Raw genomic sequence first — 115343 nt, 5'->3', positions numbered from 1 at the left:
GATGGCATCAAAGGAAAAATCTCTGTACCAACTGCCGATATTGACGATCAAGTACTCGTAAAAACTGATGGATTTCCGACCTATCATCTCGCAGCTGTCGTCGATGATCACCTGATGAAAATCACTCACGTGTTCCGTGGTGATGAATGGCTCCCAAGTACACCAAAACATGTTCTTCTCTATCGTATGTTTGGTTGGGAAGCGCCAGATTTTTATCATCTCTCTGTCATCCTCTGACCTGATAAGAAAAAACTCTCAAAACGCAATGGCGATACCCATGTCAGCCAATTTCTCGAAAAGGGCTACCTCAAGGAAGCACTTCTGAATTACATTGCGCTCATTGGTTGGAATAGTAAAACAACACAAGAAATTTTTTCTCTCGATGAGCTCGTGGAAGCATTTTCTCTTGAGGGGCTTCAAATCGCCAATGGTATCTTTGATCCCGAGAAACTCAAATGGATGAATGGGAAATATATTGCCGCGATGCCAATCGATGAACTCTATATTCGTCTTACGGATTACCTCCGTCAATATCATCCTGACTTCTTCGAAAATACGCTGATAACGCATGAAGAAAACTACAATAAAGCCGTGCTCCAGGAACTCCAGAAACGACTCGAAACGCTGGAAGATTTTATTTCTCAGACAGATTTCTTTTATTCTGAACCAACGGTCGATACCGCTCTGCTTCTCTCAGAAAAGATGAATATCACCACACTGGAACAAGCGAAGGAAGCATTGCAATTTGGGTTGGAAATTATCTCGGGGATGGATCCCCGGGTCAAGCCCGAGGATGACGGGAAACCTGTGAGGGAAATTTTAAAAGATCTCATGCTTCCGAAAATCGCAGAAGCTGGGAAGAAAAATGGACAAATTCTCTGGCCTCTTCGTGTCGCTCTGACGGGAAAGGAATTTTCTCCTGGGGCATTTGAGATGACAGAGATTCTCGGCCTCGAAAAAGCGATACAGAGAATTGAGAAAGTTTTGCAAATGCTCTAGAATACAAAGTACAGAATACAAAGTACAAAATTAAGGAATTTGTTCCCGTCATCCGCCTAGGCGGATCTACCCCGTGATTCCGTCATCCTGAACTTGATTCAGGATCCAGGTAAAATTACCGATTCATTTTTGTACTTTTTGCAGAAAAAGTACGAAAACTGTTCAGGGGACAAAAACTCGCTATTTTCTCTTTTCGTCATACTCTCTACATTCATCCCGCTCAGACAGTTTGTCCCCCGAAACCCCATTTCTGGGTTTCATTTTTTAGAGTTGATGTTTTAATAAAAACATCTCCCTTTGCATTTCGAGGAAATATTTCTACAATCGAGCTATGAATTTTTGGCAAAAAACAAAACGACTAACAGATTCATATCGGACATATCCTTTTGTAACTTTTTTGCGATTTTTTGCGACGAGCATGACGATATGTTTCACGTTGTCCCTTGCTTATTTTCTCAAAGAAATTGTACATAGCATAGAGGCGCGGGATATGGAAGTATTTTTGGATACTATCATGAGAGCAACTATTGTGATGGTTATCTTTCAAGTGGCTAGTGTTATTCTTCGAAATTATTTTTGGGTGGAGCAGCAGTTCATTTGGGAGAAATATCTTACCAGCAAAGCTCTCAAACAGTTTATCCAGTTGGAGCAATGAACTGTAGAGGCATTGGGGACAGGGAAGATACTGAGTATTATACAAAAAGGAACTGATGAGTCGATAAATCTTCTTCTCAGTGTTATCTCATATATTGCAAGAATTTTATTCACTATACTCTTTGGATTATTGATGGTACGATGACTTCCTTGGTGAATTGTAGCGAGTGGTATAGGAATGATTGTATTTATATTTGGAACAGTGGTATATTTTAATAAACATACTTCTTTTTATCGTCGTCAACGCAAGGAAAATAACGTCAAAATCACGGGGTTGCTTGCCAAAGTGATTATGTCAAAATTTGAGATTTTGCAGAATAATTCTATCGAATGTGAAATAAAGAAAATGAATGGTATTTTTGATTATTCTTGGGACTTATCCAGAAGGCAAACTTTTTGGGGATCATTTCTTTTTCAGACACCGAAAGCTCTCCTTTCCTGTGTGATAGTTGGTGCGTATTATTATCTCGGGATGCGGGTATTTGGCGGGACGTATGCACTCAGTGATATGGTAGGACTTCTGACAGTGCTCGCACTTTTTGAGGTTACGCTTCGTGACTCGATAGAATACTATGAGAATTTTACAAAATCATTTGTTCATATTGAGAAGTTCTGGGATTTTATGGATACGACGCCTCAGATTCAGTGATATGATACTGGTAAACCATTTCGATTTCAAAATGGAAACTATGAGCTTCAAAATATTTCATTCTCTTACCATAATAACACCACGGTACTTGATAACTTTTCTTGTACCATTCAGTGAGGAAAAAAGACGGCTCTCGTTGGTCGCTCCTGAGGTGGAAAGACGACCTTGATGAAGCTCCTGGCTGGCTATATGCGTCCTATGGAGGGTAAACTTCTCGTGGACGGTCAAGATATCACGGATATCCGTCTCGATAGTTACTATCCACATATTGGCTATCTCACGCAGGACCCCTCTGTTTTTGATGGAACAATTGAGGAAAACTTGCTCTATTCAATGGCGACAGAAAAATACAAAAGACAAAATACAAAAGACAAAATACAAAAGACTAAAAATGCTCTTCACTCATCCTTATTGATACCTTCTGATTCCCCTGAAGAATCCGTAAAAAAGGATATAAAAAGAGATAAAAAAATCGCAGAAGCGATAGAACTCGCAGAGTGTCAATTTATCTACGAACTCGAAAATGGTCTCCAAACAGAAATAGGAGAACGGGGAATTCGTCTGAGCGGAGGGCAGAAGCAACGTCTTGCAATTGCCAAGATATTCCTTAAAAATCCAGAGATTATCCTCCTCGATGAACCGACCGCAGCCCTCGATAGTTATAGCGAGCAAAAGGTCGCAAAGGCCTTTGAGCGACTCTTCGCAGGAAGAACGGTTATCGTGATAGCCCACCGATTACAAACGGTCAAGAGTGCTGACGATATCATCGTCCTCGAAAAATGACAAATCGCCGAACGAGGCACGCACAAGTCTCTCCTCAAACTCTGAAAAAAATATGCTGGCATGGTCGATCTGCAGAGCTGAATTGTCAAAGAAGAGAGTGATGATGAAGACCTGAGCTTGTCGAAGGAAGGGGTCGTGCGGGAGGAGGAAGAAGATATTGTATAGATGAGTTATTTTTTAGAATTCTTCTCCTTGTATTCTTGTAATTCTTTTTCTTCGAGGAGTGTGAATACACCATCACGAATATATCAAACAATATCGAGCGTTGCGCTATCATAGATTGCTAAATGGTCATTTGGACGAGGAGTATTTTTGAGGAGTCAGTCCATAACACCAGAACCCATGAATATTGCCATTCGAGGACTGACTCAGAGACGATGCACTCTTTGGATACATTGCGCCATAGTCGTAGCAGCACCTCCAAGAGTCTTTTTTGTGGCTGAATCTACACACATACCCGTTGTATGGTCATACCATACTTTTTGACCTCCTGGTCAAAACTCAAATTCAAAACTCTCATTTCCAGGGTAGGTCGCTGCATCGGTAGTCAAATCCACACGTACTCCTTCGAGCGTATCGCCAAAAGCTCCAAGAGCCGTCAAAGATGTGACGAACGCTGGAGAGTCATCAACATGGTACTCATCTCCAATCATACCAGCTACTACTCGAGGAAATCCAGTTGCTCTTCAGTGACCATTGAGAGCAGAGGTGACTACTCCTGGTTCAGCATCTCGATGTTTGATAGTAGTACCAGACATAGCATTCCAGAGATGGGTAATATGTTTTGCTCCTGCGTGAATCGCTTCAGTCACCTGTTCTGTTGTAGCAATAGAATGTCCGATAGAGACCAGAGCTCCAGCTGCTGTGAGTTGTCTGATTTGCTCTGGAGTGACTTTTGTCGGACTTACTGTGATAATTTTTAATATTCCTTTTTTAGCGTAGACGCATAATGCGCCACATTCCTGATTGGTCATCTCATCGACAATATGTGCAGGGTTGTGAATACCTTTTTTCTCCATATCAATCCATCGTCCCTCTACATGGACACCTTCGATACCGAGCGCTTTTCGTTCAACTTCTGGGATATCTTCTACAGCATTCAATGCTTCTACAATACTTGAAATATCACTCGTGATAATCGTAGGACAGAAACGAGTTGTTCCAGTAGCCATGGTGTCACGTGCCATTTGACGTACTGCATCAGAAGTGAAAGTATTGGTGAAGAGTGTATGCCCATTGAGTCCCAATGTGCCATTTACTTGAGGGTCAAATGGAGCTCTCGCTAAGGTATAAGGAGGCACCCCTTCTTTTTCAATATTCCAAGTTTCAGAGACAGTATTATTTACTTTAAAATGTCTAGCAGGACCATCATCAGAAAGTTGGCTGAGCGAAAACCTGGTCGCAAATACCGATTCTCGATCCGCCTCTTGACCGTTTATTGGTAGATCATTTTCCCTTCGAGCCAAAATGTCTATAGACATAAAAATAATTATAAAATAAGTTATTACATTATAATTATCAGAAATCAATTGCAAGTCCTAATATTTTACCCCCACTTATACCCTCTTCCGAAATGCCCGTAGCGAGCGGTTTCTTCGTAGATTGGGCGACAGAGGTCAAGCGAGGTGATGATACCTTGCGGCGTGAGGTCATCACGGAGGATATCGAGGTTTTCTGCTTTCCCATCGATCCATGCGACGGCAGCGACGGGATGGCGTTCGCCGATAGCATAGGCGATTTGTACGAGGACTTCATCAGCACCTTTTTCTGTGAGGAGTTTGACCGCGATTTCTCGAGCTTTGTAGGCTCCTGAGCGATCGACCTTGGTTGGATCTTTTCCACTGAATGCACCACCGCCGAGAGGAATCGCTGGTCCGTAGTTATCGACAGCCAGCTTGCGTCCTGTGAGACCAGTGTCAGCCGTAAATCCACCGATATGCCAGTCTCCTGCTGGGTTAATGTGAAACTTCGTCGCACTGATATCCATCGATTTCAGGAGTTCTTCATGTTTGAGAAAGTCGTGGACTTCTTTTTCGAGTTTCTTCTGAGCGATACCACACCATGATGCGACGACAGCGATGAGTTGTCCATCATCGATCGTGACTTGTGTCTTACCATCATTGGGATGGAGGATGTGCAGATATTGGTTCAATCGTCTTGCGAGTTCATACTCGAGTGGCATATAGGTAGGCGTTTCGCGGGTTGCATACCCGACCATAATTCCCTGGTCACCAGCACCACCCATATCGACACCTTGAGCGATTTCTGGCGATTGTTTGACGATATTTGCCATCACGCCCACACCTTCGCCACAGATTCTGCGGACGATAGGCTGAGGATCGACATACGCATTGGTCGTGAGTTCGCCGGTTATCGTGACGATACCGTGCCCACCCATCACTTCGATAGCGACACGAGAGAGTGGATCCTCTGCGAGACAGGCATCGAGGAAGGCATCAGAGATCTGATCACACATTTTATCTGGGTGACCAGGGGAGACGGATTCGGCAGTTTTGAACATAACTTAATTAAGAGAAAAAATAAAAAAGAAGAGAGAAAAAAGAAGGAAAGTTAGCTTGATTTTTAAAACGACAAGTATTACCTTATCGTTTTTTAAATATTTGAACAGAAGAGTTCCATATCGTTCGAAATTTTAGCACTACGTTACGAAATAATAAAGAATAAAGCAGAAATAATAAAGAAAGATTCCTTCCTGGTACTATGACTGTTACTATGTACTATTGCGAAGCGATTTGCTGCAGGGTCATCGAGTTTCGTCTCTCGCCTGCTCTTGATAAGGTAGAAGTATTATAATGCACTTTTCGTTTTTTCAAGGGGAAATATTTGCATTTGTCATATAAATATGGTCTAATAGGAGGGTAGAAATTTTCCCTTTTCTTCTTTTTATGTCACGTCCTAAAAAAATAGCCATCTTCGTGCTTTCCACATTGGTTATTGCCGGCTGAGCATATATCTTCCGAGATAGTGCTCTCTTTGATGGACTTTCTTCGAACGCACTCAATTCTTCCTTTACCTGTACAGAATCAGCCCTCACATCAAAATCAGCCCTGTATGCACAAACCAAAAGACGCTATCAAAGAGCTCTCGTTATCCAAAAAAATCTCGAATCTGAGATAGCGCAAATGATAGCGACTATGTCTGGGGAAGTACAACAAAAAGAAGATGCACTGAAGGTACTCAAGCGACAAATCATCATCTATACTCGTTTTATCAAAAAATATGAAACCTGTAAAAGAGAGGTCAACTTACAACCAAGTATCTCTCTCTGAATAATGTCAGGTGAGGCCACGATACTTCCATCTGTGAATGAATATCAAGAACTCGCTGGTTTTGAGATTGCGTCTCCGAAAAATCTGGACACATTTCTCGATGCTCTCCAATTCCAAGTACGCATCACGCCATCATCGAGCATCATCATCGATCAGTGGTTCTTTATCGGAGATGGAGCCGCTCCATCACCATGTGAATCCTCTCAATCCGGTGAGACTATCACGCTTGATTGTACTATGAGCGGGGGAATCCCTATCAGTATACCGCAGGAGAGCAAAAATACGTATAGACTCGGTGCACATATTATCTCTGTCGATCAAACTGTAGTTGGCAGTATCGAGATATCGGTTTCTCGAGTAATGTTTAATGATGGGAGAAATGGTTTTGAAAATAACACTCTACCCACTCTCCTTCATTATGGAGTGGCTGAAATACCATCCGTTACAATTCTCCAAAAAGATACTCCCCCTGAAAGTATTTCACCAAGTATCACTCAGCCAGCGGAGGTGCCTACTGAAGCACCGGTTACGACAGGAGAGGATTCTTCTGCAGCATTTCCTCCGGAAACAACAGAGGATCTATCTGCTACAGAGCCAGCTCCTACTTTAGAAATTCCAGAAACTACTCAACCAGAAAAAACAACTGAATTTGTTCCTGAAACAACACAGGCACCATCTCCCACAGAGCCAGCCCCTGCTGCAGAAATCCCAGAAAACACCCCACCTGTCATTACTAAACCTTCGGCAGAGGTGTAGACAATGTTTTTTCAGAGAATGTGAGTATCTGTAAAAGGATTATGAAGTGTACGAGCACGGGAATATTGAAGAAGAAAAAAATACTAAAAAGCACGAGCACCTCTTTGTGGCTGATGGGGAGTTTTTTCCACGGAGAAAATATTGAATAGATAATAAAACCACCTAGAGGAATGCCAAAATGGAGGAATATATCTATCCAGACATTATGACTTCTATCAATACGAAATGCAGGATCTTCAAAAATAGATAATTTGGAATTACGAAAAAGTTCCGACACGGGTAAGAATCCATCAGGCCCGTAGCCAAAGAGCGTATTTCTGATATCACCAAAAAGTGCCTTCAGGCCTGTTCCCCAGAGGAAATATCGTGCGATAAATCCCTTTACTCTCTGGATTTCGAGGATTTGGTCACCGTATCGGATAATGAGGTAAGTCAAAAGGAGTATGATGATACCGAGAGTACCAAAAAGAAGAGCGTGTCGTGTCGTTTGTTTTAGGGGGAGATATCTGTAGAGCAGGATATAATACAGGTATCCACCGAGTACGCCGATGCCAATCAGACTTTTTGTACCGATGAGTGTCAGGAGAAGTACTGCGAGCAGAATCCCATACCAAATATGGTATTTTTTTTCTGTTTCTGAAAATATTCTTTCTCCGACGAGTGGCAGGAGCATCAGGACATATCCAGCCAGATAATTTGGGTTTCCGAGAGTACTGAAGATACGACTGAGATCGAGTCGAGTACTATAGGACGTTGAGAGAGGGTCCCATCCTATCCATTGAAAGAGCGCATAGAGACAGACAAAACTCGACGAGACGAGCGTGATAGTGAGGTATTTTTTATTTTCTTGACGGGTATTGGTCGAGAGGATGAACCCGAGTATGAGGAGACAGAGATAGAGATACCATCCATGCCATTTTTCCATATTTCCAAACCAGAAATACGGATTCACTTCGCTATTGATCATGTAGGAGAAAAAGGTCCATACCATAAAGACGCTCAGTATCACAAGGTGTTTTTTGGTTCCTCGCATGCTTCCGAGGAAAAAGAGCGTGGCGAGCATCACGAGTCCGACAAAGAAGAATACCTTTATTTTTTCAAAACCAGCGAAATTGAGAATACCAAAAAATTGCGCTACATCTGCAAGTGTGGCAGATACACCCGGGATATACCACCATGCATATGCTAGAGGTATGATAAAAAAGAGTATTGAAAGTACTTTTGAGAGTCAGAGCTGAGAAAAAGATGAGAATCATTTCATAAAAAATGATTATTTTTTCTCTGGTTGTGTGAGAGGGGCTCCACAGTGTGCACAGTATGGCATCCCTTTGAGTGTAAATTCATGACAGACGCCACAATGTACTTGTATTTCATGAGCACACAAAGGACAAAAAGGTTTTGAGATATCGACACCATTACCACAATGAGGACATTTCTTATCAGCGATAAATCGTTTGAGGACATTTTGAGGAGAATAGAGTCTTTTTTGTATCCTGAATACGAGATATCAGAATACAGTTACGATGATGAGAGGCCAAAGAAATTGAACGAGATAGAGAAGAGGCGCGAAATTGCTAAAGAAATCCATCAATGCTTCTAAGATAGTATGAGGAATCATGTCCCAACAAAAGAAGCCAGCTACTTGAATGACCACGAGTCCATAGGCAAATGTTGCCACAGAAAAAATGACCGTGTGAGGACTATTCTTGATCTTCTGTCGCACATATATTTTATAGAGTATCGTGAAGATACTGAGAGAGAAGGCAAAAGAGAGAAGAGCGATGTAGAGCTTGTAGAGGAGATATGCTGTTCGATAGTCGTGGTCGGCTGTATCGATTTTTGCTTTTAGGGTTAATGCTTGGGATTGGTATTGTGATCTGAGAGATTGCAGAGAGGTTTTATTTTGTGCTATCTGTGTGGTAAGGGCAGCTATTTGTGCACGACTTGCGCGAAGTGTGGTTTTGACATCTTGTGTATCGTAGACTTGAGAATCTTCATCAGCTATTTTTTCTGTGAGTGCTGTGTCATACTCTTTTTGGGTAGTATTTTGTGTATATTCGAGAGAGCTTTTGTCTGATTCCAGTTTTCTGATAGTTTCTTCATACTGTAGGATGCTCGTGTATGGCTCTTTGAGAGCAGTATATTCTCTTGTGAAGTCAAAAGGAGGGTAACTCGCCGTGAGTGGACAATTCATCTTATCATTACTATCATTGTAATCATTATTATAATAATTATCATATCCACGATTCTCATAGTCGTCATGTTTGACGCCAAACGTGTCAAGAACTTTTACAATACAATTTGGTACACTGGCAGGCACTGTCGGAATATCTTTGATAATACTGAGAGTCCATTGGGCTGATGAGAGAATAGCCGCGAACATACAGTAGAGGAGGAAATATCCTAGTTTTGTGGTTTGTTTTTCGGTCACTTCTTCTCCAGCAACTATTTGAGCCAACTTTGGACGGCGAAAGATTTTTTCTCGTACAAATGAAGTGATATCAAACATAGAAAAAAGAAGTAAATAATAAAAAGTATATACACAATAGCTAGAAAAATATTTTTTCAATGTGAAGAATGCATTTATATTCTTGCATCGCAAAAAGAAGGGGTATAATAAAAACCTATTTCCTAACCCATTTTCTATGGCTACTCTTTCTCCACGCAAGAAGCGATTTTTGATCGCACTTCCTCTTGGTGTCGTGGCAGGACTTATCTGTACGTGGTTAGCGAGCTCATCGGCTCCTGATATCTGGGGAACAGCCCTGATGTGGACGATTATTCTCAATCGTTGGACCATTGGTCTTGTTGTAGCTTTTGCGGGAGTGTATATGCGTCATCCAGTTTTTGATTTTCGGATTCCTCCCTATTTTCGTGGTTTTATGCTTTGAGTATTTGTCTCTCTGTCTCTAGCGGCAGGTTCTATGATGTCTCCTGAGACACCATGGTCGATATTTTGGGCAACGCTCGTTGCGGGTGGTGTCTATGGTAGTATCATCGATATGATAGCGACACGATTTGGAGGAGAGGGGAAGGCGATTATTTAAAGCACAAAGAGAAAATAATAAAGAAAGGATTTTTAAAACTCCCCCTTGCTTGCGAGGGGGGGGCGGAAGAATAAGATTGAAAATGGGGGTGTTTTTACCCATTTTTTACATATAAAACTGCACGAGGAGATTGCTCAGCTCGCCACTTATATTTTCCAGTCAAGTCTTCTATATATCCATTTTTCGTGAGACTTCTCTGAAGTTCTGGATTTGGCGTGATACAGACCAGATCTTTTTTATCAGTGAGAGCATGTTTCTCCACGAGTTTTATGAGTCTCGATCATATCTTGAGACTTAGGAATGTTTTGATGACCGCAAGCCCAGCAAGCTCATAGGTTGTTGGATCAATTTCTTTGATTTCCACACAACCAACGGGTATTTTATCAATATGCGCCACATAAAATGTGGATAAATGTTCCCGTATATATTCTTTTGAACGGGGTTTGAGATATTTTTCCTTTTTATGTATTTCAAAAATTCCAAAAATAATATCCACTTCTTCTTCCGTCGCAGGAGTGATAGTTGGTTCAGAAAAATCATCTTCAATAATGGTTCAGACACCATCGATACTAAAGAGCTCATTTTTGATAGCATGGTCATCCTGCAAAGGGATAAAGTGTGTTCGGGGCAGAAGTCATAGATGTACTTTTTTGCATATCATTTCCAGACAATTCCGCACATGAGTACTTTGTATCTTGAGAGCATCACAATAAGAAGGGGCAGTATTTGCTTCTGTCGGAAAACATTTTTCGTGCACCTTTTGTGTAGAGATAGCATTAATTCTTTTCCCATCACAATCTATGAGAGCTTCTCGTGTAAGATAGATGAGCTTATCTTTTCCTGCTGCATGCTGGAGCGCTTCTTCACAGAAATCATGGTCCTTTGGAGCACGTATGATATGTATTCCGGGGACAGAACCGAGGAAATATTGTTGCAAGGAAATATTTTCAGGAGGGATGGTGTGCACCAGAGTGATGGAGACCTTCATTTTCACGAGCATATTGAGGTCCTCCACGATATCCGCTTTGTGATCCTCCAAATATTGGCTCTCTTGAATGGCAAATATCATCGATTTACCCTGATGAAATCTAGAATATTCATCTATAAAGAGTTGCATAAAAGAAAAAATAAGAAAATAAAAAATAGCCCTTCGAGATGAAGAGCTATTTTTTAGAGTAGTATTAAATCATTTATCTACACCACAAAGCAGCCCTCCATAAGAGAAGAGCGACGACGTGAAGATGTGTAGAAAACTGTATGCATATGAGAGCATTATGGTGATCTTTAGCTGAATTGCAAGTGCTATTTTTTGGAAGGGTGAAAGAGACCAGAAAAATCTTTTGACAAACCCAAACTTCTTTTTATACTCTCACCACTTTTAGTACTGGCACTCATACCACTTCATGCGATTTCTCGCTTGAAATAGGTGATTGCTCTAGCTTTTTCTTTTATGTCTGGAATCATCGCACAAAAACTCTCAATGACGCAAATCGCACGCGGCGACAATATGGTTGCTGTAACGCTCTTACGTGTACCGAATACTACGATTGCTCAAATCAAAACGTCTGATAAGGAGGGCTACAATGCTCTCGTCTTGAACGCAAAAAATGCCAAGGGAAAAACTATAAAGAAGAAAGAGGTTCCAACAAATGAATCAACAGGTGCTGTCGGCGATATCGTCGACGTCTCTGTTCTTGAATGAGTTACTACGGTCAAATTGATGGCTGTCTCAAAGGGGAAGGGGTTTACTGGTGCTATGAAGCGTTGGAACTTTATCGGAGGTCCAGGCGGTCATGGATCAAAATTCCACAGAGCGCTCGGGTCTATCGGTACTCGTAAGCCACGTCGAACCAAACCAGGTCAGAGAATGCACGGTCGTCATGGCAATGCTCTGAAGACGCTCGCGAGTGTCCCAGTAGAGCTCATCGATCGTGAACACAATATTATCGCAGTTCGTGGTGCCGTACCAGGTGCCTTCAATGGTTTTGTTTATCTCGTATTCTAGATTCTTTTTATATGACTACTATCACGACTCCTACTCTCTCGACACTCAGTCCTACATTCTTTAGTGCTATCCCGCATTTAGATGTCTTGAGCCGTCTTCTCCTGCTCCAAGGGAACAACGGTCGTTTTCCTATCGCTCATACCAAGAGTCGTAGCTCACGATCTGGATCAACTCGCAAACTCACAAAACAAAAGGGTGGTGGTCGATCTCGTATCGGTAGTGCTCGTTCTCCCGTTCGACGTGGAGGTTGAGTTGCTTTCGGTCCACGAAGCAATGCGAATTTTCATATCAGTATGAATGCTGGTGAACGTCGTCTCGGACTCGCTTCAGCGCTTTCTCTCAAGGCAGCTGCTGATCAAATCCGTGTTCTCGGTTCTCTCTCACAAAAAACATCTGAAATGGCCGAAGCTTTGAAATCTTTGATTGCTGAAGGAACTATCCTCTTCGTCATCACAGCTGATGAAAAACTCAAGAATCGTGGTATCAAAAATCTCGCAAATTCTCACGTCGATGTCGTGACACACTTGAGCCCAGCTGAAGTATTGAAATATGATTTCTGTGTCTTCACGCAAGCAGCTCTCGATACGCTTCCTACTCATTTCTCATCATAATTTTATGGATATATATAGTGTCATCCTCGGTTCTGTCGATTCTCATAAATCTCGTATGCTCGAGATGGGGAAAGTCTACACGTTTCGTGTAGCTGAAAATGCGACAAAAATCGATGTCAAGCGTGCATTTCACGCTCTTTACAATAAAACAGTCGTCTCTGTGCAGATGGCTCGTAACTATCTCAAAACTAAAAATGCCAAAAAGGGCACTATTCGCAGGCGTGCTTCCTTCAAGAAAGCATACGTTCGCCTCGAAAGTCCTGTAACGCAATTGGCGAAACTTCATACTCCAAAAGACCAATAATATGCCAATCAAACTCTACAAACCTACATCACCAGGTCGACGATGAATGTCAGTCAATACGTTTACTGAGATCACAGCAGACAAGCCATTTAAAAAACTTACGACGAATCGTAAGAGTAGTGGTGGACGAAACTCTGCTGGCCGTATCAGCGTACGTTTCCGAGGTGGTGGACACAAGAGACGTCTTCGTATCATGGATTTCAAATTCCAGAAACGAGATATCACTTCTGTCGTTCAAACAATCGAATACGATCCAAATCGATCAGCGTGGATTTCTCTCGTTCTCGACGCAGATGGGGAGCACCGTTATGTCCTCGCTCATTCGACGATGAAAGTCGGTGATGTCATTGTCACTTCTGATGACGCTAAGCTCCTTCCAGGCAATCGTCTCAAAGTCAGCAATATCCCAACGGGTCTCTTTGTACATAATGTCGAACTCGAAATCGGAAAAGGCGCTCAAGCCGTTCGATCTGCTGGCGCATCAGCACAGATTATCTCACAAGAAGGTGAATATACGCAGATCAAGCTCAACTCAAGTGAAATACGACTCGTTCATAAAGAATGTTTTGCTACGATCGGTATCGTCAGTAATGGAGATCACAATCAAATCACAATAGGAAAGGCAGGTCGTAGTCGATGGCTCGGTCGTCGTCCTCATGTCCTCGGTTCGTCTATGAATCCAGTCGATCACCCACACGGAGGATGAGAAGGTCATACGTCTATCGGACGACAGCCCTCTACTCCATGGGGGAAACCAGCTCTCGGAGTCAAGACTCGCAAAAACAAACGTACCAATCGATGGATTTCTAAAAACAAACACGGTTCTCTCGTTGCTTAATTTTTTCTTTTTATGTCTCGTAGTCTCAAAAAATCACCTTTTATCCCTGACTTTCTCCTGAAGAGAGTCGCTGCCCTGAATGTATCTGGCAGAAAAAGTGTCATAAAGCTCTGGAAGCGTGCCTCTGTTATCCATCCAGATTTTGTGGGTCACACATTCGGTGTCCACAATGGTAAGGATCACATCCCAGTATTTGTTACTGAAGATATGGTCGGTCATCGTCTCGGAGAATTTTCACCAACTCGAAAGTTTATGAAACACGCTGGTAAAAAATAATATCATACTATGAAAGCTACCCTCAAAAACGCCCGCATATCTCCCAAGAAACTTCGTGTTATCGCGAATCTCGTTCGTGGAAAGACTGTCAATGATGCTCTTCCTATGCTGAGACTTTTCGAAAAGAAGGGGGGAGATATCCTCTACAAGGTCCTTGCAAGTGCGACAGCAAATGCTATTCATAATGACGCGTGTGCCAAAGATGATCTCAAGATCCATCTTCTCAGCATCGCTCAAGGCCCTACTTATAAGAGAAGTCGTCCAGTGAGTCGTGGACGCAGTCATCGAATCCTCAAACGTACGAGTCATGTCTTTCTCGAACTCTCTCATAAATAATATCTAAATTTTTTTCTATGTGACACAAAGTTAGTCCAATATCATGGCGCATCGGCGTCACCCGCTCATGGGCATCAACCGGATACTACGATAAAAAGGAGTACACCGATGCTATCCAAAAAGACGTCTTGATTCGTGAAGCGATTCGAAAATCTTTCAAAGGACTTCCAGTCGGACATATCACTATCACGCACAGCGATGCTGGTATGAAAGTAGCCATCTATACCTCTCGTACAGCATTGATTCTCGGTAAAAATGGTGAGAGCATCACACTGCTTCAAAAGAAGCTTGCTCTTATCTGCGACCACCCAGTACAGGTCGACGTAAAAGAAGTAAAAAATCCTGATATTCACGCAACGCTCGTTGGTGACAGCATCGGACGACAGATTGAAAGACGTCTCCCATACCGTCGTGTTATCAAACAAGCCATCGCAAAAGCTATGGAAAAAGGAGCGAAAGGAATCAAAGTCACTATCTCTGGACGTGTGAATGGTGCTGAAATCGCTCGACGAGAAGTCTACAAAGAAGGGAATATCCCAACTCAGACCATTCGTGCTACGATTGATTACGCGGTTGAACATGCTCTCACTCAATATGGTATCATCGGACTCAAAGTCTGGATCTACAAATGAGACGTAGAGAAGAATTAAAACTTATTTAACCTAGTAAACCTAAGAAACCTAATAAACTTTTATATGCAACAACCAAAACGAACAAAATACCGTAAATCTATGACCGGAACCCAAAAGGGTCTCGCGACGTCTGGATTTATGCTCGCACACGGATCGTTTGGTCTCAAGGCGATGTCATCAGGATTTCTCACAGCTCGTGAAATCGAAGCGGCTCGAAAGACTATTGCTCACGCACTGCATCGAGGTGGTAAAGTATGGATTCGTATCTTCCCACACAAGGATTACACCAAAAAAGCTCTCGAAGTACCAATGGGATGAGGAAAGGGAAGTATCGAGTATTACCACTCTCCAGTTCCAGCAGGCACTATGCTCTTTGAAATCGAAGGTGTCTCAGATGAGATGGCTCACACAGCATTTCGACTCGCTGGTCAAAAACTCTCTGTCAAAACCTCTATTGTTGATAAAAAATCTCTCTTTTCTCTCGCTGCTTAATTCTTCTCTTTTTATGGCTATTACCAAAACTTCTAAAACTCCAAAAGTTGCTACAAAAGCTTCCAAAGCTATTCCAAAAGCTGCTGTTGAAGCTCCAAAAAAAGCATCAAAAGGAGCTTCAGATACTCGGACACTTCGTTCTGAAGTCTATGTTCTCAAGATGAAACATGCTATGCGAGAACTCAAGGAAACACACAAGATCAAAAAGGCGCGCCAAGCATTGGCTCGCCATCTTACCAAACTTCATAACGCTTAATTTATGCGAACAAAAACAGGTGTAGTCGTTTCTGCAAAAATGCAAAAAACAGTTGTTGTCAAAACAACCGAATACCACAGACATTTCAAATATGCGAAGGATGTTCCTTTTTCTAAAAAGTTCCATGCTCACACAGAAGAGCCAATAGCAGAAGGGACGACTGTCACTATCGAGGAGACAACCCCACGCTCAAAGACTGTTTGTTGGAAAGTAATCAAGTAGTTCAGGATTAATATTTTATTTTTATATGATACAAAAAGAATCAAGATTGGTCGTCGCAGATAACTCTGGTGCTCACGAAGTACTGTGTTTCTGTATCCTCGGCGGAACACGTCATCGTTTTGCACGTGTCGGCGATATCATCAAATGTTCTGTCAAAAAAGCACAGCCAGATGGACAAGTCAAAAATCACGAAGTCGTCTTCGCTGTCATCGTACGAACCAAAAAACCCGTGAAACGCGCTGATGGTTCAACCATTCGTTCTGATGACAATGCCTGCGTTATCGTTGATGACAAGGGCGCACCAAAAGGATCTCGTATCTTCTGACCCGTTTTCCGAGAGTTACGAGCTGACAAACGATTCAAGGCCATCATCAGTAAAGCCCCAGAAGTCCTCTAATTCACCACTCCTTTTATCTATGAAAAAAATGAAAATACATACATGAGACATTGTCCGCATCATCGCAGGCAAAAATAAGTTTCGTATTGAAGGTGAAAAAAAGATTCCTTTTGAGGGCAAAGTCCTTCAGGCATTTCCTGACAAAGAGAAGATTATCGTCGAAGGAGCAAATATCATCACAAAACACGTCAAGAAACAAGGGACAACACCAGGTCAAAAGATCCAATTCGAAAAACCTATCCATGTCTCAAATGTGATGCTCATCTGCCCTGATACCAAAAAGCCAACTCGCGTACGTATCGTACAAGGTAAAACTACAGACCGCATCTCTGTAAAATCTGGTAAAAAAATCGGTTAATTTTCTTTTCTTCTATGTCACTCAAACAACACTATACATCTACCGTTCTTCCCTACCTTAAGAAACACCTTAAGAAAAATGTGAACGCACTTCCTCGTCTCGAGAAAATCGTTATCAATATGGGTATTGGCTCACTCGTAACGGGTGGTCAGAAAGATTTTTCTCTTCTTGAGAAACATCTTTCTCTGATTGCTGGTCAGAAACCAGTGGTTTCGAAAGCGAAACATTCTATCTCAAACTTCAAGCTCCGGGAAGGACAGGCGGTAGGGCTCAGCACGACACTCCGAGGAGATCGTATGTATGACTTCTTAGAAAAAATGATTCACTTGGTTCTTCCTCGCGTTCGAGACTTCCAAGGTCTCAGGGCGAAGAGTATGGACAAAGAAGGCAATCTCAATATAGGACTCAAAGAACAGACACTTTTCCCAGAAATTGTACAAGATGATATCGTCAAGACTCATGGTATTCAGATAACAATTGTGACAAAATCAACGGCATCCAGCGATGCACTTCTCCTTCTTCAACAACTCGGAATTCCATTTACTAAATAATCTTTTTTATGGCTCGTAAAGCTCTCATCGCTAAATGTGCTCGACGTAAGCTCCGTGCTTCCCGTCAACGTCTTAACGGACAAAAAGTCACATTTTCTACACGAATCTACTCTCAATGTATCGTCTCAGGAAGACGACGAGGTGTCATCGGACGTTTCGGCCTCTCTCGTATAGAGCTCCGTGAACGTTGTAACCGCGGTGAAATACTCGGTGTCCGTAAATCTAGCTGGTAATTTTCTTTTCTTTTATGACTACTGATCCTATATCTGATTTGTTTGTTTCTCTCCACAATGCTCTCATTGTTGGCAAGGGTGCAATAAATGTCCCTCATTCATCTCTGAAAGAGCGAATTTTAAATATCCTCAAGAAGAATAAATATATTGTTGATTTTGTCACCCAAGGTGACATCAAGAAGACTATTCTTATTACTCTTGATGATTCTCGTATGAGAAAAGTTCCACATTTTCGACGTATTAGTACACCAGGTCACCGAGTGTTCTCTGGTTCGACTTCTATCAAAAAATCACGCAATGGAACGGGCATCTATATTCTCTCAACACCAAAAGGAGTCATCACTGGCTATGAAGCACGTGCTCTCAAGGTCGGGTGAGAAGTTATCGGCGAAGTTTATTAATTATTTTTATGTCACGACTTGCAAAAAAACCTATTATCCTCCCTGCTGGAGTTACCTGCGTACTTGAAGGACAACTTCTGACCCTTACTGGGCCAAAAGGGTCTCTTTCATATACACTTCTTCCGTCTATAAAAGCCACTCTTGAGGATAATGCTATTCTCCTCGAAAGTACTGTCTCTGAAGGAAAAGAGTTTGCGTACTGGGGTCTCACTTGGGCACTCATCCGTAGCAAAATTACCGGGGTTTCCGAAGGATTTAAGAAAGAACTCGAAATCCAATGAGTAGGATACCGAGCAGAGGTCAACGCAAAAAATGTCGTTCTCTCTGTCGGATTCTCTCACAAGGTAACATTCGATATCCCATCTGATCTCACACTCGCTGCGAGCCCAGACAATGCCCTGATTCTCGTCGTCTCTGGTATCGATGCTCAGAGAGTCGGAGAATTCGCTGCAAAAATCCGCGCTGTCAAACCACCTGAACCTTATAAGGGGAAAGGAATTCGTTACGTCGGTGAATATGTCCGTCGAAAAGCTGGTAAAACTGGTGCTAAATAATTTTTTCTCTATGTCTACAACTCCTCATCAAAAAAGAGCTCTCCGCCATCGTCGCATCCGTACACGGGTGAGTGGATCTGCAATCTGTCCTCGTCTCGCAGTCTACCGATCAAATGCCTATATTTATGGTCAATTGATCGATGATACGACGGGCCTTACTCTCGCAGCAGCGAGTGATATGCAGGTAAAAAAAGGCACTAAAACAGAGCGTGCTCGTATCGTCGGTACTGAACTTGCCAAAAAAGCACAAGTTGCTGGCATCACAAAATGTGTCTTTGATCGAGGGGGCTTTCTCTATGCAGGAAGAATCTCATCTCTTGCAGATGCTGCTCGTGAATCTGGTCTCATATTTTAATTTTTCTCATTATGTCTGACGAAACTCCTTCTACAACTCCTGTACCACTCGTACCCCATTCAGCAGAGCATAATCAGCCGCTTTCCGAGAGTTCTTCTCGTGGACAAGGCAGATGATCATCTGATGGATGACAGGGATGATCTCGTGGACAAGGCAGATGATCTGGTGGCGGTCGTCGTGACGATCGACGTGGCGGAAAAAGTGGATTTGAACCTGTCAAAAAAGAATTCGAAGAAGTACTTCTCCAAGTCTCTCGTGTTACGAAAGTAACGAGCGGTGGTCGTCAGCTCCGCTTCCGCGCAGCAGTCGTCATCGGAGACCGAGCAGGAAAGGTGGGTTTTGGCCTCGGTAAAGCACAAGAAGTCTCTATCGCTGTCGAAAAGGCGGTGAATTCAGCAAAAAAGACGATGATAAAAGTTCCACTCGTAAATGGAACGGTTCCCTATCAAGTTGAGACAAAATTTAAAGCAACTCGTATCATGATCCATCCAGCAGCAGAAGGTACAGGTATCATAGCAGGAGGATCTGCTCGTCGAATTCTCGAGCTCGCTGGTTGTCAAAATATTCTCTCAAAACGTCATGGAGGGCGCAATGTCATTACGACAGCGTACGCTACCATGCAAGCTCTTAAATCTTATATTGTTTAATTATGTTGAATCACTCTACACTTCGTCCAAAAACATCTTCTCGTACTTCGAATAAACGTCTCGGACGTGGACTCGGGTCTGGAAAGGGTGTCTTTTGAGGCCGTGGCTGCAAAGGGCAAAAAGCACGTACGGGTAAAAAACTACATCCTCTTTTTGAAGGAGGACAGACACCACTCCATATGCGTCTTCCAAAACTTCGTGGAGGGACTTCTTCTCGAAATACATCATTTAATGTCATTCATCTCTCAGATCTCGAAAAAATAGCTCTCGGAGGAACGACGAATATCACTCTTGAAACACTCATCAAAGGAGGATATGTCCGTGGGAAAAATCCTCTTGTAAAACTCCTCTCTGGTGGGAAAATCACTCAAGCTGTCACTCTTTCACTTCATGCTGCGAGTGCAACCGCACTTGCTGCAGTAGAGAAAGCAGGTGGCAGTATCACAATTCTCTCATAATTATTTATGAAAAAAAATATTTGGCAACAATTTCTCCGTTCAGATTCCCTCAAGAAGAAAGTAGGTATTACTCTCGGTCTTGTGGTTATCTACAAAATCCTTTCTGTCATACCAGTCCCTGGTGTTTCCCAGGAGGCGGTTCAGTCGATGAGAGATGTGTTTTCCAATCAACCAGGACTTGTATTTTTTAGTTCATTGATGGGTGGAGGTCTTGAGAGATTTTCTATTATTCTGATGGGTCTTTCTCCCTATATCAATGCTTCTATCATTCTTCAGCTCCTCTCTGTCGTTATTCCAAAGCTGGAAGAAATCAAAAAAGAAGGGGCACAAGGTCAAAAAAAAATCAATATGTATACACGTTGGTTGACTATTCCTCTCGCGTTTGTACAGGGGTATGGTATGATATTGCTCCTCAATAGTCTCGTGCAGGGGGCATCTATCGTTGACACCTCCAATTGGGGCAGTCTTCTTTCTATGATGACGATTATCACAGCAGGTACCGTCCTTCTGATGTGGCTCGGAGAACAAATCAACGAATCTGGAATTGGAAATGGTATCTCTATGATTATCTTCGCAGGTATTCTCTCTGACGTACCGGGTCGTATCGCGACACAGCTCTCGAGTGTTGTTTGGTCATGATCTGCAAAAGATATCATAGTCGCATTGATACCATTCTTTATCCTCCTCGGTCTGACACTCGGTGTGATCTATATCATCATCAAATTCACGGAAGGGTACCGCAGAATTCCACTCGTGTATACGAAGACAGGACGAGATGAGCGTTCATACTTTCCGATTCGTATTAATCAAGCGGGTATGATACCAATTATCTTTGCGATGTCTCTTGTGACATTTCCCTATATTCTTGGTCAGGCTTTGATAGTACGTGGTGCAGGACTTCCTGAGTTTATAAAAAGCGCAGCGCAACTCTTTGTGAATCTCTTTAATCCAAATACTCCGACGTGGTCGTTTGTGGTGATATTTATGGCGCTTGTCATTGGGTTCTCATTTTTCTACCTTAGTATCACATTTGATACGAAGGAAGTCGCAGAGAGTATCCAAAAGCGAGGTGGATATATTCCAGGTATTCGCCCAGGACGTCAGACAGCTGATTATCTTCGTACGGTGTCAAATCATCTCAATTTTTTTGGAGGAACTTTTATTGCCGTTATTGCTGTGTTCCCTTATGTTGCTACTCTCGTGAATAATATGCTCAAGGTCAATAATATCCCATCACTCAATATGGCGCAAATAGATTTTCTCATCTCAGGATCCGGATTGATTATCGTCGTCGGAGTTGTCCTGGAGTTATTACGTCGCTTTACTGCAGAGCTTCAATCTCATGATTATCGTCGTTTCTTTTAATCTCTATAAAGTCGTTATCTCGTATCTCTTCTCTTTTTTTATCTCTTCTTTTAATTTTATGGATTCACAGCTTATACAACATATTCAAACTCTCGCCACTCAAGAAGGTGGTGTCAAAGATTTTCCAGAACTTCGTACTGGAATGCAGGTTGAGGTATCTCAACGTATCACAGAAGGAGAAAAATCACGTATTCAAAAATTTGCGGGGGTTATTATCAAGACATCTGGAAAGACAAAGGGTGAAAAAACCTTTACTGTTCGTCGTGTGACAGCAGGTCTCGGTATCGAAAAGGCGTTTCCAATCGCTTGCCCAACTATCGAAAATATTGAAATCATCCGACAGTACAAGGTAAAACGCAAGAATATCCGCTATATTCGTGATCTCCAGGGGAAGGCAGCTCGTCTCAAAGAAGTAAAATAGTTATTTTTTATCTCCCCTCGCAAGAGGGGTTTTATTTTTCTTATGCGAATTCTTATTACTGGTGGTGCTGGATTTATCGGCTCTCATATCGTCGATGAATGTGTTCGTCGTGGATATGATATTTGCGTAATCGATAATCTCTTTACGGGGAAGAGAGACAATATTGCAGAGCATATCGCTCATGGCAAGATTACTTTTCATGCTGTGGATATCTGTGATCCTTCTGCAGTCGAAAAAGTATTTCAAGAGTTTCATCCAGAGGTTGTATTTCATCTCGCAGCACAGATCAACGTCCGTGCTGGTATCGAAAAACCTTCTTTTGATGCGCACGTCAATATTCTCTGAAGTCTGAATATTCTCGAAGCCATGAGAAAATTTCAGTGTCCTCGTATTATTTTTTCTTCGACTGGTGGAGCTCTTTTTTCAGGCGGAAATCCACCCTACTCAGAAGCAGATATTCCTTCTCCGGATACTCCCTATGGCATTTCAAAACTGACGGTAGAGCGTTTTCTCGATTTTTACGGCCATCAATATGGTATAATTTCGACGATTTTGCGCTACTCAAATGTTTACGGACCTCGTCAAAATGCACAGGGAGAAGCAGGAGTTATCTCGCTTTTTATCGATAAAATCCGACAAGAGCATACACCTCTTATTTTTTGAGATGGTACACAGACGCGAGACTTTGTTTCAGTCCATGATGTCGTGGCGGCCAATCTTCACGTTCTCGACCACTCACTTCTCGGTATATATCATGTTGGTACTGGTAAAGAGACATCGGTCAATCAGCTCTGGGAGACGCTTGTATGATTGACCAAGACCACACTTATTCCTGAGTATTGACCTCCTCTTGGTGAAATCCAACATACATCACTTGATTCCAAACGTCTGATATCGACAGGGTGGGTCATATCGACACCTTTTCTACAGGGTGTTTCTGCTCTTATCGACGGAATATAATCACGTATCTGATGTTGATGGAATTACCGCAAAAATTTCCCCATCATCTCACTAGATTTTTGCATTTGTAATAGAAAATTTCCTGTAAAATCGCTCAATGTTCCTAGTTATACCCTACTCTCTTTTTCGTCAAGCGTATTTACGGGAACAAGGATTGTATTTTTTGTCAAAATCTAGTACTCTACAGAAGTAATTTTTCTTTATGCGACGTATTTTCTCCTCAGCATTCCTCGTAATATATATAGGATTCCTTAGTCTTACACCATTTGTATCTGCTCAAGGCACACCAACGGGCGATGCCACGAAAACATTTGAGCTCATTATGCCAGCAACTGGGAGGGCTAATGAGGCCTTCAGTCTCACAGTAAAGGCACTTCAGCTCGATGGAACAGTCGATACAACCTATGCGTGAACGATTTATTTTGCAGCCGATATAGGAGGAACTATTGTCAAAACAGGGGCCAATACGAATACTACTATTCCCTATGATATCAATGGTGACACTGGTGATGGATACACCTTTTCTCTCAGTGACCAGGGACAGCATACTTTTCCATCTTTTACTTTTCCATCTGCTGGAGAGTATACGATCGCAGTCGTAAATGAGCAGGGTGAGGATGCAGCAAAAAAGAATATCACTATCACAGGATCAGGCACGACATCATCGGGTACAGTGCCGGTCATTATTACTGAACCAGTAGCTCAGATGACCGTCAGTATGGATTCTCAGGTTGTAAAAGGTACTTCAAAAGCAACCAGTAGCATCAACCTCTCGGTCAATGGTACGAAAAATAGTACGACTACCACGAATGCTGAAGGAGGTTTCGAAGGCACTGTGACTGGTCTAAAAGAAGGATCAAACACGATTAAGGTCGATGTGCTCGATGGATCAAATATTGTGGTAGGTTCTCAAGAGGTGACCATACTCTACTCACTCGATGCTCCAAAAATCAATTCACTCGTTGTCAAAGAAGGAAATCAAGTCTTCGCAGGTTCTATCATTAATTTAGAGGCCATCTGAGATCAATGACTCAAAATAGTGACGGTCAGATTTTGAGACCAAACGGTGGTACTCGAAGAAGATAACACACATCCAGGTCTTTATAAAGGGAGAGTGACAGTATCAAGTTTTGAATGAGAAGTAAAACCAACTGTCAGTGCAGAATCCCAAACTGGTGGAAAAGCAGAATTCCCAGATCTCTATAGTGTGAATATCATTACTGCCATGTTTGAAAATGTAAAAGCAGAGGGTACTCCTGATAATAAAGCACGGTTCACCTTTTCTCTCAAGCCAGACCTTGAAGAAATCAAATATTTCAAGATAAAATATGGAAATACTTCCGGGGCACTCGATAAGGAGATTATTACGTATGAAAAATCCAAAATGAAAGAGGAAACACAATACTCGTGGTATATACCAGGCGTGAGTAATGGTGAATATTTCGCAACTATTGTTGGGCTTGATAAAGATAAAAAAGAGCTTTCTGTGAAGTCGAATGAGCTGACATTTGCCATTCTTGATTCCGGAACAACCTGTTATATCGATAAAGTGAGTGGAGTAACAGTGAAAAAATCAGGAAAGTTTTCTATTATTACATGGGATAAGCTCGCCGATGCAGCGAGTTACCAGATTTTCAAAAAAGATGCTTCCGGAGAATACGCTATGATAGATGAGGTGGAAGAGAATTCATATAAAGTGAATATCGATATGACCGCTGAAGAAGAAGTATTTGAAGATTTTCAAATTCGAGCAACATGCAAGAATTGAGACATTACCGGAGAAGGTGCTTATTCAGAAAGTGTTTCGGTGCAGACATGACCAGTCGCTATTATATTTATGCTCTTTATGATTGCTTCTGGCACAGCATTTATTCTGATGAAACGAGGGTATCTGAAATAAATATAGAAGATATATCAAAAATCCCAGATTCATCTGGGATTTTTTTGGCAATCTCTTTCTTCTTTGTTTTGCTCTGTAAAACATTTGGTGCCCAAGAGGGGACTCTTCCGTAGCCAAAGCAAAAACAATAACACCTTTCGTCACAGCGAACCTTCGGTCTTTCTTAAAATGAGCGTCTCACTGGCTGCATTTTCGTACTTTTGATGGCAAAAGTACTGCAAAACCACCGAAAGGAAATAAACTCGCTATTTCCTCATTTCATCACAGTATCTGCATTCATCCCGCTCAAACAGTATTTCCTCTCGGACTCTCGTTTCTGTTTATAAAGAAAAACATTCCTGCTTTCTTATTTTTTCTCTTTTCTTCTTTGTTTTGCAAAGCAAAACATTTGGTGCCCAAGAGGGGACTCGAACCCCTATACCTTGCGGAACAGGCTTCTGAGACCTGCGTGTATACCAATTCCACCACCTGGGCACAACTTTATAAAAGAAAAAATAAAAGAGAAGAAAGAATAAAGAAGGATTATTGTCTCATTTTCCCTTTGCAGGCATTCTATCAGTTTTCTTGTATTCTCAAGTTTTTCTTTTACACTATATACTATATGAAACTTCCTTTAGTACTCGCATTAACAACTGCATCTATTCTCGCTGCAGAAGAACCTGTAGAATCTTCAGAGATAGGTAAAACTTGATGAAGAGTTCGCGAAGTGGTTTCTTCCATAAAAAAATGTGATGAGGGATGAACGTGAGCTCTTGTGACACTTGGTGGTATATTATTAGGTTCTGCAGCGGCTTCATGGGCTGATGCGGAGTATAAGAAAAGAGTCCCTCCAGAGAAAAGAATAAGTGCGCGCGTCTTGAGGATGCTTGCAGAAAAGAAAGACTCCTAAATATTTCGTACCCACTGAACGAGAGAGAGTATGGAGTCATGTTGCACGAGGGTAATTCACGTCGCTATTTTCCCGGTAATTTTTGTCGTGGGAATATGAAAGGTAGTGAAACCAAGTTTTTTCGCTTCTTCAATGCGTTTTTCGAGTTGAGAAACTGGTTTTATGGCTCCGGTTAATGAAATTTCTCCGAGGAAGAGTGCATGATTGAGAGATTTTTTACTATCACTCGAGAGAAGAGCGGCAGCGATAGCAAGGTCGACCGCCGGTTCACCGACAGAGAGACCATGAGAGACATTGATATAGACATCATCACCATCGAGATTGATCCTCCCAAATTTTGCAATAGTAGCGAGGAGGAGATCAATTTTTTGTGTTGCGACACCTCGTGCCGATCGTTTTGGATAGGGGAATTTTGTGCTGTGCGTGAGTGCTTCGATTTCCATAATAACCGGTCGATTTCCCTCCATAGCTATCGTGAGAGCAGACCCCACTTGCGCTGGTGTTTTCAGGAGTGACTCAGCTGGATTTTTGAGGTCTTGGAGACCATATTCATTCATTTCAAAAAGCCCAATTGCATCAGTCGGTCAGAATCGGTTTTTCATCGCTCGTAATATTCGATAGGACTGATATTTATCGCCTTCGAGAAAGAGGACGGTATCGACGAGATGTTCGAGAGTTTTGGGTCCTGCGAGGTCACCATCTTTTGTGACATGTCAGATGAGTATCATAGCAGTATTTGTTTTTTTGCTGTAATGCATGCAGGTCTCAGCTATCATCCGTATCTGAGACACACCACCTGTTGCGCCTCCGAGAGACTCAGCATAGAGGACACTGACAGAATCGATAATGACGATAGGATAGGGTGTTGCTTCCAGTGTGCTCATAATATCCTCGAGGACTTCTTCATGAAGAAAATGAATATGAGGATTATTGACTCCGAGACGATGAGCGCGACCAGCGATTTGTTCTTCACCTTCCTCACCAGAGATATAGAGGACCGGTGTTTCCTTGCTGGCACACCAATGAGCGAGTTCGAGCGTCAGTGTTGATTTACCGATACCCGGTTCACCAGAAAGTAGTGTGAGACTGCCACGCACCAATCCCCCGCCGAGAACACCCGAAAGTTCTGGACTTTTAACTGCCAGCTTCAGATGTGATGTAGACCTGGGATTGAGAGCAACGACTTCTCGTGGTTTTCATGATTTTTTTGAACCCCCCTTCTTCCCCCTTGACAGGGGGGCAGAATCCATTTCCTTCTCTTCGAGTGTATTCCAGGCATTACAGCTCGGACATTGTCATGACCATTTGAGTTGTGTATGCGAGCATTGCGAGCATTGGAACATAAAGGGAAGTTTATAGGTTTAATAGGTTTACTATGTTTCTTAAGTTTATTTGGTTTAATTTATTTCATCAGTTATCGAACCAATAACCTGTTCGCCGTGGCGAATTCTTTTCTCTGGCTATGGCTTTTGCTCTAGCTTTTCTTTGTAAAAAGAAAGATGATTATATCCTACCATGAGCAAGAAGAGAATTGTCATGGAAAAAGGAAATCACACCCCGAGAACCATAAGTATTATAGATACGATGAAAACAGGAAAGAAAGTTGATAGTACAAATCCTATTGCCTGTTCATAGGTGAAAGGATTTCTCAATGTACGAGAAAGGATCCATACGATGAGTCACCAGAAAAAGCTCCATGCACAGTACCAGATTGTTATCACAATGCCAATAAAAAAGATTATAAATGCCACTATCATACTGGCGATTCGTTTGATGGTGGTGAGTTCTGAAACAATTTTTTGCGAAAGAAGAGTTTTATCAAAATGAGCATTTTTGAGCTCTGGTATTTCTGCATAGGTGATGACCTGTATCTTTTGCCCAACTTGTTCTGTTTGGGATACGATGGCACGATCTTTGAGAATAAAAAATCCTTGTTGTCACTGTTTATCTATGGGGATTTCTGTGAGTGTCTTGGAAACAAAAATAATAAAACCTTTGTCATCTACCAGTGTGGATGGTTCCTCAGGAAGCCCAGTCTCAGTGAGGATACCATCTTGTATGGTGACTGAAAAAGCAGGAATTTTCTCCGACCATTGCAGAACTCGCTCTGGTGTCACATATATCCATCCAGCTACTATACTTACCAGGATGGTGATGAGAATTACAATGCCCCATACAGAAAAATAATACCCCATACCCCTTCAGAGCGAGAGGTGATCTCGATTTTTTCGAAGGAAAAAAGGAGAAAAAGAACCAAAAAAAGTATTAAAAGGAAACATAGAATAGATTAAGTGATTCAATTATAGGCAGTTCTTTTTTGAAGACAAAAGATATTAAATATTGACATTATGTAATATAACTATATTATATATATACTTATTTTTGACTCTCGTATGAAACATACTTCTGATACAACCGATAATCTCTCTCTATGAAGACTCATAAAGGGAACTGTAGCATTTTCTAGTCTGGTCAAAAGCCCCCAAACAATAGCGGGTATGACGAAATCCCTGTATCGTACCTGGTGTCAAAACATACCTCATGAGAATATGAATAGTGACCAGACGATATTATTAACACCAAACCATCCGCCACAGTATATTGCTCTTCTCGTCCCATGATTTCAGCTCGATGGCTCCTCGTTGTTATGAATTAAAATGGCCCTCAATCATAAAGGTATACCTGCTCTATTTCCAGAAGGTTTGCCGCATGGGAGAGAAGCGATTTTATTTCGTGATCATCCTCAGGTATTGGTTGAGAAAATTGTTTCGTATGCCAATAAGGTACAAAAACAATTTCCAAATGCACGTATTCTCATTATGGGGCATAGTTTCGGAGGCACACAGGCACTTCACGCAGCCAGTATGTTACAAAAGGAACAGGATACTTCACGAGAGTCTCCTCAGATTACGCCAGTTACCGTTGCGGGCGTATTAGACACATTTTGATCTAGTGCGGAAGCTTTTCATGCTCTGTATTATCGTACGCCATCTCGCGTATTTAGTGGAAAGGATGATTTTATCGAGCAAGCACGCGGTATACAGCTGTCTCAAACCCACGGGGTTACTTTCGTAGACCTCAATGATAGATGTATGCCGGAAAATGTGCAAGCATGAGCACGTTATCAAACCGATTCTAGCCAGCTTATTTCTTCAACGGAAAAAAGTCCATGACATTATCGCCAGGGAACACATCCTGACTTTGCTCAGTATATCGTGGGTGAAGTATTACGTAAGATAGAAGAAGCACAACAACCTACCCCGCAGTAAATTGTTCTAGAAACTCAATTTTATTTTCATGAAAGAGACGGATATCTGTGATACCGTATTTTATCATAGCCAGTCGTGTCAACCCAAAACCAAAGGCAAAGCCAGAATACTCATCAGGGTCCACACCTCACTGTGTGAGAACATTTGGGTGGACGAGGCCACAACCCATAAATTCGAGCCATTTTCATTTTCAATCTCGTTCCCACCAGAGATCGACTTCCATACCTGGTTCGACAAACGGGAAATAGCCGGGACGCATACGGATCTTTGGTTCGTACCCAAATATCTCTTTCAAAATTGTAATAATAGTCCCCTTGAGATGTGAAATAGTGATATTTTTATCGACAACGAGACCTTCCACTTGTTCAAACATAATATCATGCGTTGCATCAATTTTCTCATTACGATAGACGGATCCGAGGACAATCGCGCGGAGGGGTTTCTCTTGCGTCTTGAGAAGGTAATTTTGCATACAAGAAGTCTGTGTTGCCATCACACGGCCATCTTGGAGCCAAAAAGTATCCTGCATATCACGGGCCGGATGCCAACTAGGGATATTCAATGCATCGAAATTATTACATTCTGTCGTAACACTGGGTGATCTCCAAACTGAAAAACCCATACGAGTCACGATATCGATAATATCTGATTGCACTATTTTGATAGGGTGTTGTGTTGAGCCATGTGACTTGCCAGGAACAGTCATATCGATAAAGCGACTCTCGGCATCCGTCAGTTCAGCTTCGCGGATTTCTCTTTCTTTGAGTGCCAGCTGAGCATCGACATCAGCACGGAGTTCATTCAGTGATTTTCCAAGTGTCTTTTTTTCTTCTGGAGAGAGATTGGCGACATTTTTCAGCATTTCAGTGAGTGTTCACTTTTTCCCTACCAGCATATTACGATACTCGATAAGATCTTTGAGATTTTGAAGTGCTGCGATACCAGCATGGATTTCAGGACGGAGGGATTCTGGAGACTGCATAAAAGAGAAAAAAAAGGATTTTTATTGTGTACAGAGACTTTCACAAGGAAGACCATCACTATCAGCATCTAGTCTTGATAATCAGCATTGATTTAAGTAATATTTTGCTTCTTCACAGGTTACCATCTGTGTACAATATAATTTTGCTCAACAAGCATTTGCTCAAGTATTGTTCCCTGAGCTTCAGTTATTAGGTGGTATATCTTTAGTTACAATTTTTTCATCCATTGTTCATTTTTTTCGGTCTCCTCAGCAAGTTGACTCAGACCATAGACCCAAATTTCACTTATCAGCACTTGCCTGCGCATCTTTATGTTCTTTTTGATATTTATATGATTTTTTAAAGGTTTCCTCAAAGCCGTAACCATCGTGTATCATTTGTAGATTTATATTTATTCCATCTGCAATTATATAGGCCAATGTTCGACCATACATATCTAGATCTCCTTGTGTTTTATCTTGTTCAAGTGTTATTTCTTTTTTATTTGCCAATAAATCAATAAGATGATTCTTTGCTTCCAGACCAAAACATTCAGCATATCCAAAACGGGACTTGCTGAATTCTGGTGCATCAAGACCAATCATACGTATTTTTAAGGTATCAAAATGTAGTGTATCTCAATCAATAACTTCAATAACATGACCTCAGATGTCCAGGATGGCACTTTTGCTATTTCAGAGAAGTTTATTCGCAAACCCAAATACTTCAGCACGAGTTGCTTCTCGATTGGGATAAAACTTAATAGGATTAACAATATCTATAATCTTGAATCCTTCGGATAGAGGAACTACATTTGGATTTGTAATAATTCATAATCCTGCTGCATACAATGCAAGATCTGATTGCCATGCCGAAAAGTCTGTATCTGAGTAGGGAAAAATAGGCGGAGTAGCTCCACTTGGTGCCGTGAAACCGCCTGCCTTCATTATGATTGCTAATGCTTCAGATCTTGTAATATATTTTTCTGGATTTGTAGTTTTATTCTTTGCAACAATCCCATTATCCGCTGCGATCTCTACCGCACGACAGACCCAGTCATTTTTGGTTGCATCAGCGAAATATTTCTTGCAGGTATAATTTTCTGGAAGAGTGATTCATTTTATTTTGAGAGCCATTCCGATGACTTCTTGTCGAAGTATTTTATCATCGAGACGGTAGAGTTTTGGGTCTGTTTGTGAGGTGACTATTTTTTGTTCTCCGAGATAATTTGCATTTGAGAGATCTTCAGATGAATAACCAAAAGTTGTTCAAATACAAAATACAAAGGACAAAATACAAAATAGAAGTGGTTTTTTCATAAAAGAGAAATTAAGTAGTTTTTTATTTTACTTCTAGTTGGAAAGCAAAATGGAGCGTTTTTCTTTCACCGTATGTATTAGAAGCATTAATAGGGTTAATCCAAATAGGTATGTGTCAACTGTAGAATCATCTGGGAAGAGACTTATCAAAATATAAGTTGGACTCTCTGATTCCTTTAGCTCATCATCATCATAATCACCCTACTCCATCTGAAGGTAATCATATAGCTGACATCAGATTAATACCGTATGAATAGTCTATTTTATCAGGAATCAGAGTTATTTTAAAACTTTTATTTTCACCAAAAGTCATGGTAGTGTTTATAGAGCAAGGTTCAATACGAAAAATAACACCATCAATTTCTTTTTGACAATTCAGTTCCCCACAGGACTTTGTTGTTATTCTTCCAGGACATGCATTTACATTGGATGTGGTTAATCATGTAGCATTATCAATACACTGTACTTCCCTAGACTGTATGTTATCGGCACATATTCACCATGGATCTACTATATTTGAGGTATAATTTGTACAATTTTTAGAGTCAGTAACAATTTTCCCATCACTACATATCGAACAACTTCTTTTTGAAATTGGCTTAGTAGATCCTTGACATAAGAATTCTTCTACGTTCATTCCAAGGGAATCCCTGCAAAGAATGCTTCTTTCCTGTTGTTCTTTCCAACACGCTGACCAATCAGCAATACCCCAATAATATTGATTATTAGTGGTTGAAACATTACTGTGAGCAGTACACGATGCTATTGCGCCGTTATCAGCTATGCATTCCCATATCCAAACTTTATTTAGAACTACTTTAGACGGATTTCATGAAGCGCAAAGATTAGTAGTTGGCTTTGAGGAGTATGTAGAATTTATAGCAATTCAACATTGTGGTAGAATAGCATCATTTATTGTAATATATTGAGAGGATACAATATTTTTTGCAAACCCAAACACTTCGGCACGAAGAGCGAGACGGTTTGGATAAAAATAGACCGGAATCGCAGGAGTATTTGATGCCATGTATTTTTCTCCAGGCATAGGAATTTCAGAATCATGAATTTTCTGAAAAAGATCCTTTTGCCACGAAACAGCATCCTTATCTAATATTTGAAATCCTCCTAATTCCCGAAAAGGTACTATTCAAGAAGCGTTATAAATCATAGAAAATGCCTCTGCTCGTGTAATACTTTTCCCAGGATTGGCATATTTATTACTTTTTGTAATAATTCCATTATCAGCAGCCAGTTCTACTGCTCGACATACCCAATCATTTTTTGTTGCATCAGCGAAGTATTTCTTGCACGTAGTATTCGTCGGTGTAGTGATTCATTTTATTTTCAATGCCATAGCGATTACTTCTTGTCGAAGTATTTTATCATCTAATCGATATTTGGAAGCTGTAGTTTGCTTTGTGATGATACCTTGATCAGCGAGATAATTGGCGATGGAAGTATCTTCACTCGTGTAAGCAAAGGTTGTTCAAATACAAAATACAAAGGACAAAATACAAAATAGAAGTGGTTTTTTCATTGGAGAAATTATAGATTATTTAGATGACGACATCACCGATTCGGATAAAGACGCCATCAGAATACTGATACTTTTTCAGTCGTGATTTACCGAGAGTACTATCATACGACTCGAGGAAGAGGGAGCTTCCTTCTAGACGGAGCCCCTTTGAGGTATATTCTTCCATGCTTGGATTATTGCTGCCAGCGGCACGAGCATCATCAGAGAGATCGATTTTTTTTGCAGGGTCATAGAATTGGACATCTTTTACTCAGAAATTACCGTATTCAAAAATCTTAACACGGTAAAAATCTGGGCTTTCATAGGCGTAGAGAGCGCCAAATCGTGTCGTACCAACAGAGAAGAATTGGAGTTTCTTCTGAGTAAGAAGTGTTTCTTTGGTAGAAGTCAGGAAATCCCAAGAAAAAGGTTTTGAAGTACGGACCCCAGCATTCATCACACCTGCGTATCTGACTTCCCCAGAGACGAGAGCATCAGAATACTGCACGGTGTAGGTACCAGCAGAATTAGATTTCCCTGTAGTTTTATTTGGGACGCTGGTGACATCATCGGTTGAGAAGATAATTGGCTGTCGTGCAGTCGTTTCGCAGGTTCCGTATTTTTTTTGGTAGGAGAGAAAGTATTCACCAAACGCAAAGACTCCTGCTCGTGTGGTATCGGTATTTGGCTCATTGGATTGTGTTTTTTGTGCTTCTGTCATAGTGAGAGTGCTATCCATCGCGGAGAGTCCGATATCTTTGGTTCCAAAAGAAAGTGTTTCCCAGAGAGCTTTTTGCCAAGTAGTTTTATTGCTATGTTGGTCGACGAGTTCAGGGAATGCTTCCTCTAAAAAAGCATATTCTTTTGCCGTGAGTTTTGGCAAACAGACGACACCACTGAGCATCGCAAGAGCTTCGGCTCGTGTGACAAAATCTTTTGGACGGAATGTCGCATTTCATCGACTCACAATCCCATTATCAGCCGCGAGTTCTACGGCTCAGCATACCCAATCATTACCCGTCACATCAGAAAAATATTTCTTACAGACATACTCGCTCGGTATCGTAATTCACTTTATCTTGAGTGCGATACCCACCATCTCTTGTCGAATAATTTTATCATCAAATCGATACTGAATGGGGGCATCCGAATGATCCATAATGATATGTTCACCTGCCAAATAATTTGCATTATTTTCATCTGCAACTGTATAAGCAAGAACGATTCCAAAAGAAGAGAGAAGAAAGAAGAGAGAAGAAATAAGGAAGGTTTTTCGCATATAAGAAAGGGTAAAGAAATAAAATGGGGATATAGAAGACAGATTATCGCCGTTTCATAATATTGGTAATAGCGACATGATTACCGATGACTTCTTGCTCTGTGACAGCTATCAGTTTTTCAGGATCATCCATCATGTTGATGACATCTGGTCGGAGATTCATCTGATATCTGGAGGCATGTTTTGTTTCGGATATGTGAGAGACATCGATCTCAGAGAGTTTGTCGATATAGCCAAAGATATCAGAAAGCTGTGATTGGTAGAGGATTACTTCCTCTTCTGTGAGGTGAAGACGACTCAGTTTTGCCACATGTCGTACTTGGTCTTGCGTTGGAATCATAAATTGGTATTATAGTGGGACTAAAGTATTGTATTTATTTTTGACCGCTATACAAGGTATGAATGCACAAAATAATGAAACTTCTTCCAAAGAGATATTGCCATCGTCTCAAAATGTATGACAAGTGCCTTCTGTGCCAGCACCAACACATACAGGAATATTTGATTCGATAGCACACTTATTTCATAAAAATCATCTTGGCATAACACCAGTATTGCAGGTGCCTGAAAAAATCGAAGTACCACTCGCTCCGCCAGTATCAGAAACGCTCGCAAATCCCTCGGTAGAGACTTCAGCCACCCCGCCAACGACTGATGAGCGTTTTGCACGACTCCTCGCAGAGGATTCTGTCTATCAATCTATGATTCGTAGCCAAGATGTCAAAAATATTCGGCTCCAACTTTCAATGCGATATATGCTTTTGATACTGGCGATTTTTGTCGTGATAGCATGGGTGGTGAACAATAGGGTGATTATGTTTTGATTTTATGATTTCCCGATACTTTCCCGTATTCGAGATGCCCTCTTTGGTGTATTGACGGGATTATTGAGCTTGACAGTATGGTTTGGTGGCCCTGCTTGGTTTCATAATAAGATTGTCGTATCTATATTCCGTTGCCTCGCCGTAGCATTATTTATAGTTGTCATTGCGAGTATCTATGTACCTTTTTGGAGATAAGAGATGCTCGTGAATCTGATTTTTTGATTGCATTTTTTGATAAGTAGCATATGCTATTCTTATCTTTTTTGTAATACTTTGCTATGAAAATGCGAACGAGAGTGCTCTTTTGGGGGATATGCTTGCTGATATTGACAGGTTGTGGAGCGAGCACGGATGCTGTGGTGCTCGACGAGAGCTGATTGGCACAATACTCATGAATCGGCTTTACAGTAAAGCTTCCGGCATCTTGGGAAAAGGTGGATGTCACAAAAGTTTCTGCACCGATTCGATGAAAATTTGAACTTGCGATGCGATCGTTCGTGAATAAGCGATGATTTATGAATAACATCGTCGTTCTCTCAGATACTCTGATGACAGATGCTTCTTCAGGAGAATATGCTCGCCAGAGTATGCTCTGGGCATCTCGTGAATATCTTTCTACCACGATTGTGAGTGATGAAGCGCTCAAATTCGATGATGGTACGACGAGCCAGCTCGGTATATTTCATGCAAAGTATAATGAAGTCACTGAAGAGCATCTCTTCTTCCAAACTGCGAAAGTATGTCGAAAAACAGTCTATCTCATCACAATCGGATTAGCGAATGATACTGATCCAACGACCTACGATCAGTATAGAAACATACTTGCGAGCTTTACTTGCTCCGTAAAAGAATAATCAATTTTCGAAGAGATAAAACAGTCATAGTAATAGTCATAGGAAGGAAGATGTTCTTACAAATACAAAATACAAAGAGCACAATACAAAATGAAGGATTATTGGTTCGGACAACCAACTAAACTAACTCAACTCATTAAACCTATAAAACGTATTAAACTCATTAAACCTCACCTATGAAACTCCTCAACATCACTGCCTGATATCAGAAAAAACCAGTTATTAAACATTTCACGTTTAATATCAATCCAGGTGATTGGATTTTTTTGACTGGTCCTTCAGGGAGTGGAAAGTCGACATTTTTGCAAATACTTTTCGGGAATCTCCCACCACTGCACGGGTCAGTGATAGATGACACTCTTCGAGATATCTACCAGCTCAGTCCTTCTCATCTACGAGCGTATCGACGAACGTGCGGAATGATATTTCAGGATCATAAACTGATAGAATATAAGACCGTTGCAGAAAATATCGCGTATGCCATGGAGATGTGCTCGTATGGTACAACTCTGATCAAGAAGCGAGTGCCTGAACTCCTTCATTATGTCGGATTGACGCATAAAAAAGACTCCTTCCCTAAGCAGCTTTCTGGATGAGAAGCACAAAGAGTAGCGATCGCACGAGCACTGATTCACAGTCCCAAAATGATTCTGGCAGATGAGCCAACAGGGAATCTCGATTACGCAAATACAGTGAAGATCATAGAGCTCCTCAAAACTATCCATGCACAAGGAACGACAATTATTTTTGCAACCCATGATCTTGCCCTCATTAAGCTGGTTTCTGGTGCGAAGGTATTGGATATTAAGGCGTTAGGGTAAATTATTGAATGATTTCATTGTGCTTTATAAATCCTATTTTGGCTGCTTGCTTCTCCTTGAGACTGCTATCTAAGAGATTCATGGGAAACAACAATATTTTGGTAATGTGCTAATATAGAATGCAAGGGATTTTTATAACTTATCTCTTTTGAAGATGTTTGGTGCAGATAGTATTTGACGAATTTTTTCAGGTAATTCATCCATTGTAATACTTGTTGTTAATGCTGTTCATGCTGTACTGTGAATCACTACTCATCGCTCTTGAGTAACTAAGGCATGTTGAGGTCAATGGATGTACGTACATCCATTTTCTGCTACACATACATCACCGATTGTTGGCAATCCTATAATCGGGATACCTTGTCCAAATACATTACCGCATATATCCTGTAATAAAGTCATACTTGTTAAGTATCAATCTCATTGCGATCTAGTCCAAATTCTTCATCAAAATAATCCCATATCTTCTGCTTTCAAACCGTTATTCCTCCACTCTCCTAATATATGAGATATCTCTAATCTACTTCTCACGATATTTGTCGTACAATGATTTATTCTTTCGGGACAATATGAACTTATGATATTACCAGGTAGAATATGTCCTAGATAATTTCAATCTTCTCAATTTCACACAATACCTAAACAATACCAGTATCATCTTGAATATTGTGGACTTTGTCGAATTTGAGGAGTTGAGAAATATGTGCTTTCTCCTAAACACTGTATTCACGGAGTAGGTAGAATACTTGAGACATTAATAAAATTTGGAGGAATATTACCCCAATCTATACCAACTAATGCCTCACTAGTATTCAATTTCATAATATATATTATTTTATTTATATTTAATTGTCAATATCTTCTTCTTTTTTTGTGAAAATACAAAAGTTCCTATAATTAGGTATAACTGCACCCTATGACTCTCTTCCTCGGCATTCTTCTTGCCTTATTTGTATTTTTTATAGTAGTCTTTCTCCATGAAATGGGGCATTTTCTGATAGCACGATGGAGCGGTGTCAAAGTGCTCGAATTTGGCATCGGTATTCCGCCTCGTCTGAAGCGGATATTTCGTGATAAAAAAGGGACAGAATGGACATTCAACTGGTTTCCAATTGGTGGATTCGTTCGTCTCAAAGGGGAAGATAGTACCAGTCTCGAAAGTAAAGCAAAAGATGCAGTTCCGATGGCGAAGTGGTGGAAACAAGTCTTGATTTTGCTGGCAGGAGTGACGATGAACTTTCTTTTAGCAGGCGTGATATTTGGCATGCTTTTTTCTCTCGGTACATCGCCAATTCATGTCCAGATTCGCGAATTTGAACCACATTCACTTATCTCTCGATTGGATCACGGGACTCAGCTGATTCCTATTTTTGATACTGTTGCACAGGCGGAGATAGCGGGTGTTCTCGAGAGAAAGCCATGAGTACTGATTGATCCTGTTACCGGAAGTATTGCAGAAAAATGAGGTATACATGCAGGAGACATCCTCCTCTCAGTGAATGGTGAAATCATCCAAACTCCGGAGGACGTTTTACGTATTCTCGGAACGGGGAGGTGACAATATATATTCTCACTCCTTCGTGATGCATTGCCTGTCGAGGTTATGCTGACTCCCGTAGCTGGTAAAGTAGGCGTTTTTGTGACACCAAATATTCGTCTTGTAGAATACCAGTACAAATCCCTTCCCGAGGCGCTCTATCGCGGTATGCTCGAAGTATATCATCAGATTGGATTTTCATTTCGGACTTTTGGTGCCATTATTGTCACCAGCTTTTCTGATACTGCTACCCAGGCAGAGAAAAAGGAAGCCACGGATGGTATCGGAGGACCGGTTGCCATCGGGAAAGTATTTGTTGATATGGTACGAAATGGAGTTGATGTGCGAGCAGTACTTGTGATGATCGCGATGATCTCTCTGAGTCTCTGAGTCTTTAATCTCCTCCCATTACCAGCACTTGATGGAGGTCGTTGCCTGCTGGTTCTCGTCAATCAGGGTATACATTGCATAGCGCCGAGATTCAAGATATCTCCTCGTATTGAACAGATAATTCATTCCCTTGGTTTTATACTCTTGATAATAGCGAGCGTACTGGTAACCTGGAAGGATATATTTACTCGTTAGTGACAGTGATAGTCATAGAAAAAGGAAGGAATTTGTATTTTTCACTGTATTTTAAAAACAAAAATCAACCCTATGACTGTTACTATGACTTTTACCTTTTAATATAAAATCTTATGAAACTCTTCTCCTGGAATGTGAACTGAATACGAGCTGTTATGAAAAAAGATTTTGTTGGCATTCTTCAAAAACTCGATGCTGATATTATTGGATTACAGGAAATTAAGGCAAAACCAGAGCAGATCATCGCAGAAACAGATATTATTCAATCTCTTGGGTATGAGTGCATCTTTAACTCTGCAGAACGACCTGGTTATTCGGGAACCGCTGTTTTTACGCGGATTCCCCCCATGGCTGTGATGAATCGTATTGGCACTGAAGCGGATAATGAAGGCCGGACACTTGCTCTCGAATTTCCTGATTTCTATTATATCACGACCTATGTTCCCAATGCAAAAGATGATCTTTCACGGCTTCCATATCGTCAGGAGTGGGACAAGGCAATGTGCTCATTTGTAAAGAAACTTCAAACGCATAAACCAGTAATTCTCTGTGGAGACCTCAATGTAGCCCATCAACCAATTGATCTGAAAAATCCAAAACAAAATGAAGGCATGCATGGTTTTACGCATGAAGAACGGCACGGCTTTGATAAATTCCTCGATGCAGGACTTGTCGATATATTCCGCGAGCAACATCCTGGAGAAGAGGGGCTCTATACGTGGTGGTCCAATTTCTGAAATGCACGAGCCAATAATTCTGGTTGGAGAATCGATTATTTTCTCGCATCTCAGAATATCACTCATCGTATTCAGAATGCTACTATTCATCCAGATGTGATGGGGTCAGATCATTGTCCAGTGGGGATGGTTATAGAATAGTTGACATCATTTATTTTTAACGATAATGGTATATATAATATAATTATCTATGGTACCAGAAATTCTCACACCACCTGTTCATGACCCTATTAGGAATATACCCACAATAAGTGTTTCCGATAGAATCGCGACAACACTTGATATTCATCCAGTTACGCTGAGAGCACTATCTATCCATGGTAGAGGATATATACCGAGAACTTCCTCTATTAGTCTTTCAGCATGGCATAAACCAGGCATATATCAAGATTTTTTAATAAGTAATTTGCCTCCAGAGATGTATGAGATGGTACTTGAAAGATTTGCAAAAGTTTTTTGATGTTCAGTTGAAGAATTAAAAAGAATAAGTAATATCCATTACAATGCAGGAAGATGATATAATAAGCTGAGCGATACCCCAAACTTACCTTTTCAGGTAGCAAAAAAACCGAATAATTATATAACTGGTGTGGGTAATACAGATTGAAATCTGTGGGTCTGCTCAGAATAATAGAAAATTTGTTTAAGGATATTTTTCCTTTTTCAGAGAATTATCTATAATTCTCATATTATTTGTTTGTAATAATTTATATGCTCTCCCTCTCCTTTATTCGTGAAAATCTTGATATCGTCCGTGCAGCCATCAAAAATAAATCTGTCAAAGTAGATTTTGATGCATTTCTTGCACTTGATGATAAGAGGAAACCCCTCCAACAACAGGTAGAATCACTTCGTGCTCGTCGCAATGAGCTCTCGGCTTCGCTCAAAATCCCCCCTACCCCCCTTTCTCAAGGGGGCACTAATAAGCCAGACCCAGCAATAATCGAAGAAGCAAAGAAGCTCAAAGAAGAACTTCAAATCCTTGAAAAAGAGTATGAGGTTCTTGAATCTGAGCATCTTGCACTCCTCAAAAAAATCCCCAATATTCCCACACCAGACACGCCAATTGGGCACTCTGAAGAAGACAATGTCGTCGTGAAAGAATGGGGGAAAATACCAAAATTTTCTTTTACACCACGCAATCATGCTGAAATAGCAGCACTTCACGGATGGATAGATAAGGAACGAGCTGGCAATGTCGCTGGTTCACGATTTGCGTACCTCCTGGGCGATATGGTACTCCTTCAATTTGCACTGATTCAATGGGTGATGAGTGTGCTAACAAATGAAGAAATACTGAAGAAAGTGATTGCCAATGCTGGTCTTAAGATTTCCAGTAAACCTTTTACCCCAGTGCTTCCGCCCTATATGATTCGCACTGAGCCGTATGATGCGATGGATCGTCTCGAACCACGAGAAGAGCGTTACAAGATTGAATGACAAGATCTCTGGCTTCAGGGAAGTGCTGAACACGTACTTGGCTCGATGTATATCGGAGAAATCTTTGAAGAAAAACAACTCCCCGTCCGCTATATCGGGTATGCAACCTCATTTCGCGGCGAAGCAGGAACGTACGGCAAGGATATGGAAGGCATTATCCGTATGCATCAATTTGATAAACTCGAGATGGAGAGCTTTACTACCGCCGAGACAGCGCATGAGGAACATCTTTTCCTTTCCGCTATCCAGGAATATATGATGCAAGAACTGGGCATTCCCTATCGTAAACTGCAAAAATGCACCTTTGATATCGGAAAGCCAAATGCCAAGGGGGCTGATCTAGAAGCATGGCTCCCAGGACAAGGGAAATATCGAGAAACCCATACCGCGGACTATATGTCTGATTATCAAGCTCGTCGACTCCAAACCCGTGTTCGACGAGAAAATGGTGAACTTGAGCTGATTCATACCAATGACGCAACGGCTTTCGCTTGCGGTCGAGCGATGGTAGCAATCCTAGAAAACTTCCAACAAAAAGATGGATCTGTCGTTATTCCAGCAGTGTTGGTACCATTTTTAGGGAAAACACAGATTTAGTTGACATAGATAAAAAATCAGTATCATACATAAAATATTTTTTATGAAACTACCACATTTTCTTCTTGCTGCGACAGCGGCAGCAACGCTTGCTTCGTGTAAACCTCATGAAGAAGCAGTATCGCATACACAAGGCATTACCGCTGCACAAGTGGCTGATACTATGACTCTCACAGAGGAGGACGTTGGACATTCTCCAGCGACCGATCGAATACAGTTTCTCCGTGATAATCCAGATATTCACGCACTCTATAAACGGCTTGATGAAGGTCCCAATACCACTACTTACTTTAATATACTTTGCGCCACCTATGAAAAGAGCGGTATGGAGGAGGATCTGGCGAATCGTATGGCAGATGTCGTATCGCATTTGTGGACGCTTGGAGATCTTATCAGAACAGAAGATATAACTCCCGATGAGCTACGTACAGCGCTTGAATACACTCTCGTTTTTTCTGGTATTCATGAAGCACAAACCCCACCAATATATACGGTTTTAGAATGAAAAACATGAGAATTTTTTGCCTCCAATCAACCCATAGAAGCGACTACATCTGGAGAATGTCTTACGCTTATTCGTGGTGACCATACCCTCACCTTTACCGTTGGACATTCCGAAGATGGAAAATAGTTGCATTTAAGAAGAAAATAGTATATACTCAGAGGGTATAACTTGTTTTATGAAACTTTCATCTACTTTACGAGCCGCTCTTCTGTCGGGCACTATTGCTTTTACGGGTACTGCCTGTCAGCCCACACAAGATAAACACAATAAGGAAGTCAGTCGTATTCTTGACTCCGTTCATCCGACTGAAGATGCTATACTGCGTGCTCGCGAATACTATCAATCTCGAGAAAATCTAGAAAATCTGTCTGATGCAGAATTTACTAGTCTGATTTTTGGAAATGCCAAGATGACTGTTTTAGCGAGAAGGATGCAAGACCACACCATATCTATCGCAGATTTTCTCATGATTCTCAAGTCAGAAGACCAAATCATTACAGACAAGAATACGAAACTCAAAATCTCTACAACCTTTTGAACAGAGATAGGATCTTTAATCTGTCATTGAGATGAATTGGTGGTATTCACAGACCAGCGTTCTCCTAACAAAATTCTTCGCAACTTTTCTACTGCAGTTACAATGGATGGTGGGGAACTGAAAGTGTCATTTTCAGGAACAGAATTCGAATCAAAAGCCCATCAAAATAAATACCAAGTAGATGCCACAACAGCTGGAACCGAAGTGTGACCAGCGACATATTCCATTTCCGCTAGACTTGTCCTCGCACATTAATCTTATGCCAGAAATTCTCCCAACACCACCTGTAACAAATATCCGAAAATGGATTTTTGTTAGTATCGTATGTGGTATTATTTTCATTATTTTTGCCCTGATAGTTTTTATGTCTGGATCGGGCAAGACGGCTGCTGGAAAAGGTTTTAATCCTGTAAGTAAAGAGGTATCCATATGGACTTTTGGAATGGATTCAAAAACATTGACGGCTCTGAATGCATGATTTAACACCTATCTTGGTCGAAGTGATATGAAGCTGGATGTGAGAAATTTTGCCTCCTATGATGATTATATCGATATATTACCGAGAGTGATCAATGCCGGACAGTCGCCAGACATTATCATGGTTCCCAATCATGGGGGCTATCGATTCTTTGATCAATATATCAATTCATTGGGATGAAATATGGTTGATTTTGCAGATTTTGAAACTCGTTTTCACAAGCTCTTTTTTGAAGAACTTATCTTTTCTGAAAAGGAAAAAGTGGATGGCAAAGATTTGATCGTGCAGGGGTTACGAGGAGTACCGTTTGGATTTGAACCAATGGGTATTTATTATAATCGTGAATTGGTTTCCCAAGTTCCGACACAATGGGATACGTTTTCTGAAATTTTGAAAAAAACAGAAACACCATCCAGTATGTCTCCCGTGAATTTGGGCCAAGATGCTCTTTCTCCAGTTTCTCCGACAACGAAATCTCCTGAGGAGGCGGAGGTACCTGCTTTTACGAATATGGGATATGGTCGTGAGACACCAGCAAGTGCTGATATTGTAGCCCTTCTGATAGCACAAAAAAAATGAGCACAAAATAATTATACGAGCGTCAATTCTATCGATTCTCGTGCTGTTATAGAGTATTATCTCGGCTTTCGTCGTGTACCAAACAATCTGAATCGATTTCAGTCACAATTTGCAGAGACTCTGACAACGACCGATCTCTTTGTTCGAGGCAAGATAGCGACACTAATCGGTTACCCGAGTACGTATCAGGATATCAAGATCGCTCTGCAGCGTGCAAAACAGGATGGAGAACTTTCTCCGACATTTCTCAAAAATTTGCGTATTGCTACAATCCCTCAGGAAGAAATCGAACCGAAGAAGCAGACAAATCTCGCAAAATATACGTATTTCGCACTGACAAAAGATGGTAAAAATCGAGATAAAAAAGACGGAAAGAATGACCCAGCAATTAAATTTGTTCAATTCCTCCTCACAAAAGAAGCTCAAAATATTTTTCTCAAAAATATCACTTATTCACTTCCTGCCCAGACGATCGATTTAACTGAAAATAAAGATCTCAAGATAAATCCTGCAGATACTGATTTTAATATGACTATTAATGATTGGTATGTCCCTACACAGACTTTTGTACTCTATGATATGGGGATACCTCATCTCTTTCGAGCAATCCTCAAGCAAGCAATGGGGGAGCCAGGCACAACAGCAACGACTGTTTCTGGAGAAATCTCTGCATATCTCACATGCAAGATAGGACAACTCACTGATCCTGCTACCTATTCGAATGCATGTCTCTGTCGCACGACACTTCCTATCAATCGCAATAATTACTGGCCTCTGTGTGGGCAGGAGTAAAAATCAAGTTTATTTGGTTTAGTTTGTTTTATAGGTTATCCGAACCAAAAATTCCCTCCTATGACTATCACTATGTCTATGACTTTGTTTTTCAAGTAATAACTTTATTTACAACAATATCCCACTCGTCCTGTGGTAACTCAGGAAATATCTGGCAATCAAAACACACACCGATGGTATAAAAATTCGGATACTCTTTAAGAAATCTATCATACCAACCACCTCCGCGACCAATACGTTTTCCAGAAAGGGTAAACGCTCTTCAGGGGGCAAGAATAACACTTGAGGAAGATGTCACTTCAATATCACTCTTTGTACTTTTGTCGCCAAAAGTACCAAAAGCGTTCAGAGGACAAAAACTCGCTATAGTCTCATTTCATCATCAAGTCTTTTTTCATCCCGCTCAAACAGTTTGTCCTCCGAAACCTCATTTCTGTTTTGCAGAGTTAGGAACAAAAACTTGTTTTTTTTGAGCAAGAGCCCATTTTATCAAAGTATCCAGACAAACTTCATCACTCAAGGATTGATACGCATACACACGAGAAGCATTCTGAATCTCCCGTAATCAAATAAGCTGTAGACAGATATTTTTTGAACCCTCATTTTTCTCCTCCTCACTGAGAAGTGAGACTCTTCGTTTCACTTCAGCACGAACAGTGCTTTTATCTGAGATAGGTGGTTTTATTTTGTTCATGTTCGGCATCGGTAGCAGCGGTATGGAGAATTCATTGCATATCATGGAGATAGAAGAGGGCAGTGCCGTCAGCGGTTGCATTGAGTGTCGCAAAGAAAGTATCGCTTGTCACTCCTGCAATCGGTGTCGGAGGAAGGCCGACGATATTTCTCGTATCGTATCGGTAATTTTTTGCTTGTCGTACTTCCCGTGAATTACTGTAATATTTATTGACAAACTTTTGGCACTCTCATCCTGGAATCAGCTCTTCATAACATACTGAGACATCTGCTCCGAGCTTCATCCCTTCTCGGAGGCGTTTCTTCAAAATACCAGCTACTACTGGGACATTGGAAGCGCTTTTTTCCTCTTCCTGGACGATAGAGGCGAGTGTGAGGACATCATAGAAAGCGTCCAACGGCTTCCCAGTTTCGAGAAATGGCTGATAGATTCGTCGATTAAAATTTTGAAGCATTTTCCCCACAACATCCTCTACAGAAGCACTGCCTGTGATACGATAGGTATCCGGCATCAGAAATCCTTCAAGCGATGTTTTTCCGGCAAGAAATGGGTATTTTGGAGTAAATGTTGTGATAAGTGTTTGCTCTTCTATAAGGAGATCACCGATGACTCATTGTTCTTTCATTTTAGATGCTATCTCACCTTTGTGCCAACCAGGAAGCAGCATAATATCGTCTTCTGTTGGAACAGGATTTTTGAGTGCTTCAAAGAGCTCACCAATCGTTGTGACTGATTCATCGATCTTATAGGTTCCTTGTTTTAAACTCAATTCAGGCCCAAAAAGTCCATACCACAGACGATAACGGGTATGAGAGACAGGAAACTCGAGGATAGTATCTAGCTGACTGGCACTCGCACCAGCAGGAAGAGTGACTTTTTGGTATGCCTTGATACCGACACTGCCCGTCCATATAATCCAGAGAAATCCATAGATAACGAGGATAATGAGAGTCGTGATAAGCTTGACTCAGAGTGAAATTTTTGTCTTTTTTTGTGCGAGAGCTCGGCGAGTATACATGGTGAAATGATTAAGTCCCCATATTATAGAGTGAGAGGGTAAAAAGCAAGCTCGTGATAGTGTATATTCTCAGATAATGTAAAACTATTTATCTTGTGCAAACATATCTACTTGTCGAAAGGCGCTGACTTCATGGAGTGTTCGAAGAAAAAATGTTTTATTTGATTCTCATCTGCGACGTTTGATGGGGGGCAATAGAAGCCATAAATCTCGGAGAGCTCAAAATGCTTCAGCTAACTCTTTAGATGAAGGGATATGCATACATGGTCGTACACATCTATCTCGAAGAGCAAAAATAATTTTCCTAGCAGCTAGCTCATTTCTCATGCTCTGACGTATCTCTCTCTGTTTGAGCGTATCTTCTACACGTGCCCCAGTTGAAGGGTCGATGATAGTATGCCCGTGGCGATAGATGCGTGTTATTGAACCAAAGGTGGTCCTTTTTTCTTCAGTTTTCAGACGAGTATCAAGTAAAGACATAAATTTATAATGATATTATGAAGTATATTTATGGCATAGAAAAATCAAATGAAAAATTATGGAGTTTCTTCTTTCAGTAAAAATCATTATGATACTCACAGTTTATGAAATCTCTCTACTCTCATCTTCCGACGTGCCCTGGTGTTTATTTGATGAAAAATGCAAAAGGAAGTATTGTCTATATTGGTAAATCCAATAATCTCCGTGCCCGTGTTCGGTCGTATTTTGTGCCCAATGCCTCACTGAATTTCGCAAAGAAAAAGATGATTAAATTCATTATGAAGATTGATTATATTGAGACCAAGAGTGATATCGAAGCACTGATGCTGGAGACGAATCTGATTAAAAAGAATCAACCAAAATATAATGTCCTGATGAAAGATGGAAAGAATCTTTCCTACATTACAATTACTTCCGACATAATCCCTTGCCTAGTAAAGACTCGATTCAAACCGACTACTTGAATAACGAAAAAATCCCCCTGACACTCACAAGATGGTGTATCCCCCTTTACAAAGGGGGCTGAATATTTTGGTCCATACAGTCAATATTTTGATGTGAGAAAATATGTCCGTTTTGTGCGAAAACTTTTCAGACTGTGAAATCATGAATCCTATCAAGAACTGCAGAAAACAAAAGGAATACCTTGTATTGATACGCATCTCGGTCTTTGTCCAGGGCATTGCACGTGAGATCTAGCAAAGATTCACATCTATCTCGAGAGAATCGAACAAGCGCGCGAATTCTTACGGGGGAAGCATGAAGGTATACTCGCAGACCTGCGGGAGAAGATGCAACAAGCGGCACAAAAACGGGAATTTGAACAGGCACAAGAATATAAAGGTATGATTGAGCAAATTGAGGCAACCGGGAATCGCCAAATTGTGCGAGATGTTATTGACGGAGATGCTCTCGTAGTAACAGGACTAGAAAAATATGGACAGGTATTTATTTCATTTGTGGAAGTGAAAAACAGCATGACGGTCGGAGTCTATGAATACCGACTCGAGAATCCACTGAGTGAAGATATAGAAGACCTTTTTGCTCATGCGACACTTCAATATATCGGTGAGCATGGTATTCTCTCTGAAAAAAAACAGACGATTCTTTTTACTGATATTACTCTGGAATCTTGCATAGAATTTGCTGAATTTATCGCTTCAGAAAAGGTACTCGTGAAACATCCAGTTCGAGGAGAAAAAGTTCGTTTACTTGAATTTGCCCATACCAACCTTCTTAATTTCGCGTATCGAGAGACTATGGAAGGATTTAAAAAAGCGACGCTCGGGAAAAAAGATATGATCAATCTTCTCAACATTCTTTTTTGAGAGCAAAGAGCAAAGATAAAAGAGAAGAAAGAAGGAATAAAAAATGATATTATCTTCGAATGTTTCGATATTTCCCATTCTCATGGGGGACATACGGTCGCGAGTAAATCCGTCCTTGTGAATGGGAAACCAGATTCAAAACGGTATAAAAAATATCGGATTAAGACTCTAAAAACTGGAGTAATTGACGATTTTGCTTCAATGGAAGAAATTCTTACACGACGCACGCTCGCGGCTCTTCGTGGTGAAAATCCTTGGCCTGATCTGATTATTATTGATGGAGGAAAAGGACAACTCGGGCGAGCTTTGCTCGCAATACAGAATGCAAAGAGCAAAATGCAAAATGAGAGAATTGATTCCGTCATACTCGGGCTTGACCCGAGTATCCAGGTCAAACAAACTATTCCTTACATCATCTCCCTCGCAAAGAGAGAAGAAGAAGTATTCTTACCAGGACAGTCTGGGCCAGTTCTTCTTGAAAAGGGGTCTCCCGAACTGATGCTCCTGCAAAAAATCCGTGATGAAGCACACAGATTTGCGATAAATTATAATCGTGCATCACGAGAAAAGTGATATACGAAAACCATCTTTGATGAACTGCCTGGCATCGGTCCTGTCGCTCGCCGAAAAATTCTCTCACAAATTTCTCGTGTAGAAGAACTTCAGACATGGCCACTGGAAAAAGCAGAAAAAGCATTTGGAAAGAAAACAGCACTTATATTGCAGGATCATGGGATTCTGCAGGGCTAGTATTTCTCCAGAAAAAACTATACTCTCCGTATGACTAAACCAACCCTTGAATTCTCTGCCCGATGAGTTATTTTTGATTCTCAGTGACGAGTACTGCTCATGAAACATAGAATAAATAATCCATGGACACTCCCAGGAGGGCACGTGGGGAAAGAGGAAACTTTTCAAGATGCTTTTATTCGAGAAGCATATGAAGAGCTTGGGCTGAAAATTAGTCTTATTACAGAAGAAGAGTCATCAAAAGAGAAAGGTATTACTTTGCTTCCAAGGCCTATCAGAGTGCAAGTGATAGAATATACGAATCATCGAGGTCCTGTGAGAAAATATGAAGAATTTTTCCTCGCGGAAGTTGTCTCAGGGGCACTCAAGAAACAGGATGCGGAAATTTATGACTACACTTGGAAAACGCCGGAAGAAATAGAAAAAATCCCCAAAGGGGAAATCTTTGAGAGGATTCGTGAGATTGTTCTCGAAGCGTTTGAGGATGATGGAGATGAGAGTTAAGACAACTTTTGAAAAAATAAAAAAGAAGGAATATGTAAAAATGCCCCCTTGATAAAGGGGGGTAGGGGGGATTTTCACCGAACAAATACCAAGTAAGGGTTTTATGATTCACAAATCCCCCATCTTCACTCTTATTGTCCACCCCCTTTATCAAGGGGGCAACAAACAAGCCAATTAAACTAATAAAACCTTGAGCGAATTACATTCTTACTCCACATTTCTCCACATATGGTTCCATGATTTTTTGGAGTTCGAGAAGTTCTGATTCGAGAAAGCTTCCTCACACAAAGTTTGGATCCAGTGTATTTCATGGACGATAATTCTGGAGATAATAATTCTTTGCTCATTGAATCGTCTCGCCAATTTTTTTCATATCCTCTTCAGAGTGAACACCCTTGATGACTGTCGTGCGAAATTCGTAGTTAGGGAGACGAGCCATAATCAGCGCAATGCTCTTTTGATAGAGTGTTATATCAAATTCTACACCACTGACAATTCGATATTGCTCGAGAGGATATTTGATATCCATGGCGACATAATCCAATATTCCTTCATCAAGGAGCCGTTCGAGCATATCAGGATTACTTCCATTGGTATCGAGCTTGACGAGAAAGCCGGCTTCTTTGATTTTTCGGCAGAAGTTTGGTAAATCACTATGAATCGTTGGTTCACCTCAGCAGACCACCACGCCATCGAGAAAACCAGTCCTTGTTTTCAAGAAACGAAAAAAGACATCCTCACTGATACAGTCATGACAAATTTCTTTCATCTTTTCTGGCAAAACAAATTCGCTATTGTGACAATACCCACAACGCATATTGCATCCCATGGTAAAAACAATCGTAGCGACTTTGCCAGGATAATCGAGAAGGGTGGATTTTTTGATGCCAGAGAGGAGCATAGATTGAAAAGTTATAGGCACCCTAGGCGAAGCCAGGTCATCAAACCACTTTAATTTCTGGCGGCCTTCTGGTACTTTTGATGGCAAAAGTACCCAAAACCACCGAAAGGAAATAAACTCGCTCGCCATATTGGCAGCTTATTTTTGTTTTTCATGACGCTCAGACAGTATTTCCTCTCGGACTCTCGCCTCTAGGTGGCATGGAGGTAGAACCGACTAAACCAACAAAACAAACTCAACCAAATAAACTTTGTATCTAAGCTGCCCCGTATTGAGTCATAAAACAAGAATTATCGCTCTTTGCCTCATCAAAGTAGGTACGAGTATAAAATTCTGATTTCTTTCCATTATTAAATTGGCTTACAGGTCGGTAGTATCCCATCACACGAGTGTAGATTTCACATTTTGTGCGTTCAACGGTATTGCCATTGCAATCAATAAAAAATGCAGACATATAAAATTAAATAAAAAATAAAAGAGAAGAAAGAAAAAATAAGGAAATTTTATACTACCGGGGTAGAGCATTCACAAGCATGAGTATGTTCGAGTTCATGCATCTTTTTGTCATCAGCAGTATAAATCTTTCGGAAGTCTATATCAAATTTAGTTCCAGTATAGCCGAGCTCTGCATCACATTTTGGACAATAATCATGTTCCCCATTGACGTAACCGTGTTTTGGACAGATAGAGAAGGTGGGCGTGACAGTGATGTAGGGGAGTTGATAGTTTGAGAGAGCTTTCTTGATGAGATTTTTGCAGGCCTCCGCATCGCTCATCCGTTCTCCCATGTAGAGATGGAGAACGGTACCACCGGTATACTTGCATTGGAGCTCATTTTGATATTCGAGCGCTTCAAATGCATCATCAGTGAAATTGACAGGAAGCTGAGAAGAATTCGTGTAATAGGGATTATCAGGTGTTCATGATTGGATAATATGAGGGAGCTGTTTTTGATCTTCTTTTGCAAAACGATAGGTCGTTCCTTCAGCAGGCGTTGCTTCGAGATTGTACATATTACCGGTCTCTTCTTGATATTCTTTGAGGACATCTCTCATATATTCGAGCACTTCAGTAGCAAATGCCTTACCCCAATCAGTCGAGATATCTTCTTTTCCTTCAGTAAAATTCATAATGGCCTCATTCATACCATTGAGCCCAATCGTTGAGAAATGATTTCTAAAGGATCGGAGGTATCGATAGGTGTATGGATAGAGACCTTTTTCAAGCCACTCCCCAAGGACTTTTCGTTTGATTTCAAGTGATGTTTTTGCGAGATTCATCAGTTGATGAATGCGCTCTTTAAATGCTTCTTTGTCACCCTTGGTGTTGTATCCGATACGTGCGAGATTGAGCGTGACAACCCCGATAGATCCCGTCATTTCGGCAGAACCGAAGAGACCATTTCATCGCTTGAGGAGCTCTCGGAGATCGAGCTGAAGACGACAACACATTGATCGGACTGCACCGGGCTTGTAGGCCTCTTTGTTCTCTACTGTGACCATATTGCCATGCTCATCTTTGACTCGTTTGTATTGAGAACCGATGAAGTTTTGAAAATAGGGAAGTCCATATTTGGCTGTGACATCGAAAATTCGGAGCGTGTCAGGAGAATCCCACGGAAAGTCTTCCGTGATATTGTAGGTAGGAATCGGAAAGGTGAAGACACGGCCTTTGCTATCACCAGCTGCATATACTTCTAGAAGTGCCTTGTTGATAATAGCTCGTTCTTTATCAAGCTCTCCAAATTTTTTCACATATTCACCCTTGTCATAGCCACCGAGATGGAGTCCTTTATCGGCGAGATCTTCTGGACAAGTCCAGTCGAGCGTGATATTGGTAAATGGTGTCTGAGTGCCCCAACGAGATGGCACATTAAGTCCAAAAACAAAATTCTGCATTTGTTGGTAGACATATGCGTACGTCTTCTCATCGATATATTTTTCTTTTTCTACATCACTTGAAAATTTCATTCCATATTCATCGATATCACGTCGGAGTTCTTGTTCATGTTTGTAAACGTAGGGAGAGAGATAGGTATCAAAAGAAGAAAATGCCTGCGCTCCTGCCCACTCGTTTTGGAGTGTTCAGAGAAAATTGATCATCTGATTGACTGCTGCTTGGAGATTGCGAGGAGGTGCTGATTCGATACGATTTGGCATACCATTGAATCCTTCTTCAAGGAGCTGTCTGAGCGACCAGCCAGCACAATATCCAGAGAACATATCGAGGTCATGGATGTGATAGTCCCCATTTCGATGAGCATTTCCGACTTCAGAAGGATAAATATGAGAAAGCCAGTAGTTGGCTGTTATTTTACCAGAAGTATTGAGGAGCATCCCCCCGAGCGAGTAACCAGAGTTAGCGTTAGCATTGACTCTCCAATCAGAACGATTGAGATATTCTTCCATTGTTTTCCCGACTTCTACGACGACCAATCGGTCAGTACGAGTTTCTGCACGTTTTTCACGATAGAGGATAAATGCTTTTGCGACAGAGTCGTGTCCGTGTTTGATCAGGATTTCCTCCACAGCATCCTGGATCATCTCGACATTTGGCAGATCAGCACCAGCGTGCTCTTTGGCACGTGCGATGACCTCATCAGCGAGGGTATGAACTCGAGAGAAATCTTCCCCTCAGACGGCTTCGATAGCTTTTTGTATGGCATGCTCGATTTTGTGTCGGTTGAAAGTGACAATAGCGCCATTGCGCTTGCGGATCTTATAGAGTGCCATAAAAATAGAAAATAACTATATATTGTGCCAAAAAATTGGTGTCGACACAATATGTAGTTTTTTCCGAAAAGCAAAAACTTTTCAAAATATCCTCATTACCTCTCAGGCGTTATATGTTGTGATATAAAATTGTACTCAATTTTTTGCCATATTGAAATGCTTTTTGTGGCAAGTTGGTTCCCGAGAGAGATCAAACTTGCAAAATATGATTTTTATTTTTTGATTATTTTCTCGGTGAATTTTACTATCATTTCCGATTTTTTCTTTATACTTATGCACCTATGAAATCTTTCAAGAATTTTCTCAAAATCACGACACTCGTTCTCCATGTCATCTTCTTGATCGCCATGATTGGTATCGGGATTCTCTCTTTTACATCACCAGAAACGATTCGAACAATACTTGATTGGATGGGTGAGCAGATTCGATCATGGGGGAACTGGAATTATTTGATTCTCTTCCTTGTTGCTATGATAGAATCATTTCCATTTATTGGCGTGGTGGTGCCTGGTATGAATGTGATGATACTTGTGGGTGGATTTTTCGTACAGAGGGATATGAATATATTTCTTCTCTCGGCAGTGCTCGCTATGCTCGGCGCTTGTCTCGGGAATGCACTCGGATATATGATGGGGAGAATATCTGGCAAAGAATTGCTCCAGAAATACGGTCTCTGGATTGGTCTTGGTCCAAAAGAACTTGGATTTCTCGAACGCCAAGTACATAAAAATGGTTTTTGGTTTATTATTGGTGGTAAATTTCACAACCTTCTTCGCTCGTTTGTTCCCTACCTAGCTGCATCACAAGGGCTCTCTGGTCGCAAATTTTGGGTGGCAAATATCGTTGGTTCATCAATCTGGGCAGTCTGCATCCTCTTGATTGGGATTTTCTTCGTCGAATCCTACGAGGTAGTCCTTCAATATCTGAGTTATATTTTGATCGTGGTTATTGTGGGAGTATTTGCGGTGTATTCGTATAAACAGAAAAAGAAATTGTAGTTTGACATAAAAATATAGTTAGTATTATATATTTATAAGTATACCCCCATGATTGATTGAGGCCCAAATTTTGTAGCCAGAACAGTTTCCTGTATAGAAAGAGTCAGAAAGAATTGATGAAATCTCTGAGGTGAAGGCGTTACCGAGTTAGCTCATTGATTATCAACAGTTTACCCTTGTTTGCCAAATAATACTATTATTCAAAGCGCTACATCTTGATTTGTGGCCAATGTATTAATGGGGGGATATTGAGATAATCCAAGATTAGGAGAAAGAATGGGAAAATGAATTTGAGTTTTGATTAATTATCATGCTGTTCTAACAAGTTGTGAAACATTGGGGATACCTTCAGAGCCGGTAGATGGGGTGTTTCGAAGAGCCGTTTTAAGTTTGATCCAGTTACCAAATGGAGATACTATTTCTCCCGAGAGTCTTGCTTAGCTCCCTCGTGAAAAAGCACGAGGAAATCTAGTGAGACTATCAAAGACAAAAATAATTAGTAGTTAGTTTTCTGTTTTTATTCCTTCGGAAAAATTTCTCGAAGTTTCTTCATATTTTGTTCATTAATTACTATTTTATCTGATGCTGCTAGTTCACGCAAAGCATCAAGTAATTCTTGAAGTGGTATAGGGTTTCATGGTTTTTCGGGAAAGAAAATGAGATCAACTGGTGCATTGAAAACAAATGAGCGAAATTTTTCTCAAGGTCGCGCAACTCGTACTTCATACCCAAGACCTACACTCCCTTTCGGTGTTTGTAATAGAATTCCACTTGGACGTATAATTATTTTGTTTCATGGTGTTTCTAGTGGATACTCCCCAGTAGTTCTTATGCGAAGCGGATCTGGGATAATGTACACTTCTCTATCACTTATTATACCAGCTAAGATTTCTACCCCTTCTTCGAGGAGTGTATTTTTTCTATCGGGTGCAAGAGCTCTGTCTGATAATTCATTCACAATAGTATCATACCTTGTAAATAGTTCCTCAAGTGGAACAACATTATCTACTGGTCTATCTTCTGATAGACTAGGGACAAGCGATCGAAAAGTGGATGGAGATATTCCTCCTCCCCCAAAAAATCACCCTGATTGCAAAAAATCAACAGCACTTATTTGATATCATTCTGGTCCACTGTAAAAGTCACCGTTTTTTCCCCCTGCGACAGGAGGTGTGGTTACTGGGTTTCAAGAAGGGTTTTTTTCTCATCCAGAAAGCACTCAGATGGTGGCAAGAGCAAAACAAAGAGATAGACCAATTTTAGGTCCAGGATTGCTTGTAGGGGGTGAGTTTCCTAATTTCATAGTATATATTATAGCGATATACTATGATTTACAAATTTTATTTATTAAATATTATATTAGCTAAAATTTTATAACTTTCACACTCGCACCAAAGTAGTATGTTTGTGTTCTGCTTCAATCTTCTTAGAGGTAGAGAATTATTTGGAGTTGCATAAGATATATCGTAACAAAACCCCTACCGTCCTATCCTCTTGGATGCGTCCATCTAGACACATTTTTTTGACGTCATCTATCGCGATCCATTCCGGAGTGATATGCTCGCCATGTTCGAGTTCTTGCCCTTTGGGGCTTTCTTCAAATGTATCCACGATAAAATAATAGAGATCCCACTCGATTGTCGCTCCTGCTCTACTGATAGAGAAAAGTTTCAATGTATGTGCTATCAATCCTGTTTCTTCGCGACATTCTCTCCGAATCGCTTCCTCAGCATATTGGATCATATCTCAGCCACTTTGTAATTTTTCCTCGTATTCTCTGAGACTATCAAAGACCTTTCCTCCAGGCAGTCGATAGTCAAATCCGTTTTGTTCATTTCTCCATTCTTTTGTGATAAGAATACGACTTCCATCAGTAATGATCATTCGTACTCCTGGCGACCTCCGAGCTATCTCAAACTTTCTTCCGTCGGATTGCTCCTGCGATACCACTTCGATAATTTTTCATTGGAAAAGAATCGTTTCTGGTTTTTTTGATTGCATAATATATAGAAAATTATTTCATAAACCCTCTTACAAAATCCTCACCAGACATTCGTTTCTTCCCAGCTGGTGTGAGTTCGTGGATGATGAGGTAACCATCGGAGAGAGCGAGAGCGGGGAGTCAATTTTTTACTTCAAAAGAGAGAACAGTGCTTGAGTGCTTGAGTGCTTGAGTGCTTGAGTAGGGGGATTTAGATACTCGATGCAGTGTGACTTTTGTCTCTCCGAAAAAGATAGAGAGTCCTGGCCAAGGTGTGTAGGCCTGCCAAGCATGGTAGGTTTTCTCAAGCGACCAATCTGGTTGGATTTCTCCATCAGTTTTTTTGATATATTTGGTATAAGTTGCTTCTGCGCTCTCTTGTTTCTGCGGCGTAACAGTTCCATTTTGTAATCACTTCACAGCTTCGGCCAGGAGCGGTCCAGCTCGTTTGCCAGTTTTTTCAAAAAGGGTTCCTGTGGTATCATCTTTGCTTATTTTCCAAGTCTCTTGGATGAGGATATCGCCTTCATCCATACCGAGAGACATTTGTTGCACTGTGAGTCCAGTTATTTTTTCACCATTTAAGAGGGCGTGCTGGATTGGCGCAGCTCAACGATATTTTGGTAGAAGCGAGGTATGGACATTGAGAAAACCCATCGGAGAGATATCGATGAGTTCTTGTGGGAGGATCTTGCCATACGCCACCACCAGGCAGATATCAGGCTTGAGAGTTTTGATGGCTTCGAGGAACAGAGGATTATTTTTGACCTTTTCCGGTTGAAGAAGCGTAATATTTCTCTCTTTTGCCAGGAGAGTTACAGGGGATGGGATAAGTGCATGTCCTCGTCCACCAGCCGCATCAGGGTTTGAGACTATTGCGACGATATTGAGTCCTTCTGAATTAAGCAGATACGCTAAAATATCAGCCGAAAGCTGAGGAGTGCCAAAGAATATCGCACGAAGTTTTTTCATATAGTTGACAAGTTGATTATATAGATATAATTATTCTCTATGTCACTCTCCACCAATCCAACACAATCTTCTCTTGAGATTGCTCGACAGAATCTCTGTGATCAAGTACCTGAAGTATATCCAAATATAGTTCAGATACAATACCGTCTTGATGAAGGATGAAAACATATTTGTTTTACGGTTATCGGTTCAAGAGAGATTTTAGAACCCGAACAAAAAAGAATACGGCAGGATATTTTGAAACGAGTTCATACAACAAAATGTGCATGTGCTCTTGATGATATCTCTTTTGAAGTGGAAGATGAAGATGATGCAAATATAAGGGCAACAGTGGAGCGTGCTAATCAGGATTTTCAATGAATTTCTGTTCCAGAAGCAGAGCCACTTTCTTCTCGGTCAGGATGTTTTTTAGTCCCTAGTTTTCTTTCTTGGGCATATGACAGGTTAACAAGGGGGCCAGAATAAAACATTTCGTTACACTCTGATTTTTTTGACTACTTCCTTGTAACGGAGGCACTTTTCTGTGGTGCCTTTTCCTGTCGCTCAGACCAGTATCCACAATGTCCCAAGAAGTACCAAGAGAGCCCCAGGATGACTGGAGGGGACTTTTTCTGTTCAAAAATCTATCTTAAAAACACTAGTAGTGGTTACTGGCACTCATGTTGGAGCTGATTGTGTGGTTGGTGCTGGATCGGGTTTTGGCGTTGGCGCTTTCACGGCAGGATCCATGATTGGTCCACCGACGAGTATGAGGAGGATACCGAGCAATATTTGAGCTATCCTGAGGGTACCATGTTTTACGAGACAGAATGGGAGGAGTCCTTTAAAGAGAGGAATGATACCGAGAACAAAGAGGCCATATTCGATATATTTTTCTCTATGTGGTGCTTGTATCCCCATAAAAGGAATATCGAGAAACGAACGGTCTTGTGCTATCCAGAGGATTTCCATAATAATAAGTCCCATTAGTATATGAAAGAGACGTATGGTTCTATCTTTTGGCCTTTGGGCCATAAATTTCGCTATCTTGAGGAGAAGAGGATTCATACGATGTTAAAAGAAAAGATAATAAAGCACAAAGCAAAAAGGGCTGAAGATTTGCTGTGGTAATAGGATGATGTGAGTCTATATGAAAACCTACAAAATGCAAGATATCATATATTTGTATTCACAGAAAAAACTCTATAATTTTTCTCTCTATTTCTTCTCTCTATTTCTTCTATGAAAAAATTATTTCTCATCATTGTTGTCGTTGTAGCTCTCGGAGTTCTCTGGCTCATGGGCGCATACAATTCCCTCGTTTCTGGTCGGGCAGGAGTCGATCGGGCATGGAGCGATGTGGAGGTCCAATATCAACGTCGTAATGATCTCGTACCACAGCTTGTTTCAACAGTTCAATGAGCGGCCAATTTTGAAAAAAAGACACTGACTGATGTCGTAGAGGCACGTGCGAAAGCAACGCAGATACAGGTAAATCCAACTAACGCACAGAGTCTGGCACAATTTAGTGCTGCTCAAGGAGAACTCTCTGGAGCATTGAGTCGTCTGCTCGTCTCAGTTGAGGCATATCCACAATTGACAGCTACAAAGGGTTTCCAAGATCTCCAGTCACAGCTTGAAGGTACAGAAAATCGTATTGGAGTTGCGCGAGGTGATTTTAATGCCGTAGCAGCACAGTGGAACATTATGATTACTCAATTTCCGCGCGTAGTGATTGCTCGATTTTTTGGCTTTGAAAAAGCAGTTCTTTTTGATGCACAGACTGGATCTGATGTGGCACCAAAGATAGAATTTGATATCAAATAATTTGATAGAATAAAATCTCACCTTATGAAACTCCTCTCTCGTACAAGTGCTGTATTTTTGAGTATGGCTTGTATCATGGTACTGGCAGAATTTGTCGTTCCACCAGCCCCAGTTGGTCATATTTTAGATGAGGTAGGTATGTTGAGTCCTGTCGAAAACCAATGACTCGAGAAATCCCTGAGTTCTCTAGAAACAGAGACGCATCACCAAGTCGGCATCGCGATTCTCAAAAGTCTTCAAGGTCGGACTATAGAAGAAGTGAGTATAACTCTTGCTCGTACATGGTGAGTTGGGCAGAAGTGACTCGATAATGGTCTCTTGATTCTCATCGCACCGGCAGAACGAGAGATGCGAATTGAGGTCGGACGTGGACTGGAAGGAGTGATGACGGATCTTATGTCAAAGAGGATTATTGATGAATATCTCACGCCTGCTTTTCAGAAAGAGCAATACTTTGATGGGATTGCTTCGGCAATCACAGCGATGAGCCCGATTCTACGGGGTGAGGTGGTCGATTTACCGGCACCAAAAAGTGCTCTCATCGATACTATAGCACCTTTTTGATTTCTGATTCTCTTCTTTGGATGGGGTTTTCTCAGTGTGCTCTCGGCATCCAAATCATGGTGGCTCTGAGGTGTTGTCGGTGTGATTGTTTGACTCGTGTTACGGGGGATTATTGGTTGAGGAATTGGGCTCATCATAGGTCTTCTTCTCGATTTCTTTCTTTCCAAATATGTGTATCAAAAAATTCCTCTTATTCGAAATTTTCAAAATACTCATAGTGGTGGATTTGGCGGTGGATTTGGTTGAGGTTCGAGTGGCTGATTTGGCGGTGGTGGATTTGGTTGAGGAGGAGCCAGTGGGAGGTGGTAACACAAAAAAGTATAAGTCAAGACACTTTCTGTGTCAATATCCTCTGATAAATCGAGAAATCATTTGAATTTATGAGAATAATCTGTTAATATGAAAAGGAATATGAAAAAAGCGATTCTTATATCTTCTCTCGTCTTCTGATTTTTGTTCGTGCATACCACATTTGCTTCGAGCATTAGTTTTAATTGTTGAGGGAATAACTGTTTTAGGGCCGGCGTTGATGCGGTGGGGTGATTGCTATGAAAGAATGTATGAGTTGTAACTGGTAAAGGCATTGCGCAAGCTGTCCAAGATTTGATTGTATATCTTTTGGGGTTTCTTACATTGATAGCGGTGATTTATATCATGTATGCTGGTGCTCAGCTATTACTGAATCCTGCCAATGAAGAATCTGCCGCAAAAACAAAAAAAATCATTATTTGAGTTGTATCGGGTATTGTGATCATATGGTTTGCTTGGTGGATTGTGAGCACTGTATTTTATCTGCTCAATAATAAGAAAGTAACCGCATCTCTCCCAATAGCTGTCGCAGAAACACAGGTTAAAATGGTCGATTTCACGACCTATAGTAATAAAATTCGTGCCCTTGAAACAAGAATATCATGAGAGTATAGTCCGGAAGTGATGAATGAGCTTTCGCTCCTCATAGATGGAGCATATCAGCATTTACCAGATAGGGGTGATATGTATCAAAATAAACAAAATTACGATGCAGTGAAAAAGGCTATTTCCACGTATAATTTGAAGAGAGAGATGATAGATCGCGGTATCGTAGAAAACACTGTACGTACTTTTTTAGAACAACCAAAGACATTTGCGATTGAGGCCAATCTTGATGCAACTCCTCGAACATGAGATGCTCCTCTTTCCGTCACGCTTGAGGCCAAGGAGGCGATAGATGGGAGTGGGACAGTGATACCAAATGAAAATTTTATCTGGTGGATGCGTACTGCTGAGGGGGCTAAGATTTTAGGTAAGGGGAAAATCGTGAATTATACTTTTGAAATGGAGGGAACCTATAGTGTGTATTTGACCATCAATTCAGCCAGTAAAAATAGTCAGGGATTTATGGATGTTATCAGTTTTGAAAAAAGTATCGTGATAGAGGTAGGACAGCCAAAGATTCGATTTGTCATTAAAATGAATGATCAACTTGCTGACCAAATCGTCAAAATACCTACCAAGGAAGCTCTCAAAAATATCTCTATCGATGCCTCTGAAACGGTTTTCTCTTCATGATACACCGTAAAAAAGACGGAATGGGATTTTGGTAACGGGGTCACAGATACGAATGAGGGTGGTCCACAATTCGAATCACAAAAATATGAACCAGGAGAACACATGATAAAACTCACGCTCACGAGAAATGATAACGAGATATTTTCCAAGAATATTGTACTAAAAATCGGTGATCCACTGGCAGCCATTTCTATAAATAACAAAACGCCCAGCAAGTGAGAGAGGGTGATTTTTCAAGCACAAAAAGTTTCGAAAGAAACGGATGTGCAGTATCTCTGGGAAGTCAAAAAGGAAGGAATTGATACAATACTCAATACAGTATCAGGAACGAGAATGGAATATGTCTTCGGCGATACTGGTCGATATTTTGTTTCCCTGACTTCTGTCAAGTGAGATGCACGTGACAAGGATACCATGGAAATCATAATCGAATCTCGCCCACCGAGTGTTGAGTTTACTTCGAGTATGGTTTCCACAGAAACACCCAATATGTATCTTTTTGATGGTACCAATTCTTTTGACCCAGATTATCCCGATAATCAAAAGTTACGATTTGAATGGTTCGTGAACGATACACCGATGCAACTCCTCGAAACGAACGCACTCAACAATCGTGGAAAATATATTTTTCCAGAAAAAGGCACCTATCGTGTCACATTGCGTGTTACAGACGAAGACGGAAAAACACAGGAAACTAAAAAAGACCTCAAAATAACGAGCATACTTTTTCTCAAGCTCACAATGCGCCCAGAAGTGGTACAACGGAGAGCGATGACTATGCTCCTCGTGACAGCGCCACCACAAGTCACTGTATATGAGTGGAGAGTAGGATCAGAGGCCCCAGTTATTACCAAAAACAATAGACTTGCAACGAGCTTTCCCATTTCAGGTACTTTCCCTATCACCGTCAAGGTCACCAATGAAGAAGGAGACTCGAATAGTATCACAGATAAAATATATGTTACTGATGAAGATAAACCATTCTCAGTTATCAATATTCAACGGAATTCCTCCTCTGCTGCTTCCGCACAACCAAGCTTGTGCGATAATCAAGAAGCACTGACTGTTGATAGAGCGAATGCTGTTTCCTTTTCGGCCGATAAAAGTGTCAATACAAATGGAAAAACTGAGGAACTCACATATTTTTGGCAGATTGGCTTCAACAAAGTATCTACGAGCAAAAGCGTCTCCTATACGTTTGATGAACTAGGGTGTGAAGAAATTTCGCTGACAGTCGCCGATAAAAAAACATGAGTTTCTCATACTTCAAAAGCATGGGTAAAAGTCGTCAATCTCGCGCCACAATTTAGTGATATAGATGTTGCTATCGAAAATATCGATATGGACCCTATGCGTGTCAATCTCAAAATGACTGGAGCAAAAGACCCAGATGGTGTCATACGATCCTATACGTGGTATTATTATACCGACCGTGATGATCAGGCGCAATGATTTCGTATTACTCGGATTCCTGAAACGACATTTGTGTTGCCAAAAATTACTGGCAGATATTATTTTGACGTTATGATGGAAGATTCCAACGGTCTCAAAGTAAATACAAAAGAAGTTTCTGAATCACGTTTTTCAACGCCAGAGCTCTATATCAATACGAATCTTGCAACTCCAATTATTGAAAACTTTGTCGCAGATACGACTGAGGTCAAGTTTTGAGATACGACCCGTCTGTCCCTGGGAGTTAGGACAGCTCTCGATAGCGATATCTCCGACAAGGCTGAGTATCGATGGGATATCGATGGGGATGGATTTTATGATATAAAAACCACCACGCCATTCTATGAATTCCAATATAAATATCCATGAGAGTATAATCCAAAAGTAAAGGTGACACATAAAGGTGTGTCCACCACCAAGTCATTGACGATTATCGTCAAGAATCGTCTCATACCAAAAGCGACTCTACAAATGATAGGGAATAAGATTGTCGCGTACAATATATCTTCTGGTGTTTTCCAGAAAGTAAATTGGTATCTCGATGATAAGAAGATTTCAGAGAATCGAGACTATCTAGTATTTGATGTAGAAACTTCTACTGCAAAAAAATTGAAACTCGAAATCTCAGACGGTTCAACGACAGAGTCTGTCATTTATCCTTTAGAAAGAAACCTCAAAAATCAGATACTGCTCAAAAAAATAACAGGACCACTCATCATACTGTCTCCTATCAGCGGAGGTGATGTCATAGAAACTCCAGATGATATCGTATGGGACGATCCTATGATACCTCTCTTCATCTATCTCGGCGAGTCACGTGGCAGCACGATCAAATACTATGTGATCGATACGGATATTGACATCGATACTGATCTCAATGGTCAAAAAAATGATGATGCGGATAATAAATGAACGGCATCATACCGAAATGGGAGACCATTTCAGATACCCCAGGGAACGAAGAGGGTGACTATCATGAGGATTCGTCTTGTCGGGGAAAATGGTGAAGATCTCGCTTCTCGACAAATACGTGTTACGCGCAGCTTTTTAGCACTTCCAGACGAGGTCACGACCACAAAGGATCCTAAGACATTTAATCTTTCTCAAGAAGATAAAGACCGTATTGAAAAACTCCGAAATCTCGTCCAATGAGTACCAGAAAGCGAAAGAGTCGAATTTAATAAACTCTTAGACCAACTCGGAGATATCTGGTACGATACTGCCGACCGAACACAGACCCTGATACTTTTTTCTCTCGCAGTTGATGCGAGCTCAACCCTTGTTCCTGAGCTTAAGAAAAAAATATTGGAACAAATTAATCTCATCTATACACAAGGTGATGATAAGAGTAATGAGCGTCAGTCGGCTCGAAAAGTTATCGCTGATGCCCTCGCAAAAAGCTCTAAAAAAATAGAAATATTCTGAGATGGAACCACGGTAGGTTTGATTGATCAGATGTTGGATAATCCAGAATATTATGAGGCCAATCTCGCGATAAAGCAAAAAATCTATGATGACTATGTTGAGCCAGATAAAACTCTCAGTGCAGAGGTAAAAAAGGTGATAGAAGAAAAGCTTATGATTTTGGTATGAGCTCCACTCGGTACGTCCGATATACCTCCAGTGGTTATCACAAAATCTCAGAGCGGATTATCTCTGATGCTCTGGATTCTCTGAGGAATACTCTTTGCTATCTTGTGATTTATTGGCATTTCCTATGCCCGCCAAAAATTGGGCACAGCATGAAACGACGATATTGGAGGAGAACATTCTCATGATGATCATCTTATTCAAGATACCCCATTAGGTCCTTCGGAGAACTCTTTTGAGCATAGTGATGCCTCAGCAACTCCTGATTGGCTGAAAGAAGGGGGGTCACCATTTTGAGATGAGGATGTTTTTTCTGAAAAATCTTCTCCATCTCCTGAAGATGTGCATCAACCAGATTGGATACATGACGATGTCGCGATACCAGAGATTGTCTCAAATGTGCCAGTTGCTTCATCCGAAAATACTGTAGATGCTTCTGCTGAATCGGGTATGACCACTGAAAAATGACGGACACCTGTTCTGGATGCAGAAGATGCTTCTACACGGAATAATATACTCACTTCTTCAGAAACAAGTGATACATCTGATTGGTGAAATCCCCCCTCGAGTCAAAAAGATATCCCAATTACATCGCCAGACGACATCACTCCTTCATCAGATATATCTCCCCAAGAAGATGAACAACATATTTCTTCTGTTCCTGTTGAAGAAAATAAAACTTGAATAACACCTTCTACTCCAGTTTCTGATATCGTGGAAAATGAGAGTGGAGATTGAAGTTCAAAAGAAGAGACTGTCTCACAGTCTCTTGCGGATGATGCAGATATTCCAGATTGGTTACGAGGGGCCGAAGCGACGATACCAGATGAAGTGTTAGCATCGGACGAGTCTCTTTTCTCTCCAGAAATGATGGGGGAAAATATATCTTCTTCTGAACCAAAAATATCAGATACTCCGATTGCAGAAGAGATTCTTCCAAAAATACTCCAAGATGAAACATCAGCTCTCCCACCAGAGACAGATCTCTTAGGGGCATGAGGGCATCTCATAGAGCCAGAACAGAATAAGACCTCGAATACAAAAAAAGAAACAAAAAAGAAACAAAAGAAGACTCCAGCTACTAAAAAACGCCTTATCTCTGGAGAAAATCTCCTCGATCCAGCACACGATATGCTCCTTCCTCCATCGGATACTAACCCCACTGCATAATTTCTTTTTATGGACATAAAAAAACCTACATCTGTTACCCAAAAAATATCCTTGTTACAAAAGATTATTGCTTTTGCACGGAATGATGCAGATTATCAGCCGGAACAAGAAAAAACACCAATTCATATTTCAGTATGAAGTACGAAGGTCCGCTCATGATGGAAAAATCTGAAAGCTGCCGTATTTGTATTGATGACATTTTATATTCTCCTCTGTGCGTTTATTCTTCTCAATCCACAATTTGCTCTCTTTTTCAATAATATATTTGCCATTGAGTACGTCACGATTCAGCGTATTCTTGAATACACCATCTATGTCTTTTATAGTATCTTTGGTATTATACTTGGAACGGCATTTCTTTTCTTTTGGTATCGTGCAATAGTCATCAAAACACACAAGAAATTGAAACATTTTTTCCTCTGGTTTTTGACGGTATTTTTTGGAGGACTCTTTTTCTGAAACATTGCTCTCTTCGCTATTTCCTATAATTGGTTTTTGAATATTGATTTTTCAAATCTTGAAGAACGGGTGATCATATATGACAACACTTTATTCTGATATAAAAGTAAAATGAAGGACAAAGACCTGACATTCTTTAAGGCTCCTAAAAAAGGGATTTGACCGATAAGTGTGCGATATGATATCAGTCCTCAAATCAAAAAAGCAATACGCACAAATGGTCTTTTATTGAGCCGTGGGTACTCTTTCAGTATTGATTATAATAAAGATGGTGAGCCCGATATTGGTTCAGGAGAAAATACAAAAATAGATCTCCCCATTACACATCCTGATGCTCCATTGCTGGTACCATGAGAATTTGAGGAAGTAGGACAATACAAGACGACAGCAACACTATATGCTACCGATGCATGAGGCAATAAAAAAGAGATTACTATCGAAATTCCCGATATACTGATTCAAAATATGGTGAAGGTTTCTTATAGAGATAGAAAAGATGGTTCCAAAATATATCTTTTTGATGCTTCGGATTTGTCTTCTCTTGGACAGGCCCAATGGACTATCATAGGGAGCACAACACCAGAGATAAATTGATATCAATTTTCACCTGAAAATATCACCCAGTATCCTGCCATTATTTGTCTGAAAATGCAACCTATGGATGTGACAAGTACGGACCCATGTGATTGGCGCTATGTTATCGGAGAAAGTATTCAGACCAACATCACCAATACAGATATTCAAATAAAAATAGACCCTATCAACCCACTCAAATATCAGTTTACCATCGATCCAAAGCTTGCTCAGGGGCAGGTAAAGTCTATTCGATGGAGAATCGATGGTAGTATCTATGATGGGGTGTTTTCTTCGGGCACGGAAAAAATATTGGATTATACCTTCAAAAAATCCGGTACGTATTCAATAGAAGCAGAAATAGAAGATACGCTGGGCAATAAAGTGAATGTTACCAAAGAAACTATTTTTACTACCCTCTTTACTACCCTCAAAAATGGGTATACACTTCAAATTGTTGATGAAAATGGGCTTGATGTAGCAAAAAATACCTATGATGATGCATTGAGGGCATACCTGCTCCCAGATATGGCAACACCATCTGTACTTACTTTTGATGCTATTGGTATTCAATCAACGAACTCTCGTTTAAAACTTGTACAGGCAGAATGGGATATGGATAATGATGGTCTCTATGAGAAAAAATGATTTCAAACGTCGTATGATTTGCAATTACCTATTCAGTACACCTTTAATGCTCGATATACTTTTGAAGACACAACAATCGATGGCGAGATACAGAAACAGATATATGTCGATAAAATCATAGTAAAATGAGAACAAAAATCTCTCGATGTGCGTGTCAAAATTCGTCTAGACCATGAATATGCTCCAGCTTTAGTTCATTTTGATGCTACAGGATCGAGAGCCCAAAAAGGAGTTATACAAAAATTTTTCTACGAATTTTGAGATGGTAAAACGTATGAGGGTGAGGGGATTGTAGATTACCGATATGTTATGCCGTGAGACTATAAGGTACGAGTGACCGCTGTGACAAATCTCGGAGAAAAGGCCGTGAAAGAATATATACTCATCATCAAGAAACCACAAGAAACCATCAAGATAGAGCCGAGCATATCTGCCCAAAATTCTGCAGTCGATACGCCGATTACATTTGTAGCCCTTACCCAGTGAGCTGTAAAAAATATTCTATGGAACTTTGGTGATAATATCCCTTCTCCCGATGGAGAAAGTGTGATTCATACTTTTAGAACACCAGGAGTATATCATATCACAGCACGAGCGTTATATGAATCTGGCATTGAAAAAACAGAAACTATTATTTATACAATTCAATAAAGTATGTTGTATGATATTCAGCTCTTTTTTCAGACATTTTGGCAGCCACTCCTTATTATTACAACGGCTGCAGTTGGGTATTGTAGCATCCTCAAATGGTATGGAAAGATGTCTCTCGCACAAACAATAGCACTTTTCTTGACTGGTATTATTGTGATTACATGTATTTTTCTCCCATTTAACTGGTCTATCAGCAATGCAGGACAGGCGCAAGAACTCAATATTTTCTTTTTTAAAGTGAATATTGAAGGGAATAATTTTATTCAAGGACTCAAAAATACCCTCGGAGATGGTAAGGTGGTTTCTGGGTCGGGAGTTGAAAACACAGTGACTTTCTTTCTCGCATTTTTGGAAGAATTTGCTAAACTCGTTCTTCTGATTTTCTTGGTCAAAAAAATTCTCAAGTGGCCTATCGTCCTGCTCGGAATTCTTCTACTCGGAAAGATAGTATACGAATATTATTCTATGGCAGGTATTCCACTCTCTCAAACTATTTTGATCGCTATATGAGGATTGATAATGATTGGTACTCTTACTCTTTCTCTTTCGTTTTCGACGCAACTAGAAAGTGTTTCTGATTATATTTTTAGTATTGCTCTTGTGGCAGCAGGGTTTGCTTTCGCAGAAAATATCAAATATATGATGGATCTCTTCCATCAAGGGCAAACAGATAGTATGATACGCGATAATGCCATCTTACGCTCTATTTTCTGATATCTTTCGCATATATTTTTTAGTATGATCTGTGTACTGATATATGCACGATGACGATTTGCCTTCTTGAGAGCCATCGATACTATCGGAAGCGTATCTCCTTTGCAAAAAACACTTGGATGGAAAAATTATACGACATTGATGACATGGATAGGTTTTGTAGGAGGGGTGAGTGTGGCCACTCTTTTACACGGATACTATAATACTATGATTGCTACTGGTGATGTATGAATACCTTCAACAATCTTGATAGTTGGTTTCTTATTTTTAGAACTTTTTGTCCTTCATAACCTCAGAAACACGACACGGTATGGACTTTTCGAGGAGGCAATGACATAAATATCTAGAGCAGAAAAGAGCCACCAGACGGTGGCTCTTTTCTTTTTCTTTTCAAAAGACGCATTTTTTCTATAATAGTAAAAACATTTTATGCACATTACTCGTATCACTTCTGCACTGCAATCTTTTTTGACTTCCAGCTATCCTGATTGTTCAGTTGATGTTTTTCAGATAACTGTTCCGCCAGATAAAAAAATGGGAGATATCTGTCTGAATATCTTTGGTGCTGTGAAACAGCTGAAATGTTCTCCACAAGCTCTAGGCGCTTCACTTGCCGAATATTTTAAGCAACAATCTTTTATTCTCGACGTGCAGGTACTGTGAGGTTTTGTAAATCTTTTTCTCGCTGATGAAATATATATTGAGGAAACCGCCAAATGGAAACTCCCAGTATGGGAAAAGCGAGATGAAACGGTGATAGTGGACTATATGGGGGCAAATATCGGGAAACCTCTCCATATCGGACATCTTTGTACACCGCTCTTTGGTCAAGCAACTATCAATTTACTTCGTCTGATGGGCTACACTGTGGTGGCCGATATGCACCAGGGAGACTGGGGAGGGATTTTTGGGAAGCTTATCACAGGTTGGAAATATTTCTGAGATGAAACGGCTTTTTCAACAGCACCACTCAAACACCTTCTTGAAATCTATGTCAAAATCACTGAGAAAATAGAGATAGAGTGAGAGATAGATCAGGAATGCCGTGATGCTTTTCGACTTCTTTCTGATGGTGATGAAACATCCGTGAAGCTCTGGCAACGGTTTACTGATGCGAGCCTTGTTTCAGTACGAGAAGTGATGAGTGATTTTGGGGCAAAACCAGATGTCTGGATAGGTGAGAGTTTCTATGAGTGACTCCCACTTCCAAAGCTTGGTCCTTGGCCAGATTTACAATCAGATAATACGATGTCTGCGGTGGTCCGTGAACTGATTCAGTCTGGTGTTGCAACCAAAAATGAGGATGAAAGCGTCGGAATTGTCTTCGACAATTCAATGCAAAATACAAAGAACAAAATACAAAATGAAGGAATGGTTGGTTCAGGAAACTTAAGCACTCAAGCACTTAAGCACTCAAGCACTGCGAAGCTACCTTCCTGCATCCTCCAAAAACGTGATGGAACGCACGGCTATCTCGCGAGCGATCTTGCTGCTATCAAATATCGCCTCAGAAACTGGAATCCGTCAAAGATTATATATTTTGTTGATAATCGTCAGGCACTCCATTTCAAGCAACTTTTTGCGACAGCTGAGAAAGCTTGGTTCAGCGAGACAGGGATGGATTCCACCTCGCGGACTTCGTCCTTGGCTGGAATGACGGGGAAGTGTGAATTCATCCACGCAGCCAATGGATTTGTGAGTCTGCCAGAAGGAGCGATGTCGACGCGTCACGGGCGAGTGATATTCTTGAGCGATGTGGTAGAGGAGAGTTTTGATCGTGTCAAAGCAATACTTCTTGAACGAGGAAAGGAGCTTGCTGACTCAGATATTCGAGCTGTGGCACTTGGTGCGATTATTTATTCCTTTATGGCACAGGATCGTGAGCGAGACTGGGTATTTGAGTGGGATAAGGTACTTGCGTTTGAGGGAAGTAGTGGTCCATACCTCCAGTACACCTATGTTCGATTTGCCAAGATGCTTCAGGAATTTGGCCATGATAAAAGTGCTACAACTCTTCCAAGCACTTTGCCACTCACTTCCTACGATAAGGAGCTCGTTCTTGATATTCTGGGATTTGAAGATGTGCTCGCACAATGTGCTGAAACCTACAAATTTCATCTTCTGATAGCCCATATTACAACTACAGCTCGCCATCTCAACGCTCTCTATGTCAACACTCCAAAACTCCGAGATTCTTCACCAGAGGAGCGTGCTACAAGGATGCAGATTATTGCCCAAACCCTTGAAATGATCCGCTACTCGTGTGAGATTGTCTCTATTCCATTGCCGAGGGAGATGTAGGAGAATTTATGGTAAAAACTTTTCAAAAATCGGAGGATTTTTTATAGAAAGCACACTTCTCAAATTTTGTATTTTACAATATTTATTGTGTAGTATATATACTGCTTACAGATTGATTTTTCCGGTTTGCATTCCATCCCATTTTTCCTACAATTACAGGGTGTTTATTGTGGTATCAAAGCGGTTTTTCAGAAATAAATCGCATAGGCATACGAACCATAATGAATAAAAATTGTATTCACCCTTCTACTTCTTAATATTTATCCCATGGCAGTTAGCGACCTCGTAGCGTTTGTAGATGTTGGAAGTGCTCGTATCAAAACGCTCGTTGGATCCTTTATTATTGATCCAAACAATCCCAACAGACCAAAATTAAATATCCTCGGCGTCGGCGTAGTACATTCTGGAGGAATTCGAAAGGGGATTATTCTCGATATGGAGGAGTTCAAAAAAAATCTGGATGAATCTCTGACTGAGGCAGAAAATATGGCAGGACAACAATTTCCTCACGTAGGTATCTGTCTTTCCGGTACCGGTATTCAGATTCATAGGAGTTCTGCGATGATCACGATTCCATCTGCGGAGATTACCCAAGAAGATGTAAATCGAGTTCTTGATATGGCACAAAATGGTATTACTCTCGCAAATCAAACTGTGCTGAAGATTATTCCTGAACATTTTACAGTAGATCTCGAAAATCTCGTAAAAACACCTGTCGGTATGAGCGCAAAGAAACTCGAAGTCAGCGCCTATATTTTTACGATTACGACGACTGCCCTCAATAATGTTCGTAAAGGATTTAAAGATGTCGGTATCGATGTTGTCGATGTCTCACCTTCACTTCTCACTTCTCCAGAAGCTGTTTTGACTCGTCGTCAAAAAGAGCTCGGAGTGGTCTGTATCGATATCGGATCATCGTCTACAGGTGTCACGGTCTTTGAAGAAGGCGCACTCAAACATGCTGCCATTATTCCTGTCGGTGGAGAGTATGTGAGTTCTGATATTGCCCTCGGAGTGCGTGTATCAGTTGATCTCGCAGAAAAGCTCAAGACTGATTATGTCGATCTCACATTCTGTGATCAAAACAAGCCAAAAGATGAAGAGATTTCCCTTGCTCGTTTGGATAAAAAAGAAACAGAGACAGTTTCAAAACTGTATCTCTCACAAATCGCTCAAGCTCGTTACAAAGAAATTCTTTCGCTCATTAATCGAGAACTGAAACTCATCGGGAAAGATGGCATGCTCCCAGAAGGTGCTATATTTGTATGAGGAGGTTCCAAAGCCCGCAATCTGATCGACCTCGCAAAATCTGAGCTTCGTCTCCCATGTGCGATAGGATTTCCAGAAGATCAAGACTATATCACCGGTATGTCTGTGGCTGATCCAGGATTTAGTGCTTCTATTGGAGCCCTGATTTTCTCTCAACGCTCGGGTGGCATCGGAAAACCTCGTATTTCAATTGGTGCAGGTCTTGGTGGCGTCAAAGAGTCTGCGACTCGGTTCTTTAAACGGCTCTTCCCATAACATATTTTCTCTTTTTTTCTTATCTCTTATTTCTTACTATGGCTACCGCAAAAACTACAAAAAAAAGCTCATGATCTCTCAAAGGTCTCTTTCTCAAAGACACAATATCTCAACCACAGGAAGTAAATGTTTCTCAGATGATCTCTCCTGTCGCAAGCATCAAAGTCGTCGGGTGTGGAGGTGCTGGTCAAAATACTATCAATCGTATGATTGAGAGCGGACTTTCTGGAGTCGAATTCATCTCAATCAATACAGATAATCAAGCTATCTATAATTCTCTTGCGCCTGTCAAGCTCAGTATCTGACCCATTACAACACGTGGGCTTGGGGCTGGTGGTGATCCAGAACGAGGGAAAAAAGCTGCTGAAGAATCTATCGAAGATATCCGCAAGGCACTTGCTGGTGCTGATATGGTTTTTGTGACGTGTGGTCTCGGTGGAGGAACTGGGTCTGGTGCAGCTCCAGTCATTGCTGATGTCGCTCGTGATATGGGCGTGCTCGTCGTAGGAGTGGTCACAAAGCCATTTGCGTTTGAAGGTCAAAGACGAAATAACCAAGCCCTTGAAGCGTATGACATTCTCAAAGGAAAAGTCGATACACTTATTACTATTCCAAATGATAGAATTCTTACTATTATCGATAAAAAGACTCCGCTCCTTGATGCATTCCGCATCGTTGATGAGGTTCTCTCAAATGGTGTTCAGGGTATTTCAGACCTTATTACACAACCAGGGCTTATCAACGTCGACTTTGCCGATGTAAAATCAGTGATGAAAGATGCCGGATCGGCACTGATGGGTATCGGGTATGGTCGTGGAGAATCTCGAGCAACAGATGCTGCCCGTGCTGCCATTGAAAGTCCTCTTTTGGAACTCTCTATTATGGGTGCTCGTGGTCTCGTTTTCAATATTACGGGTGGTCATGATCTCTCAATGTTTGAAGTTGACGAAGCGGCTCGTGTTATCACTTCAGCGTGCGATCAGGATGCAAATATTATCTTCGGTGCGACTATCGATCCAGACTTTGAAGAAGGAGAAATAAAAATTACCGTTATTGCAACAGGATTTGATGAATCTCAAGTGACAACTCGTCATGATAATGGATCACTTCCTCGTCCATCAGTCAGTGGTTCATCTTTTGGCCGTCGAGTTCTCTGATCCCAACAACCAACACATTCCGCTCCAGTAGATACAGGTGCTGCACAAGACGATCTCGATGTCCCTGCATTTCTTAGGAATCGAAAATAGACTATGTTTATAGCATTTGAATGAGTTGATGGGGCTGGTAAAGATACGCAGCTAAAGCTTTTTCTGTCGTATCTCATCGACCAGGATAAGCATCGAGTAGTATTGAAGTCTCGTGAGCCATCTCGTATGACTGATGCAGGGAAACGGCTCAATGAAATAGCCCAAAAACATATTCAAGTATCTCCACTCGAAACTGCGGAGCTCTTTGCTCTTGATCGTCGAGAACTCCAAACATTTCGGGAGAATCTTCTCGCATCAGATGTTTGGATTGTTTCTTCTCGATGCGATCTGACCACCTATGCTTACCAAGGATATGCAAGTGGTATCAGTTTTGATGAAATTTATGAATTACATCAGTATATTCTGAGACCAAAAATTACCTTATTTATTGATATTTCTGTAGAGACGATGCTCCAACGTCTTGGTAATCGAGAGGGGGGTAAGGAAATCTATGAACAAGAGAGTTTTCTTCGGAAATGTCATGAGTGATATCAAAAAGCAATTGAATACCTTCGATTAAAAGGAGAAAATATTATTGTGATTGATGGAGAGGGGAGTATTCAGGAAGTGGCAGAGAGGGTTCAGCAAGGGCTGGAAAAATTTTTATATTCAGTAGAATAATTGAGAACAGGCGTGCTCTTTCTGGTACTTTTGGCAGCAAAAGTACCCAAAACTGCCGAAAGGAAATAAACTCGCTCTCCTTCTTAGCGTCTGGAAAAACAGTTTTCATGACGCTCAAACAGTATTTCCTCTCGGACTCTCATTTCTGTTTATGGGGAGAGCTGATGAATAGTTTGATAGTTATGATTTTCTACACTCCTCACACTGACACCATTTCTTCAAACTCGTCTCACTACATCTACATTTCCTCGCTGTACAGACATATCGCCCAAAGAGAACTATCGCATGATGCATAGTTCTCTTTTGTGTATCTGTGAGGAGCTTCTCGATCTTTTTATCGGTTTCTTCTGGAGTTTTTGTTTTGACTATTCCCATACGATTCATCACTCGGTGAATATGAGTGTCCACGCCAATATGAGGAGCGTCATAGAGATGGGAGAGAATAACTTTTGCTGTCTTAATGCCAACGCCTGGTAATGTCAGGAGGTCCTTTAATGTATGTGGGATGACCCCGTGGTATTCAGAAACAAGCTTTTCGGCAGTTTCAAAGATGTGTCTTGTCTTAACACGATAATAATTTAGAGAACGAAGTAGCATCTCGACTTGTTCCTTTTTGAGTATGAGAAGATCCTGGGGATTCTTTACGAGCTTAAAGAGCTCTTTTGTCGCTCTATTTACTCATTTATCTGTCATCTGTGCTGAGAGCATAACAGCGACAAGGAGCTGAAACGGTGTTTCAAAATCGAGCTCAATACGTTTATCCGGATACAATTCATAGATGAGTTGCAGGAGAATGTCTCGTTCTGATTTTGTACGAAGACGAGTCATATTATTTGCGAAAAATCTTCCACCAGAGATAGAAAGCAATCAGAGGAAATGTAATATAGGTGAGCTCGTGCCCATACTTTCTCATGATATCGATCATATCTTCTCAGAAGAAATATCCGAGTGCTACTAGAATCCCACACCAAAGAGTTGCCCCTATAAAAGTCAGTAAGATAAATGGTTTCATGCGCATGAGAAAAATACCTGCTGGTATAGAGATAAGGTGTCGAATTACAGGAATGAAACGACCGATAAAGGTGTAGATATGACTATTTTTTAAAAAGAGGTCTTCTGTTTTTTTGTATTTTCTCGGAGTAATAAGGATATACTTTCCATATTTTTCTAGAAATGGTTTTCCAAGCCATCGCCCGAGCACCCAATAATTTATCAATGCTCCTACGACAGAGCCGAGACCGCCGACAAATGTCGCCAGGAAAGGATTTATTCACCCATTCATAGCGGCAGCAATACCTACTGGTATCATCACGAGCTCGGAAGGAACTGGAATAATAGAAGACTCCATTGCCATCAAAATAAATATACCAAAATATCCGAGAGACTCGAGAGATTCGAGCATCATCATGGTAAATTGTTCCATCGTAGAAAAATTATTTACTGAGCTCCACTATCTCATTTTCTATCTTTTGTACTGCTTCAAAATCAGCCGTGTAGGTTTTTTGCCATCGATTGACCATATCTTCCACGATAGCTTGTTTTGTTTTTACGCCGAGGACACCAGCATATTGCGAAGAGATGCTGTCGATTACTTTGAGGTCAAGCTGATATCGAGCAAGAGCATTTTTTGTGAGAGGTCAAAAAATAGCAGTATCTTTATGGTCGAGATATCCATATTCTTTGAGGAGTTTTTGGAGTGTACGAATCTCTGGGTGTATTTGTCCGAGCTTGAGAGTAGGGATCTTTTGGATACTCGTTTCAAATATTTTCTTTTGTTCTGCAGCGACTGCTATGCGAGCTGCTTTTATTTTTTCCAGTTCTGCCTTCAGGGCATCAATCTTGATTTTTTTGGCAAGATATGCTGTGTAAGCTTCTTCCAGTGTTGATTGCGTAACGGGGCCATAAAAACCCGCACCAATATCATCACCACTTGTTACGATTTGTTTTGCAAGCTGAAATTCCAGGATAGCATCGACAAGACGTTTGTTGTAGAGCCCATCAATTTCAAATTTGAAATAGCCCATTTCTTTGAGCATCTTTTGCAAGTCTCGTATTTCCTCACTTTTATTCCCGTCAAAGACATCGCCAGTGAGAATACTATCGCTCGAATCATCGAGTGATCCAGAAGAAGCATTGGATGTATCTTGAGAAGTTGTTGGAGGTGGTGTAGTGCTATCATCAGAGGTTGTTTCTGGAGGAGTCGCTCCAGCTACATCTCATTGTAAAACAGCTCGTAGCTGAGATCGAGTACGAGGTCCATAGACGCCTGCTCATTCTTCATCTCGTGTTTTGACCACTCATTGTGCTTTTTGAAATGCAAAGACAGAGTCCTTGAATTCTTGGTCATACACACCGTCGACTGTTCCAATCAGTGCATTCACTCGTTGGAGTAGTCTCTGAACAGTTTTAATATTTTCGGCAGTTGTCAGCGTAGAGAGGGATGATGTAAATGGATCAAAAGAAGCACTTGTTTTTGGTGGAGTAACGGGCGTTGTGCCAGGATTGCTACAATCACTCGGTAAGAAATCCATGCTGGTCGTATCTGCCTTTCCAGAATCTTCAAAAGAAGCATAGACGGTCTGAACACCGAAGTTGAGTGCTCGACAAAGACCTTTCTGACCTGAACCCATATAGATATCCAGACGAGGAAGTTTGGAAGCCGTGTTTATCGCTCCACCTCGATCGAGAACAGTTCATTGATAATTGAAATCATATGTTTTTCCTTTGATGGTGATACTTTGGTTAATACTTATTTTTGTATTAAAAGGGATACTTTTTGGGGCTGCGATAGCACCGATGCGCACACTAGCACCAGAGGCAGTCGTTTTCCCACCACCATTGACGCGGATTTCATCTTCATAATTTCCGTGGAGATAAAAGCTCTGTCATTCTTCAGGTGAATAGTATGCTGAAACAAGATAAAAACCACTCTCTGCTCGGGCGAGAGGTACCCACTGCATACACAGAGCAGCTAAAACAAGAGATGAAAATAGTCGACGCATAAAAAAAATTAAGTGGGAATATTATAGTGTTTTCATGACTTTCACAAGCAGCTTTTTCTTGACAAAAATTTTCTCATTCGCCACAGCGAATCTCCGATTTTGTACTTTGCGCATATTTAGGTATACTCTTTCGTATGAATACTCAAAAAAGTAGACGAGAAGTTGGTAATATATGAGAAGAGATGGCGATTTCCTATCTGGTTGAACAGGGGTATCATATCGTGGACCGCAATGCCACATTTCTCTGAGGGGAGCTCGATATTATCGCACGTCTTGACGGACTGTGGAGATTCATCGAAGTGAAATATCGTGAGACAACGATTTTTGGAATGCCAGAAGATTCTATGACACCAAAAAAAGTCAAAACTCTCCTGAGAGCCATAGAGTTTTATTGTCTAAAAAAGGGTATTGATATCCTAGAAGTACGCCTCGATTTTCTCGGTATCCTCAAAAAACCGGATACAACCTATGAATATCGGCTTATTCAGGATGTGAATTAACGGATATAGAGAAAATCACAAAATAATCTAATACTGCTCAAACAATATCTTTCCCTTTTCGATGCCGTGTGAAGCGAGGATTTCTCGTACTTCACTGACCATTACTGGGCTTCCACAAATACTAAAGAGCACCAAATCAGTGTCCATCAATTCAGGATGATTTTGGAGATAGTTCGTCACTCTTCCCCGATAATGAGATGATGTTTCCTCTCCCTGTGAAAGACAAAATTGATAGGAAAAATGTGGATATTTTTGCGTCCATTCTTGCAATATTGCGTTATAAAAAAGATCTTTTTTTGCTCGAACTCAGAAAATAAATGATATTTTTTGACGAGGATTTTCTTCGAGGATCTTTTTCGCCTGAAAATAAAGGGGAGCAAAACCTGTCCCAGTTCCTATAAATACGATGTGTGTTGGTATGTTTTCTGTGGGGAGAACGAACGCTCCACTTGGTCACCAAGCTTGCATTATATGACCTATTTCTTGGTCACAAATGGCCTTGCTGCCCCCCTTCCCATCTTCTAAACGTTTAATGATAAAATGGATATGAGTATCACGCACATCACTGACAGAATAGGCACGGAGCAGATGAGAAGTATCTTTTTCTGTTTCGCAGAGTAAAAATTGACCTGGGAGAATATCGAGGGGGGTTTCCATACTATAAATCAGCTCATAGACATTATACGTGAGCTGTATTTTTTGGAGCAGAGTAAGAGAAAAAGGTACCATATTTGATGTATAGTACCTTTCTTTCGTGTTTTATCAAATATTTTTGAGACGTTCTATTGTACGATAACGTCAGAAAGATGCATAATCGGTGTCATAACGGCATAAGCGATAAGTCCGACGAATATCGCCATTGTTACGATAATCACCGGTTCAATGATTTTATTGATAGCTCCCACAGCAGTATCTACTTCCTCATCATAGAATTCAGCTACTTTGATGATAATGGTATCAATTTTTGCCGTCTCTTCTCCAACCTTGATCATTTGGACGACCATATCAGGAAAGAGGGGGTCGCCTTCGAGCGATTTACCCATTGTGATACCCTGCGCCACATCATCCCGAAGTCCGAGAATTCTTTGACGATAGACTTCATTTCAGACAGCACCTGAGATAATACGGAGAGTTTCCACGATAGAGATCCCACTTCCCATGAGACTGGCGATAAGACGTGAGAATTTCGCGAGAAGGATTTTTTGCATAAGAGGACCAACTCCAGGTATATGAAGAATAAATTTATCTGTTAAGAAGAGTCATGATTCGGTCTTTCTCCAGCGTGTCCATGTAAAACTCAAAACAGCAGGGATAATAAAAAAGAGATACCAGTAGGCTATAACAAAGTTACTGGTTGCAACCAGCATTTGTGTGGATTGTGGCAGACCTCAAAAATCTGAAAAGAGTCCTACCAATGGAGGAACCACTTTCCACATAACCACAAAGAGAACACCAATCATAACCACAACGATAAGTGCAGGGTATATCAATGCTCAGATCATTTTACGCTTCAAGGAGGCGAGATTTTCTATCTGTGATGCGACTTCTAGGAGAGTAATATTGAGCTTTCCTGTTTTTTCTCATGATTCTATCATAGCTACTTCTGAATCAGAGAAGCTTTTTGGAAAATCTTTTAATGTTGTTGAAAGATTTTTACCAGAATGGATATTATCAATCATTTTTTCCTCTATTTTTTTCATAGAAGGCTTTTTTTGCTGACCATGGAGAATTTTTATAGCCTGCAATACTGTGAGTCATGCGTTGACCATCGTCGCAAGAAGCCTATAAAATGTTACTTTGTCTTTGAGTTTTATCTTTTGACTCGAAAGAATGAGGTTATTCATATTTTCGAACCAACTCGTATGGCGTACGACTTTTGGTGTGTCAAATTTTTCTGAAAGGATGATGATATTATTTGCCATAGATATATATTATGAACGTACTACGCTATATATTTCCTCGAGTGAGGTGATTCCTTGAAGAGCGCGAATAAGACCGTCTTGTTCCATGGAGACCATTCCGTCCTTAACGGCTGCTCAGAAAATTTCATTTGACGTCGCTCCTCGCATAATCATTTCTTTTATACTATTTGTTATTTCCATGACCTCATAAATAGCGATTCGTCATTGATATGCATCATCCGCATGAGCTACTTTGGAGATATCAGGTATATAAAATGCTGGATTTGCCATCATCTCTTTCGAGAGTCGATTTTGGAGTTCATCTTTTGGAATTACAGAAAGAATTTTTTTGATTCTCTCCTGCATATCGGAATCAAGCTGAGAAAATGCTACTTTAACCGATTTAGTGGGGTCGATTCTTCGCACAAGACGCTGGGAGATAATCGCATTGATAGTGGCAGGAATCAAAAATGTCTTAATACCTAAATTGATAAGTCGTGTTACTGTCTCAGCAGCAGAATTAGTATGGATAGTGGAGAGAACGAGATGTCCTGTCAGTGCTGCCTCAAGAGCGATATCAGCTGTCTCACTATCTCGTATTTCCCCTACCATGATAATGTCTGGATCTTGACGAAGTGCGGTACGGAGACCAGATGCAAAGGTATAACCAATATCAGGAAATACTTGGCTCTGATTGATTCCATCCACCACGATTTCGACAGGGTCTTCAAAGGTCATAATATTGACATCTACTTTATTGAGTTCCTTGAGGATTGAGTAGAGAGTGGTAGATTTACCAGATCCAGTTGGACCAGAATTCAGAATAATCCCGTTCGGCTGAGCAATAGCTTTATGAAGAACGATTTTATTTCTTCACTCTAATCATAGATCCTTCAGATCCTGCACTTTTTTTGTTTTGTCCACGATACGCATCACCACTTTTTCCCCATGAACAGTTGGGAGAGTGGAAATACGAAGATCAAATACTTTATCTCCAACGCTATGAGAGATACGCCCATCCTGGGGTTTACGAGTTTCATCCATCTTGAGGTTTCCAAGAATCTTGTATCTGGCAACTATTTGAGGATGATTTATAAGTGGATATTCGAGTATTTCTCTCAGCAATCCATCCACTCGATATCGGAGACGAATCCTTGTTTCTTCAGGTTCTAAGTGGATATCTGATGCATTGATTTCGACAGCGCATATAATCATCATGTCACAGATACTCGCAGGATCTTCTTCGTTAAAAATCGCTTTTTTGAGAATTTCGAGAGAGTTTGACATACGTGAGAACGAGATTATTTTTGGGTTATATTTGCTTTTTGGTCACTTTCTATTTGTTGTAATTTTTTCTCCAAAGATGTCACGGTCGACATAAGGTCTGACCTTCTCGTGACCATGGCAATAGGACTACTGTTTTGATCTGCATCTCGGATACCTTTATAGGTATTTTTTGCTGTACTAAGAAGATTAATGAGATCTGCAATCTTATTTTCATCAGAACAGTTGAGATTCTTTTGACACATCTGAAGCATTTGATTTGCCTTTCAGAGTAATGTTCATGGTGTATTTCCTTCTCAGAGTCTCTGGATCAAATTTTGGTCCATTTTCAGAATAAAATCACTACTGGCACCACGTATATAGAAAGTGAGTGTCATATTTATGTCCCACTTTTGAGATGTTTCAGTGATGAGTGATACATCTTTTTCCGATGGATTGATGACGATATTTTGTACGATAATAAGTGGATTTTTGAGTTGAGATATTTTACTGACTGTATCTCATGTTATTTCTCCTCGTCTGAGTTCGCGAGGATTTGTGTGTGTGATAGAAAAACCACCATTTTCTTTTTTCTGGATTTTTATTCCACCGGTGGTGGATAAAAAGTCTAAGAGCTGTAACACATCCTTGTTATCTATGTTATCAAATTTAAGTGGTATATCATAGGCACCGATGTCAGATCATTCTTTGATAAACTTGACACTGTTGATACCAATAGCGCCCATCGCATTCCCAAGATGATATTTTTTAGCAATATCTATTTGTATAAAATCAATCAACTTTTTGAGTGTAATTTTACCGGATATATTTTCAGTATTCTTATTACTTGAGACACCAGCAAAAATAGGGATTATTTCTGCAATATCCTTTTGCATTTGATCGAGATTTTCTTTTGATTGAGCGTCCCATGATGTTTTGAGCCATTCTTTATATTCTAATGTTTTATCTCATTTTTGTGTGATTTTTTTGATAGTGGCTATATTTTTGATTCCATCTGGCGTTCAGATAACCCCGATGGTTGTCTTGATGCCTGGAACAAGTTTCTGGATTGTTTGCCAGCGCATATCATCTTTTGATGCATCAGATAATACTTGGTCAGATATGATACCTTCCGTCACTATATTTGTGATGGTCTGCACTTTCTTTTGATTATGTACTACTAACTGGTTCCCCAGTTGTGTAAAAAAGTTATAGGAAAACCAGAGCAATACTATCAATACGATCGTAATAATACACCAAATAATCGTATTATTTCTGAGCTCAACCAATGCACTTTTGTTATTTTTCATAATTATATTTTAGGAAGAAGATCTGATTCATACCGAGCAGGGGTATATATGATATTGACGTTAAATGATGTGGAGAGCAAATTATTTTTTGTATCTACCTGGAGATCAAGAGAGCTCGGATAACTGACAATAAGCTCTTCTGTTGCCTCGAGACTTTCCAAGAACTTGAGCGATTCGTCTCGTGGCTGAACAGGAGGGACAGAAGATATTCTACATGAAATATCTATTGAGAGTCATTGAAATTTGATAGTATTACATGTTACAGTACTTTTTTTGGTACTATTTTTTGTCACGGCCTGTTCAATAAGCTTCATGACCTTATTGTGCTGCATCCTATTACTCGGGTCAAGAGAAAGAATCGTGTTTATTTCATTGCTAGACTCCAGAGTGCTTCCTTGAAATTTTTTGATCAAAGTTGTTTCGTATGCTTCAGTCAGTTTCGCGATATCATATTTTTCTTCCATGCCAAGGAGATGGCTCAAAGTATCAGGGGTAAGACACGTGTTATCTTCCAATAATTTTCTCAAATCCTCGCGCTTATTGGTGACTAAAAAATCCAAAAATTCTGTAGTTTTTAGTTGTTCTCTGTTGTTTCCAGAATTGACCCAAAAACATGCGGCATTCCCTTGGGAAATAAACTTCTGTTTCATAATCCAAGAAGTTTGTGTCTGATTCCGAGACCAACTATACGCTGATAAGATAAAAATCGCAATAAATGCTATTCATGCTATGATTTTTAATACAAATCAGATTCTGAGTAACAAGTATTCCAGCTTTTTTTCTGTCTCTGGATTTATGTCTGATAGAGCCTTAACGCCCTCGGAATCGAGCTTTTGGTACTCTGATAAGTCTATTTGAGCATTATCAGGTGTGAGATTATTTTTTTCCATGCCTCTATTCTAGCATAGATTTCCTAGTGATGCAAAGGTTTTTTCCTTGATTTTCGTGGATATTCATATTGACACATTCTATTATGATGCATAATGGGCAATATGCAGTCAGAAACGATTCATTTTTACTCAACCAATCCACAGCATCACGGAGAAATAGGGAATGCAACCATTATTCATACTGAATCAAATCGTGTATGTGGGGATGATATTACAGTTTATGCCGTAATAGTTTGAGATGTTATTCAAAAATGGTCTTTTACTGGCAATACGTCCATGATTACTCTGGCGTGTTCATGACTTTTTGGAGATAGAGTTCAGGGGGTGAGTTTTGAGACACTTATGTCCTGGAATCAGGATACTCTTGTCACATTAACAGGAATAGAGGTTTCTCCACGACGAAAAAGAGCCCAAGTACTCGCACTTCTCGCCACAAGAAACGCTATCCACGCCTATCTCAAGGATGGGGAAAAAGATGATTTTAGCGACGTACTGACTGATCTCTAGACAATCAAAGGACTATCTGTATTTATTTACCACGATTAATAATCCTTATGAGGAATAAAATAATCGCAATTACGAGGAGTATATGAATAAAACCCCCGATTGTGTAAGAAGAGACAAGTCAAAATATCCAAAGAACGACAAGAATAATAGCAATGGTTTCGAGCATATGAGAAAAATTAAAAATAGGAACGTACATTATATGCCTAATTGAGTAAAGTACAGAAAGAATTCGATTCATCAAGATTTTGTCACAAAAAATCCCTCAGATGAAACTGAAGGATATTTTATGTGACAGTGTATGGTGGGCCGAGAGGGATTCGAACCCCCGAAGGTAGAACCAGTGGATTTACAGTCCACCCCATTTGACCGCTCTGGTATCGACCCATGTTCGCTATGCTCAAGAAATAAGTAATAGAAACAGTAAATAGGATGGATTTTTTTAATAATCCCGCCCTATGCACCATCACTATGCCTATCACTCATTCGCCTTTGACGAATTCTGGAGCCACCAATCGGGATCGAACCGATGACCTGCGGTTTACAAGACCGCCGCTCTACCAGCTGAGCTATGGTGGCAAAAACAATGGACATTGTTTGTGTTTAGCTCGTGGATTATAAAAAAAATAACCGAAAAGCAAAACTTTTTCAATTTCCTCTTTTGTTTTTCTGAATTTGGTGCCAATGGGTGGAGTCGAACCGCCGACCACAGGGTTATGAGTCCTGTGCTCTACCGCTGAGCTACATTGGCACGCCCTGTATAGTATCTAAAAAATCATTTTTGCAAACGGATTTTTTATGAGATTTATTTTTTACCGTCGTGCCATTGATTTTTTCTTTCTCTAAACATAATAAACCTTGCAGTATGATTATACCACCCTGAGAAAAAATTATTGAAACCAAAAAATGTCTCTTATCAGATAAGGATTTTGTAGTCACGAACAAAGATTTGGAGTTTTATGATAAGATCTCTCCTATTTTTGGAGGGAAAAAATATAGTATCCCGAGTCCGACTTTGTGCCCAGAAGAAAGAGAAAAAAGGAGGTTAATGTTTCGGAATGAAAGGAAGCTCTATAAGAGAAAATGTGATTTATCCGGGAAAGAAATTATTTCCGTTTATAATCCCTTATGACCCTATAAAATATACGAACAAAGTGAGTGGTGGTCCGATAGCTGGTCCCCTCTGGATTATGGGAAAATATTTGATTTTGATACTACATTTTTCGAACAGTTTAGACAACTGTCTTTGGAGGTCCCTTTCCCAAGTCTTCTTACTGTAAATAATGAAAATTCACCTTATACACAATTTACTGGCGAATCAAAAAATATATATATATGAGCTGATATTTGGTTTTGTCGTGACGTATATTATTCAACTACCTTGAAATATGTAGAAAATAGTATTGATTTGTATGACACAGAATATGCACAATTTTGTTATCAATGTGCTTTTTGTAAAAACATAAATAATTGTCGGTGGGCAATCCGGTGTTTTGACTGTTCTATTAGTAGTTTTATATATAATTGTCGGCAATGTACGAATTGCTTATTTTGTTGGTGAATGATATCAAAAAATTATTATATTTACAATAAACCTGTTTCTCGGGAAGAATTTGAAAGAACTCAAAAGAATATATTTGAAAATTATGATGCGTTTCAAAAGGCACTTTCCGCGTTTTCAAATTTGATTCATACATGAGTTTTAAGGGAAAACTGGAATCTCCATAGTGAAAATTGTGTCGGTGATGATTTACAAGATTGTCAGAATTGTTTTATGTGTTTTGATGCTGTAAAAGCAAAGGATTGCCGATATTGTGTAACAGCATATGAGAATAAAAATTGTTATGATACTACAATTTACAATCCTGGTTCTGAGTGGACTTTAGAAGGAATATGCTGAGGTGTGAATTTACATTCTTCTTGATATAATTATGCCTGTCTTGACATGAAGGATGGTTGGTATACGTGGGGCTGTATGAACAGCAATAATCTATTTTGATGTGTCGGTCTTCACTCTCATGAACATCACTGCATCCTCAACAAATCCTACTCCACCCAAGAATACGAAACTCTCTGTGGAAAGATCATCGACCATATGAGAAGTACGGGGGAGTGGTGAGAATTCTTTCCTCATGAACTCTCTCCTTTTTGATACAATGAAACAGTTGCTAATGAATACTTCCCAATGACAGAAGCTGACGTACGCGCAAAAGGATGGAATTGGTATACAGAAGATGCAAAACCCTTTGAAGGAATAACATATACTCCTCTGCCCATATCTCAGTATGATGAGAGAGTGGTAGGATTTGATATAGCCACCAAGAATATCAATGAGTGTCTGAACTGAATTATTCAGTGTGAAGTCACAGGAAAGCCATTTAAGATTATCAAACAAGAATTGGCATTCTATATTGAGAATGGAATACCAGTTCCTACCAAACACCCAGATCAGAGGCATACAGAGAGAATGGATTTAAGAAACCCCAGGACGCTCTATGAGAGGACTTGTTCTGAGTGCAAAAAGAATATAATTACGACCTATGCTCCAGATACACCAGAGAAGGTGGTGTGTGAAGAGTGTTATAGAAAGCTCGTTTATTAGGTATCTGTTTTTTGATTTATGACGGGATAGATTCCTGCCGGAGTAAGATCCCGCCAAAGGCGGGGCAGGAATGACGAAAAACCAATTCTTTCCTATCCGCCTAGGCGGATGACTTTTACTATCACTATTCTTTAATTTGTTGATTTTTTATATATTGTCGAATCAATATCTCTCAATAATGTATCAAAAAAAGGCATAAATGCTTGCTTTTTTCTCTCTTTTATTATTATCAGAATATGCTAAGAACTATTGCCTACATCATCTTTCTGTGTACAGGGATTTTTGCCTTCAGTTTGATTGTACTTTTTTTCCGATCACAGAGTGAGGAAACACCTCAAATCATTCAGAGGAATACAACCAGTATTGCTTCCACGAAAACGCTCGACATCATAAAGAAAGCGTATACTTTTGCCAGCTCCTCACAAAAAGATATTTTTGGAGTTTCCGTGTTTCGTCTAGATGTCGATATCAAAACTTCTGATAGGATTCGGATGTACATCTTCCACGATGATTATATCACGATTAAGAAAAATCTCTCACTCCTCAGCAGTATTTATACTTTTTCTGAAGTTGATGAACCATTTGGAAAAGTTTTCTTTCTCAATGATAAAAATACAGATAATCAAATTGTTCGATTTGTGACGGATATCGATGGCACTGTGCTCGGTTTTGAGGTTTTGAAAGATGAATACAATAAGCTCAGAGGTTTACTTTCACAATAATTTTTCTATAATCATTTTATTACTTACTTATTCCCTATGTCCAAAAAACATCAACTTACCCGAGAAGGTCTCGAACGCCTCCAAAAAGAATTAGAAAATCTCCAAAACGTCACTCGTGTAGAGATCGCTGAGAAACTTAAAATCGCTATTGCGTATTGAGATCTCTCAGAAAATTCTGAGTATCAGTCTGCTCGTGATGAGCAAGCAGCTATTGAAATGCGTATTTCTGAAATAGAAGATATCTTTGAAAACTATGAGATATTGGACATCGATAAAAAAGCAAAGAAAAATAACACTATCACTATCGGCAGCACCTTCACGCTCGATATCGATGGTACAAAAAAAGTCTTTACACTCGTCGGAAGCACAGAAGCAGATATACTAGAGAATCGTCTCTCAAATGAATCTCCTATTGGCATGGCTGTTATTGGAAAAAGTGCCGGGGAAGATGTAGCTGGTGTCGCACTTTCATGACCTTTTCACTACAAGCTTATTGATATTGCATAAAATATGAATCATTTTTTCTATACGTATATTGTCTTTATCCCCTTTGTTGCCTATGTGGTAGCGACGGTTTTTAAAGGCGTTTTCTTATGGAGAAAAGATGCATTTAATATTGGGAGCATGCTCTCAACTGGCGGTATGCCGAGCGGACATTCATCACTTGTCGCAAGTGTGGCTACGGCAGTCGGTATAAAATATGGTCCATTTGATGATCTTTTTGCTATCGTTCTTGTCTTTGCAGCTATCGTCATCTATGATGCGATGAATATCCGATACCAGTCAGGATTGCATGCCCATGCACTCAATAATATTCGAGGTGAAAAAAAACTCAATGAATCTCTCGGGCACTTGCCATCAGAGACACTTGCTGGCAGTATCGTCGGTGTCTTTGTGGCGGCAATACTGATGTATATTTAAAAAATAGATACTAGTTTTTTGTAAGAGTACCACCACCCGCACCGTTGTGGGTTTTCAAGTGATTTTTTGAATGGTTTGAAAAATTAGTTCGTATCATATCTTCTATATATGCTACGGAATTGGGTCATGAAGAATGAGTCATATATGCTCAAAAAAATCGTTCTCACTTATGATGGCCTTGTTGTATTACGCCCGATACGATTTCATGCGTAGATGGCGTATATCATTTTCAGCATATTTTTTGGCAAGCACGTATTCTATGTAATATATTTCTTGATACAGCATCGATTCATTCATCGATAGTTTTATAACCAGATACAGTAATACCCTTTGCATCTTTCTCATCGGTTTGTCCATAGTTTCCTGGATTGTTATTGTTTCTTCATTTTCATTGTGTTCCAAAGTGACTATCGTTTTGCATTATTGCCATCAATGTAGACCATGGTATGTCAAATTTTTTAGCAGATCTAATAACCGCCTTTCATGTTACAGAATTTTTTGGAGTATGATTGGGGTATTTTCTCAATATTGTATCGAGATATTTTTGGAGATTTTCTTCATGGTCAGACCCTATTTGTTCGACTTTTTTATGGTTTTTTAGTACTCATTTCTGAGATTGAGTGGTAGATGCAGAATCATCATTTCTCATGGGTATTAGGATATCCATTCCTTCTCGTATTATACCTGGAGAAGTGATATTTTTATTCATTCAGAGAATTTTTGATAAAGAAACATTATATTTTATTGAGATGAATCCCAATGTATCTCAGTGAGCGACCCTATGTACCACATAAGAAGTGTGTTCTGGTGATTTTTCCCAGAGTTTTGCTCTTTTTGCCGCTTCTTTCAGAGTTCTATTTGGATGGACCTCGATAGCTTCATGCGTCTGTTTGGGACCGATATGATCGAGGATATCTCCGACCTTATCACGCACACTGCTGACACATAACATAAGAGCACCAGAAGCTGTTAAAAGCACTTTCCCATTGGTCGCCATTTTCCAAAAAGGGTTTTTTATGGGTCAGTAATTGTTGTGCAGAGTACGCATCGTGCTCATGATACACTACCTCGTTTTAGAAATCAAATATATTAAAAAATATAAAATAATATTTGCAAGTATAAAAAATGGAGACGTATTGATTCACGCCCCCACGGTCTATAATTAGGGGGCACTGTTTTAATTCTTTATTTTCATCGTATGTACTCTCTCAATCGAGCTCAGCTCATCGGCAATACCACTGGAGATCCAGAGGTCCGTGCGCTCCCAAATGGTCAGCGTGTTGCTAACTTTTCTATTGCCACCAATCGTCGCTATACAGATAGCGCTGGTGTTCAGCAGGATGTCCCAGAATATCATAATGTCGTGATGTTTGGGAAACTCGCTGAGATTGCAGAGCAGTATGTGCATAAATGAAATAAGCTCTATATCGAAGGGCGTATTCAGACAAGAAGCTGGGAAGACCAAGCTGGTCAAAAAAAATATAAAACGGAAGTAGTAGTGGAAGATATGATTATGCTGACACCAAAGGGATCAAGTTGAGAAGGGTTTCATTCACCTGCTAGTGATCCCACATCATCATCAAGTGAAGAAAATGCTGCTGTTCATACCACGATTCCACCACAGGAAGAGCGCGTTTCTATCGAAGATGTTCCATTTTAATTTCTTTAATATTTTTCTCTTATGCCAGTCAAAAAAAACCCAGCTTCTACGCAAAAAACAGCAAAAAAATCAGCAGCACAGTGAGTGAAAACACCAAAAGAAAAATTTAAAGATTTTCAGGCTGATGCAAAAATAGTATTGCAACAAGCAGAGAAAGAAAAAAATCTTCGTTCGATTGTTGGCTATATGACGATAATTGGGTGGTTCATAGCATATTTTGGTATCACCTCTCAAAATAATGAATATGAACTCTTTCATCTCAGACAGGCACTCGGACTCCATGTGACGATATTTATCTGTGAAATATTGCAATTTATATTGTTTCCTATTTTGCCATTGCTGTGGATTATGTACATCGTAGCGCTGATTATCTATGCTCTTCGAGCACGAGAAGAGCAGCGATCAGAAATCCCCTATTTAGGGGCGAAATTTCAGGAGTGGTTTTCATTCCTCTAGTAGATTCACTTTATGTAGATGAGGATACAATAAAAAACCTCCGCTACTAGCGGAGGTTTTGAAATAATTATGCATACTATTCTCCAGCTTTTTTAGAATTCAAGAGAGCTTTTGTACCACCCTTTTTGATAGGAACAATCTTACATTCGACATGATGACGAACATTTTTATCAAACTTTTTATATTTTTTTGTCTTATCCATGTCGACAGGATTGACACGGAGATATCCGCATTCACGACCTGACTCGAGAGAGATGAGTTTAAACTTTTGTGATTTACCTTTTGCCATATGAAAGAATTAGAAAAACAGGGGTATTATATAAGTATAGATTTTTTTGCAAATGTATTTATAAGATTGATTACAATCTTGATTTTCATTGATTTTTTGGCATATGTTTAAGCTTTTTCGTGATTTCTTCGAGCATTTTTATTTGTTGTGCCTGGGTATCATAGAGTGTTTCTATTTGTTCCTGTAATAAGAGATCGACTTTTTGATGAAGACTTCTGACTTCTATTTCGGCTTTGAGATTGATGAGATAGTCATTTTCGCTTCTCTGACGGTCCTTCTCTTCTTGTCGGTTTTGACTAATCAAGACAAAGCACGATAAAAAAATGGCCTCTAATGACACAATCATCGTGAGAAGACCGAAAGGATAGGGATCAAAAAATGGTATGCCAATAGGAAAAGTGTTTATGAGAATCCATATTCCAAATAATACTGCATTGAGTACTAAAAATGGCATACTACCACTAAACCATGTAATCCAATCAGCCGTTCTTTGTGCTGTAGATACCTTTTCCGCACCTGGTCATGCGATCTTATTGACAATAAGTCCTTCTTCCTTTATCGCATCTTTCACTATCAGGTTGAGTTTGTCGAGATGATCTCGCTGAACTTCCAAGAGAGTACTAAAATTTATTTCTTTCATAGGAAATAAGTATCGTGATTTTATTCTGGAAAGCAATACATGAAAAATTTATTATATCTCTTGCTTCTCAAGTCGTACAATTGTCTCAATATGGTGCGTATGAGGGAACATATCCACTGGCACAATATCAGTCAGAGTATAGTTGTTTTCTCCACAGAGAATGATGAGGTCTCGAGCAAGAGTGGCAGGATTGCAACTGACATAGATGATTTCTTTTGGTAAAAATTCTCGAATAATGGATGGAGCATCAGGATGCATACCAGCTCTCGGCGGATCTATAATTATGACATCGGGGGCTTCGCCAGTTCAGAGTTCAGAGTTCAGAGTTCAGAGTTGTATGGTATTTTTTTTCTGTGAATTAATATCAAATTCAATCCTATGACTGTTCCGCCTAGGCGGATGACTATAACTTTTATTTTTCCATTCCTTGAGAAAATCCTCTACCGGAGCGTTGATGACCTCCACATTTTTGATTGTATTCTTCTCAAGATTTCTTACATTATCCTCGCTCGCGGAAGCAACTATTTCTACAGAGTATACTTTTTGTGCTTGTCCTGCTACGATCATGCCAATAGTGCCTGTCCCAGCGTAGAGGTCAAAAATAATTGGGTTCTTTGTCTGGATCAGTTCCTGTGTCGTCTTGTAGAGTACTTCAGCACCAAGGGTGTTTGTTTGAAAAAAGCTCCGAGGGCTGATATCAAAGGTCAGGTCAAAGAGTTTTTCAGAAATAGTGGGACTTCAACTGATAAGTTCGTAGTCTCATTGGACAATATCGGCTCGACCAGTGTTGTGGAGGAGATAAAACGAATCAACGGTTATCTTCTTCTCTTCAAAAATATGAATGAGCGATTTCAACGCTATGCGAAAATCTTCTACCACTGAATCTGTTTTTTCTCAGAGAAAATGAGTATTCACTGAGAGAATCACCATCGTTTCATTGGTCTTTTTGCCTCGTCGGATGACGAGGTGTCGCCAAAATCATTGATACATCTTGGTATCATAGGTTGGGAGTCGACTTTCTCGTGCAAACTGATCAAAAATATGAAAGAGAGTATTGGTTATCTCATCACCGAGAACACAATAGCTGCAATCCACGATTCTATCAAATTGTCCTGCAGCGTGGAATCCAAATCGATATTCCGCGTGAATTCATTCTCGTCAGGAGATATATTTTCCCCAGCTAAATTCTACCTTATTGCGATATCCGTGTATTTCTGGTGATGCTTGAATTGGATGCCACGCGGTATTTTTGGTAAGTTCTGGCACATGATGAAAGACTTCTCGAATTTGTTGTTCTTTTATTTTTGTCTGTTCTTCATAAGGAATTGGGAGCCATCGGCATCCTCCATAGACCTGAAAATGCTCTGGAAGCGATGCTTCGAGTGGGGATTTCTTCACCACATTGAGAATTTGTCCTTCGATACGATTTGACCGATTTTTTACTACACGGATATCGACCACACTTCACGGGATGGCTCCACCAGAAATAATAATCCTTTTCCCGGATGTCGGATCTGTCGCAAGACCTGTACCTCAGAGAATCAGTTTTTCTACAGTAATATTTGAGAGTATCTCGTTCTTTTTCATGGAAAATGTTTATAAAATAATATCCCGTTTCTTCCTCTTGGCATGGGGGTCAGAAAAATCTTCATCACAATCATAGATTTTGACACCATCTCGCTCGATATGATTTCTGAGGACTATCTCAGTGCTTTCATAGTGGATACAGGGTGTTTTGCGTGAGATGTTGAGTTTTTGATGCAGAATCGAATTTATCTGGAGGAGAAGTTTTTCATTGACCTTTCATGAGAGGGCTATATCGATATCAGAAGTTGGTTTTGCATTTCAGAGAGCATGAATACCAAAAATCCATGCTTCTTGTATTTCGGGAAATTCTTTTAGTAATACTCGTACCTTATCGAGGAGCTGGAGGGTGATATAGGGGAAATGAACATCATACGAAGTACGACGGGAATTCATCAATCGAGACATAAAAAATATAATTAATAAACTAATCGCCTATAACACTCCTCACATACTACTTTCTCTTGCCTATTTGAGGCATACGTGGTGACGATATCTTTCCCGCATTCAGCACACTTCCTTTCATAGAGCTTTCTAGGATTTCTCAGATCCATTCTTTCTGTATGTCTCTGATCAGGATGTTTAGTAGGAATAGGAATGCTGTTTTCTATGTAGAAAAGAAGTTCCTGTTGAATTATTTTAAAGGGCTTCTTTGTGACCTCACACACAATAGTTCCAGCAAGGACAGCGTCAATATTCTTCTGTGCTGTTTCAAAACCTACAATTCTCTCATCGTATTGAGATATAGGAAGAGGAGTATATGCTATTCCTTCAAAGGGTTTTGTATCTTCTGTATGCCAGTTCCATCCTTTTGCGCGTACGTCAGCTTCTGTCATTGGGAAGTATTCATTAGCAACTGTTTCATTGTATCAGAAAGGAGAGAGTTTATGAGGAAAGAATTCTCACCATTCTCCTGTACTTCTCATATGATCGATGATCTTTCCACAGAGCGTCTCATATTCTTGGATTGAATAAGACTTATTGAGGATGCAATGAGATCCTCTTTTGAGAGCAATGCATCAAAAACAGTTCCGGATACTGTGGCAGTCGATAGAGTAAAAGACATCCGATATATTATTGGCACAGTTAAAACAGAAACAGACAGTATGTGCCGAGTGTCCTACGAGCTGATTTTCATAACAAAATTCTGCGGGGAGTCACCACCCATAATTATCATAGCAATTTTGAGCTTTATGGAACCAAGTATTATATTTACTATTTTCTAAATAGGTACAGTCAAAATTATGAAATGAATTCTTGGAAAAATGCACGTAATCTCCTGTGACTGATTCATTATTAAATCATTTCATAAATTTCTTTGGTGTCTTTTGGCAGAGAGCTCGGTAGAGGATTTGTGCTTGTTCTTTTTTTGTCTCATCAGTTACTATATCGTAGTACTGTTCTTTGGAAAATTGTTTATTGAGAATGCTATACTGTTTATTTATCAGTCAGGAACAACAAAAACAATCTTTGCAGCTCTGACAGTCCTGGGCATGTTGGATATCGCGACAATCCACACAGGATTCACAAAAATAAGATTGAAAACAGTTCTTGCAGTCCACACAACTGTAACAATTTTCGAGATCAAAAACGAAACAGGAATCCATCACTCATCTACATCGCTGAATATAGGTATCATAATAACAATCTTCATTATCATTTCATGCCGCTATCAGATAACAATCCTTATTTCTTGATGAAAGATGTGAGTATTCTGAATTTTCATTTTTTTGTTGATGATACAGATTCATTTTTGGAGTCTCAGCATACAGAGCTTGAAATTGATCAAAAAATGGCCTCTCAAAATCAAAAATATTACCATACTCCATCGGGGACCAATCATCACTCCACCAGATTTTTTGTTCGTAGATTTTATAGGGTTTTTCGGGGGAGTACACAGAAATCATCTCCTGTCCTGTTTTATCACATTTTCTTTTATAAAGTTTTCGTTCATTTCGAAATACGAGTCGTCTTTTTTGCCTCTCATCAGGACAGAGTGTTGGACTTGGTATCTGGTATTTCTGACCAGCAAAGATAGGGGAGATTTTGTCATAGAATTCTAAATCTTTGTCTGTCACGATAAACTCTTCTCAGCTTATGCGACATATTTTTCTTTCAGCAATATTTTCTCAGGGTGGTATAATCATACAGTTTAGAGGGATTTCATCGGAGTACCATCTCTGAGCATAGCTTCATGGATAGAGTGTGCCGCAAGGCATCATTCAGCTGCAGACATAATAGTTTGACGAAATTTGGCAGAATTTGTTGTAACGTCTCCAGCAGCATAGAGGTAGTTATTGGAACTTTTTTGATGGGCATCGACGATGATACATCCTTCTTCATCAGTAGTGACTCAGAGATCTTTGATAAGCTCGATACTTGGCACTGAACCAACGGCGACAAATACGCCCTGAGTTGGGATAACCCTTCCATCCGTTGTTGTGACAGATTCGACGCCAAATTGACCATTGATTTCTGCGAGCTCAGTATGGAAAATAATCTCCATATTTGACTCCTGCATGACTTTATCCACCCAGATTTGCTCAGCTTTTGGCTTGTCTTTACGGACAAGGATTTTGACGCTTTTACAGAGATGAGCGAGATAGAGCGCCTCAGTAAAGGCAGAATCACCCCCGCCCACGACGATGATATCGCGACCACGGAAAAAATTGCCATCACAAGTAGCGCAATAAGAAACGCCAGCCCCGAGGAGTCGATCTTCACCAGGAATATTCAAATGTCGGTACGCGTTACCCGTCGCGTAGATGAGATAGTCACAGGTGTATTCTTCCTTTCGAGCAGTGGTAATTAAAAAATTACCAGTTCCGAGTTCCGAGTTCCGAGCGGAACCAACTCGTCACTCGTCACTCGTCACTTTTGTGGTTATTTTTACTACAGTGTCATACACCACTTCAGATCCTGATATTTTCGCATGTTCTTCAAATTTTTTCATAATATCGCCCCCAGACTCAGAGAGAGTTCCTGGATAATTTTCGACACAATGTGAAGTAGCGAGCGCACCACCTGGCTGTGCGCCGATGATGAGATTTTGAATTCCATAACGACTCGCATACATACCCGCAGGAAGTCCAGCAGATCAAGTTCCGATAATAATAAGGGGGTAGTGTTTCATAATTTTTTGTGCAAGGAGGGTACTTAGCTATTCAAAAATGTTTCTAATCCAGAGAATCCGAACAGAAATATTATCCCAATGTAAAAACAAATGATAAGGCCAATTGTGACAAATCAGAGGATGCCAATAATATCTGTTTTTTTATAGATACGATCGAGAGCGATATACCAGAGAGTCAAGGAAGTATACGTTGAGAGCCCGAGAGCTGTGGTGGTATCTCATTTGACGTATCTCGAAATAATAAATGCCCTCCAAAAATTCATACCCACGATACTAAGTATTCCAAGAACAATAAGGACACTAAATGTCATAAAAGCGGGGAGCGTCCAACTACGAGATGTGATATCAATGTTTTTTTCTATAATTCCTACGATAATCCCTCCCAGGATACCAACTCCTGTTATAATCCATGGAAGTAATGTAATAATAAAAGCTTTTCTTGGAGATTTTGTTGCCTGTTTTGTGAAATCATAGTAGCGTACAAAAGGTACCCAGGAAATCCCAGAGGAAGTTTTTTTATTGTAATGTTTGTTTAAGAGACTGATGCTATATGAGCTAATATAGTAGAAAAACACAGGCATCCCCACATAGAGTAATCCAAAAAATAAGAATCCAAGAATTGTCATCCAAAGATTCCCAGTAGATCATGATGTAGCGAGATTTGATACAGTAGGCATTGATGCGACTTGTGCAAAAAGAGATGTCCCGATGAGTCACACGAAAAAAAAGAATACTTTTTTCATAGAAAAGGAAAAGAAATAGGTGAAGAGAGTATACAGACAGGACGAAATATGTAAATAAAATATCGTGAGATTCTCACTTCACTTTCCAAAGATTTGACTATACTGGGTCATATATGTGACGACGTAAACAAACATTTTGATTGACCCATACGACTCAGACGATGATTATAGGGGCCCTATTGGTATTTTTATCGGTCCTTGTTTTCTTTGCAGATAAGGAATATCTGACTCGGTATCTTACTCCACTTTTTGGGATATATTTTCGATGGTTTTTTTCTCCTGTTGCGCTTTTGACAGGACTGCATATGTTTATTGGGAAGAGTTCCTTTGATCTCCGTCGTGGCCTCGGATTGATTCTTTTTTGGCTTTCAAGTGTCTCTCTGTGGAGCTTTATAGTGGATGAGCCATTGGTGAAGAAACTATTTTTTGATATTCATACTCCGCTCATTCGTACCTTTGATACGATTCCTGCGATGACTCTTATTATAGGTGTTCTTCTTTTTTCTCTCTATCTTCTTTTTCATGTTTCCTATCGTCGTATTCTCGGAAAAATGTGAAATGCGACAGGATATGTGTATCAAAAACAAATCGATGTCCTGAATACATTTGGTGATTCTCTCCGAGAAAGACAACAAGAAAAGAAAAAGGTCCCCGTTATTGACCGTCGTATAAAGGATAGAAATGCAACCCTCAATTCAACTATTGAAAAATTATCATCTTCGCAATATGCATGAATGGTGCCTCAAAAAATCTCATTTTTTGACAAGATTCGCATCAATGGAGGTATGCTGGCCTCACCTTCTGATGTACCAAAATGAGTTCCCCCTATTTCTCCAGCTGTACGGTCGATCCCAATCATAACTAAAAATATCTCTTCAGAAAAACCAAAAGAACCTCATCAATTTAAATGAATATGGAATTACCCACGGTCTGATTTATTGATCTTTCATCCCAAAGGAAAACCTCTCACAAAAGAAGAAGTTGAGCTCCAGTCTGCCATTATTGAGCGAACACTGCTCCAGTTTAAGATAGAGGTTCATATGGCCGGATACCAGGTGTGACCCACTGTGACACAATATCGCCTTCGTCCAGCAGACGGATCTCGGCTTAATAAAATCGAAGCCCTCAAAAAAGATCTTACACTGGCGCTAAAAGCAAAAAGTATTCGTATACAGGCCCCTATACCGGGTCTTGGACTGGTGGGTATTGAGGTGCCAAATGATAGGCGCGATATCGTATCACTTCGAGAAATTGTGGAATCACCACAATTTTCGAAGCACAATTCCAAGCTGGCACTTTGTGTCGGATCGGGTATTGCTGGAGACCCTATTGTGTGTGATCTGAAAGAGATGCCGCATCTCCTGATAGCTGGACAAACCGGCTCTGGTAAATCGGTTGGAATGAATGGATTCCTGATCTCTCTCTTACTCCGTAATTCCCCTGCAGAACTTCGGATGATCATGATAGATCCAAAACGCGTAGAGCTCTCTATATACAATGGTATCCCACATCTTCTCGTCCCTGTAATCAATAATCCTGATAAAGCCCTTAACGCTCTGAAATGGTCAGTTGCCGAGATGATTCGTCGATATGACGTATTGACCGAATTGCGATGTAGAAATCTCAGTGAATATAATGCGAAGGTTTCTGGAGACTTAAAAATGCCAGCTATCGTGATTGTCATAGATGAGTTGGCTGACCTGATGATGCGAGGGAATAAGAAAGATGTAGAAAATGTGATCGCTCGTATCGCACAAATGGCGCGAGCGGTGGGTATGCACTTGATTGTCGCGACTCAGCGTCCTTCCGTGGATGTTATTACGGGTCTCATTAAGGCAAATATCCCAAGCCGTATTGCTTTTACGGTCGCTTCACAAGTAGATTCGCGCACGATACTGGATCGTGTCTGAGCTGATGATCTCCTTGGCAAAGGAGATATGCTCTATTCTCCGAGTGGCATCATGGAACCAGAAAGAGTTCAGTGAGTATTTGTAAAGACAGACGAAGTAGAACACGTGATAAATTATATCAAGCTCCACACGGATGCCGATATAGCCGGAAATATGTATGATATGAGTATTATTGAGTGAGAAAGACATGATGGTCCTGGCGATATCAATGGTGATGGAGCTGCAGATGAAGAAGATGATATGATTATTCAGCAGGCCATAGAAGTAGTTCGGTCCAGTGGAAAAGCTTCAACATCACTCCTCCAGAGACGCCTGAAGCTCTGATATGCGAGAGCAGCTCGTGTGATGGACGCACTTGAAGAAATGGGTATTGTGGGTCCTTCGGAGGGTAGTAAACCGAGAGAAGTTTATTAATTTTTCTTTATGCCACATTATTGCATCGCTTGTAGTATGCCCCTTATTGATCCCAGTGATTGTCCCAATGGTGATCTACTATCTCCAAGCTGCATTCATTGCACGGATGAGAATGGACATATAAAACCCTGTGAGGAAATATTTGAGTGAGGCGTACAATTTTTTATGCAGGCAACAGGACTGTCTCGAGATACTGCTGTTCGGATTGTTCGCAAAAATATGCGAGAATTACCTTATTGGGATGGTAATACTTCAGAGTGTCTCACAGGAGACGTCGCAACTGATGAAGAATTTAAAGCCGTGCTGAGTCAGTTATAGGAGAGAAAAATTTGTATTTCTCGATGCGATATGATAGAATGACGGTATGGTACAAATAGTCACTCCAGAAATACCAGAAAAAGAGCGTCTTTTAAAGAATTTTTTTAATGTCATAGGGGTGTATTGAGCTCTCTGGATTATCTTTCATTTGACCAGTGTCTTTTTCTTTGGTTTTATCGTGGGATCTCCACTTTTGGTGGGGATATTCCTCGGTATTGGTAATATATGGTCTATGCTTATAGATGTACCTTTGAGTACCATTCAGAGACATGTTTCTTCAAAGACTATGCTCTCAGTGGCCAATGCCATGATGCTGGTAGCTGCCATCTTTTTTCTCTATCTCGTCTATTCATCATTTGATGCGGGATTTAAGTTAAGTGGGACGATTCTCGAAATCACAAAAAACTTTTTCACAAACGGTGTCAATATACTCCTTCTTTTTATCATAGGAATCCTCTATGGGACGGTCAAAGAAATATATGATATCGTGACGCTTTCATACCTTCTCAGTCACGCTGATCCATCAGAATACGACAAGGTTCTTTCAAAAAATAATATTTATTTTGGTATATGAACAGTCGCCGGGGTACTTTTGTCCATCCCAGTGCTATGATTTCAGACACAATCAGTTCAGATGATTCTTTTTCTTCTTATTTTTTTGATTGCTCTTTCTTGGATTTTTATCCAGTATTATTTTGATAATTCCCAAGAAGTATTTGATCTGAACAAGGTCAAAAATCTCCATATACTTGAGGAGGTGAAAGATCTCGAAAAAACCTCTCAAACCTATATCCAAAAAAATATTTCCACACTGGATTTCGAGCAAGCAAAACAGTGAGCACAATACCTTATTTTGAGACCAAAAGAACTTGCAGCACAAGTTGACTGGTCAGATATGTGGCAAAAAATCAAGCAAGAATATAGGATGATCTATATGCTGGTTCTCAGTAAACACTCTTTTGTTCCTATGCTTCTTTGGACAACATGAGGAATCCTCCTTTTTGGTTGCTGGGATAATGTAGCAACGACCTTCTTTGTGAATTTTCTCGATGGTTCCCTTCAGAATGTAAGCTGGGTCAAGAGTATCATCCAGAGTGGATTTATACTGATAGGTATTATAGCCATTCCTGCCTATGTTCTCCAGGGATTTTGGATTAAACAGGCAGAGAAATTTGGAAAATTTAATATTATCGTTGTCTGACTCTTTTTTTCGTGAATCTCGCTTTTCCTTCTCGCTCTTTTTGGACGAATGGAGAATCTCGCTGGGCTGATGCTCGTCGTCTGCATGGGGCTTCTTAATAGCGCATGATATGCAGCAGGATATCCGATGAGCCAGGCCATATTTGCTGATGAATACAGTCGAGCGTATGCAAAAGCAAATAATACAACTGTTATCAATGCCGATGCTGCCGCCGCTCCTCTGAAGATTTTAAACAACTTTGCCAATGCTGTTGGATTGATATTCTGATGAGCATTGATTACTTTTTCTGGTTTTACGGGAATGTTTATTATCTACGGTTCATTATTGATTTTGTGGGGTATACTGAGTCTCAGAAAGCGTACATCGTGGAAATTATGATAAGTGTCAAGATAGTGATACTTTGTAAAAGGCCTTTTATTTGATTCTCCTCGCACAGTATGGTACGATAGTGGGGTATGAATATCTGGCGAGACATCTCACATCCCCACAAACATCAGCATTCATCTTTGGCTTATGAGGTGTTTGATACGACTCATGATGTCCTTGACTGGGTGGAACATACAGAACATACATTTCAAAAAAAACATCATTGGTTCAAGAAAATACGATCCCTTTTTCATTTTACACTTTTTACGAGTATCCTATTTTTTGTGTTATTGTTAGTGGCTAACTGGTCTGCTTATACAGCTTTTGTTTACGCTTTTTTGGTACCTTCACAACTTGTAGAGACACAAAAGGCCATAGAAGGCAGTATTGCACAATCCCAAATAATGAACTCTGCGCCATCGGATGATCCAGCCGAGATGATTCGACAGGCCAGAATGCAGAAAATTATGAAAAGACAGCTTGTGCAAAAGCAGGTTACGACACAAGAGATAGGGCTCTCCTATTTTGATCAAGATATTGCTGATATTTCTCTTTCGCTCGAGATAACGCCGTATGAAGATAGGATATTGATTCCCCGAATCGGAAAGAATATCCCACTTATCAATGTAGAACATATGGATGCTTCTAATTCCAAAGAGTGGAATACGGTCTTTATGAAAGAACTCGAAAATGGTATCATAAAATACCCATGATCTGCTGATCCTGGGGCTGAAGGGAATAGTTTTATTTTTGGACATAGCTCGAATTATCCATGGGCGAAAGGGAAGTATAACGATGTTTTTGCTCTCCTCAACGAGGTACAATTGGGAGACGAGATTGTTGTTTTTTTCAAACAAAGAAAATACGTCTATGTGGTTCGTGAGAAGACCGTCGTAAAACCAGGGCACGTTTCTTCTCTGGGTGAAACTCCTGAAAAAAAACAACTCACTTTAATGACGTGTTGGCCACTGGGAACGACGCTCAATAGACTTCTTGTTATTACTGAGCTGAAACCAAATACAAAAATTTCCAAAAGTATCATCTAATCGTATATCTCTATGCAAATTATATTCCAAACATTCTACGATAATCATCTCCGCCTCTTTATTGATGGGTTTTTCTGGATAGATCTTTGCGTGATATGTATATTTGTTTTGCTGTTATACGTCTCTATCATCCACCAAGCAAAAAAAATTACTGCGAAAAACATTCTCTATAATGAGAATCTTTTAAAGTTTCGTACTGAGGTTTATCATTTTTACGAAAAGAATTTTTTCATATAAGGAAGTGCGGAAAAACTCGCCTTTTTCGTTCAAAGCTCCGTTCCTCTCTCAAAGTACTAGAATGTACATTTCGCTTCGGTACTCGCTTTTCACAAAAATTACTTCGTTTTTGCGCACTTCTTCAAATATTTTTTGGCACATATTTTAGTATTTCCGTACCTCCATAATATTAGAGGGATTCTCGAGGATGCCAGCCGTATTTTTGCCATCGAAACCGTATCATTTGACTGATAGAAAAAGGGGGGAGTATCTCCTGCTCAACGAGCATATCGATATATTTTTCATCACCAGGGAAAACCTCAATTCCCATAATGATATTCATTCTTAGGGCTTGTTGGATAATACGGAGGTCGTGAGATCCACGGATGGGCGGTGAGAGTTTTCCGTAAGGATTTTGTGCTGTATCGACAGTATTTAGGAAGCGTTTATCCTTTTCACACCAGAGGGCATGACGTAGGGAGATGCTTGCGGTAATCTGCACAGTACTTGGCAGTGTATAATTCTTCGCAAGATCATCCTCATATCACTGCTTTTTATAATATGCTCTCAAAAGTTCTACACTTTCTGAGAGAGAAATCCCCTGGATATGTCAGCGATACTGAGGGTCTTCTTCTGCTTTTTGGAGTGTATATTGGACCAGCGCTCTTTCATCTTCCCTTTGGAAATATCCAAGCCAGTTATCATAACATGAGTATTCACAATTGGAAATGGGTATTTTTACCAGATCTCCGTCAAATCGATATCACCTCAAGTTGAGAGGTGAAAATTCAAATCAATCAGGGGTATCGGGGATAAAAATAACCCTTTTATCAAAAAAACGCCACATACTATTCTTCTGAGAGATTTTTTCTATAGTGCATCCAGTCTACATAAAAAATGTGGAGTATAGAAGCAAGCGGTACAGAAATGAGCACGCCGATCATACCGCCGAGTGTAGCCCCGACGAGCGTCATGAGGAGTATGTAGAGAGGGGAGAGATTGAGAGTTCTGCTCATCACCATGGGCACCATAATATTGCCCTCAACCCACTGGAAAAAGATATACAAACCAGAGATCGCCACGAGAGACCCTATGCCTGCTGTTGGGCTGACGAGCACCATCAAAAATGCTGTTACCCATGCGAATAATGGTCCAACATACGGCACAAATTCCATCATTCACGCTATCAGTGCGAGAGCAAAAATATTTTCTACAGGTACTCCAAAGAGAGAGATAATCCATAAACCAACAAAATTCAACGTAAACATAAGGCCAACAAGCTTCGTCTGACCTTTGAGCCAAGAGTGCAGAGCATCGCCTATAGCTTCTTGTCGATGCTTAAAATATTTTCAGAGATTTTGTGGAAGTGTGCGAAAAAACCATTTGAGAAGTCGTTTTCTCTCAAGAAGTGTCAAAAAGGTTACCAGGGAAAAAAGAATAACAAAAACAAGAGTCGAGGTGATGCCTGAGGCAAATGAAATACCGATATCAGATACCTGTCAAAACCCCTTTTGTGTGAATGATTGAATGAATCCGATATTATCAGAGAGATTTGTGGTGATAAGAGTCGTTTTTTCTTTGCTCACGATCATATCGGCAATCATTTTGGTATCAAATTCATTACGAATAATTTTTCCAGCATGGAAGGGGAGAGTATCGAGGAAAGGAAAATTATTCTGTGCTTGCAATTCTACAGCTGAAACACCTCGACTGAGCGTCTGTTTTGCATTATTCCCGAGATCTACAAAGAGGGGTATGAGAGCGAGAACAAAGAGAGAAATACATATGAGAAGTGATCAAAAAGCGAGACAGATGGCCAGCGCATCAGGAACCTTCCATTTATGGATATGCCATCTCCCAAAATAGCTCACAAATGGTGAGAGGAGAAGTGCCACAAACACGGCTCCTCCAAAAAGAAAGAGGATGGATTGGAGTGTGTAGAGGAGCCATGCAATGAGCGTAATTCCGAGTATGATACATACTCTGAGCGCAAATTGTCGTGTCTCTGTTGAAAAAAGAGTTTCTTTCATGCCTATAGTATACTCGAAAATTCTTTTTTTTACAAATAAATCTCGTTATTCGATGTTTTGGGATTATCTGTGGTAGTAAAAATACGAGAAAATTCTTTTGATATCTTGCATCTTCCCAGAAACAATTACACTATTCTCTACATATTCTTAATTCTTTCTCTATGCCTTGGTTTATTATTCTTATCATCATTGCTATTTTTGTGATTCCTATGTTTGTTCGTATCGTCAAACAGGGATCACTTGGTATGATTGAGACGCTTGGTCGCTTTAGTCGTATCGCTGAACCAGGAGTACATTTTATTATCCCAGGGGCACAGAGGATGATGAAGATAGATATTCGTGAACAGGTCATCGATGTTCCTCAGCAAGAAATCATCACATCTGACAATGTCAATGTGATGGTGGATGGTATCGTCTATTATCGTATCGAGGATGTCGTCAAGGCAACCTATGAAATCAATAATGTCCGTTTGGCAGTCCTCAACCTCGCACAGACCAATCTCCGTAGTGTGCTTGGTACGATGAGCTTGGATGATACACTTTCAAATCGTGTTGCCATCAATACTCGCCTCAAGTCAGCGCTTGATGTCGAGACGGCAAAGTGGTGAGTTGATGTCACTCGTGTAGAGATTCAGCGCCTCGATCCACCGATGCATATTCAGGATGCCATGAGTAAACAGATGATTGCTGAACGAAGCAAGCGAGCGATTATCCTCGAAGCACAGGGGTACAAAGAATCACAGATTTCTCGTGCTGAGTGAGATAAGCAGTCTTCTATTCTCCAAGCGGAAGGACAGAAACAATCTCAGATTCTCGCAGCGGAGGGGCAGGCAGAAGCTATTGAGCGTATCGCTATCGCTCAAGCAAAAAAAATCGAGGTAGAATCCCTTGCCTCAGACCAATTTTTCAAAGGAAATGCTATAACACACGAGCAGATTAAAGTCGCCGGAGAGGCAATGGCAAATAATACAAAATATATCCTTGGATCTGATGTTATTGCTGGTGTTCAGAAGTTATTTACCAAATAGTACACCTTTTATAAACCGCCCAGTATTATTTCATCTTTTTTAGAGAGTTCTTTATCCCTTATTTTATGTCCATCATGTTTCTCTGGTTTTCTGTCGCACTTCTTTGTCTACTTGTAGAGGCATTTACGGTCACGCTCTATGGCCTTGTGATTGCTCTCGGATGTTTGGCTGCGGGTATCTTGGCATATTTTATGGGAGATATCTGGCATTGGTATCAGGCAGTACTGTGTTTAGTGGTGGTGGCCATTGGTTCATTTTTTGTTCCTCGACTCTTCCATAAAACTGGTACGCCTCTTCAGACTGGTCTGGATGAGTATATTGGACAAAAAGCAAAGATTAAAATAGTTGATGAAAAGGCAAAGATTACTCTTGGAGGCGTTGATCGACTCGTACAATCTGATGAAGAACTCTCTGAAGGACAAAAAGTTACTATCATTGGGAGAGATGGTACATTACTGATTGTACAATAATCCCTTACCCACGACGGAGGATTTTACGTAAATTATTTGCTGATTGAAGCATTTTCAAAAGTCTTGGTCGGAAGATAATCACCTTTTCTGGCGGGAGGATAATTTTTTCTGGACAAAATCACATCTTAAATGTTGTTACACCAGCGAGTTTATCTCATTCATCGGAAGATATTCCTAGAAAATCATAGTCCGTGCATCCTCGACGTAGCGCTTCCTGTATGGCACACCATTGGAGGAGGTAGGTTGCATTGTCTCGTCGTACTTCTGATTTACTGGAAGAAGCTCCGTAATAATAGATAGCGTGTTCACCGTAATAGACAAATATGCCAGCAGCATGAAGAATATTGTTTTTTACTGCCACGAGAAGTCCTCCAGCATTGTTTGCTTCTAAAACACGAAGAAAGGTTTGGTAATAAGAGAGAGCATTATGTGAGAATTTATCTCGTTTGGTCGTTTCTTCGAGCAGAGCAAAAAATATTTCCACATACGTTTGTTTTTTCTTATTTCAATCAGGAGAAAGAAATGGACACATGTCATCTCATTGTACCCACTGAGTCGTGACACCTCGTCTCTCTGCAACTCGTATATTGTATCGCCCCTTTTCTTTGAAGTTTTGAAATACTTTCTCTTCCGTAGTGTTTGAAAGGGGAATGATAGCTGTCACTGGTTCGATAAAACGACGAAAGGGGGCGTGGGCATTGAGAGATCCTTCGTTTTGTACCCTTCGGTCTGAGCTTACTTTTCAAACAGAATACTCAGGGTCGATGACTTTGTATTTTGTATTTTGTATTGGCAGTCAGTAGGTTACCGGTTCTATCTGTAGAAAAAGATCATTTTTTTGGACAACAGTTTGAAAAATATCATTGAGACACTCTGAAGTGATGAAACTTTCCTCTGCTCATAGGACGTAGAGCCCAGTGTAGTTTCCAGTTATCTTTCTACGCTCTATCAGGATTTTTTGATTTTGAAATGTGTACCAGATGCTTTCTGCTTGTTGGGTACCAGAGAGGATATCAGACCAAAGGGGGGATTGCCAGAAGCTGGTGAAATTATTATTTGACATAGTGTGATTTATATTGTATAGTATGAGTGTATTTCATTCTAATAATCTTTTTTATGGTATCAGGTACTATACATACACCTTACTCAATTCAACTTAAAAAGCAATATAGAGATACACTGCATCTCATCATATCAGGCGAACTCGACGAAACAAATGCAGACCTCGCTTTTGATACTCTCGAAGAAGAAATCAAAGAACAACCAGAATATCAGCATATCTCTTGTGACTTTTCTGATCTTGCTTACGCCAACTCTAAAACGCTCGGTTATCTCACAGATTTTATCGCTCGCACTCACCGACTCGGTAAGACTATTTCCTTTGATCGTGTTCATCCAAAAACACAATATATCTTTGATATGATAGGACTTTCAAAGGTGGTGGATAAAAAGATCGAAAGCTAAAGAGTGAATGAAGTTGTATATTTTTAGTACACAGTTAACTCTTGTATTGTTCTAGCTCTTCTTTTGCCTTTTCGATTTGTCGGAGGGTGACTTCTTTTTTTTCTTGAGTCAGACGGATGACGTTTTCTGGCGCCTTGCCAGCAAAGCTCGGGTCCATGAGTTTGACCTCGAGAAGGCGGACATAGTCCTCCTTTTCTTCTATGAGTTTTGTGAGACGCTCGATATCATCATCGTGATTACAGATACTCGTATCGACAAATATCTCGACTTCCCCCGCGATGCCATAGGTATATTTATCACGTTCGAGAGTATCTTTCGTCAGTGTAAAGAGAACCTCTCGCGCCTTTCCGAGACCACTAATCAGGGCGATATTTTTTTCGAGGACGATACGATCTCGAGGATTCACATAGAGGACGATATCCACGAGTTCGCCTGGCTTGATACGGCGCTCTCCGCGTATGGTACGAATAGTAGTTACGACATCAAAAACTGCCTTCATCGCTTCCTCGCTCTCTCGGTCGAGTGGATAACCACACGATGGCCATTCAGACGTCATAAGAGCATTTTTGAGACCAAAATCATCCGGTAACCCACCGTCTTTATCGAGTTTTCCATTGATTGCTTGCGTGAGAGTTTCTGTAATAAAAGGGATGTAGGGATGCCAGAGCTTCAAAAGTGAGAGGAGTGTATACATCATCACTTCTTTGCCGTATTTACTCTCATCTTTTACGAGTTTGAAACATTCGATAGCATAGTCAGCGAATTCATCACGAGTAAAAGAGATGAGCTTTTCGCCCATCATCGAGAAATTATAGTCCTCCATTCACTCTGTCACATCATCTCTCGTATGTTTCAGTCGAGAGAGAATCCATCGTTCATAGTCGAGGAGCGTATCCCAGTTTTTCGCCAGTGTTTTTTCGAGTTTTGTAACATCTATTCATTTTGCACTTTGTATTTTGTCTTTTGTATTTATTTCATCGCAGTTCATCCAGACAAATCGTGCGACATTCCAGAGTTTATTGAGGAATATCTGATTATTTTTGACCACATCACGACTAAATCTCATATTATTGCCTGGAGTATTCCCGATGACGATGGCGAGGCGTAGGGCATCAGCAGAGAATTCACGAATCAGCTCAATAGGGTCGATGCCATTTCCAAGTGATTTACTGAATTTTCGACCCTGATCATCCGTGAGGAGACCATGGAGATAGATAGTTTTAAAAGGTGTCTGACCAGTGAGATCATAGCCAAAAAGAAGCATTCTCACGACCCAAAAGAGGAGAATATCATGACCTGTTTCGAGGACTTGCGCAGGATAGTATTTTTCAAACAGCTTACTCGGCTTCTCAAAATCCCAATCGAGAATAGAAAAAGGCCAGAGCGCTGCGCTAAACCAGGTATCGAGCACATCGGGATCCCGGACGATCATCTCTTTCCCATACTGTTTTTCGAGACCTTTTGGGTCTTCGGTGACCCCGAGGAGTTCCTTAGTTTCTGCATGAAAATAAGCGGGTATCTGATGACCCCACCAGAGCTGACGACTGATACACCACTCATGGAGGTTTCCCATAATTCCTTCGAAGATGGCACCATAGCGACTCGGAATAATTTCAAATTCTCCTTTTTCATATCCTGCCATCACTTTCTCGGCGAGTTTTTTGCTATCCACAAACCATTGAATCGAAACAATCGTCTGGACACGGACACCGCCACGCTGGGAATATCCAACGGGAGAGATGTGAGGTGAGACTTTTATGAGATTACCCTTTCCTCGGAGCATATTGACGATCATTTCACGAGCTTCTATGTCTTTTTTCCCAGCGAAAATACCTGTGTGTTCCATCATAACGCCTTCATTATTGAGGACACGGTAATCTATGGGAAGTCCGTGGCGTTTGGCCGTCTCAAAATCCGCAGGATCATGAGCGGGTGTAATCTTGACCACTCATGTCCCAAAATCCATATCTACCATCTCGTCAGCAATAATAGGTATTCTCTTGTTCACGAAGGGGAGAATCACCTCGTGACCTATCAATTTTTTGTAGCGCTTGTCTCGAGGATTGACGGCCACTGCCTGATCTGCGAGGAGTGTCTCTGGACGCGTCGTTGCGACGATGAGTTCACGGTCGAGACCATGGACAAAATAGGCTATTTCATAGAGAAATCCGGGCTCATCACGGTATTCTATTTCTGATTTTGAGATAACAGTTTTATCTTTCGGACAATAATTCACCATATACTCTCCACGGTAGATGATGCCCTCATTATAGAGCTTTATAAACGTCTTTGTCACAAGATCATTATTGGCTTTATCGAGCGTAAAACGTTCGTGATCCCAGCTGACGCTCGCTCCCATCATCCGCATCTGATTCGTGATAGTGCCGTGTGATGTATCTTTCCATTCCCAGACTTTTTCGAGAAATTTCTCACGTCCGAGATCCTCTCGGTGAATCCCTTCTTTTTGGAGATTTTTTGCCACGACATTTTGTGTGGCGATGCCAGCATGATCGGTTCCAGGCACCCAGAGTGTTTCATCACCCTTCATACGATGATACCGCACCATCACATCCTCGATAGCGAGCATCAGAGCATGCCCTGTATGGAGAACTCACGTGACATTTGGTGGAGGGAGAGGCATATAAAATGTCTCACCAGTGCGAGATTTGTGTGGTTTGTAACATCCTGTTTTTTCCCACATTTTTGCGAGAATATCTTCAGAGGAAGAAGGGGCGTATATTTTAGGAAAATCCATATGGGGCTTATTATATAGAGAGAATACAAAAGACAAAAAACAAAATACAAAATGTAGGAAGCTTTATAAAATAGGGAACATAAAAGAAAAAGTACAAAATAAGAGAAGTTACAGAAACCCCCTTCTTGAAGGGGGAAAAGAACAAAGAGGATGAAGACAGGGTGATTTGTTTTCTCAATAAATCCTCCGCCTCCTCCGTCGGCACCTCCTTCAAAAAGGAGGTTTCCAAAAACCCACTTTTTATAAAGTGGGTTAAATAGATACATAAATCTTTGTACTTACGGTGTAGTAATCAGAGTATACGTATTTACTGGAGAGGTACAGCCCGTAGCTCCACAATACGCTGAACAGTTTCCGAGGGAATAAAAATCATCATCTTCACTCGCTGTCGTCACAGATGCACTCGCCGGTACATCACCGATACCATCAGCAGCATATTTTGCTTGATTCGTTTCTGTTTCAAATCTGACACCCACCGCAAATCCAGCACCACTATCACATTGGGTATAGTAGTATCCACAATTTATTTTTGCACCCCCCACAGTCGCAGGCTGACATTTTGCTTGGCCACTAAGAGAATCAACTAGGTTGACACTATTATTCACCCCCTTTATCGCTGTGATAACGTCCGCTATACTTGTAGGGCTCTGTCCTGTCTGTGATGTGATTCAGAGAATCGCCTTGTCGATTGTTGCGATATCAGCGATACGATTGGTATCGCGAGCTTTTTTGATATATCACGAATATGCCGCCAGACCCATCACAGAGAGGATGGCGATGATAGTGATAACGATCATCAGTTCTATCAGTGAGAAACCAAGATGTCTTTTCATAGTGAAAAATAAAAATTATTACTAAGAATCAGTATATTTTATTTTGGAGAATGTAAATATTTTTTCATGAGACCAGACCCGACGTGGCAGGTCCAAACCTTATTCTAGACTATTCCTCATCGATATCCACATACTCTCCGATAGTCACATCTTCCAACAATACTACTCTTGGTAGATGGGGCTCAATAATGCCCTCCACGAGTTCGTGGTACGAAGTCCATGGCCAATCATGGATATCCGTCACGAGTTCGTGCTTGATGGCGTTGTAACAAACATAGGACATACAGCGAGCCACGTCTCTCGCTCATCTTCTAGAATCTTCGCATGAAATCGTCCCTCCAAAAATGGTCAACGAGGGAAATCTTCTCTGTATTTGGTCTTGGCATACATGGTGTAGGCGAGTTCCAGTTTGTGCATAAAAGCAGATATTCCCTGGATCTGAGACCGGTCTTGAAGCTCCTAAAGACCGGTCTCGCTGAGAATCAGATGAAAATGATTCGGTAATAAACAAAAAGCATGGAGATGAATATGGGGATGTTCATCGAGTAAAAACTGAAGCCGTGCGATAAAACGAGCAAAGTCAGCATGAGAAAAAAAGATGCGTTGTTTCTCAAAACCACGATTAAACACATGATATGGAAACCCTGTATAAAACTCATGTCGATGATTGCTCATAGAGGATATGATAGACAAAGAAAAGGAAATACAAGCACCATCTGTTGAGACCGGTCTTAGCTCTGGCAACCAAAGACCGGTCTCAATCTGCGTGGCACAAAAAACCCCACCGAGAGGGTGGGGTGGGTGAGAAAGTTAGGGAAAATCTTTTTTAATCGTCGTCTAATATATCATTAGACGCTGGAGTTGCGATGGCGTAAGTAGGAGTTGTAGTACAATTACCAACTTCATACAGAGAAGCACCACCTACAATTGTAGCGGGTAACACAAGACTTGTCTGAACAGTGGTAGCAACAGCATCTCCTGTACCATCGGCAGTGTAGAGTGATGAGTTAGCAGATGATTCAAAACGAGCCGCAATATTGAACCCAGTAGCATTGTTACACGTTTTATACATATAGTTGCAGGGTTGGTTACTGATACCAACTCCAAGACACGTAGACTTGGCTGTAGTGCCCGAGGTAAGGGGATCTTCTATCTGTTGACCATTATTCGCATCGGAAATCGCAGTTTTTAGCTCGGCAACATCTGCTGGGGCAAGACCTGTTGACGCCATTGCTCAGAGTACGATAGTGTTGATAGCGTTTAGATCAGCAATACGTACTGTATCTCGTGACTTCTTGATGTATCCAGTATATGCTGAGAGACCAGCAGTGGCGAGGATAGCGATGATAGCCATCACGACCATCAATTCGATAAGTGTGAAACCTGATTGTTTTTTCATAGGAAAGGGAGAAGAAAAAGTAAAAATAAAATAAGTTTAATTTATGTATGAGCTGCATTCAATGGCAAAGCTGCTGAAGGAGCTGTACTAGCGTCTAAAGGGCAACTACCAATATCATACTCAGCTCATGTTCCAACCTCTGTACCAGATGAGTTGTCGGCATATGAGGCAGTATTGGCAGTAGATTCAAATAGGGCTGTGATTGCGTATCCAGTTCCACTACTACAAGTGTAATAGTTATAAACACATGTACTCGTGCCAGCGTCTGAGTGTGCAGTTGTGTCATAGCAGTTGCCTGTCCCAAGAGGATCTTTTATGGCTTGACCACTATTTGCCTCCCAAATAACATCTTCTATCTCACCTGTTGTAGCAGAATCTGTTGCTGCTGGTGGTAATCACGTTGACGCCATTGCTCAGAGTACGATAGTGTTGATAGCGTTTAGATCAGCAATACGTACTGTATCTCGTGACTTCTTGATGTATCCAGTATACGCTGAGAGACCAGCAGTGGCGAGGATAGCGATGATAGCCATCACGACCATCAATTCGATAAGTGTGAAACCTGATTGTTTTTTCATAAGAAAAATAAGAGATAAAGAGATGAGTTACTGGTCATTTTGGCGACCTTTTAGCTCATTCATGCAGGTAGTATAGTGTATTTTTTCTAGAAATGCAACTTTTTTTAGTGACTTTCTTATTTTTAGTTTACAATTTAGGTAAAACAAAAAATAGTCTTCGACCCTGAGGAGCTCAGACCTCGAAGGGAAAGCAAAAATTGAACGAGAGCACTTATTTAATTCAAGTGAAAATATTGGTTTGAATAACTCAATAAACTGAGTAAACTCAGTAGCATACTAACCTGACAACATGTACCTCCTCCTTTCACCAGCTGATATTACCCATGTGACATGAGTCACGGTGCATGAAGCTGGGGAGGTCCTTATCTTAATACAAAGTACAAAATACAAAGTACAAAATAAAAGAATCGGTTTTCGTCATTCCAGCCAAGCGAAGCGCGAGGTGGAATCTAGATGTGAACAGGATATTTCTTGTAACGGGGATGGATTCCACCTCGCGGACTCATTGCATTCGTCCTTGGCTGGAATGACGGACGGGGGAATTATCTTGTGTGACCCACGGACAAGTGGGCTCTTTGATAGTGCTCGATTTGAGATTATTGATACGAGAGAGGGATGGAGGCAGACACTTGGGAAATACAAAAAACTCTCTACTGATCCTGACTTTCTCACGCAGACACTCCGAGAAAAGATAGAGGGGTATGGTCCAGCACTTGTAATGAAGTCAAGCCCTGTTGCAAAACAGAGAATAATTAAAACACCAGAGGAGATAGAAAAACTTCGGGAAAGCCAGAGAATCAATCGGGCTGTGTACGAGGCGATTCAGCCCTTCTTGAGGATTGGTGTTACTGAAGAAGAGGTAGCACGACGGATACAGATTCTTCAGCTCAAGCTCGGTGCCAGTGGTCCGAGCTTTCCTCCGATTGTCGCATTTTGAGAAAATACTGCCGTTCCGCATCATAGCCCCACCCAGCGGAAACTGGAACCAGACGATATTATTCTGATCGATATGGGTGTTATCTATCAGGGATATTGCTCGGATATGACACGGTGCTTTTTCTTATAAATTCAGGCAGAGCTAGAGATAGAGTAGAAGCCATAGAAACGAATAGATAATGGAGATTGAAAAATATACAGCAACACAAAAAAATGACATTTCAATAAAAAATCGTATACTACACTTGATTTAGCAAGCGTCCGTCTATCATCTTAGTGTCTTTTTAATACGTATTCCACTATGGATGCTATTAGGGCTATACGGGTTCAGCGAGAAGTGTTCGACGAACTCGATCCAGAACATGAAGACTGTCGAATTATTGGATTTATCTGATTATACGGAGGAGCTATAAGAGTGATCATTGATGAGAAATCACGAGAAAAATGACGAGATCCTACGAAAGATGAAATTATTTGGTTTCTATGAGAGAAAATAAATGACGACCCACGAGAAGTTATAAAGCGCCTCGTATTCCAGGAATTAGTCGCACAAGACCATGCAAACAACTAAAACTCCAGCCGAACTCTACCTACTTTTGCAAAAAGTAACAAACCATATTATTGCTTGGGCAAAACCAGGAATGAAAATGTGTGAGCTCGATGCAGAGGCACGCAGAATGCTTGGAAAATATTCTGAGTATTTCACCCATTCACTCGGGCATTGAGTCGGCATTGAGATCCATGAATCACCACGAGTATCCGGTAAGAGTCGTGAGATACTTCGTCCAGGGATGGTGATAACTATTGAACCAGGAATCTATGGAATAAAAATACAAAATACAAAGGACAAAATACAGAATGAAGAAAGTCCCCGTCATTCCAGCCAAGCGAGGAACGAGCGCGAGGTGGAATCCATCACCAATAGTGTAGTCTATGGTCTCCGCTATGAGGAGATGGTTTTGGTTGACAAAGAAAAATTGATAGTATTATAACTATCATGAAGACTGTTTCGGACAATATCTGACTCAATGCACTACCAACTCGACTCACGCAAGCCATTGACATAACGGGTCTCAAAGTGGATCCATGTACGAATGGTTTTTGTGCAAAGCAATCATCTTTTTCTGTGCACCCATCAGAAAATAAAGGAATCCATTTCGTCGTAGAGGGAGGGGGCAAAATACCCTATACTCCAGACACACTCCATGCTATCGATGGTATCTTTGGTCGGATGTTGCGTATCACTGATAGGGAACAAAAAGTACAAATTCTCATAGTAGAACATCTCCTCTCAGCCATACGACTTCTCGGGCTCTCAGATATCGAGATACATATCGGAGCATCATGTCGTGCACCTCTGGTATCTCGGGATGTCCCAGTCATCTGATACAACAAACCAACGTATTTTATTCCTGTCTGTGGTCCAGGAGTATCTGGATATGTAGAACAGCTCTTGCCAGCGTGTGCATTCACGGGAGAATCACAAGACCCATACATCGTTCAGTCTAAGAGTAGTTTTAGCATGGCTGAACCAATTCAGTCAAAGTACCGAGGTTGCATCCGAGAAGTAATTATTGAACCTGCAGATCAGGGTAGTATTCATGTGCATTCACACTACCAACCTGATATAGAAAACAATCCTCAGGCACAACCTTTTATTATTTCAGATCAAGATGATGTATGAAATCACCTCAGCGCTCGACCGATGATGCGCCTTACGAGTCGTACTGCAGCGATAATTATATGGATACTCAATTTTCGCTCCTTTGCGCTGACTTCAGAGACGTATTTCAAATCACGTCCACAATTATCTCCTAAAGAAGTGGTGGGGCGTATGCAATCGCAATATCAGAAAGATCAAAATGAACATCTGGTGCATGCAGCCATTGCAGATTTATCGGGAGAGCTATGAGCTTTTATCGGAAATAGGAGATTCCTCTGACGCATCATCCTCAAAGATGCGAATCATGTGTTTCGGATGCTTGCTCTGCGAAAATTCTTCTGAGAAAATGAGAGGGGATAAATAGTCTTTTTAACAATTTGTACTATTCCGTGTATCAATTATGTTGTTGAAGACGGGCCATCTTGACATGAATTATAGGAATAATCCCAATGACACGTACCACCCGAATTATTGTCGCAAGAGTATTGGTCATAGTATGTGCTGCCACAACTTGCAGCAGTAGTTGTTGGAGGAGCACCATCTTGACATGAATTATAGGAATAATCCCAATGACACGTACCACCCGAATTATTGTCGCAAGAGTATTGGTCATAGTATGTGCTGCCACAACTTGCAGCAGTAGTCGTCTCTGGAGTTCCTGTAGTCGTCTCTGGAGTTCCTGTAGTCGTCTCTGGAGTTCCTGTAGTCGTCTCTGGAGTTCCTGTAGTCGTCTCTGGAGTTCATGTTGTGGTAGGAGGCACATAGGGAACATCCAAAATCGAGACAACAAGAGTTCCAGTAATAGGAGCATATCCTCCACTATCTAGCAATGTTTCCAAAGCAGTATCGGAGGGGTTTATTGTATAAATCTCTTTGTTATTCCCAATAAATGAACCATAGATAGGGGGTCAAGCTTGAGGTACTAATATATCTGAAGCATGGTAATTAACCAGATTCTTCACTAATTCAACACCATAGCTAATCGCATAAGTCCCATCGGAGAAACGATAGTAGACAAATTGACATACTATAGTAGGGTTACCATCATAATCGACGCAAACATCTCTTCAACCAACAGGATCTTGTGCCAAAGCTGCAA

At 40.5% G+C, this 115343-nt stretch carries 120 protein-coding genes, 4 tRNA genes and 1 pseudogene (1 of these 125 cut by a window edge); 72 read left to right on the top strand and 53 right to left on the bottom strand.

Annotated features, from left to right (window positions below):
- Together gltX and WC753_02085 are read left to right on the top strand one after the other, a co-directional pair.
- Nucleotides 1-999 carry the 3' portion of a glutamate--tRNA ligase gene (gene gltX, locus WC753_02090; GenBank protein MFA6080251.1) on the top strand. The gene continues 495 nt to the left of window position 1, outside the view, so 999 of the gene's 1494 nt are visible here — the last part of the coding sequence; its start codon lies off the left edge, out of view; the stop codon is at nt 997-999.
- Between the two features lie 331 nt (nt 1000-1330).
- Nucleotides 1331-3250 carry an ABC transporter ATP-binding protein gene (locus tag WC753_02085; protein MFA6080250.1) on the top strand — a complete coding sequence of 640 codons (1920 nt, stop codon included), beginning with the start codon at nt 1331-1333 and terminating at the stop codon, nt 3248-3250.
- 5 nt (nt 3251-3255) lie between these two features.
- Here WC753_02085 and WC753_02080 read toward each other — a convergent pair whose 3' ends face one another.
- Complete coding sequence (locus WC753_02080) at nt 3256-4566, bottom strand: hypothetical protein (protein MFA6080249.1); 1311 nt, start codon at nt 4564-4566, stop codon at nt 3256-3258.
- A 65-nt stretch (nt 4567-4631) separates the two neighbouring features.
- Nucleotides 4632-5606, bottom strand: a complete 975-nt coding sequence (locus WC753_02075) for a methionine adenosyltransferase domain-containing protein (protein MFA6080248.1) — start codon at nt 5604-5606, stop codon at nt 4632-4634.
- A gap of 385 nt (nt 5607-5991) precedes the next feature.
- Between WC753_02075 and WC753_02070 the strand changes: the two genes are divergently transcribed.
- Entirely contained in the window at nt 5992-7131 is a 1140-nt protein-coding gene (locus WC753_02070) for a hypothetical protein (GenBank protein ID MFA6080247.1), read from the top strand.
- Here WC753_02070 and WC753_02065 read toward each other — a convergent pair.
- Nucleotides 7109-8392 (bottom strand): hypothetical protein, encoded by a 1284-nt coding sequence (locus tag WC753_02065; GenBank protein MFA6080246.1) that lies wholly within the window; start codon nt 8390-8392, stop codon nt 7109-7111. The genes WC753_02070 and WC753_02065 overlap by 23 nt on opposite strands.
- 9 nt (nt 8393-8401) lie before the next feature.
- Nucleotides 8402-9640, bottom strand: a complete 1239-nt coding sequence (locus WC753_02060) for a hypothetical protein (protein ID MFA6080245.1) — start codon at nt 9638-9640, stop codon at nt 8402-8404.
- Between the two features lie 136 nt (nt 9641-9776).
- Here WC753_02060 and WC753_02055 point away from each other — a divergent pair, with 136 nt between their 5' ends.
- Nucleotides 9777-10178 (top strand): hypothetical protein, encoded by a 402-nt coding sequence (locus WC753_02055; protein ID MFA6080244.1) that lies wholly within the window; start codon nt 9777-9779, stop codon nt 10176-10178.
- 94 nt (nt 10179-10272) lie between these two features.
- On the opposite strand, the gene WC753_02050 is transcribed toward WC753_02055, so the two are convergent.
- The gene (locus WC753_02050; protein MFA6080243.1) at nt 10273-11295 is read right to left on the bottom strand and encodes a GNAT family N-acetyltransferase; all 1023 of its coding nucleotides are present in this window, start codon (nt 11293-11295) and stop codon (nt 10273-10275) included.
- A 333-nt stretch (nt 11296-11628) separates the two neighbouring features.
- Here WC753_02050 and rplC point away from each other — a divergent pair, with 333 nt between their 5' ends.
- From rplC to WC753_01935, 23 genes are all read left to right on the top strand, one after another.
- Complete coding sequence (gene rplC, locus WC753_02045) at nt 11629-12183, top strand: 50S ribosomal protein L3 (protein MFA6080242.1); 555 nt, start codon at nt 11629-11631, stop codon at nt 12181-12183.
- Between the two features lie 11 nt (nt 12184-12194).
- Nucleotides 12195-12794: a 50S ribosomal protein L4 gene (gene rplD, locus WC753_02040; GenBank protein ID MFA6080241.1), complete on the top strand. Its 600-nt coding sequence runs from the start codon at nt 12195-12197 to the stop codon at nt 12792-12794.
- 4 nt (nt 12795-12798) lie between these two features.
- A complete protein-coding gene (gene rplW / locus WC753_02035; GenBank protein MFA6080240.1) occupies nt 12799-13098 on the top strand; it encodes a 50S ribosomal protein L23 in 300 nt (99 codons plus the stop codon).
- A gap of 1 nt (nt 13099) precedes the next feature.
- Nucleotides 13100-13936, top strand: coding sequence for a 50S ribosomal protein L2 (rplB, locus tag WC753_02030; protein MFA6080239.1), 837 nt, complete (start codon nt 13100-13102; stop codon nt 13934-13936).
- 12 nt (nt 13937-13948) lie between these two features.
- Complete coding sequence (rpsS, locus tag WC753_02025; protein ID MFA6080238.1) at nt 13949-14212, top strand: 30S ribosomal protein S19; 264 nt, start codon at nt 13949-13951, stop codon at nt 14210-14212.
- Between the two features lie 9 nt (nt 14213-14221).
- Complete coding sequence (gene rplV / locus WC753_02020) at nt 14222-14548, top strand: 50S ribosomal protein L22 (protein ID MFA6080237.1); 327 nt, start codon at nt 14222-14224, stop codon at nt 14546-14548.
- Between the two features lie 17 nt (nt 14549-14565).
- On the top strand, nt 14566-15198 hold the full coding sequence (gene rpsC, locus WC753_02015; protein MFA6080236.1) for a 30S ribosomal protein S3: 633 nt from the start codon (nt 14566-14568) through the stop codon (nt 15196-15198).
- Nucleotides 15199-15243: 45 nt separating this feature from the next.
- Nucleotides 15244-15672 carry a 50S ribosomal protein L16 gene (gene rplP / locus WC753_02010; protein MFA6080235.1) on the top strand — a complete coding sequence of 143 codons (429 nt, stop codon included), beginning with the start codon at nt 15244-15246 and terminating at the stop codon, nt 15670-15672.
- Nucleotides 15673-15685: 13 nt separating this feature from the next.
- Nucleotides 15686-15928 (top strand): 50S ribosomal protein L29, encoded by a 243-nt coding sequence (rpmC, locus tag WC753_02005; GenBank protein ID MFA6080234.1) that lies wholly within the window; start codon nt 15686-15688, stop codon nt 15926-15928.
- Nucleotides 15929-15931: 3 nt separating this feature from the next.
- On the top strand, nt 15932-16150 hold the full coding sequence (locus WC753_02000; protein MFA6080233.1) for an uS17 family ribosomal protein: 219 nt from the start codon (nt 15932-15934) through the stop codon (nt 16148-16150).
- Nucleotides 16151-16175: 25 nt separating this feature from the next.
- On the top strand, nt 16176-16547 hold the full coding sequence (rplN, locus tag WC753_01995; protein MFA6080232.1) for a 50S ribosomal protein L14: 372 nt from the start codon (nt 16176-16178) through the stop codon (nt 16545-16547).
- Between the two features lie 19 nt (nt 16548-16566).
- A complete protein-coding gene (gene rplX, locus WC753_01990) occupies nt 16567-16905 on the top strand; it encodes a 50S ribosomal protein L24 (GenBank protein MFA6080231.1) in 339 nt (112 codons plus the stop codon).
- Nucleotides 16906-16919: 14 nt separating this feature from the next.
- Entirely contained in the window at nt 16920-17456 is a 537-nt protein-coding gene (gene rplE, locus WC753_01985; GenBank protein ID MFA6080230.1) for a 50S ribosomal protein L5, read from the top strand.
- An 8-nt stretch (nt 17457-17464) separates the two neighbouring features.
- Entirely contained in the window at nt 17465-17689 is a 225-nt protein-coding gene (locus WC753_01980; GenBank protein MFA6080229.1) for an uS14 family ribosomal protein, read from the top strand.
- A 14-nt stretch (nt 17690-17703) separates the two neighbouring features.
- Complete coding sequence (gene rpsH, locus WC753_01975) at nt 17704-18090, top strand: 30S ribosomal protein S8 (protein MFA6080228.1); 387 nt, start codon at nt 17704-17706, stop codon at nt 18088-18090.
- 8 nt (nt 18091-18098) lie between these two features.
- Complete coding sequence (rplF, locus tag WC753_01970) at nt 18099-18644, top strand: 50S ribosomal protein L6 (protein MFA6080227.1); 546 nt, start codon at nt 18099-18101, stop codon at nt 18642-18644.
- Between the two features lie 10 nt (nt 18645-18654).
- Nucleotides 18655-18999: a 50S ribosomal protein L18 gene (gene rplR / locus WC753_01965; protein MFA6080226.1), complete on the top strand. Its 345-nt coding sequence runs from the start codon at nt 18655-18657 to the stop codon at nt 18997-18999.
- Between the two features lie 11 nt (nt 19000-19010).
- Complete coding sequence (rpsE, locus tag WC753_01960) at nt 19011-19646, top strand: 30S ribosomal protein S5 (GenBank protein ID MFA6080225.1); 636 nt, start codon at nt 19011-19013, stop codon at nt 19644-19646.
- Between the two features lie 2 nt (nt 19647-19648).
- Entirely contained in the window at nt 19649-20104 is a 456-nt protein-coding gene (rplO, locus tag WC753_01955) for a 50S ribosomal protein L15 (GenBank protein MFA6080224.1), read from the top strand.
- Nucleotides 20105-20110: 6 nt separating this feature from the next.
- Nucleotides 20111-21469, top strand: coding sequence for a preprotein translocase subunit SecY (gene secY, locus WC753_01950; GenBank protein ID MFA6080223.1), 1359 nt, complete (start codon nt 20111-20113; stop codon nt 21467-21469).
- Between the two features lie 58 nt (nt 21470-21527).
- Entirely contained in the window at nt 21528-21890 is a 363-nt protein-coding gene (rplS, locus tag WC753_01945; protein ID MFA6080222.1) for a 50S ribosomal protein L19, read from the top strand.
- 42 nt (nt 21891-21932) lie between these two features.
- Complete coding sequence (locus tag WC753_01940) at nt 21933-22850, top strand: NAD-dependent epimerase/dehydratase family protein (protein MFA6080221.1); 918 nt, start codon at nt 21933-21935, stop codon at nt 22848-22850.
- 202 nt (nt 22851-23052) lie between these two features.
- Nucleotides 23053-24750 (top strand): hypothetical protein, encoded by a 1698-nt coding sequence (locus WC753_01935; GenBank protein MFA6080220.1) that lies wholly within the window; start codon nt 23053-23055, stop codon nt 24748-24750.
- A gap of 389 nt (nt 24751-25139) precedes the next feature.
- Here the strand turns inward: WC753_01935 and WC753_01930 are convergent.
- Nucleotides 25140-25224 (bottom strand) — tRNA-Leu (locus tag WC753_01930).
- 127 nt (nt 25225-25351) lie between these two features.
- On the opposite strand from WC753_01930, the gene WC753_01925 reads away from it, so the two are divergent.
- Entirely contained in the window at nt 25352-25639 is a 288-nt protein-coding gene (locus WC753_01925; GenBank protein ID MFA6080219.1) for a hypothetical protein, read from the top strand.
- Here WC753_01925 and radA read toward each other — a convergent pair.
- Together radA and WC753_01915 are read right to left on the bottom strand one after the other, a co-directional pair.
- Entirely contained in the window at nt 25636-26982 is a 1347-nt protein-coding gene (radA, locus tag WC753_01920) for a DNA repair protein RadA (GenBank protein MFA6080218.1), read from the bottom strand. The genes WC753_01925 and radA overlap by 4 nt on opposite strands.
- A gap of 117 nt (nt 26983-27099) precedes the next feature.
- Nucleotides 27100-27918, bottom strand: a complete 819-nt coding sequence (locus WC753_01915; protein MFA6080217.1) for a DUF1189 family protein — start codon at nt 27916-27918, stop codon at nt 27100-27102.
- A gap of 114 nt (nt 27919-28032) precedes the next feature.
- On the opposite strand from WC753_01915, the gene WC753_01910 reads away from it, so the two are divergent.
- Complete coding sequence (locus WC753_01910) at nt 28033-28908, top strand: alpha/beta hydrolase (protein MFA6080216.1); 876 nt, start codon at nt 28033-28035, stop codon at nt 28906-28908.
- On the opposite strand, the gene pheS is transcribed toward WC753_01910, so the two are convergent.
- Genes pheS through gatC form a run of 5 tightly spaced genes read right to left on the bottom strand, consistent with a single transcriptional unit; the run spans nt 28895 to nt 34324 of the window.
- Nucleotides 28895-29890: a phenylalanine--tRNA ligase subunit alpha gene (gene pheS, locus WC753_01905; GenBank protein MFA6080215.1), complete on the bottom strand. Its 996-nt coding sequence runs from the start codon at nt 29888-29890 to the stop codon at nt 28895-28897. The two genes, WC753_01910 and pheS, sit on opposite strands and share 14 nt — an antisense overlap.
- 21 nt (nt 29891-29911) lie before the next feature.
- The gene (locus WC753_01900) at nt 29912-31189 is read right to left on the bottom strand and encodes a thermonuclease family protein (protein MFA6080214.1); all 1278 of its coding nucleotides are present in this window, start codon (nt 31187-31189) and stop codon (nt 29912-29914) included.
- Between the two features lie 22 nt (nt 31190-31211).
- On the bottom strand, nt 31212-32726 hold the full coding sequence (locus WC753_01895; protein ID MFA6080213.1) for an S-layer homology domain-containing protein: 1515 nt from the start codon (nt 32724-32726) through the stop codon (nt 31212-31214).
- A 19-nt stretch (nt 32727-32745) separates the two neighbouring features.
- On the bottom strand, nt 32746-33984 hold the full coding sequence (locus WC753_01890; protein MFA6080212.1) for an S-layer homology domain-containing protein: 1239 nt from the start codon (nt 33982-33984) through the stop codon (nt 32746-32748).
- A 43-nt stretch (nt 33985-34027) separates the two neighbouring features.
- Nucleotides 34028-34324 (bottom strand): Asp-tRNA(Asn)/Glu-tRNA(Gln) amidotransferase subunit GatC, encoded by a 297-nt coding sequence (gene gatC / locus WC753_01885; GenBank protein ID MFA6080211.1) that lies wholly within the window; start codon nt 34322-34324, stop codon nt 34028-34030.
- Between the two features lie 40 nt (nt 34325-34364).
- Between gatC and WC753_01880 the strand changes: the two genes are divergently transcribed.
- From WC753_01880 to WC753_01870, 3 genes are all read left to right on the top strand, one after another.
- On the top strand, nt 34365-35003 hold the full coding sequence (locus WC753_01880; protein ID MFA6080210.1) for a hypothetical protein: 639 nt from the start codon (nt 34365-34367) through the stop codon (nt 35001-35003).
- A gap of 83 nt (nt 35004-35086) precedes the next feature.
- Nucleotides 35087-35662, top strand: a complete 576-nt coding sequence (locus tag WC753_01875; GenBank protein MFA6080209.1) for a hypothetical protein — start codon at nt 35087-35089, stop codon at nt 35660-35662.
- A 176-nt stretch (nt 35663-35838) separates the two neighbouring features.
- Entirely contained in the window at nt 35839-36483 is a 645-nt protein-coding gene (locus tag WC753_01870; protein ID MFA6080208.1) for an ATP-binding cassette domain-containing protein, read from the top strand.
- A gap of 132 nt (nt 36484-36615) precedes the next feature.
- Here WC753_01870 and WC753_01865 read toward each other — a convergent pair whose 3' ends face one another.
- The gene (locus tag WC753_01865) at nt 36616-37305 is read right to left on the bottom strand and encodes a hypothetical protein (protein ID MFA6080207.1); all 690 of its coding nucleotides are present in this window, start codon (nt 37303-37305) and stop codon (nt 36616-36618) included.
- A gap of 94 nt (nt 37306-37399) precedes the next feature.
- On the opposite strand from WC753_01865, the gene WC753_01860 reads away from it, so the two are divergent.
- The 7 genes from WC753_01860 (at nt 37400) to WC753_01830 (ending at nt 44271) form a co-directional block, all read left to right on the top strand.
- Nucleotides 37400-38605 (top strand): site-2 protease family protein, encoded by a 1206-nt coding sequence (locus WC753_01860; protein MFA6080206.1) that lies wholly within the window; start codon nt 37400-37402, stop codon nt 38603-38605.
- Between the two features lie 113 nt (nt 38606-38718).
- Nucleotides 38719-39483 carry an exodeoxyribonuclease III gene (locus tag WC753_01855; protein ID MFA6080205.1) on the top strand — a complete coding sequence of 255 codons (765 nt, stop codon included), beginning with the start codon at nt 38719-38721 and terminating at the stop codon, nt 39481-39483.
- Nucleotides 39484-39532: 49 nt separating this feature from the next.
- Complete coding sequence (locus WC753_01850) at nt 39533-39973, top strand: hypothetical protein (protein ID MFA6080204.1); 441 nt, start codon at nt 39533-39535, stop codon at nt 39971-39973.
- Between the two features lie 80 nt (nt 39974-40053).
- Complete coding sequence (gene serS / locus WC753_01845) at nt 40054-41379, top strand: serine--tRNA ligase (protein ID MFA6080203.1); 1326 nt, start codon at nt 40054-40056, stop codon at nt 41377-41379.
- A gap of 43 nt (nt 41380-41422) precedes the next feature.
- Nucleotides 41423-42010 (top strand): hypothetical protein, encoded by a 588-nt coding sequence (locus WC753_01840; protein ID MFA6080202.1) that lies wholly within the window; start codon nt 41423-41425, stop codon nt 42008-42010.
- Between the two features lie 49 nt (nt 42011-42059).
- On the top strand, nt 42060-42677 hold the full coding sequence (locus tag WC753_01835) for a hypothetical protein (GenBank protein MFA6080201.1): 618 nt from the start codon (nt 42060-42062) through the stop codon (nt 42675-42677).
- 4 nt (nt 42678-42681) lie between these two features.
- Nucleotides 42682-44271: an ABC transporter substrate-binding protein gene (locus WC753_01830; protein ID MFA6080200.1), complete on the top strand. Its 1590-nt coding sequence runs from the start codon at nt 42682-42684 to the stop codon at nt 44269-44271.
- 76 nt (nt 44272-44347) lie between these two features.
- Here the strand turns inward: WC753_01830 and WC753_01825 are convergent, their stop codons facing one another.
- The 3 genes from WC753_01825 to WC753_01815 form a co-directional block, all read right to left on the bottom strand.
- Nucleotides 44348-44965 (bottom strand): 5-formyltetrahydrofolate cyclo-ligase, encoded by a 618-nt coding sequence (locus WC753_01825; protein MFA6080199.1) that lies wholly within the window; start codon nt 44963-44965, stop codon nt 44348-44350.
- Nucleotides 44934-45983, bottom strand: coding sequence for an endolytic transglycosylase MltG (locus WC753_01820; GenBank protein MFA6080198.1), 1050 nt, complete (start codon nt 45981-45983; stop codon nt 44934-44936). The genes WC753_01825 and WC753_01820 overlap by 32 nt, the downstream gene beginning before the upstream one ends.
- 84 nt (nt 45984-46067) lie before the next feature.
- The gene (locus tag WC753_01815) at nt 46068-46463 is read right to left on the bottom strand and encodes a hypothetical protein (GenBank protein MFA6080197.1); all 396 of its coding nucleotides are present in this window, start codon (nt 46461-46463) and stop codon (nt 46068-46070) included.
- A gap of 104 nt (nt 46464-46567) precedes the next feature.
- Between WC753_01815 and uvrC the strand changes: the two genes are divergently transcribed.
- Entirely contained in the window at nt 46568-48541 is a 1974-nt protein-coding gene (gene uvrC / locus WC753_01810; GenBank protein MFA6080196.1) for an excinuclease ABC subunit UvrC, read from the top strand.
- A 30-nt stretch (nt 48542-48571) separates the two neighbouring features.
- A complete protein-coding gene (locus WC753_01805; protein ID MFA6080195.1) occupies nt 48572-49045 on the top strand; it encodes an NUDIX hydrolase in 474 nt (157 codons plus the stop codon).
- A gap of 199 nt (nt 49046-49244) precedes the next feature.
- On the opposite strand, the gene WC753_01800 is transcribed toward WC753_01805, so the two are convergent.
- The 3 genes from WC753_01800 to WC753_01790 form a co-directional block, all read right to left on the bottom strand.
- The gene (locus WC753_01800; protein MFA6080194.1) at nt 49245-50075 is read right to left on the bottom strand and encodes an anaerobic ribonucleoside-triphosphate reductase activating protein; all 831 of its coding nucleotides are present in this window, start codon (nt 50073-50075) and stop codon (nt 49245-49247) included.
- Nucleotides 50076-50202: 127 nt separating this feature from the next.
- On the bottom strand, nt 50203-50400 hold the full coding sequence (nrdD, locus tag WC753_01795; GenBank protein MFA6080193.1) for an anaerobic ribonucleoside-triphosphate reductase: 198 nt from the start codon (nt 50398-50400) through the stop codon (nt 50203-50205).
- 49 nt (nt 50401-50449) lie between these two features.
- Nucleotides 50450-52678, bottom strand: a complete 2229-nt coding sequence (locus tag WC753_01790; GenBank protein ID MFA6080192.1) for a ribonucleoside triphosphate reductase — start codon at nt 52676-52678, stop codon at nt 50450-50452.
- A 281-nt stretch (nt 52679-52959) separates the two neighbouring features.
- Between WC753_01790 and WC753_01785 the strand changes: the two genes are divergently transcribed.
- Entirely contained in the window at nt 52960-53676 is a 717-nt protein-coding gene (locus WC753_01785; protein MFA6080191.1) for a DedA family protein, read from the top strand.
- 48 nt (nt 53677-53724) lie between these two features.
- Nucleotides 53725-54117 carry a hypothetical protein gene (locus WC753_01780; protein ID MFA6080190.1) on the top strand — a complete coding sequence of 131 codons (393 nt, stop codon included), beginning with the start codon at nt 53725-53727 and terminating at the stop codon, nt 54115-54117.
- A gap of 76 nt (nt 54118-54193) precedes the next feature.
- Here WC753_01780 and WC753_01775 read toward each other — a convergent pair whose 3' ends face one another.
- The 3 genes from WC753_01775 to fmt form a co-directional block, all read right to left on the bottom strand.
- Entirely contained in the window at nt 54194-54979 is a 786-nt protein-coding gene (locus WC753_01775; protein ID MFA6080189.1) for a hypothetical protein, read from the bottom strand.
- A 137-nt stretch (nt 54980-55116) separates the two neighbouring features.
- A complete protein-coding gene (locus tag WC753_01770; protein MFA6080188.1) occupies nt 55117-55677 on the bottom strand; it encodes an NUDIX domain-containing protein in 561 nt (186 codons plus the stop codon).
- Nucleotides 55678-55690: 13 nt separating this feature from the next.
- Nucleotides 55691-56629: a methionyl-tRNA formyltransferase gene (fmt, locus tag WC753_01765; protein MFA6080187.1), complete on the bottom strand. Its 939-nt coding sequence runs from the start codon at nt 56627-56629 to the stop codon at nt 55691-55693.
- 39 nt (nt 56630-56668) lie between these two features.
- Between fmt and WC753_01760 the strand changes: the two genes are divergently transcribed.
- A complete protein-coding gene (locus tag WC753_01760) occupies nt 56669-57094 on the top strand; it encodes a hypothetical protein (GenBank protein MFA6080186.1) in 426 nt (141 codons plus the stop codon).
- Nucleotides 57095-57103: 9 nt separating this feature from the next.
- Here the strand turns inward: WC753_01760 and WC753_01755 are convergent, their stop codons facing one another.
- Complete coding sequence (locus tag WC753_01755; GenBank protein ID MFA6080185.1) at nt 57104-57676, bottom strand: hypothetical protein; 573 nt, start codon at nt 57674-57676, stop codon at nt 57104-57106.
- 174 nt (nt 57677-57850) lie between these two features.
- Between WC753_01755 and WC753_01750 the strand changes: the two genes are divergently transcribed.
- The 9 genes from WC753_01750 to tmk all read left to right on the top strand — a co-directional run bounded on the left by WC753_01750 (nt 57851) and on the right by tmk (nt 73497).
- Nucleotides 57851-58435: a LemA family protein gene (locus tag WC753_01750; protein MFA6080184.1), complete on the top strand. Its 585-nt coding sequence runs from the start codon at nt 57851-57853 to the stop codon at nt 58433-58435.
- Between the two features lie 24 nt (nt 58436-58459).
- The gene (locus WC753_01745) at nt 58460-59308 is read left to right on the top strand and encodes a TPM domain-containing protein (GenBank protein ID MFA6080183.1); all 849 of its coding nucleotides are present in this window, start codon (nt 58460-58462) and stop codon (nt 59306-59308) included.
- A gap of 102 nt (nt 59309-59410) precedes the next feature.
- Nucleotides 59411-64759, top strand: coding sequence for a PKD domain-containing protein (locus tag WC753_01740; GenBank protein MFA6080182.1), 5349 nt, complete (start codon nt 59411-59413; stop codon nt 64757-64759).
- 9 nt (nt 64760-64768) lie between these two features.
- Nucleotides 64769-67090, top strand: coding sequence for a PKD domain-containing protein (locus WC753_01735; GenBank protein ID MFA6080181.1), 2322 nt, complete (start codon nt 64769-64771; stop codon nt 67088-67090).
- A gap of 3 nt (nt 67091-67093) precedes the next feature.
- Entirely contained in the window at nt 67094-68143 is a 1050-nt protein-coding gene (locus WC753_01730) for a PrsW family glutamic-type intramembrane protease (protein MFA6080180.1), read from the top strand.
- Nucleotides 68144-68233: 90 nt separating this feature from the next.
- Nucleotides 68234-70105 carry an arginine--tRNA ligase gene (argS, locus tag WC753_01725; protein ID MFA6080179.1) on the top strand — a complete coding sequence of 624 codons (1872 nt, stop codon included), beginning with the start codon at nt 68234-68236 and terminating at the stop codon, nt 70103-70105.
- A gap of 267 nt (nt 70106-70372) precedes the next feature.
- A complete protein-coding gene (gene ftsA, locus WC753_01720; GenBank protein ID MFA6080178.1) occupies nt 70373-71629 on the top strand; it encodes a cell division protein FtsA in 1257 nt (418 codons plus the stop codon).
- 137 nt (nt 71630-71766) lie between these two features.
- Nucleotides 71767-72876, top strand: a complete 1110-nt coding sequence (gene ftsZ, locus WC753_01715; protein ID MFA6080177.1) for a cell division protein FtsZ — start codon at nt 71767-71769, stop codon at nt 72874-72876.
- A gap of 3 nt (nt 72877-72879) precedes the next feature.
- On the top strand, nt 72880-73497 hold the full coding sequence (gene tmk, locus WC753_01710; protein ID MFA6080176.1) for a dTMP kinase: 618 nt from the start codon (nt 72880-72882) through the stop codon (nt 73495-73497).
- Nucleotides 73498-73677: 180 nt separating this feature from the next.
- Here tmk and nth read toward each other — a convergent pair whose 3' ends face one another.
- The 3 genes from nth to WC753_01695 are packed head-to-tail and all read right to left on the bottom strand — an operon-like array spanning nt 73678 to nt 76499.
- On the bottom strand, nt 73678-74325 hold the full coding sequence (gene nth / locus WC753_01705; protein ID MFA6080175.1) for an endonuclease III: 648 nt from the start codon (nt 74323-74325) through the stop codon (nt 73678-73680).
- Between the two features lies 1 nt (nt 74326).
- Nucleotides 74327-74920 (bottom strand): DedA family protein, encoded by a 594-nt coding sequence (locus WC753_01700; GenBank protein MFA6080174.1) that lies wholly within the window; start codon nt 74918-74920, stop codon nt 74327-74329.
- 10 nt (nt 74921-74930) lie between these two features.
- A complete protein-coding gene (locus WC753_01695) occupies nt 74931-76499 on the bottom strand; it encodes a peptidoglycan-binding protein (GenBank protein MFA6080173.1) in 1569 nt (522 codons plus the stop codon).
- Between the two features lie 134 nt (nt 76500-76633).
- On the opposite strand from WC753_01695, the gene WC753_01690 reads away from it, so the two are divergent.
- On the top strand, nt 76634-76999 hold the full coding sequence (locus WC753_01690) for a YraN family protein (GenBank protein MFA6080172.1): 366 nt from the start codon (nt 76634-76636) through the stop codon (nt 76997-76999).
- A gap of 27 nt (nt 77000-77026) precedes the next feature.
- Here WC753_01690 and WC753_01685 read toward each other — a convergent pair whose 3' ends face one another.
- From WC753_01685 to WC753_01665, 5 genes are read right to left on the bottom strand one after another with little or no spacing between them, the layout of a single operon-like run.
- Nucleotides 77027-77728: an FAD-dependent oxidoreductase gene (locus WC753_01685; GenBank protein ID MFA6080171.1), complete on the bottom strand. Its 702-nt coding sequence runs from the start codon at nt 77726-77728 to the stop codon at nt 77027-77029.
- A gap of 53 nt (nt 77729-77781) precedes the next feature.
- The gene (locus tag WC753_01680; protein ID MFA6080170.1) at nt 77782-78921 is read right to left on the bottom strand and encodes a type II secretion system F family protein; all 1140 of its coding nucleotides are present in this window, start codon (nt 78919-78921) and stop codon (nt 77782-77784) included.
- A gap of 9 nt (nt 78922-78930) precedes the next feature.
- Nucleotides 78931-80187: a GspE/PulE family protein gene (locus WC753_01675; GenBank protein MFA6080169.1), complete on the bottom strand. Its 1257-nt coding sequence runs from the start codon at nt 80185-80187 to the stop codon at nt 78931-78933.
- A gap of 14 nt (nt 80188-80201) precedes the next feature.
- Nucleotides 80202-81473, bottom strand: a complete 1272-nt coding sequence (locus WC753_01670; GenBank protein MFA6080168.1) for a hypothetical protein — start codon at nt 81471-81473, stop codon at nt 80202-80204.
- 2 nt (nt 81474-81475) lie between these two features.
- Nucleotides 81476-82363, bottom strand: a complete 888-nt coding sequence (locus tag WC753_01665; GenBank protein ID MFA6080167.1) for a hypothetical protein — start codon at nt 82361-82363, stop codon at nt 81476-81478.
- 102 nt (nt 82364-82465) lie between these two features.
- Between WC753_01665 and WC753_01660 the strand changes: the two genes are divergently transcribed.
- Nucleotides 82466-82870 carry an iron-sulfur cluster assembly scaffold protein gene (locus WC753_01660; protein ID MFA6080166.1) on the top strand — a complete coding sequence of 135 codons (405 nt, stop codon included), beginning with the start codon at nt 82466-82468 and terminating at the stop codon, nt 82868-82870.
- A 22-nt stretch (nt 82871-82892) separates the two neighbouring features.
- Here the strand turns inward: WC753_01660 and WC753_01655 are convergent, their stop codons facing one another.
- The 4 genes from WC753_01655 to WC753_01640 all read right to left on the bottom strand — a co-directional run bounded on the left by WC753_01655 (nt 82893) and on the right by WC753_01640 (nt 83618).
- Nucleotides 82893-83036, bottom strand: a complete 144-nt coding sequence (locus WC753_01655; protein ID MFA6080165.1) for a lmo0937 family membrane protein — start codon at nt 83034-83036, stop codon at nt 82893-82895.
- A gap of 133 nt (nt 83037-83169) precedes the next feature.
- Nucleotides 83170-83254: transfer RNA gene (locus WC753_01650), tRNA-Tyr, on the bottom strand.
- 116 nt (nt 83255-83370) lie between these two features.
- Nucleotides 83371-83446: transfer RNA gene (locus WC753_01645), tRNA-Thr, on the bottom strand.
- Between the two features lie 97 nt (nt 83447-83543).
- A tRNA-Met gene (locus WC753_01640) sits at nt 83544-83618 on the bottom strand.
- A gap of 810 nt (nt 83619-84428) precedes the next feature.
- Between WC753_01640 and WC753_01635 the strand changes: the two genes are divergently transcribed.
- The 4 genes from WC753_01635 (at nt 84429) to WC753_01620 (ending at nt 87112) form a co-directional block, all read left to right on the top strand.
- Nucleotides 84429-85469: a hypothetical protein gene (locus tag WC753_01635; protein ID MFA6080164.1), complete on the top strand. Its 1041-nt coding sequence runs from the start codon at nt 84429-84431 to the stop codon at nt 85467-85469.
- Between the two features lie 236 nt (nt 85470-85705).
- Nucleotides 85706-86191, top strand: a complete 486-nt coding sequence (locus tag WC753_01630) for a hypothetical protein (protein ID MFA6080163.1) — start codon at nt 85706-85708, stop codon at nt 86189-86191.
- A gap of 36 nt (nt 86192-86227) precedes the next feature.
- On the top strand, nt 86228-86698 hold the full coding sequence (gene greA, locus WC753_01625) for a transcription elongation factor GreA (GenBank protein MFA6080162.1): 471 nt from the start codon (nt 86228-86230) through the stop codon (nt 86696-86698).
- A gap of 3 nt (nt 86699-86701) precedes the next feature.
- Nucleotides 86702-87112: a divergent PAP2 family protein gene (locus WC753_01620; GenBank protein MFA6080161.1), complete on the top strand. Its 411-nt coding sequence runs from the start codon at nt 86702-86704 to the stop codon at nt 87110-87112.
- Between the two features lie 10 nt (nt 87113-87122).
- On the opposite strand, the gene WC753_01615 is transcribed toward WC753_01620, so the two are convergent.
- The gene (locus tag WC753_01615; protein MFA6080160.1) at nt 87123-88160 is read right to left on the bottom strand and encodes a LysM peptidoglycan-binding domain-containing protein; all 1038 of its coding nucleotides are present in this window, start codon (nt 88158-88160) and stop codon (nt 87123-87125) included.
- Between the two features lie 150 nt (nt 88161-88310).
- On the opposite strand from WC753_01615, the gene ssb reads away from it, so the two are divergent.
- Nucleotides 88311-88772 (top strand): single-stranded DNA-binding protein, encoded by a 462-nt coding sequence (gene ssb / locus WC753_01610; GenBank protein ID MFA6080159.1) that lies wholly within the window; start codon nt 88311-88313, stop codon nt 88770-88772.
- 21 nt (nt 88773-88793) lie between these two features.
- A complete protein-coding gene (locus tag WC753_01605; protein MFA6080158.1) occupies nt 88794-89228 on the top strand; it encodes a hypothetical protein in 435 nt (144 codons plus the stop codon).
- 76 nt (nt 89229-89304) lie between these two features.
- On the opposite strand, the gene WC753_01600 is transcribed toward WC753_01605, so the two are convergent.
- From WC753_01600 to WC753_01570, 7 genes are all read right to left on the bottom strand, one after another.
- Nucleotides 89305-89517, bottom strand: a complete 213-nt coding sequence (locus tag WC753_01600; GenBank protein ID MFA6080157.1) for a hypothetical protein — start codon at nt 89515-89517, stop codon at nt 89305-89307.
- 70 nt (nt 89518-89587) lie between these two features.
- Entirely contained in the window at nt 89588-90157 is a 570-nt protein-coding gene (locus WC753_01595) for a DUF1003 domain-containing protein (GenBank protein MFA6080156.1), read from the bottom strand.
- Nucleotides 90158-90208: 51 nt separating this feature from the next.
- Nucleotides 90209-91744: a class I SAM-dependent RNA methyltransferase gene (locus WC753_01590; GenBank protein ID MFA6080155.1), complete on the bottom strand. Its 1536-nt coding sequence runs from the start codon at nt 91742-91744 to the stop codon at nt 90209-90211.
- Nucleotides 91745-91753: 9 nt separating this feature from the next.
- A complete protein-coding gene (locus WC753_01585) occupies nt 91754-92149 on the bottom strand; it encodes a nucleotidyltransferase domain-containing protein (protein ID MFA6080154.1) in 396 nt (131 codons plus the stop codon).
- 11 nt (nt 92150-92160) lie between these two features.
- On the bottom strand, nt 92161-93888 hold the full coding sequence (locus WC753_01580; GenBank protein MFA6080153.1) for a hypothetical protein: 1728 nt from the start codon (nt 93886-93888) through the stop codon (nt 92161-92163).
- A 5-nt stretch (nt 93889-93893) separates the two neighbouring features.
- Nucleotides 93894-94874: an FAD-dependent oxidoreductase gene (locus tag WC753_01575; GenBank protein MFA6080152.1), complete on the bottom strand. Its 981-nt coding sequence runs from the start codon at nt 94872-94874 to the stop codon at nt 93894-93896.
- Nucleotides 94875-94897: 23 nt separating this feature from the next.
- Nucleotides 94898-95617: a hypothetical protein gene (locus WC753_01570; protein ID MFA6080151.1), complete on the bottom strand. Its 720-nt coding sequence runs from the start codon at nt 95615-95617 to the stop codon at nt 94898-94900.
- A gap of 113 nt (nt 95618-95730) precedes the next feature.
- Here WC753_01570 and WC753_01565 point away from each other — a divergent pair, with 113 nt between their 5' ends.
- The 4 genes from WC753_01565 (at nt 95731) to WC753_01550 (ending at nt 100872) form a co-directional block, all read left to right on the top strand.
- The gene (locus WC753_01565) at nt 95731-97941 is read left to right on the top strand and encodes a DNA translocase FtsK (protein MFA6080150.1); all 2211 of its coding nucleotides are present in this window, start codon (nt 95731-95733) and stop codon (nt 97939-97941) included.
- Nucleotides 97942-97950: 9 nt separating this feature from the next.
- Nucleotides 97951-98259 (top strand): zinc ribbon domain-containing protein, encoded by a 309-nt coding sequence (locus WC753_01560; GenBank protein ID MFA6080149.1) that lies wholly within the window; start codon nt 97951-97953, stop codon nt 98257-98259.
- A 46-nt stretch (nt 98260-98305) separates the two neighbouring features.
- Nucleotides 98306-99841: an MFS transporter gene (locus tag WC753_01555; protein MFA6080148.1), complete on the top strand. Its 1536-nt coding sequence runs from the start codon at nt 98306-98308 to the stop codon at nt 99839-99841.
- Nucleotides 99842-99915: 74 nt separating this feature from the next.
- Nucleotides 99916-100872 carry a sortase gene (locus WC753_01550; protein ID MFA6080147.1) on the top strand — a complete coding sequence of 319 codons (957 nt, stop codon included), beginning with the start codon at nt 99916-99918 and terminating at the stop codon, nt 100870-100872.
- A 406-nt stretch (nt 100873-101278) separates the two neighbouring features.
- Here WC753_01550 and WC753_01545 read toward each other — a convergent pair whose 3' ends face one another.
- Both WC753_01545 and WC753_01540 read right to left on the bottom strand, forming a co-directional pair.
- The gene (locus WC753_01545) at nt 101279-101935 is read right to left on the bottom strand and encodes a hypothetical protein (protein ID MFA6080146.1); all 657 of its coding nucleotides are present in this window, start codon (nt 101933-101935) and stop codon (nt 101279-101281) included.
- Between the two features lies 1 nt (nt 101936).
- Nucleotides 101937-103118 (bottom strand): AI-2E family transporter, encoded by a 1182-nt coding sequence (locus WC753_01540; GenBank protein MFA6080145.1) that lies wholly within the window; start codon nt 103116-103118, stop codon nt 101937-101939.
- Between the two features lie 161 nt (nt 103119-103279).
- Here WC753_01540 and WC753_01535 point away from each other — a divergent pair, with 161 nt between their 5' ends.
- Together WC753_01535 and WC753_01530 are read left to right on the top strand one after the other, a co-directional pair.
- On the top strand, nt 103280-104146 hold the full coding sequence (locus WC753_01535; GenBank protein ID MFA6080144.1) for an SPFH domain-containing protein: 867 nt from the start codon (nt 103280-103282) through the stop codon (nt 104144-104146).
- 65 nt (nt 104147-104211) lie between these two features.
- Nucleotides 104212-104616, top strand: a complete 405-nt coding sequence (locus tag WC753_01530; GenBank protein MFA6080143.1) for an NfeD family protein — start codon at nt 104212-104214, stop codon at nt 104614-104616.
- 4 nt (nt 104617-104620) lie between these two features.
- Here the strand turns inward: WC753_01530 and WC753_01525 are convergent, their stop codons facing one another.
- Complete coding sequence (locus WC753_01525) at nt 104621-105679, bottom strand: peptidoglycan bridge formation glycyltransferase FemA/FemB family protein (GenBank protein MFA6080142.1); 1059 nt, start codon at nt 105677-105679, stop codon at nt 104621-104623.
- Between the two features lie 53 nt (nt 105680-105732).
- Between WC753_01525 and WC753_01520 the strand changes: the two genes are divergently transcribed.
- The gene (locus WC753_01520; protein ID MFA6080141.1) at nt 105733-106080 is read left to right on the top strand and encodes an STAS domain-containing protein; all 348 of its coding nucleotides are present in this window, start codon (nt 105733-105735) and stop codon (nt 106078-106080) included.
- Nucleotides 106081-106114: 34 nt separating this feature from the next.
- Here the strand turns inward: WC753_01520 and WC753_01515 are convergent, their stop codons facing one another.
- From WC753_01515 to WC753_01490, 6 genes and pseudogenes are all read right to left on the bottom strand, one after another.
- Nucleotides 106115-108835 carry a valine--tRNA ligase gene (locus WC753_01515; GenBank protein ID MFA6080140.1) on the bottom strand — a complete coding sequence of 907 codons (2721 nt, stop codon included), beginning with the start codon at nt 108833-108835 and terminating at the stop codon, nt 106115-106117.
- 278 nt (nt 108836-109113) lie between these two features.
- Complete coding sequence (locus WC753_01510; GenBank protein MFA6080139.1) at nt 109114-109668, bottom strand: prepilin-type N-terminal cleavage/methylation domain-containing protein; 555 nt, start codon at nt 109666-109668, stop codon at nt 109114-109116.
- 109 nt (nt 109669-109777) lie between these two features.
- A complete protein-coding gene (locus WC753_01505; GenBank protein MFA6080138.1) occupies nt 109778-109951 on the bottom strand; it encodes a hypothetical protein in 174 nt (57 codons plus the stop codon).
- 176 nt (nt 109952-110127) lie between these two features.
- Nucleotides 110128-110343 (bottom strand): hypothetical protein, encoded by a 216-nt coding sequence (locus tag WC753_01500; GenBank protein MFA6080137.1) that lies wholly within the window; start codon nt 110341-110343, stop codon nt 110128-110130.
- Between the two features lie 610 nt (nt 110344-110953).
- A pseudogene (locus tag WC753_01495) lies at nt 110954-111067 on the bottom strand (prepilin-type N-terminal cleavage/methylation domain-containing protein).
- 41 nt (nt 111068-111108) lie between these two features.
- Nucleotides 111109-111645 carry a prepilin-type N-terminal cleavage/methylation domain-containing protein gene (locus WC753_01490; GenBank protein MFA6080136.1) on the bottom strand — a complete coding sequence of 179 codons (537 nt, stop codon included), beginning with the start codon at nt 111643-111645 and terminating at the stop codon, nt 111109-111111.
- A 289-nt stretch (nt 111646-111934) separates the two neighbouring features.
- Here WC753_01490 and WC753_01485 point away from each other — a divergent pair, with 289 nt between their 5' ends.
- The 4 genes from WC753_01485 to WC753_01470 all read left to right on the top strand — a co-directional run bounded on the left by WC753_01485 (nt 111935) and on the right by WC753_01470 (nt 114604).
- Nucleotides 111935-112711 carry a M24 family metallopeptidase gene (locus WC753_01485; protein MFA6080135.1) on the top strand — a complete coding sequence of 259 codons (777 nt, stop codon included), beginning with the start codon at nt 111935-111937 and terminating at the stop codon, nt 112709-112711.
- Nucleotides 112712-112882: 171 nt separating this feature from the next.
- The gene (locus WC753_01480) at nt 112883-113152 is read left to right on the top strand and encodes a hypothetical protein (protein ID MFA6080134.1); all 270 of its coding nucleotides are present in this window, start codon (nt 112883-112885) and stop codon (nt 113150-113152) included.
- Nucleotides 113139-113573, top strand: a complete 435-nt coding sequence (locus WC753_01475) for a M24 family metallopeptidase (protein MFA6080133.1) — start codon at nt 113139-113141, stop codon at nt 113571-113573. Before WC753_01480 ends, WC753_01475 begins: the two co-directional genes overlap by 14 nt.
- Before the next feature lie 5 nt (nt 113574-113578).
- Entirely contained in the window at nt 113579-114604 is a 1026-nt protein-coding gene (locus tag WC753_01470) for a hypothetical protein (protein ID MFA6080132.1), read from the top strand.
- Nucleotides 114605-115343: the final 739 nt, after the last annotated feature.

This window comes from Candidatus Gracilibacteria bacterium (assembly GCA_041660965.1).
Classification (GTDB): domain Bacteria; phylum Patescibacteriota; class Gracilibacteria; order BD1-5; family JAGOOR01; genus JAGOOR01.
The sequence above is the reverse complement of the archived record's forward strand: the minus strand, read 5'-3'. Positions and strand labels throughout refer to the sequence as shown.